Consider the following 115,343-nt stretch of genomic DNA (forward strand, 5'->3'; position numbering starts at 1 on the left):
GTTTCGTATCTAGTTTTCAAGGCGCAAACCACGCTTTGACTGTTTGGTGATGATGGCGGAGGGGACCCACGCGTTCCCATCTCGAACACGACCGTTAAGCCCTCCAGCGTCAATGGTACTTGAACCGCAGGGTTCTGGGAGAGTAGAACGTTGCCAAGCACTACAAACGAGTCTTTTTGGAAGAAATTCCAAGAAGACTCTTTTTTTTACATCAGTACAAAATAGCGTAAAAAACCATACTAGCCCTATAAGGAGGGATTAGTATGAAAGCACATTTTGTATGGAAACGGGTAGGTATTTTCTTAATTTGTTTTTCGGTCTTACAAGGTTGTTCGGTGAAGATGGATGCTGTGAAGGAGCTGGCGCCGCTCCAATCCTTAAATCATTTGGTGGATACAATTCCGGCTCCTAAATTAGAAGCAGCAAGCAAACAAGCGGCTCCTCCGGCAGCGGCGCCAGCCCAGCGCCAGAAGCCTGCCAAGCAGGTCGTCAAAGGTATTTATGTGTCGGCATGGTCTGCGGTAGGCAACAAAATGGAGCAATTGATTAATTTAGTGGATCAAACCGATTTAAATGCCATGGTGATCGATGTGAAGAACGATTCCGGACAAGTTACATACGCCTCGGCAGTGCCTTTGGTGAATGAGATAGGAGCCAATAGCAACGTCATCATCCGTGATCTGAAAGGGACACTGAAGAGGTTAAAGGACAAGCATATTTATACGATAGCACGTGTTGTCGTGTTTAAAGACCCCTATTTGAGTAAGAAAAAAAGTAATTATGCGATGAAGACTTATCAAGGCAGCGTTTGGCAGGATAATAAGGGAATAGCTTGGGTAGATCCTTACAAAGAAGAAGTTTGGGAGTATAATCTTCAAATTGCCAAGGAAGCAGCTCAGCTAGGGTTTGACGAAGTTCAATTCGACTATGTGCGATTCCCTGAAAACAGCAAAAGGGTCGATGCAGAAGTCAAATTCGATAATCCAAGGAAGTGGACAAAAGCGCAGGTCATTGAATCTTTTCTCAGTAAGTCGAATGAGCGCCTTGGTGACGAGGTTTATTTATCCGCTGATGTATTTGGTTTAACGACCTCCTCCGACAATGACATGGGCATAGGGCAAGACTGGTCAATGATTAGCAAGCAGGTTCACTATATCTCGCCAATGCTGTATCCCTCTCATTATTCAAATGGGATGTACGGTATTAAGTATCCCGATTTGCAGCCCTATGCGGTCATTCATAAAGCCATTAGTGACGCGAATGGGAAAAACACGAGGCTCATGCGAGCAAGCGCACCAACCGCGGAAATTAGGCCATGGTATCAAGATTTTACGGCAACATGGGTGAAACCTCATAAGAAGTACGGGAATGTGGATGTGAAAGAGCAAATTAAAGCGGCTAGGGAGCAGGGCGTGGAACAATTTTTGTTATGGAATTCAAACAGCACATATTCCTATCGTTAACCGAATGTTCTTATTCGGAAGGCTGCCGATCTCTGGAGGGGTCCTTTTCCTTGACACGAAAAATGGGCTTTTGTTAAGATTGCAATCATATACGGTGAGCAGGATGCTTATGTCGAGGTTTTGAATAGAGAGATCTAAGGAGGAATATGTGTTGTGAGGGAAGACAAGTTCGGTAAGGAAGGTTTAACGTTTGACGATGTGCTGTTGGTGCCAAGGAAGTCTGAAGTGTTCGGTAAGGAGATCGACGTTTCAACGATTCTTGCTCCTCATGTGAAGCTGAATATCCCGTTCATCAGCTCTGCGATGGATACTGTTACAGAATCTGCTCTAGCGATTGCAATGGCCAGAGAAGGCGGAATTGGAATTATCCATAAGAATATGCCTATTGAGCTTCAAGCTGAGCATGTAGACCGTGTTAAGCGCTCAGAGAGCGGGGTTATCACAAACCCCTTCTCCTTAACGCCAGAACACCATGTTTATGACGCAGAAGGGCTAATGGCGAAGTACCGGATATCAGGTGTACCAATCGTGAATGAGGCGAATAAGCTTGTTGGGATTTTGACGAATCGTGACTTGCGTTTTGTTCATGATTATTCAATTAAAATTAAAGAAGTAATGACGAAGGAAGGTCTTGTTACAGCTCCAGTGGGAACTACGCTTCAGCAAGCGGAAGGCATTCTTCAAAAGCATAAAATTGAGAAGCTTCCTTTGGTCGATGATCATTTTGGTCTTAAGGGATTAATCACGATTAAAGATATTGAGAAAGCGATTCAGTTCCCCAACTCCGCGAAGGACGCACAAGGCCGTTTACTTGTAGGGGCAGCAGTAGGTGTTTCTAAGGATGTTACGGAGAGAGCTGCCGCGCTTGTCAAAGCAGGAATTGACGTAATTGTTGTAGACTCTGCACATGGTCATCATATTAACATTGCTGAAACTGTGAAGAAGCTTAGAGCACAATATCCTAATCTGCCTATCATTGCAGGAAATGTAGCTACAGGTGACGGCACACGTGATCTGATCCAAGCTGGAGCCTCCATGGTGAAGGTTGGTATAGGGCCAGGATCGATTTGTACGACACGAGTTATTGCAGGGATCGGTGTTCCGCAAATTACAGCCATCTATGATTGCGCGCAAGCAGCAGCTGAATTCGGTGTTCCCATTATCGCTGACGGTGGTATCAAGTACTCCGGTGACGTGGTCAAAGCGATTGCGGCTGGGGCGAGTGCCGTTATGATTGGCAGTCTTTTTGCTGGAACGGATGAAAGCCCAGGTGAGTCGGAGATTTTCCAAGGACGTAAGTTTAAAGTTTACCGCGGTATGGGTTCTCTAGGTGCTATGAAGGAAGGCAGTAAAGACCGTTACTTCCAAGAGAACGAGAGCAAACTTGTTCCTGAGGGTATTGAGGGACGCGTAGCGTACAAAGGGCCATTGGCTGACACTGTGTATCAACTTGTTGGCGGTCTTCGTTCAGGGATGGGCTATTGCGGTGCACGCAACATTCAAGAATTGATTCACGATACGCAGTTTATTCGGATCACAGGTGCTGGCTTGAAGGAAAGTCATCCACACGATATTCAAATTACAAAAGAAGCTCCTAACTACTCATTATAATTGTAACAATATGGCTATAATTGGAGGCGCAGGATTTGAACCTGTGTCTTCTTTTTTTTGTCTAATAGGGTGTGTTACAATATAAAATGTTATAAAAATTACTAGGGAGAGTGAAGTTGTGAGATTGTTTCGTTTTACAAGGAAAAAAATTGCTTTGGTGTTAGGTGTTAGTTTAATCGCTCAATCCGTACTTTTACATATACAACCGGCGTTTGCCGCAGATACCAAAACACCAGCCGCAACGACAGCTCCTACGACGACTACAGCACCTGCGGGGGGTGAGTTGAAGGTCAATGCCAAATCCGCGATTATTATGGAGGCAAGCACAGGCGCTGTTCTCTATGAAATGAATGCGGATGAGGCGCTTCCGCCGGCAAGTATGGCGAAGATGATGACAGAGTACTTGGCAATGGAGAGCATCAAAGAGGGCAAGTTCACGTGGGAATCCCAAGTCACAGCTTCTAAAAACGCAGCTGATGTTATTGGTTCCGGACAATTGATCGCCGAGAATGAAACATTATCTTTTAAAGATATGTTCAGTGCGATGTCCATTTATTCCGCCAATGATGCATCCGTGGCTTTCGCTGAGCTCCTTGGCGGGGGATCAGAGGAAAATTTTGCGAAAATGATGAATGATAAGGCTAAGCAATTAGGCATGTCCGACAAGGCTCATTTTATCAGCGCTACAGGACTTTCTCGTGCCGACTTGAAGGACCCGCCTCAATCCATTGAGGGCGAAACGAAAATGACAGCGCGGGACGCAGCTATTCTTGCCTACAACATCCTCAAGGATCACAAGGAAATTCTCGATTTCACGAAAATTCCCACGTTAAAGCTGAGACCAACTGATAAAACGCCTATGATCAACTGGAACTGGATGCTGGAAGGCAATTCAACGAATGCTAATTTTAAAAAATATGCTTATCCAGGCCTGGACGGTTTAAAAACGGGTTCTACGGATGACGCTGGCTACTGCTTTACGGGAACTGCTGAAAAAAACGGGATGCGCCTTATTTCCGTTGTGATGGGAACGAAGACAGAGCCAGAGCGTTTTAACGAGACTAGGAAGCTGCTGGATTATGGATTTAATAATTTCGAAATAAAACCTTTCCTAAATGCGAAACAAGCAATAGATTCTTTGAAAATCGTAAACATTAAGAAAGGCGTTCAAACGCAAGTGCCTCTAGTAACTAAAACAGGTCTAACCTTCGTTACAAAAAAAGGCGCGAAAGATACGGATTTTAAAATCACGGCAGAGCCATTGGAAGAAAGCAAACTGGTAGCTCCAATTGCGAAGGGCGATACACTGGGTAAAGTGAAAGTTACCTACAATGGACAAGAAAAAACGGCAGATCTTATTGCTGATGAGGATGTCGAAAAAGGAAGTTGGATTCGACTGCTGTTCCGCTCCATCAAAAACTTCTTTAGCGATATGTTTAAAGGGATCAAGGGTGGTTCCTAGACCAGATAATGGGTTGTATAATGCCCCTCCTTCATGTAAAATGTTTGTTTAGAAGTTTACTATCGAATCGTGTAGGAAACTGTATAAAATCGCACTAGGGTATAGGAGGAAATTAAGAATGGAAACAGGAACATCCCGCGTTAAAACAGGTATGGCCGAAATGCAAAAAGGCGGCGTAATTATGGACGTTATGAACGCCGAGCAAGCAAAGATCGCAGAAGCAGCTGGTGCCTCCGCTGTTATGGCGCTAGAGCGCGTACCTGCTGACATTCGTGCGGCTGGCGGGGTATCCCGTATGGCTGATCCAACTATCGTTGAAGAAGTTATGAAAGTCGTATCCATTCCAGTTATGGCGAAAGCAAGAATCGGGCACTTTGTAGAAGCAAAAGTCCTGGAATCTCTAGGCGTTGATTATATTGATGAGAGTGAAGTTTTGACACCTGCGGATGAAGTGTATCACATTAATAAACGTGATTTCACGGTTCCTTTCGTGTGCGGTTGCCGTGATCTAGGCGAAGCTTTGCGCCGTATTGGAGAAGGAGCTTCCATGCTTCGTACCAAAGGTGAGCCAGGAACAGGCAACATCGTTGAAGCTGTCCGTCACATGCGTCAGATTCAAGGCCAAATTCGCAAAGTTCAAGGGATGTCCAAGGATGAGTTGATGTTTGAAGCGAAAACAATTGGAGCTCCTTATGAATTGATGCTGCAAGTACATGAAACAGGCAAATTGCCAGTTGTTAACTTCGCTGCTGGCGGTGTCGCGACTCCAGCTGATGCGGCTCTAATGATGCATTTGGGTTCCGATGGGGTATTCGTAGGTTCCGGTATCTTCAAATCGGATAGCCCTGAGAAGTTCGCGAAAGCTATTGTTCAAGCTGTAACACACTACACAGACTTTAACTTGATTGCAGAAATCTCCAAAAACCTAGGCAGCCCTATGAAGGGAATCGAAATCTCCAAGCTGCAAGCTTCCGAGCGTATGCAGGAGCGCGGCTGGTAATGACGAAAATTGGGGTTCTCGCGCTTCAGGGCGCGGTAGCAGAGCATATTCGTGGCATCGAGAAGGCAGGCGCCGAAGGCGTTGTAGTTAAGCGTACAGAGCAGCTTGCTGATCTTGATGGCATTATTCTGCCAGGCGGAGAAAGTACGACAATTGGTAAGCTTATGCGCACGTTTGGTTTTATCGATGCGCTTAGAGAATTTTCCGCGGCAGGCAAGCCGATCTTCGGCACCTGCGCAGGGTTAATTGTCATCGCGAAAGAGATCACCGGACAACCGGAAGCTCACCTTGAGCTGATGGATATTACGGTGGCTCGCAACGCGTTTGGGCGTCAACGCGAAAGCTTTGAGACGGATTTGCCGATCAAAGGCATAGACGAGAGCGTTCGCGCGGTCTTCATCCGTGCCCCACTGATTGAGAAAGTGGGTCCAGATGTTGAGGTTCTGGCTACGTATAACGGCCAGATCGTCGCGGCGCAGCAAGGACATCTCCTTGCGGCATCGTTCCACCCTGAGCTGACAGACGATTTCCGTATGCACAGCTATTTCTTAGATATGGTGCAACAAAGTAAAGCATAATTGATGGTACAAGCACCTTGATATCACCGGATACTTCGGTAAGGGTGCTTGCTTCCATATACAACCATTTTGCGCTAACGGAGGAATCTCCTTGTTTGATGTAAAGTTACTTCGAAACGATTTGGCAGCCGTGCAAGCAGCCATGCAAAACCGTGGTAAGCAGATTGAAGAGCTGAACGGTTTTACTGCATTAGATTTAAAGCGTAGAGAGCTCCTTCAAGAAACAGAGCAGCTCAAAAATCGCCGCAACACCGTTTCCCAAGAGGTGGCTGGACGTAAAAGATCCGGCGAGAACGCCGACGAGCTGATCCAGGAAATGAAAGTTGTCGGAGACCGCATTAAAGAGCTGGATGACGAGATTCGCATATTGGACGAGTCCTTACAACAAGTTCTCCTCTCTATCCCGAATATACCTCATCCTAGCGTACCTGTAGGCCGCTCTGAAGAAGAGAATGTGGAGCTGCGCCGTATAGGCGAGATTCCTCAGTTCGACTTCGAAGTGAAGCCGCACTGGGAAGTAGCGCAAGAACTGGGCATTCTAGATTTCGAAGCGGCGGCGAAGGTAACGGGTTCGCGTTTCGTTTTCTATAAAGGGCTTGGCGCCAGATTAGAGCGCGCACTAATCAACTTCATGATGGACCTGCACAGCGATGAGCATGGTTATGAAGAAATGCTGCCGCCTTATATCGTTAACCGCGATAGCTTAACAGGTACGGGTCAACTTCCGAAGTTTGAGGAAGATGTCTTTAAAGTGGAGAATTCGGAGTATTTCCTAATTCCTACGGCAGAGGTGCCGGTTACGAACTATCACCGGGAAGATATTTTGACAACAGAGCAGTTGCCTGTTAACTTCGTGGCGTTCAGCGCTTGCTTCCGTTCAGAAGCAGGTTCGGCTGGTAGAGATACACGTGGCTTGATCAGACAGCACCAATTCAACAAAATTGAGCTCGTTAAGCTTGTTAAGCCCGAAGACTCCTATGATGAGCTAGAGAAGCTCACAGGGCACGCTGAGCGCGTTCTACAGTTGTTGAAGCTGCCGTACCGTGTGCTATCCCTATGCACAGGTGATATCGGCTTCACATCAGCGAAGACGTATGACTTGGAAGTATGGCTTCCAAATAGCGGCGCGTACCGCGAGATCTCTTCTTGCAGTAACTTCGAAGACTTCCAAGCGCGCAGAGCGAACATTCGCTTCCGTAGAGACTCTAAGGCGAAACCCGAGTTCGTACATACATTGAACGGTTCAGGATTAGCGCTTGGACGTACGGTTGCGGCGATCCTCGAAAATTACCAGCAGGCAGACGGTTCGATTGTTGTGCCTGAGGTTCTTGTTCCGTACATGAACAACGTAAAAGTAATCACAAAAAAATAGCACTTGCTTCTTAGCGGGAGTATGTGATACAATGCTTTTTGTCACTGCACAAGGTTGTCTCCTCTACAGGAGACAGCTATCGTGGAGAGGTGGTCGAGTGGTTTAAGGCAGCGGTCTTGAAAACCGCCGAGGTGCAAGCCTCCGTGGGTTCGAATCCCACCCTCTCCGTAACCATGGTAATACCCCAATAGTTAACCTACATGGGGCATAAAACAATGAAACGCACTGGACTGTTGAGTACACGGTCTGGTGCGTTTTTTTTTTCGTTCGTGAGCGTTGGACTAAAATCCAACTGGAGGAATACCTAATGAGCAAGTGATGATCGGCATGGCTGCATTATTGCTATGATTTGCCGGTGCTGTGCAGGCCACAACCAAAAAGTCATGCGATTCTATTGAATCGTGTGGCTTCCTTTGTTGTTTCTTTTCTATGACACTTATTTACAAATAATTAATAATAATTTGACACAAAGTGTGTATTTAGCGGTTTTCATTTTTTTTATAATGGACGAGATATTCCATGCTAAGGAGAGTGAGCAACAGTTGAATACTGTTAGGAAGAGATTAATGTCCGTAATGTTATCTGCGGCTGTAAGTGTATCTTCGTTTGGCTCCATCGTTTCAACCGCAGCTGCAGAAGTTATCGTTGTACCAGGGACTCCGTATCAAGCGAACGGCACTTATGATGTAAATGTGCCGCACGTGTTTATCAACCAAGTTTATGGCGGGGGATTAGTTGCAGATTCTAGCAATACAGCCTCATCGCATGGTTTTATTGAGTTATACAATCCTACAAGTCAAGATGTCGTACTCAATGGATGGTCCTTGCAATACGCGGACCGCGGAAATTCGGCAAAAACAGGACCAACAGGTGACTGGCAGAAGCTGGACCTAGTGGGCACGATTAAAGCTAAATCTTCTTTCCTTGTTCTTGGACAAGCTACAGGGGCAGGTTCTCCTAAATTTAATCTGTCGGCTACATATGACCAATTATGGACGGGACGCTGGATTAATAATAAAGGTTTGAAAGTAGCACTTTTGAGCAATCAGACAAAGCTGGACATTACGAATAAAAATCCTTATAACAATAATCCAAAGCCTGCTGGGTATGTGGATATGGTCGGTACAGGAAGTAATGATGGTGGCGACACGACGGATATTCAAACGGATATAGATGGCTATGAGTTTGACTATCCGAAGGGATCCGCGGAGGGTACTTCCAAACAGAAGTCTATCCGTCGGAAAGCGTTAGTGGATACGGATAATAATAAAGTTGACTTCGGACAGTTTGATATCACTGGTGCCGCAACAACCGATCAAGATAGAGCAGTAAAAGGTCCAAAATACGGAGATTATGGTTCATGGTTTTCCCTTTTAGGCTATACGAACAAAAGTTTGCCTAACGCATATGAACAAACGGCATACTCCGTAATGATGAACGTATATGGAGGTAAACCACCGTACGCTTTCTCAGCCACGGGTCTTCCAAATGGCTTATCGATCAATTCAATTACGGGGGAAGTGTATGGTTCGCCTGCACAAGGAACGTCTGTCACAACTAACGTATACGTTAAAGTAACAGACAGCTTGCTTGCCCAGTACGGTCAGAATCTGTCCTTAACAGTTCTGGCTGCACCTAAGGTTAATGACGCTTTGAATATTACCAAAATTGGACAATTCGCTGTAGGCGTTACCAATAAAGACGGCGGCGTCGCTGAAATTGTTAAGTACAACAAGGATAATAACAAGTTTTATTTAGTAAATGGTTCAGGAAATCCGCCTAGTTTGGAAATTGTTCGTTTAGACCTAGAGCAAGGCCCGGTCAAGGAGAAAACCATCAAGATGAAAGATCTGGTTGAAAAGGAAGGTTTCTTATATGGAGACCTGACAAGTGTGGATGTCAATACAAAGACGAAACGCGTTGCGCTTTCTGTTCAAGAGCTGGACTCCAAGAAGCCAGGGAAAATCCTTGTCATGGATTATGATGGCAACGTTTTGAAATCTTATGTAGCAGGTGTACAGCCAGACATGATCAAATCTACATCGGATGGCCGATATATTTTGACCGCCAATGAAGGTGAGCCGCGCACAAGCGGAGCTGATCCTGAAGGAAGCATCACCATTGTTGATACATTAAATGATACGGTTTCCAATGTTAGATTCAACAACGTCTCCGTGATTGATGCTAAGGTACATATTCGCGGTGCATCTGATGGAGCTACCGGCGCTGTTACGGGAGAAGGACAGAAAGCGGATGCGGTGTTTGATTTGGAGCCGGAATATATAGCAATCTCTGAAGATAACAGCAAAGCCTATGTTTCGTTCCAAGAAAATAATGCAATCGGAACTGTGGACATTGCTTCAAAGACCCTTTTGTCCGTAAAAGGGTTAGGTTTTAAGGATTTGAATCTTCCAGGCAACTCGCTAGATCTCGTCAAAGACAATGCCATTAAGTTTGAGAATGTTCCTTTCTACGGCATGTATATGCCAGATGGTATCTCAACGCAAACGATCAACGGCGTTCAATATCTCTTCACAGCTAATGAAGGAGACGTTACAGAATGGCCAGGCGTCAGAACCAATGGAAGCACTATTGGCGCTATGAAGGGGAGCTTAGTACCAGGCTCAGCGGCAGCAAATTTCCTAGCTGGTAAAACCACCTATGACGGTGTTGAGGTTGCTGGTGATATGGGCCATGACAGCATTTATCTCTATGGCGGACGTTCCTTCTCGATTTGGCAAGCTAATACGATGGATCCAGTCTATGACAGCGGCAATGAATTTGAGAAAGTGACAGCACAGCGTTTACCTAACAATTTCAATGCCAGCAATAGTAAAACGGCTATGGATGACCGCAGCTCGAAAAAAGGTCCTGAACCTGAAGATATTAAAGTTAGCAAAGTTGGCAGCAAGGTTCTGGCTTTTGTAGGATTAGAGCGCGTAGGTGGTATTATGACTTACGATGTTACGGATCCAGCCAATGCGAAATTTATTAACTACACAAACTCGCGTGCATTTACCCCTAAAGATAACTTGAATACGGATGCAGGCCCAGAGGGTATCGAATTTATTCCTGCGTCGATTAGTCCGAATGGTAACCCGCTCCTGCTTGTTGCTAATGAGGTGGGCGGAACTGTAGCTGTATATCAGCTAAACGTTCAAAAAGTTACTTTGGATAGATCCGCAATTACTGTCTCGGAAGGTACTGCTTCAACAAAACTGACAGCAACGGTAATGGACTCACAAGGAAATGGTGTCACATCAGGTACAGTACAATGGACATCCTCTAACCCTTCCGTTGCAACTGTTAGTGCAGAAGGGATTGTATCTTTTGTAGCCACCGGCAACGCAGTGATTACTGCTGTTAGCCCAGACGGGTATGGTGCAGCAGATGCTAGTGTAACCGTATATTCTATTGATTCTGACGATGGAAATGATAATCCGCCAGCGCAGACTGGACCAACAGCTCCATCAACTGTACCAACTCCACCAAGTACTAGCGGTGATAAAGCAACGATTACTCCTTCTGTAGAAAAAGATAGCACAGGAGCTTCCGTTGCTAACGTTTCTGTTGATCAAGTAACACAAGCTCTAAAAGATATGACAGAATCGACAAGTAAAGCGACTGTTCTTGAGATCAAAGCAGCTGCAGATGCGACTTCGAATCAAGTGGACGTCAAGCTGCCTGCAGAAGCAATGAGTAAGATTGCAAGCAGTGCAACTTCGGAAGTTAAGATTGCAGCAGGCATCGGACAAATTTCTTTTGACAAGCAAGCCGTCTCCACAATCTCCTCTGCCGCGTCAACGGGCGATGTCTCGTTCTCCATACGTAAAGCAGATGTGAATGTCATTACGCAGAATATGGATGCCGCGGCCAGAGAAGCGATCAAAGAGGCTGTGAAAGATCGCCCGATCTTTGATTTTACGGTAACAGCCGGCGGTAAAACAGTTTCCAGCTTCAATGGAGGATCGGCTCAGGTAGAGATTCCTTACAAACCAAGCGCTAACGAGGATATTAACGCTATTGTGGCTTACTACATCGCAGATAACGGTGAGATTACTAAGGTAACGAATAGCCACTTTGATGCTGTTACAGGAACATTAAGTTTTAATGTTAAGCATTTCTCCAAGTATGCTGTTGGTTATGAGAAAGCAATTTATAAAGATACAGCTTCGAGCTTCGCAAAAGATTACATTACGTACCTGTCAGCAAGAGACATTCTGAATGGTGTCAGTGAGGATGCCTTCGCTCCGGAAGCGGATATTACTAGAGCCGATTTCACTCTAATCCTCGCTCGTATGGCTAATGCTGATTTAAGCTCCTTTAAAGGCACTGGCTTTACAGATGTCAAAGCAGATAGCTACTATGCTAAAGCCGTACAATGGGCAGCTGAGAAAGGGATTACGAGCGGCGTACGCGCTGGGGAATTCGATCCTCAGTCGAACATTACTCGCGGTCAGATGGCAGCTATGATTACCCGCTTCGCTTCTACCGTGGGCTATACGTTGCCTAAGGCCATGCAAGCAACAGATTTCGCAGATCAATCGGGCATCCCTGCTTATGCCGCAGAGTCAGCTAAATCTCTGCAACAAGCTGGAATTATTTCCGGTAAGTCTGGCAATCTCTTCGCTCCGCAAGACACGGCAACACGTCAAGAGGCAGCCAAGATGCTGGCGATTCTTTTACAATTGATGGTGAAATAAGCAGCAACTTCACACAACTCCCCCAAGGCAAGTCCTTTGGGGAGTTGTTGTTTTTTTACATGGATAAAAGCCGGGCGCCTTCCGCATTTTAAACATGTGGAGGTGTTACCTATGAGCTATGATAAGCTGACAATTGATCAAACGGAATTGGTACAAGAGTGGAGTAATGTTCTCCCTACGACACTGCAGCCTACAGACCAGGCGCGTGTATGGGCCGATGAGGCCGATCCTCAGACCGTTAGGGTTCATATTGAGGCGGGTGGACATACGGGCTACAATTTCGATTTTAAAGTCAACTATGTGGATGCTAGAGAGGTTAAAGTGGAGCTAATGGATGTCCAACAGGGGACCATGCACATTGATGAAACAGGCGATGTTGTGCAAAACCTAGTGGATGACTACGTTCGTCACATTCATGAATGCGCACAAACGCTCCACAGAGTCACACACGTTTAGAACGCGAGGGGAGTTCACTCACATGACGAAGCAAAAAGCGCCGGATAAAAATTTGCAGAATGTAGACAAAGACTTCCGAACGAATGCTGTAAACAGCCACAATAGGCAGCAACAGCAGCAGCAAGTGAATGATCGCAGACATCAAGATGCTTTGAATCATGAAGAATAACTAGAAGATTAACTAGGAGGAATGATCTCAATGAAATCAGATGCCTATGGAGTAACGGATACCTCTCAGAATCAGTCCAGTGGGAATAGCCAGCGACACAAGCAGCAAGAGCCCCTCTCAGGGTCGAAAAAAGTAAAAAACCGCAACCATTCTAGAAATAATGGCCATGGTGAAGGTGCCGGCCACGGGCATTAATAATTTCCCCTTAGGATGTTTAAAGTTCGATCAACCGGACATACTATATTTGTCGGTGAGCAGAGAGGTGTGGTTCCGTTGGAGCATTCCGCGAAACAAAAACCGTTGCATAGAGGACTTTCATACCTGTTATAATCAGGCTGGAGGGGATGTGCCAAAGACACTTACCGTGTTTTATAAGCAGATTTTCCTAAAGGTTTACGTGTAACATGTTTAAAAGAAATCAAAAAACACCGACAAAAAAAGAACCCCTTAAAAAGGGTTCTTTTTTTCGTTTATTTCTAGGTAAACCTTAGATAAATCGGAGTCTGATTCTGTATGATCTCTCTCTGTGTCTCTTTCTTTATCTTCTGGATAATAGGAGGAGGAATAAGAAGTGGCAAACGGTTCAGCATGAACAGGCCGCGTTTTTCGATAAAGCAACAATTTGATGCCCCCACCGATAAGAATCACGGCTACAATTAACGTTTGACCGAAGTTGTTCAGCCAATACATGTAATTCATATTAGGGAACAGCTGATATAGGAACTGGACAATGACTTCTTTGAATATATAGTAGCCTCCAAGGAGGATAAGAACGAAGCCGATGGAGCGATGATACGCTGACCAGTTTTCAACGATAGGTTTATCTACCAGTGTGCCGTTTTCGTATCTGGAGATACTCTGTAAGCCATCGAAAAAGCTGAAGAACCACAGAATCGGAATCAAGAAGAAGAAAAAGGACAGCCGCAGCACATCCAGCACATAAATGGAGAATAAGAAGATCGCCATCAATTGTATGCCCCGTTTATTCATCGACAGATATAAGTGGGCGGCACCTGGGAAAATGGCGATAATCGTTGCCAATGTTCGGTTCTTGCGGCCAGAATCATCACCTAAATGGAAGTCATCGAAGAGGCTGCGATCTACAAGCGCTAGACCTGCTTGCTTACGCTCTTGCTGCTTCAGTGCATCGAACATGGTGTAAAACCACAATACGGGCATAGCCAAGAGAAAAGCTACGAAACTTTCGTTATGGGTCATCATGGTGATGAAAAAAACAAGAACAGCAACGCCGAAGAACGAAACCATAGCAGTTAAACCGCGCTGCATAAGACCTAGTTGGAAATGACCCAGGCCGGGGATGAAGGAAAGCAGCATCACTCTCGTTCTTTCTTGCTGAGAGGCAGTGTGAACAGCATAAGGATTAGGTTCCCATGCAGGCGTGTGATGGTCGTACGGCGGTTCAGCACCGTATGGCACCCCTTGCGGCCCGTAATTATAGGGTCGGGAGCGCAGCAAGTAGACGATCATATCAATCATATTGACGACAGCAACGAAAGCTGCAAATAGGAAAAGCGGAATTAGTATATCATCATCAGTGTGACTGGCCGCTACACTGACGAACATGAGAAATGAGGGACCAAAGAATCCTACCCCGTATAAAATGGCACGTAAGGGCCGATTCATATAGAGATGACCCGCTCCGGGGATGAATGACAATAGGAAAGCGACGATGCTGCTTTTATTAGGCATTAAGTGTATAAACCTCCTTGTGGCTTATTTATTTTGCAAGGTATCCAGCCAGGTTAATGTTTTATTTAGCAATTGGTCAGATATCGGTTGATCGGTTTTAATTGGTGAAGGAGGAGCGGGCTGCAACGCGCCTCGAGGCCCCAATTCCTGTGATAATCCGTGGAAAAAGCCTGTGGCTACTAAGATCAGTGTAGCAGCCGCGGCAATCCCGTAATGCAGCATCGTGGAGTGGTACCAGGAGCGCTTGGTTCCCAACGTTCGTGCGACAACGGCATCTACAAACGCTCGATCATCCGCTTCCAATGTGGGCAGCGTCAAGGTCATTTGCTCCATACAGATCATATACCGAGCCAAACAATCATCACACCGATATAAATGTTGCTCCATTTCACTGGTTTCTTCTGGCAGCAGCTGCTCATTGATATATAGACGCCAAGTTTGTTCTTCGTAGTGTTTCACATGAAATCCTCCTCCTTCCAGTTGTTGCGGAGCCATTGCTTGGCCCTATATAGCTTCGATTCGATCGTTTTCACCGTTACCCCGTGGGCGCTTGCTATATCTTGATAAGACTGATGTTGAATATAATAGGCCGTTAATACCTCATGGTAATTGGCAGGGATTTGGTGAAGTTTCTGGCGGACGAGCTCGGTGGTCTCCTTCATCAACACTTCTTGTTCCACACCATTAGAGGAAAAAGAGGAGGTTCCCGCAGCTTGGACGGCTTGAATCGGGATTTCCATCTCTGCCGTCATTTCTTCCCTTCGCCTGCTAGCCGAACGTTTAAAATCTATAGCTCGATTCACCGCAATGCGGGTCATCCATGTTTTGAGTCCTTTCATCTGGTACTGAGGGAGGGAGAAATAGATTCGGGACCAGACGTCCTGCGATAAATCCTCGGCATCTTTCGGATGGCGTACAATGGCGTAGATCGTCTGGAACAAGTATTGACGATAAGTCTTAACAAGTTCTCGGAACGCCGCCTCATCACCATTCAATATGCGTGTTACAAGCTCCTGTTCCTGAATGTGCTTCTCCTCCTCTCCGCATGAATAGACGAAGGCAACGATGGTTATCCCTGCACTTCACTCAAAAAAAAGAGCGAATCAAGTAGATTCGCTTATTATCGGTTAAAGCGCAGCGGTAGATCCGCTAGACGGGACTGCAGGCATCTTAGGCGTGTTCTGTACGAACCATTGAGATAAAAGGGCACTGAACACTCCAAGGATACCAAGCACGATAAAGCCCTGATTCAATGAGAACCAATCCCCAATGACGCCCATGAGCACAGGGCCAATGAACATCCCCAGTCCATAGATAGCTTGGAAAAAGCCCATCGCAGTTGCCCGCTTTTCCGCAGGCATATGTTTAATACTCATTCCCATCAGCAGTGTAAAGGAAAGTCCCCGGCCAAAGCCGGCAAAGGCCTGGGTCATCATAAGCACCCATAAATGATGCGTAAAAGGTATGGTGAATGTAAAAATCCCCATGAGGATGAAGCCCCAAACAACCATTCGCTTCTCGCCATATTTGGCGGCCCATTTCCGTCCACCGAATAAGGAGGCTAGCGCAACAGGTACATTGGCGAATAAAGAAAGCATGGATAAGGAGAATTTATCAGCGCCAAGGGCTGTGGCATATACGGGGGTAAACCCGAAAACCGTAGCGAAGATAAGCACCTGTGACAAAATAGCCAGTAAGGACACGAAGAGCAGCGTACGGTCCGCAGCCACATCCCTGATGGCACGCATTGTAATTTTTGGCGCATCAGGCTCTATTTTTTCAATCAAAAAGAAAGAACCAATGAACCCGAGCACACCCAGCAGCGCTCCTAGAATAAAGGCAGCCTCCCAGCCGAGCGAATCTGCCGCCCATCCCGCAGAGAGAATGCCGAGCACTTGCCCTAAGGAGTTGAAAAAGGAGATCGTTCCGATCGCTTTCGTCGATTCTTCGTGCTTATAGTAGCTCGTAAATAGAACGGTGAAGTCGACCCATGTTGCTGCGGCTGCACCTGCCAGTGCTCGGAGAATCAGAATCCACGTGAAATCGTGGGTGAACCATAGACCTAGCCCGCCGATGGCTGTAAAAAACAATCCAAACGTAATAAAGAGTTTTCGCTTATGAAAGCGATCCGACATAATACCTACCGGTATGCGCAGCAGCATTTGGGAAATCCCATACATGCCAACGATCCATCCCGCCAGTTGATGATTCCCGCCTAGGAATTCCACATAAGGGGCCATGATGGGAACGCTCGTATACATGGACATCCAGAACAACAAAGTGACTGCGCAAAACAAAGGAATGCGATAAGAGCTTGGGATTTTGTTAATTGTCACGGGGAGCTCCTTTCAGACCTAATCTATTACCGTTTTATTATAGAACAACGACTGTAGCAAGGCTATGGCGGGTTGGTTGCAAAATAAGGCAACGGGTGGAAATTGCTTAGAAAACCCTTGTTTTCCCGTTAGATCTAGGTCACAAAAATGGATGATTGTAGGAAACAGGAGCAACATGTACATTGAATCTTGTCGCCAGGCAAGTAGCTGCCAGCTGACATTATCACAACGAGAATGGAGGCATACAAGTGGGCGCGAGTCGATTGAAACAAGTCTGGTCAGGCATCGCTCGGGACAAATTTTTATATGTGTTAGCGCTTCCGGGGCTGCTCTACTTCCTTATTTTCAAATATGTGCCTATGTGGGGAATCGTCATAGCCTTTCAAAACTATTCACCCTATCAAGGCATGTCGGGGAGCCCGTGGGTGGGGCTGGAGCATTTTGCACGGTTCTTCTCCAATCCGGATTTCTTCACACTCTTCCGAAATACGTTAGCAATTAACGTCTTATCCTTAGTGCTCTTCTTTCCGCTGCCGATTCTACTATCCCTAATGCTGAATGAAGTACGCCATATGGTTTATAAGAAAATCATTCAATCCATTGTTTATTTACCTCACTTTTTATCGTGGGTCATTATCGTAGGGATCACCTTCCTGTTGTTTTCGACAGGCGATGGGGCTATCAACCAAATGCTAGTCGCCATGGGCTTCGACAAAGTTGATTTCTTAACGAATAAAAACTATTTCTGGGGCATGCTGACGGCTCAGTCCATCTGGAAGGATGCTGGCTGGGGCACGATTATCTTCCTTGCGTCGATGGCGAGCATTGATCCTCAACTATATGAAGCGGGTAAAATGGACGGCGCAGGCCGGTTCCGCCAAATGTGGCACATTACCCTGCCAGGTATTCGCTCTGTCATTATCATTCTTCTCATTCTACGGATCGGTCATATCATGGATGTCGGCTTCGAGCAGGTCTTCTTGATGATGAACGGGGCTGTATCCGAGGTAGCGGACGTGTTCGATACGTATGTGTACAGGCTTGGCGTGAAACAAGGTCAATTTAGCTATAGTACCGCAGTCGGATTGTTCAAATCAGTTGTCGGCTTACTGCTGGTCATTGGTGCGAATAAGCTGGCCAAGAAATTTGGCGAAGACGGCGTTTACTAGAAAGGGAAGGAGGAATCCTAGATGTCATCTGAACATGTATCTACAACTATTGCTTCCAAAGGCGATCGCGTATTTAACGCGGTGAACGCCATCCTGCTAGGAATAATGGGAATTATTACATTTTTTCCACTCTATTACGTGTTTGTCGTTTCGTTCAGCGATCCGTCGAGCTATATCTCCAGTGAGTTTAAGCTGCTTCCTGCCAAATGGAGCTTGGCCTCTTACAAATATCTGATGTCTACCGATGCCTTCCTGCATGCTATTGGAAACAGTGTTTTCCTAGCTGTAGTCGGGACAGTGCTCAGTTTGCTGGTGACATCCTGCCTTTCTTATGCGATTTCTCGTAAAAGGCTTCAGGGACGCAAGTTTATCATGCTGCTCATCCTACTAACGACCCTGTTTAATCCGGGGATTATTCCTCCTTATCTGTTGGTGAGAGACTTGCACATGATTAATAGCACGTGGTCGCTCATCCTGCCGGTTCTTACAAGCGGTTGGTATGTGCTGCTGATGAAAGGTTTCTTCGACAGCATTCCGGCAAGCCTGGAGGAATCGGCGCGTATCGATGGTTGTAATGATATAAGCGTCTGGTATCGCATCATTTTGCCGCTGTCACTGCCTTCGCTTGCTGCTTTCGGGCTGTTCTACGCGGTGGCTTACTGGAACACCTTCTTCACTGCTCTGCTCTATATCAACGATTTCACGAAGCAGCCGCTTCAGGTGCTGCTGCAAAACATGTTGATTGACGCTTCAACGGCAGCAGGCGGCGGTGCTGCGGCTGAAATGATGTCTGAGCAGCGGATTCCTCCGGAAACGCTCAAGATGGCGGCAGTTGTTATTGCGACCATCCCAATTTTGTTGGTGTACCCGTTCCTGCAAAAACATTTTGCCAAAGGCGCAATGGTAGGTTCGGTAAAAGAATAGAATATTGATGATAATTTGGGGAGGTTGTACAATAATGGTTATGAAAAAGAAAGCAATAAGTGTAGTAGCATCCACCCTTCTGGTTTCCTCTGTGCTCGCTGCATGTGGAAGCAAAGACAGCACACCGGCTAACAGCGCGGGAGAAGCAGCATCCGCCAAGCCGACCGAGATTAGCATCATGACAATGTATTACACGCCGGAGCCTCCGGGGCCCGACAACGTTATCGTCAAAGAAATCGAAAAGAAAACGAATACAAAGCTCAAAATCACATGGGTTTCACCAAACAACTATGGCGATAAAATCAACGTAACACTAGCGTCAGGCGACATTCCTGATCTGATCTTGCTCGATGATCCATTCAGTGCTCAAGTACGCGGCATGGTCGCTCAAGGCGCATTCTGGGAACTGACTCCGATGCTGAAGGACTATCCGAACTTGATGGAATATCCGAAGGAATCATGGGACAATACCAAGCAGGCTGACGGTAAAACGTACGGTATCCCGCGTGCTCGTCCTACGGATGGCGGTGGTTTCCCTTACTTGCGTAAGGATTGGCTCGATACGTTACATTTAGAAATTCCGAAAACAACGGACGAGCTATACACCGTACTGAAGGCTTTTGTTGAGAAAGATCCAGATGGCAACGGGAAAAATGACACCATCGGCTACATCGGCTTCGTCGACCAAAATGGGATGTCTTACATGGGTCAGCTGCAGAACAGCTTCACGAAAGTTAATGGTGATTGGAAGCTTGTAGACGGGAAATTGGTTAACGTAAACGTGCTGCCTGAAATGAAGGACGCGCTTACTTGGATGAACCGTGCTTACCAGGAGAAATTAATTCCTGAGGACATCGCGGTGCTCAAGAATACACAAGCCAAAGACTTGCTGAAAGCAAATCGCGGTGGCGGCTTCCAGGATACAGCTGAAGCAGCGTGGGAACCAACGGAAGAACTGCGTAAAACGAACCCGAAAGCAGACTTCATCCCACTAGTTTCGTTGAACGGCTATTCGAACAAAGACAGCGGATTCTTCGGCATGTACGCTATACCGAAATCCGTGCCAGAAGCGAAAGTGAAACAATTGTTGAAATTCATGGATTACGGCGCTACGCAAGAAGGCTATGATCTAGCAAGCTTTGGTCAGAAGGATGTCCACTACACAGAGAAAGACGGCATCAAGACACCGACAGAGCAAGCCAAGAAAGATATTGTAGCCCAACAAGCACTAGGTCAAATTTTCTTGAAATATGATAAGTACCTGCGTGCTTACCGTACAGGTATGCCGAACGATTACTTGGAACGCAACAGAAAAATCATTGATGAAAAAGTAAAAATCAGCGCTGGTGACCCATCGCTAGGTCTAAATTCCGATACCAACCAAAAGGTAGGTACGGAGCTCAGAAAGAAAATTCAAGACATGAAGACCAAAGTCATTATGGGGAAAGAATCGCTCAGCGCATGGGACAGCTATGCAGCTAAGTTGAAGACAGATCCGGATTTGGTGAAAATCACGGAAGAAATGAATGCGGCTTATCAGAAACGCAATAGCGCGAAATAAATAAATACCGCCCCCCCGACGCCAAAAAAATTGCGGCAGTCGCGGGGGATTTCGGCATTTGATGAAAGAGGGACAGATGATGTGGAGTCGATGGAGGCAGAGTTGGTATTGGTGGACACAACGTTCCGGCAGGGGGAATTTTTATCGCAGAAGCTTGATCTTGGTGTTGTGCATTACCAGCTTGCCTACAGCCATCATCGGGTACACTTCGTATATTACAGGACGTGCTCATATCGAGAAAGAGATTATGCGCAACCATGATACCCTGCTGAAGAAAACGATGGATCGTATGAATGATAATCTGGCTCAGCTCGAGCTGGCTGCTACACAGTGGTCTCTGGATAGCAGGATGGATGCCAGAATTGCAGATATGAATCTAAAAGATGAATACAACACAACACAAAATCTATATCGTTTCCTGGGTCTCATGAAGGGAGCATATCCTTTAATTGATCAGGCTCAGCTATATCTGGACCGGCAAGATCCCGTTATTATTTCGGATACCGAAGGTATTGTTCCGATTGCTACTCAGGAGGAGCGGGATATTTTCCACACGTTAATGAAGCAAGCGCGAGGAGTTTTCTGGTGGGAGTCTCTGCCTAAAGGCAATGGGAAGCCAGACTCGACTTCCATCGCTCTTATCGAGAAGCTGCCTAGCGTAGGAGAGCCGTATGGGGCCCTTATTTTATATTTAAATCGTGAAAAATTGGTAGAGATGGTCGAAGAAATGGCCACAGATCCCAACGGTGCCGCATTTCTTATGAGTAAGGATGGACATATTATCGTCTCACCAAGCAATCGAAATGAGGAAAATGCCCAATTAGAAGCTGCTGTAAGGGAAAGCGTCATGGGCCGATCGGAAGAAATTGGCTCTTACATTCTGGACAGGAAAGGCCAGTCCTACTCCGTCGCATTCGGCCAGTTTTCACGTTCAGGCACACTGTGGAAATTCGTAACGGCAACCTCCTTAACGCGATTGACGGCTCCCGTGGAGTTTATGTCTAGAAGCATGCTCAGCATTGGGGGAATAGGGCTTCTCTTGGCTGTGCTGCTTTCATGGGTGGCTTCTAAGCGGATTTATCAACCAATTGTTCGGTTGGTGAATGTAATTAAAGATTATAAACCTACGCAGGAGAGCCAAGGGGATGACCTTGCCTTTATTGAACAGGAGTGGAGGCACTTAAGTCAGGAGAGCAGAGTGCTGGAATCCAAACTGGATAAGGCTTATCCTGCCTTAAGATCCGCGTTCCTCTTGCAATTGGTTCAAGGGCACTTCTACTCCCTAAGCGAGGCGGAGCTAAGAGGGCGGATGGAGAGCTTCGATTGGCAGACGGAGTCCCAGTGGTTCGTTCTGCTGTTGGTGCAGATTAGCGGATTTGCCAAAGAAGGTGGCCGGTTCCTAGAAAGCGAGGAACAACTGGCGACCTTCGCGGCAGCGAATATCGCGCAAGAAATTGTGAAAACGCAAAGCCAAAACGCGGAGATTATGAACTTTCAGGATATGACCGTAGGTATTCTGCTCTCTTATCCCATGGATCGGACGAAACAGCAGGCCAAAGATGAGCTGTATCTGCTAGCAGATGATTTGGGGCAAACCATTAGCTCCCTTCTTAAAATGCAGACCACCGTTTGCATGGGGCGTTTAACAGCTAACGTGCAGGATCTGCCGCAGCTATTAGTATTCTTACGAAGCTCCATCCGCTATCGGGATTTGAAAGCAGATCATCAAGTACTTGACTTGGAAGAGATGCTGCCAAGCACGAATGACGATGTGCATTATCCGTTTGCTTTGGAGAAAGAACTGATGCAAGCCATTCGTATGGGACAAAGCGAGCAGTCGCTCAGCCTGATCGAGAGTTTCATTCATGAGCTTGTGCGCCAATCCAGCAAAGAAAAGATCCTCCAGGAAGGAGCCATGCAGGTACTGGGTAGTATGCTGCATACCATGCTGGAGTCAGGCTTTAATCCGCATCATTTCTTTGAGGGTTACAACTTGTACGAGCAGCTGAATCAGCTTCGGGAACCGGAGCAGATGGTTCGCTTTTTCCAGACCAAGGTCATAACACCTTATATTGAGGGGCTGAATGAATACCAGGACATCCATATGAAGCGGTTGGTGGAGCGTGTCACGGAGCGGATTCAGGAGCGTTTCATGAGCAGCGATATATCGTTGGAGGAATGCGCGGACGCTTTTAATACAACCACCTATGCGTTAAGTAAAGCATTCAAGCAGATCAATGGCGTGAATTTCATCGACTACTTGATCACCCTTCGTATGGATAAGGCCAAGAAGCTGCTCGTTAACACAGACCTCAAGGTCAATGAGATTGCGGAGCAGATTGGGTATCAACCCTCTTATTTTATACGCCTTTTTCGTAAATATGAGAATATGACGCCGGGGCAGTACCGGGACCGGATGAGATAGGGAGGGATGGGGATAACCCTCTCTCTTTTTCGTTGTTAATATCGCTTGAAAAAGTCCGTACTTGTGCTCATGTTAGTATCGTTGATTGGCTTGGTGTCTTTACATATTATTAACATGTGGATAGGTAAAAAAGATCAAATTTTAGCAGGGATTTTCAAGAAATATTTGAATTGTTACAAGTGACAATCAACAAGATAAATTAGGCTGGGGAGAAAATTTTGATGGAAAAAAAGAAAGTAATTGTGTCTATGTTAGCTTTTTTCTGTTTGGCTGGTGTCGTCCATGCAGCAAGCCTTCATGGTGACTACAAGGGGACTCCGATCGTGAAGGTTTTATTCGGGGGGAAAGAACTTCAAGCCGAGGATGTGCCTGCTACCATACAAGATGGCAGAACGGTTGTGCCGTTGTACCTACTGAAACAAACCGGGGCATCGGTGACATGGGATGCTGAGAAGTACACGGTTGATCTTGCATTCCCTCGAGTAAGGGAAGATAACGCAATGAAAGATTTTGCAGCTGCCATTCCGTCCTTAAATGAGAAAGCCAAAGAAAATCAGGCTAAAAATGTCCAGCTTATCTATAACGAATATGGCGTCTACTTAAAAGTGGATTTAGAATTGTCAGGTGATTCTAATAAAAATAACGATCATATCATTGCACTGTCTGGTTTTTTGGTCAATTCACCAGTAGATTCAATGATTGTTAGCCTATTTCATAATGGTTCGGTCACAGACTTTATTACGGTCAAGCGATCAAATGCTGAGGAATTCAGTAAGAGTAGTAAGGACAAAATTGCAGAATACGATTTTATTAAGAATTGGAGCCATCAGCACGTAGACAATACAACCGATTTGTCTGTTCCCAATAAGCCTCAACCAACCTCTACACCGCTGCCTGTGTCCACTTCGCCAGTTTCAGGTCCTGTATGTCGGGAGATCGCGGCTCTTTACACAGGGAAGATACAGAGTGCTGTAGATCAATACAATGCAAATCTTAGCCAGTATTCTGGCGGTATTGTTGGCTATGTAGATAAATTAAAAGAAAGTATGAAAACAGCTTTAAAAGATAATAATTGTCCTGAGAATTAAAAAATAAACGCCAGTTAGCGGCTAATACCGTTAACTGGCGTTTTGTTGTATACGCGCCCGAGATGATTCGAACATCCGGCCTACAGTTTAGGAAACTGTTGCTCTATCCTGCTGAGCTACGGGCGCATGGCAAAGATTATGATAGCACGAAGCCTTATGTGGTGCAAGGTTAAGAAGTAAGTTCCGGAGCTTATTTATGCATGTCCACGCTGATTGCATCGTGCGCTGAGGAACTACAGGCTGCTATTTTGCCAAATCACAGATTTCCAAGCTCAGACGGAACTACAGGGTCCTATTCAGCCAAGATAGCTAACATTACGGCTAAAATTGAAGATATAGCGGACCACCACAGTTGCTCTTCCTCGCTGAAATGCGCAATATCCGGCGAATAGCGGATCATAGTTCCCGTCCGTTCGCACAATATTGCCAGGCCACCGCTTACGAATCTTGCTCGCCCAACCGTCTATTCCTTGCCGCGCAGCTTCCGAAAAAACTGCGTAAGCATCGTCGCGCACTCCTCTTGCAGCACACCGCTGACCACATCGACCCGGTGGTTGAACCTATCCTCCTGCAGCAAGTTCATCAACGTTCCCGCGCAGCCGGCTTTGGGATCGGTCGTGCCATAGATCACCTGCGGAACGCGCGCCTGTACGATCGCGCCCGCACACATCGGGCAAGGCTCTAACGTGACGTAGAGCTTACAGTCAAGCAAGCGCCATGCTTGCAAATGCTCGCTGGCCTGCTTAATAGCAATCATTTCAGCATGGGCAAGCGGATCCAGCGTAGTTTCTCGAAGATTGTAGCCGCGGCCAATAATTTGCCCTTGATGGACAACAACGGCTCCAATCGGCACCTCTCGAATAGCTTCGGCTTTTTGTGCTTCCTCTATAGCCGCTTTCATCCAAGGGATATGCTCATTATATTCATCCACAGGGGGACACCTCACTAAAAATAATCTTATCCACATGTGAACAAAGGATCGAACAGATATTCGTTGTTAACAACCTGTGGATAACAATGTGTATAACTTAAAAAGTTGTGGATATTTATTTCTTTTTTCATTCATACAACAAATACTAGATGTATGCAAGTGAATTAGTTGATAATAAGGAAATCCATCCGTATAATGAGAGATAAGTAGGTCTTTTAGACCATAAAGTACGATATTGCACGACAAAGCATGACATTCATTAGCAGGGTTCGATAATGGCAAACTTGCCGAAAGGCAAGGACGCAAAGCCGAGGGTCTACGGTTCCAATGGAACTACGACAGCCTGGTTACCGAAAATCGATGCTTTTTTAGGTTGAGGTAATAGGCTGTTCCCGGCAATGGGGCAGTCTATTTTTTTATATGGCATGGCATGCGGGGGAGGGGTAATTAACGAAATGGTTAGCAGACAAAAATCAGCGAAGTTTTACGGCAGCAAGGAAGGATACGACGCTGAAGTGATGATTGACAGCAAAGCGATGCTGAGCAAGGAAGATTTCGTAGCCACTGGCGTGTTGACTTACGCACTCGGTGACATCATTGAAGTGGAGCTGCCGGAATATGATGTTTTTGCGCTGGGAGATAAGTGTAAAATGACGGTATACACGAAATCCGGGCTGTTTGTTATGGATACGGCAGTTGTGGCCAAAGATCGGGGCTCATTAATTGTCCTGAATCCCCCTGAAAATCGCAGGAAGTTTACGGAGAAGCGGGAGTTCCCTCGCGTAGATGTGAAGAATGAAGGGCTTCTTTTCGGAATTCAAGACAGAAACAAGAGACTTAAACATCAGTTTGAAACACCGATTCGGTTCTCTATCAAAAATCTATCCGTTAATGGCCTGGGATTCACGATTAATGAAAATGTGATGCTTGAGAAAGTCATTCAAAAGAATTCTCAACTTGAAGTAGAGTTGATTTTGGGCTTTTTGGTGCCATGTACAATGGAAATTGTTCGGCAAGAGAAAACGAATGACAGCTATTACTACGGGGCAAGTTTTATCAGCATCCCAGAAGAGAAAACGAACGCGCTGCGCGGATTTATTTTAAAAAATCAGATAGAAACCTACTTCGTCCAGAAGCGGGAAAATGAAACAAAAAAGGCACTGGAAAAAAAGTCTGCGGCTAATCAGTAGCCTACAGGCTTTTTTTTGCGTTCCAAGTACTATATAATAAGAAGGATGATTTTCGAAAATTAAGGAGTTGTAACTACGATGGCTTTGAAAGCAGGTATCGTCGGTCTACCGAACGTAGGAAAATCGACATTGTTTAATGCAATTACACAGGCGGGGGCAGAATCTGCAAACTATCCGTTCTGTACGATAGATCCGAATGTTGGGGTAGTTGAAGTACCGGACGAGAGATTGCACAAGCTGGTAGAGATGATTGTCCCTAAGAGCATTGTTCCGACAGCCTTTGAATTCGTGGATATTGCGGGTTTGGTGAAGGGCGCGAGCAAAGGCGAAGGGCTTGGAAATAAATTTTTGGCACATATTCGCGAAGTGGATGCCATTGTGCATGTTGTCCGTTGTTTTGAGGATGATAATATTACTCACGTCTCCGGTAAAGTAGATCCGATTGGCGATATCGAGACGATTAATCTCGAATTGATTTTGGCTGATATTGAGTCCGTTGAGAAAAAGATCGAGCGCTCCCGCAAAAACCTGAAGGGCGGCGACAAGAAAGTTGTAGCCGAGGTTGAGTGTCTGGAACGCATCAAGGAAGCTCTTTATAACGATCTGCCAGCGCGCAGCATCGATTTGAGCGATGATGAGAAGCTGCTCGTCCGCGATCTACACTTGCTGACAATGAAGCCGGTCCTTTATGCGGCCAATGTGAGCGAAGACGAAGTATCCACAGCAGATGAGAATCCATTCGTCAAAATCGTTAAGGAGTACGCGGAGAAAGAAAACAACGAAGTTGTTTCGATCAGCGCGAAGGTGGAGTCTGAGATTGCTGAGCTCGAAGATGAAGAAAAAGCGATGTTCCTCGAAGAGTTGGGACTTCAAGAGTCCGGCTTGAATAGATTGATTAAAGCCGCTTATCGCAAGCTTGGCTTGTATACGTATTTTACAGCTGGGGTGCAGGAAGTAAGAGCTTGGACAATCCGCAAAGGAACGAAAGCTCCTCAAGCGGCTGGTGTGATTCATACCGATTTCGAGCGTGGATTTATTCGTGCCGAGGTTGTGTCTTATACGGATTTGGTAACGGCTGGCTCCATGAATGGCGCGAAGGAAAAAGGGCAAGTGCGTCTGGAAGGTAAAGAGTACGTGGTGAATGACGGCGACGTTATGCATTTCCGATTTAATGTTTAATAAATGAAAAATAAAGAAAGGAGTGATCCGTTATGTTGGATCGACTTCAGTCCATTGTGGACCGCTATGAGAAATTAAGCGAGCTGCTGTGTGACCCGGATGTGACAAGTGACACAAAGAAACTTAGAGAGTATTCGAAGGAACAATCTGATCTTCAGGAAGCCTACGATGCTTATAATGAATATAAGAGCGTGAGCGAGCAGCTGGCAGACGCGAAAGCGATGCAGAACGAGAAGCTGGATGATGAAATGCGCGAAATGGTTAAAATGGAGATCGACGAGCTTAGCGAGCAATCGGCTAATCTGGAAGAACAACTCAGAGTGCTCATGATGCCAAAAGATCCGAATGACGACAAGAACGTCATCGTTGAAATTCGCGGAGCGGCAGGCGGCGATGAAGCGGCTTTGTTCGCAGGCGATCTTTACCGTATGTATACCCGCTATGCGGACGGGCAAGGCTGGAGAACGGAAATTCTTGATGCTTCCGTCAACGATTTGGGCGGATTTAAAGAGATTATTTTCATGATCACAGGGAAAGGCGCTTTTAGTAAGCTGAAGTTTGAGAGCGGAGCGCACCGTGTACAACGTATTCCAGTAACAGAATCAGGCGGACGTATTCATACTTCCACTTCGACAGTGGTCGTGATGCCTGAGGCGGAAGAAGTTGAGATCATTATTAATGACGCGGATATTCGCGTAGATACCTTCTGTTCGAGCGGAGCGGGCGGTCAGTCCGTTAATACGACGAAATCAGCAGTTCGCGTGACGCACGTGCCTACGGGCATTGTTGCAACTTGTCAGGACGGCAAATCGCAAAACTCCAATAAGGAGCAAGCGCTTCGCGTACTGCGCGCACGGATTTCGGATAAGATACGTGAAGAAGAGGAAGCGAAATACTCAGGCGAACGTAAAAGCAAAGTCGGTACAGGTGACCGTTCGGAGCGAATTCGCACGTATAACTTCCCACAAAGCCGTATCACGGATCACCGGATTGGTTTGACTTTGCATCGTTTGGAAACTGTCCTAAACGGCGATATGGCGGAGATTGTTTCTGCATTAACCATTGCTGCACAGTCCGATGCTTTAGATAAAGGGGAGCAGGCAATGTGAGACCGACTGCCTCGAGGACGATTAGAGAAGCCTATGTAGAGGCTTCTTCTTTTTTAGGGAAGCTGGGCGTAGCCGAGGCGGCTTCCTGTGTGGAGCTTCTGCTGCAGCACCTCCTGGGCTGCAGTCGGACTGAGTTGCTGTTCCGCTTCCAGGAACAGTTCCCAGCTGAGCTGGAGGGCGCTTGGCGCCAGCTGGTGGAGAGGAAGGCCGCGGGTGAGCCGGTACAGTATGTAATCGGCGAGCAAGATTTCTACGGCCTTACGTTCGCGGTTAGCCCGGCGGTGCTGATTCCGCGGCCGGAGACAGAGCTGCTCGTGGAGGCTTTGCTCCGCGAGGGCTCGCGTCTGTTCCCGCAAGGCGCTCCGCTGCTTGCGGATGTTGGCACCGGGAGCGGCATTATCCCGGTGACCGTTGCTCACGCGCGCCCGGACTGGCGCGTGGCCGCCAGCGACATCTCCGCGGCAGCGCTGGAGATGGCCCGCTCGAACGCGCAGCGCCACGGCGTGGCTGCGCGGGTGGAGTGGCTCGAAGGCGACCTCCTCGAGCCTTATATGGAGCGCCGGATCGCTCCGGATATACTGGTGTCTAACCCACCGTATATTCCTGATGGCGAGCTCCCGGCGCTGATGCCGGAGGTGCGGCTGTTCGAGCCGCACACGGCTTTGTTCGGCGGTGTCGAGGGTCTCGACCTGTACCGCCGGATGATTGGGCAGCTGCCGCTCTTGCCGCGAATCCCGACTGTGGTCGGGTTCGAGGTCGGCATCGGGCAGGCGGAGGCTGTGGCGGCGATGCTTCGCGCCGCCGCGGATTGGGAGGAGATCCGGTTCGTGCCGGATCTCCAGGGGATTGATCGCCACGTGATCGCGATCCGGGCGCGGGAGCTTTAGGGCTCTTGCTCTGTACTCACTTGATCTGTACTCACTTGATCTGTACTCACTCGGCTATTAGGGAACTATAGTCCGCTATTCGCTTGCAAAGGCACGTCTTCCACCTGTAAGGGAACTATGGTCCGCTATATTGCGGCTTTGGCTTGAAAAACGTGCCATAGGGCTTAAATAAGACCCTGTAGTTCCCCAGAAAGAGGAAACAGCCCGTTCTCCTCGCAATAGAGGACTCCAGTTCCCTTAAGATGAGCGGAATTCTGGTTTCACTCTTACAACTCTATCAATTCTACCAAATTTAAATAGATTGCTAGGTTTAGCCTCTCCTCTTTTTGCCTATACTGGCTAGTAGAAGCGAAGGGAAAGGGGCTTTTCCTCATGGTAAAAAGAACGGATCGTCATTCATTCAAGCACTTATTATTCGTGGCTTTTGCACTTATTGTTATGATAACTAGTTGGGAATCCAATCGTACGAATGCGGCGGTTATTTCGCCTACAATACCGGAAGAATCGATTCGTTTACGCATTCTAGCAAACTCTGATTCTGCGCAAGATCAAGCACTGAAACGCGAAATTCGAGATGCGATTATTGTGCGTATGCAGGACTGGGTTGTTGGTCCGCACTCTCTGGATGAAGCTAGAGCGGTAGTTTTGGCTCATTTGCCGGAGTTCGATGCGCTTGTCGGACAAATGATTGAATCCCGTGGTTATCGTTATACACATACGGTCGAACTTGGCAAAGTCCCTTTTCCAACGAAAATGTACGGTAACGAAGTTTACCCTGCTGGTGATTATGAGGCGCTTCGCGTCATGATTGGCAGTGGGGAAGGTCAGAATTGGTGGTGTGTGTTGTTTCCGCCGCTTTGCTTTGTAGATTCTGTTTCAGGAGAAGCGGTGGCAGCCACCGCTGTTGTAGCCAAAACAGAGGGCCAAGACAAGAATAAAACTTCACCTGCACCAACAGCAAAAGCAAAAGACAGTAAAGTAGCTCAACCAACGGTCGAACAAATTAAAGAGATGAAAGCAAGCACGGAAGAGCAAGTGCAGCCTGTTACAGTTGCTACTGCAGCAGACTCACAGCCCAAAGTGAAATTTTTCATCTGGGAAATGACTAAAAAGATCGTTTCATGGTTTAGTTAGTATGTGGTTTAGTGAATTTAATTAGTAACTACAATTTCATTTTGGAAGTAAGGATGATAGATCGTGACAAAGTACTGGAAAGTGGACCCGGATAGGGTTAGTAGCAGGGGTGGAGAATTATCAGATGCCGCAGCGCTTCTGCGGGACGGAAACACTGTAGCTTTCCCTACGGAAACGGTATACGGCCTCGGTGCTGATGCTACGAATACTTCTGCGGTAGAACGTATTTTCTCAGCCAAAGGACGGCCGTCGGATAATCCACTGATCGTCCACATCGCGGATGCCGGGCAGCTCTCAGATCTCATCGAGCCGGGCAGTGTCACACCTGATCATCATAGGCTCATGGAGGCTTTCTGGCCTGGCCCTCTTACTATCGTGCTGCCTGTGAAAACAGGCAGCATTTCACCGTTGGTGACGGCCGGTCTTATGACGGTAGGCGTACGTATACCTGATCATCCTGTGGCCCTGGAGCTGCTTCGCAAAACAGAACTTCCTATTGCAGCACCAAGCGCCAACAGTTCTGGCCGACCGAGTCCAACACAGGCATCACATGTTCGAGAAGATCTTGACGGTCGAATCGGAGGTATTGTGGATGGTGGCGGGACGGGTGTCGGTGTTGAATCGACGGTAATTCAGCTTTTAGACGGCCAGCTATATATTTTGCGCCCAGGCGGCGTTACGGCAGAGCAGCTGCAGGCCACGTTGCCAGCTATTCGAATTCATGAGGCTGAACAGGGAGATGTGCAGGTTTCGGAAACACCCAGGGCTCCGGGGATGAAGTATACGCATTACGCGCCAAAAGGATACATGCATATTGTATATGGAGACGACGCAGCTGCAGTGGCTGCTTGGATTCAGCGCGACATTCATGCCGCTATGGAGCGAGGGGAATCGACGGGTATCCTTACTTTTGATGAAAGAGCCTCTCAATTTGAAGCTGATTTGGTCATTGCCTGCGGCTCGTTAGCTGAGCCAGAAACAATTGCCCAGGAGTTGTATGCTGCATTAAGGCAATTTGATCAGCAAGAGATTCAGTATATTGCCGCAGAAGGTTGTCCGGAAACGGGTATTGGTCAGGCGATTATGAATCGTCTGCGCAAGGCAGCCGGTCATCGGCTTGTACGTGTTTAGCTAGCATGATTCCCAGTTTGTCCGCATATCTTGGTTAAGAAAGCGGACAAGGGGGACAGCACTTATGCTCGTAACTGGCGTTGAATTTGGACAGACAATCACCATATTCATCATGGCGATAGCCTTGGGTTTGGATGCTTTTTCCTTGGGAATTGGTATCGGCATGAAAGGGATTCGCTTGGTGGATATTTTAAAAATAAGCATTGTGATTGGTATTTTTCACATCATAATGCCATTAATGGGCATGTTTATGGGACAATATGTCTCGCTCCTGCTTGGTAATGTGGCCACTGCAGCTGGCGGATGTTTGCTCATTCTTTTGGGCTCTCATATGATATATAGTTCGATCCGCGGAGAGGAAGCAACTTCTTTTGATTATAGATCTTTATGGGGGCTTACGATTTTCGCGCTTAGTGTGAGTATAGATTCGTTCTCAGTAGGTGTATCCTTGGGGATGTTCGCGACGGATATCCTGTTAACTGTGCTTGTATTTGGTTTGTTCGGCGCGTTGCTCTCTGTAGCCGGATTATTGGTCGGCAGACGGGTGAATGGCTGGGTTGGGGAGTATGGCGAAGCGTTTGGCGGGCTTATTTTGCTCGCGTTTGGGATCAAGTTTTTGCTATGATACAATAGAGGCGGAGCAGGCTCTGCCTATGTTAATTAGAAAGTTTCTTTAGGAGGATCACATGTTGCGAATTCTATTTGTCTGTACAGGAAATACGTGCCGCAGTCCATTAGCCGAAGGTTTGCTGCGTATCAGGGTGCACCAAGAAGGACTTGCGGCGGAAGTTCGTTCAGCAGGAGTATCCGCGATGACGGGCGCTCCGATCTCCCGAAATAGCGCAGCACTGCTGCAAGAAGCAGGATTCAAAGAGTCCATTCGTTCATTAGCGATTCAGGAGTCTGAAGTGAAGTGGGCAGATATCATTTTGACGATGACGATGGGGCATAAACGTACGGTTATCCAGCGGTTCCCAGGTTCGATTGATAAGATTTTTACACTCAAAGAATATGTAGAGGACGATCATCGGATCCTTCAGGCGATAGAGGAAAGGGAAAAGCTGGTGACGGAAGTTCAGCTTAAGCAGGCTCTTTCACAAACGGTAACCGCCCAAGAGAGAAATCGGATTTATTTGCTTGAAGATTCAATTCCAGATTACGATATTTCTGACCCGTTCGGAGGCCCATTGGAGGTTTACCGGCAAACGGCGGTTGAAATTAGCGGAAGTTTAGATAAATTGGTTAAAAAGCTTCGCGAGCGAAAAGTTGACCCGCAGACTGGGAAATGATTTGCGGAGACATCTTTACACCTCGCGTATAATGCGATAAGATGGATGTATCAAGCAAGACTCAATGTAACTGGCGACGAGTGGGAGTAACCACAATGGAGCATTGAGCTATACGGCCGGTCGCCTGGGCAAAAGAGCAACGCGCTATTTCTAGCGTGTCCGCTCTTTTTTTCGTTTTCTGGTGGACTTTGGGATATAATAGAATGGTCGAATTCGAACAAGCAAAGGAGCGTTCTATCCATGAAAATTGCCTTAGGTGCGGATCATGCAGGCTACCGTTTGAAAGATGTTATCATTCCTTTTATTGAATCATTAGGCCATCAGGTCATAGATTATGGGTGCAGCTCAGCAGATTCCGTTGATTACCCGGATTATGCGATGAAGGTTTGCGACGATGTAGTCTCAGGCCAAGCTGACAAGGGGATTCTGATCTGCGGAACAGGCATCGGGATGTCGATCGCCGCGAATAAGGTGCCAGGCATCCGTTGTGCATTGGTCCATGATCTATTCTCAGCAAAAGCGACGCGGGAGCACAATGATACGAATGTACTAGCCATAGGCGAGCGTGTCATCGGACCGGGTGTTGCCGAGGAAATCGTGAAAATTTGGCTGGAAACAGAGTTTTCACAAGGTGTCCGTCACCAGAACCGCATCAACAAGTTGCAAAGCATTGAAGATCGCTTCGCGATTCATCCATAAGGGTGACCACAATGACAAATTCCATACTTCACACGATCGCAGAGGATTTGGAAACAAATCTTCGTGAGTTGGTTAAGGTGGGCAATCTACGGCCAGGCCAAATTCTGGTCATTGGTACAAGCACGAGTGAAATACTCGGACATCGGATTGGAACATCCGGGACGCTGGATGCAGCTCGGCCGATTTTTGAAACGGCGCAGCGCATCAGCCGCGAGTTCGGTTTGCACTTGGCATTTCAGTGCTGCGAACATTTGAACCGCGCGCTTATCGTCGAGGAAGATCTATTCGCGATCTCCCCTCAGCTTGAGCCTGTGTCGGTCATTCCTGTGCCAAAAGCCGGCGGTTCAATGGCCTCATACGCGTATCGCCACTTCGCGAAGCCTGTTGTCGTTGAGACGATTCAGGCACACGCCGGGATTGATATTGGCAGCACGCTGATCGGGATGCATTTGCGCCGCGTTGCTGTGCCTGCACGGCCGCCCGTGCGGAATATTGGTCATGCTTATGTGACCATGGCGTTTACACGGCCTAAACTGATTGGTGGCACAAGAGCTGTCTATACACCGGAGACTGCCGAACAGCTCTATCAGCAAGCCGCGCCAGATGCGGATTGCTAGGCTAACTTATAGATATCAACTATCCTTTAGGAGGAATTCCATATGACAAACTTTCTAAACAAACAAGATCCAAAAATCGTAGAAGCAATGAATCTAGAACTGGGTCGTCAACGCGACAAAATTGAGCTTATCGCTTCTGAAAACATCGTAAGCCAAGCCGTCCTTGAAGCAATGGGTACAGTGCTGACAAACAAATATGCAGAAGGTTACCCAGGCAAAAGATACTACGGCGGCTGCGAATACGTAGACATCGTAGAAGATATCGCCCGCGATCGCGCGAAAGAGCTTTTCGGAGCTGAGCACGCGAACGTTCAACCGCACTCTGGTGCGCAAGCAAATATGGCTGTTTACCTAGCAGCTCTAAACCCTGGTGACACAGTTCTAGGTATGAACCTGGCACATGGTGGTCACTTAACACACGGCAGCCCTGTTAATGCTTCCGGTATTCTTTACAACTTCGTTGCTTACGGTGTAAGTGAAAAAGATTTCCGCATCGACTATGATGATGTTCGTAAAGCAGCTTTCAAACATAAGCCTCGCATGCTTGTTGCTGGTGCAAGTGCATACCCGCGCACAATTGATTTCGAAGCTCTGGCTTCTATCGCTAACGATGTAGGCGCATTGTTCTTCGTTGATATGGCGCATATCGCTGGTCTAGTTGCTGCTGGCTTGCACCCGAACCCAGTGCCACATGCACATTTTGTTACAACTACAACGCACAAAACGCTTCGCGGTCCTCGCGGCGGTATGATTCTTACGCGCAAAGCTTGGGCAGCAGCGATTGATAAAGCCGTATTCCCTGGTTCCCAAGGCGGTCCTTTGATGCACACCATTGCTGCAAAAGCCGTTTCCTTCGGTGAAGCTCTGCAACCAGATTTCAAAACTTACGGTCAAAACGTCATCAACAACGCGCAAGCATTGGCGACTGCACTGACAGCTGAAGGCATTAACCTTGTATCCGGCGGTACAGATAACCACTTGATGCTGGTTGATCTGCGCAACCTGAACATTACAGGTAAAGACGCTGAGCACGTGCTTGATGAAATCGGTATTACGGCGAACAAAAATGCGATTCCTTTTGACCCAACTAGCCCGTTCATCACTAGCGGTATCCGCTTAGGTACACCGGCTGTTACGTCCCGCGGTATGAATGAAGAAGCTATGCAAACAATCGCGAAAGTAATCGCACTTACATTGAAAAGCCCGAAAGACGAAGCTGTGCTTGAGAAAGCTCGCGGCATGGTGAAAGATCTGACGTCGCAATATCCGCTGTACCCAGGTTTAACTTACTAATCAAAAAATAGAAAAGGGCTGTATCAGAGGTCATCAACGACCTTTGGATACAGCCCTTATTTTTTTACACTGCGGCATGACTCACCTTTTGCTCCGCTTCCTTCAGGCTCGGCAGAATGGATGCCATCAAGCCAATTCCGGCTACGCCGGTCAGCAGAATGAACAGCGCCATCGCACCGGATGGCAGAAAACCACCGATGATCATGTTCAGTCCGCTAAGCATAATGGCAACGCGATTCGTCATGCTGCTGAGTGCCATATAGGAGCTGCGGGCGTGGTCGGGGACAAGTTGTACAAGCAGCGATTGTTTTAAAGGTACATAGGTCAGTTCTCCTATAGTGGCAATGAGCATAAGCAGCATAAGCATCATCGGTTGGCTGCCGAATACAAGGTAGGTATAGCCGGCCACGTTAAGAAACATGGCGAATAGCATCATTCTGGTGTCAGAATTTCCTTTGAGCAGGCGGCCAACAAAGAGGGAGAGCAGGACAACGGCAAGCGTATTCTCCGTTCGTAGGACGCCGACTAGCGGCAGACCGTCTATGGTGGCTGACATGCCTGGAAACCAAGGCGTGTGATGGATATCTTGAGCGAGCCGGATACCGATATAGCCGTTTAAATTCATTTCGACCGAGACGATGAGTACACTGGAGATTAGATAGATGAGGAATCTGCGGTCGCGCAGTACCTCTTTATACCGAGTATACATAGATATACGTTTAGGACTTGAAGGTTGAACTCCGTCATCATTAATCTTAATTACTTCGGCTGGCATCGTTTCTGTCATGAAAAAGGTTGTTACCAGAAGCGCAACGAGTGACATTCCGCTAGCAACAAATAAAAGCTCAAAGAGGTAGTCGCTAAAGAAGAAACCACCAATCATCCCCGCAACGGAAATGGCCAGATTGTTGGACCAATAATTGATCCGATAGATGGCTTTGCGAGTATCGGGTCCTGATACATCAATCAACATGGCTTCCACAGCGGGCTTGCTTAGCCCCCAAGATGCTGTGCTGATCACTGTCATGAGGAGCGTGAGTCCTGCGGAATGCCAGATCGGCGAATTGGCGAAGGTCATGATGACATAAGCCAGCAGGGCAACGCCTTCCCCGATTAGCATCATTTTTTTGCGTCCGACCCGGTCGGCGTAATGACCGCCAATCGTGGCGCTGATTAGAGCCACAGTAATCGAGATGGTTGTCGCTGTGCCGGCGATGGTCGTGCCAAGTTTACGCGCAAAATAAATTGACATGAATGGAATGACCATATTGCTGAGTATGTTGGTCAGAAAGCTTAGAGCAATGCGCAGTCGCACATTAGGATGGAATTGAAAGAATGTCATGCGCAATCACCTATTTCATCGTATCGTCAACGTCTGTGTTCACCCATCATAACAAATGACCATGAGTTAAAAAGTGTACAGAGCAATGGAAAACTTTCACCTTTTATCCCATCTGCAGACGGTTGACGAAATGGCAAGGCAGAACTATACTCTTTGGTAATTCGTGTAAAAGGAGGGGACTTTCATGCAGCTTGCCTTGCAATATGCGCAGTTGAAAACATCAATAACGCGTGTTTCACAGATCCCCCACACGTATATGGACGTGCCTGTCTCCGTTGAAGAAATTTCCGGATACCTGTATTGTACGGAACGCAATGTGAAAATTTTGATTCGCAAAATGACCGAAATGGGTTGGATTGTATGGACGCCGGGGCGGGGCCGCGGACACCGCTCGACGATTCGGTTTCTGGTTCCAGCAGAGGATGTTCTGATGGCGGAAGCCAAGATCCATGTTGAACAGGGAAACTTGAACCATGCGATGAGTTTGTTTCAAATGGAAGGCTTAGACGGGAGTGTAATGGATCGATTCCTGGCCTGGCTCGGCAGTTATTTCGGATATAAAGGCAACTGTGAGTCGGGAAATCCTGAAACCCTGCGCCTGCCGATGCAGATTCGTGTGTTGACGCTAGATCCTGTCGATGTCCTATTCTCGCGAGATCTCCATTTTGTGAAGCAAGCCTTTGACACGCTGCTCTATTTCAATCCGCTATGCGGCAGTCTAGAGCCGGGCTTGGCTCATGAGTGGGCATGCAATGCCAATGCGACGATATGGACCTTTTATTTGCGAAAAAGGGTGCGATTCCATCACGGCCGGGAGCTGACGGCAGACGATGTTGTGTTTTCATTGAATCGGCTGCGTTCGCTCGGCACAGAGGATTCACCGAATCGTTGGTTGTTGAAATCCGTAAAAGAAATTCGCGCAGTCGACCGGTTGACAGTTCGCATGGAGTTTGATGCGCCGAATTATATGCTCCCACACTATGTTGGTTCCTACCAGGCAGCGATTGTTCCTGCTGATGTTTACAGTGCGAGTAAGGTTGCAGATACCAGCATGCTGCCGGTTGGCACAGGTCCTTTCCGGATTACGAGACACGATGCGGGAGGCGTAACGTTAGAGGCTTTCGAGGATTACTACAAGGAGTGCGCTCATTTGGATCGCATCGAGCTGCTCTATGTTCCGGATAACGTCAGTGAACGAAGATGGCAGCAGTTGAATTTCCAGATGGGGAAGCTTAACCATTATAAACAGCCTGCCCCCGCGCACTGGTTTAAAAAAGAAGTGATGATGCTGGGCTCCAGCACGGTTGTGTTCAACTTTCGCAAAAATGGTCCCCAGCAAGCGTTGCAATTCCGTCAGGCTATTCAGCTTATCCTGAACCGCTGCGGATTGATAAAGGAACTAGGCCTTTATCACGCGAGGCCTGCTGCCGATTTCTTGCCGTCGGATTCGCCGGCAGATGAGCCTGACGATCATCAGCCAGAGCGGGCGAGGGAGCTGCTCAGAGAATGCGGATATCAAGGTGAACCCATTACCATGATATTTACACTGAAGAACCAGCCTCAAGCCGAATGGATTCATGCTCGCTGTCAGGAAGTGGGTATTCCCGTTATACTGAAAATGTATACCTTTGAGCAAATGACAAAGGTGCCGCTGCTGATAGAGGCCGATGTCATCATAGGCGGAGTTGTTGCGGATGATGACGAGGCTCGCTGTTTAGTAGAGATGTATAAAGTAGGCAACCTAGCGGTTCGTGCCTGTGCAACGGATGAGCAGCGGCAAGTTTTTGATGATACCGTTGCTGCTATTGAAAATGAGCCTGACAGCCAGGCGCGTCTGCAACGAATTCGCAGCATGCAAGATTTAGTATCAAATAACTGCGCCGTCCTATTCCTTTTGCATACAACGCAGCAATTGGTGTACAGCCCTCATTTACAAGGCATAGCGTTCAATACGCTGGGATGGTTCGATTTCAAAAACATCTGGTACCGTCCGGAGCCCGTGGAAGAATAGATCAGACGCTAAGCCGCTTGGGAGATGCTCTCAGGCGGTTTTTTATGTAAATAAGGATATTCATGGTAGGTTTGGTTTTTCGGAGGATAAGTTGGATAACATATGATATAATGAACGAGGTTTGTCGTACCTTGACGCTAAAATGGGTAAAATACATATAACATTGTTGTTTTTTAGGAGGAAATTATGGGGAAGTTATTTATTTGTGATCATCCGCTTATCCAACATAAGCTAACCTTTATTCGGGATGAGAATACCAAAACGAAAGATTTTCGGGAGCTCGTAGATGAAGTGGCGACTTTAATGGCTTATGAGATTACGAGAGATATTCCGCTTGAGCATGTTCAGGTGAAAACACCAGTAACAACGGCGAATTGCCGGATTATTTCCGGAAGAATGCTGGGGCTTATTCCTATTTTGCGCGCAGGATTAGGAATGGTTGACGGTGTGCTTAAACTGATTCCAGCTGCAAAAGTAGGACATGTTGGTCTATACCGTGATCCGGACACGCTGCAGCCTGTCGAATATTATGTGAAGCTGCCGACGGATGTCCTGGAGCGGGAGCTCATTGTGATCGACCCTATGCTCGCAACAGGCGGTTCAGCGAATGCAGCGATTGAAGTGTTGAAACGCAGAGGCTGCACACAAATGAAGCTGATGTGTTTAATCGCTGCGCCAGAAGGAATCAAAGCGGTTCAACAAGAGCATCCCGATGTGGATATTTATGTGGCGGCCGTGGATGACTACTTGAATGATCATGGCTATATCGTACCTGGATTGGGAGATGCGGGAGATCGTCTATTCGGCACAAAATAAGCTTACGATGGGGGAGAAGAACCAATGAAACGTTTGAAAGTCATTACGATCTTCGGAACTAGACCTGAAGCGATTAAAATGGCTCCGCTAATTAAGGAGCTGGAGAAGCATCCTGAACATATCGAGTCTCTCGTTTGCGTGACGGCTCAGCATCGCCAGATGTTAGATCAAGTGCTCGACATTTTCAAAATTACACCGGATTATGACCTTAACGTCATGAAAGACCGTCAGACGCTGAATGAAATTACGATGCGTGTACTGCAAGGCTTGGAGCCTGTCTTCCAAGAGGCGAAGCCGGATCTGATTCTCGTGCACGGCGATACGCTGACAACATTCCTTGCCAGCTATGCGGCATTTATGCAGCAAATCCAAGTTGGACATGTCGAAGCGGGTCTTCGTACGTGGAACAAAATGTCGCCATATCCGGAAGAAATGAACCGTCAATTGACGGGCGTTTTGGCGGATCTGCATTTTGCACCAACACAGCAATCAGCTGACAATTTGCGCAAAGAAAATAAATCGGAATCTCAAATCTATGTAACAGGGAATACAGTTACGGATGTTTTTCAATATACGGTGCAGGAATCCTTCGAACACCCTGTTTTAGAGTGGGCTGAAGGCCGTAGGCTGATCTTGATGACAGCGCATCGCCGTGAAGCTCAAGGGGAGCCGCACCGCCAAATTTTCCGTGCTGTGAAGCGTATCGCTGATGAGTTTGAAGATATCGCCATCGTTTATCCCGTGCACCCGAGTCCAGCGGTCAAAGAGCCTGCGCACGAAATTCTAGGCAACCACCCACGCATTAAGCTGGTAGAGCCATTCGATGCTAGTGAGTTCCATAACTTCTATCCGAAGACACATATGATTCTAACAGACTCAGGCGGTCTTCAAGAGGAAGCGCCGTCCTTTGGTGTGCCGGTGCTTGTGCTCCGTGATACAACTGAGCGTCCGGAAGGCATTCAAGCGGGCACTTTGGAGTTAGTTGGAACAGACGAGGAGAAAGTCTACGAGCGTGCTCGCGCACTGTTGACAGATCCAGATTTATACAACAAAATGAGCCAATCTGCTAACCCTTACGGCGATGGTAAAGCATCGCAAAGAATCGTTCAAGCGATTCTGCATCACTTTGGCAAGGTCTCGGAGCGTCCTGAAACATTCTAACCGTGACAAAATCATGACAAACGCTACAGCGTACAGTTCGACTGTTTGGTTTGGAAACTCGCAAACCTTAGAGCCGCAAGGCTCTGAGGAGTTTCGGGCTGCGGGGACTGTTAAGTTTCGTCAATTGACAAACCTCGCATTGCTTCGATACAATAAATGAGGATTCGTAGCACTATGTCTACGAAACAGGTTTTCCTCAGCGGAAAGCCTTCAGGAGGGATGCTATGAAACGGCAAAACCCCAATGATAATCCGTGGCGAGCAGTAGCGTTAACTAGTGCGATCGGCATTGACCTGGCAGTTTGTTTAGGAGCCGGATACTTGTTCGGTGATTGGCTGACACGCGTACTAGGTGGGCAATTCTGGTTGTTAGGCGGATTTCTGCTAGGGCTTGTAACCGGAATCATTAGCATTTACTTCATGATAAAGCGGTACGGAGGGCTATGATGGATGAATTTTCAGCCACTCTGAAAACGGTTCAAAATGTGTTTCTTTTCTTTTTATCCTTTTGTTTGGCTGCATGGGCGCTTCTTGTCGATTACCGGGTTTACTTTGCCGGCATTATGCTTGGATCTATCGTGAGTATGATCAATGCAAGGTTCTTGGCCTGGAAGATTAACAAGTTGGCAGCAGCTGCGATAGAGCAGAAAGGGCGCAAGGTGACCCTAGGTTTTCTGACAAGAGCAGCAATTGCTGGCTTCGCAGGTTTGGTTGCCGTTCGGTATCCGGAACATGTCGCTTTAACCACGACGATTATTGGATACTTTTTTGCTCAATTGGCAACACTCGTACTGGGTATTCTTTCTATTAGGAAGTCTAAGAAGTAATTCCATTCGATGAAAGGGGTGAAAATGGAAAACATGGAACATCACGTACCAGAATTTGAGTGGTTAGGTATTCACTTCGACGCATCAGCACTTATGATGATCGGAATTACCACTATTATCGTGCTTATCCTTGCAATCGCAGGGGCTAGCCGTGCATCCGTAACGAATCCTTCGAAAATTCAAAACTTCATGGAATGGACGATTGAATTTGTAGAAGGCATCATTGGAAGTACGATCGGTTCTAAGCATGGCAAAGGCTTTATCGCGCTTGGTCTTACGCTCATTATGTACATCTTTATCGGCAACATGCTCGGCCTTCCTTTCTCAATCGTAACGGAAGATCATGTGTCATGGTGGAAATCACCGACCGCTGATATCGCTGTAACAGGAGCACTAACGGTTATCGTTATCGTACTAAGTCACTACTTAGGCATAACGCGTAACACGAAGCATTACTTCGCGCATTACTTTGAGTACAAAGGGGCAATGTTGATCCTTCATTTGATTGAAGTCGTATCAAAGCCGCTTACGCTCGCTTTCCGTCTTTACGGTAACATTTATGCAGGTGAAATTATGATATCTGTCATCATCGGAGCTGGTTGGTTTGGAATTGCACCACTCTTTGTATGGCAGGGCTTCAGTGTGTTCGTAGGTGCGATTCAAGCGTTCGTATTTACAATGCTAACAATGGTTTACATCTCACAAACGTTGATCCATGAAGAACATTAAGAGTAAGACTTACCTCGGGTAGTCTCGAGTCACTTATACACAAAACAAACCTAAGAGTTTAAGGGAGGATTTTATCAATGGGAGCAATAGCATTAGTAGCAGCAGGTATCGTATTCGGTTTAGGAGCACTAGGTGCAGGTATTGGTAACGGTTTGATCGTAGGTCGCGCTTTGGAAGGTATTTCCCGTCAACCAGAACTACGTGGTACGCTTCAAACAACTATGTTTATCGGGGTAGGTCTAGTAGAGGCAATGCCGGTCGTTGCATTGGTACTTGCGTTCATCTTTATGGGGAAAGCTTAAGAAACCGTTTGGCGGGGATGGCCGTAGTCGCCACCACGCCTTCGTTTTGCCCACGTTATCAGAAGGGAGTGACGTTACTTGCATATTGAATGGTCCACATTTTGGATTCAACTTATCGCGTTCTTAATTTTATACGTGCTACTTTCCAAGTTTGCGTTCGGCCCTTTGTTCGGCATGATGGAGAAACGCAGACAATTAGTTAAAGATCAAATTCAAACAGCTGAAGCGAGCCGCAAGCAAGCTGATCAACTGTTAGAGGAACAAAAACAAGCTCTGCAACAAATGCGTAAGGAAGCATACGATATCATCGAGCAAGCGAAACAAACAGGCTCTAAACAAGCTGATGATATTGTTCGTGCAGCTGGAGCAGAAGCAGCTCGTCTGAAAGATGAAGCTTTAAAAGATATCGAGAACGAGAAGAACAAAGCGGTTGCCGCTCTTCGCAGCCAAGTTGGCGCGATGTCCGTTCTGATTGCCTCCAAAATTATTGAAAAGCAAATCGACGAAAAGTCACAAGAGCAATTGGTTGAGCATTACCTCAAAGAGGTAGGAGGCAACGTATGAGTGACATCGTCGTAGCGAAGCGTTATGCCAGAGCTCTTTTTGAGGTAGCCAAAGATAAAGGAATTATTTCCCAAGTCGAAGAAGAGCTGAAATCTGTAGCTAGTGCGATTAGGGACAATGCAGACTTGCAGAAGTTCCTGAACCATCCGAACATCGGGAACACCGTCAAAACGGACCTGCTGAAGCAGATTTTTGAAGGCAAAGTTTCCGAGCCGGTGTGGAACACGCTGCTGGTCTTGATTGATAAAGGAAGACAAGCCATTTTGTCCGCTCTTGTGGGCGATTATGTGAAGATTGCGAATGAAGCGCTTGGACAAGCGAGTGCAACGATTTATGCCGCTTTTACGCTGACAGAAGCTCAACAAGCGGAAATTGCATCACATTTCAGCAAAATTACGGGAAAAACAATTCGTGTTGAGACTGTTGTTGAGCCTAAGCTGCTCGGCGGCATTCAAGTGCGTATTGGAGACCGTTTATATGATGGAAGTTTGGCAGGCAAGCTAGATCGCCTATCCAAAGCACTGGTTTAATAACAAGCACTGTAAGAATAGGGGTGACGTTCGTTGAGTATCAAACCTGAAGAAATCAGCTCATTGATTAAGCAACAGATTGAAAACTATAAATCCGATATGCAAGTGGTTGATGTAGGTACAGTCATTCAAGTTGGGGACGGTATCGCTCGTGCTCATGGTTTGGAAAACGTAATGGCAGGCGAATTGCTTGAGTTTTCAAATGGCGTTTTGGGCTACGCGTTTAACCTTGAAGAAAGCAACGTAGGTATCGTTATTCTCGGACCTTACAAAGATATCCGTGAAGGCGATCCAGTAAAACGCACAGGTCGTATCATGGAGGTTCCTGTAGGGGAAGCTTTGCTCGGCCGTGTTGTTAACTCCTTGGGTCAACCCGTTGATGGTCAAGGACCTATTGCTACAACAGAATTCCGCCCTGTAGAGAACATGGCTCCAGGCGTTATGGCTCGTAAATCCGTTCATGAGCCAATGCAAACAGGTATCAAAGCGATTGACGCGATGGTTCCAGTTGGCCGTGGTCAGCGTGAGTTGATCATCGGTGACCGTCAAACAGGTAAAACAGCGATTGCGATCGATGCGATCCTGAACCAAAAAGGCAACGGCGTTAAATGTATCTACGTTGCAATCGGTCAAAAACAATCCACAGTCGTAGGCGTTGTTGAAAAACTTCGTGCTGCTGGCGCTTTGGACTACACAATCGTTGTAACAGCATCTGCTTCCGAGCCTTCACCAATGCTTTGGTTGGCTCCATATTCAGGCTGCGCAATGGGCGAGTACTTCATGTACAAAGGCGAGCACGTATTGATCGTATACGATGATTTGTCCAAACAAGCGGCTGCATACCGTGAGTTGTCCCTCTTGCTACGTCGTCCACCAGGTCGCGAAGCATACCCAGGTGACGTATTCTACTTGCACTCCCGTTTGCTGGAGCGCGCTGCGAAATTGAACGATGAGCTTGGTGGCGGTTCGATTACGGCACTTCCATTCATCGAGACACAAGCAGGCGACATCTCCGCTTACATTCCGACGAACGTAATTTCCATTACGGACGGTCAAATCTTCCTTGAGTCCGACCTGTTCTACTCCGGTCAGCGTCCAGCGGTTAACGTTGGTAACTCTGTATCCCGTGTAGGGGGCTCCGCTCAAACGAAAGCAATGAAAAAAGTTGCCGGTACACTGCGTGTAGACTTGGCTCAATACCGTGAGCTTGCTGCCTTCGCAGCGTTCGGTTCTGATCTTGATAGAGCAACAAAAGCCCGCCTTGATCGTGGGGTTCGCACACTCGAAATCTTGAAGCAAGGCGTGCATCAGCCGCTTTCCCTAGAGAAACAAGTTTGCTCCCTGTACACGGTTGTTAAAGGCCACTTGGATGACATTCCAGTACAAGACGTAACTCGTTTTGAAGCGCAATTCTTGGCTTACTTGGAATCCAACCGTACGGAAATTTTGAACAGCATTCGTGATACCAAAGATATTACTGCGGATAACGACAAAGCGCTGGTTGATGCTATCAACACATTCAAAAAGAGCTTCGCAGTTTCTGAATAAAATTTGAATACCTGCGCTTTTCTTCGTGAAAAGCCAGGTACTCCGTTTATGCCTGAGATTGGGTGCAAGCTGCCTGAGATCAGGCCTTCGAATGAAGGCTTTCCAAAGCCTCAAAAGAGAGGTGACAGGTATGGCAAAAGGAATGCGCGAGATTAAGCGCCAAATCAAATCGACACAAAACACGAAGCAAATTACGCGCGCGATGGAGATGGTTGCAGCTGCGAACTTGCGTCGAGCTCAGCAAGCTGCGGAAGCGGCTCGTCCTTACTCGGATAAGCTGAAAGAAGTAGTGGCTAGCATTGCTGCAGGCTCCAAGGGTGTGAAACACCCAATGCTGCAAACACGCGAAGTGAAGAAAACCGCTTACTTGGTAATCACTTCGGATCGTGGTTTGGCTGGAGGCTACAACGCAAACGTATTGCGGAAAGCTATGACGGAGATTCGCGAAAGACATCAATCCCCGTCGGAATATGCTGTTTTCGTAATCGGACGTAAAGGTAGCAATTTCTTCAAGAAACGTAATGTTGAGATCGTTCAAGAAGTTACAGGACTTCCGGATTCTCCGAAGTTCTCGGATATTAAATCAATTGCTGCTTCTGCTGTTGCTAATTTTGAGAAGGGCGCGTACGACCAATTGTTCTTGGTGTACAACAAATTCCAAAATGCAATTAGTCAGATACCAACCATGGTTCGCTTGCTTCCTATGGAAGATGTAAAAGGTGCTTCAACGGCTAGTTACGAGTACGAGCCGTCAGCAGAAGGCGTTCTAGAAGTGTTGCTGCCTAAATATGCGGAAACAATTATTTACAGCGCAGTATTGGAAGGTAAAGCAAGTGAGTTCGGTGCGAGAATGACAGCGATGAACTCCGCAACGAAAAATGCAACGAAGATGATCAGCAGCTACACATTAGCATACAACCGTGCACGTCAAGCTGCCATTACGCAAGAAATTGCGGAAATCGTCAGCGGCGCGAACGCGAACGCTTAATTGATAAAACGCCTCGCTTAGAGGCGAAGCTTTTCTTAGGAGGGAAACCATGAGCAAAGGGCGCGTTGTGAATATTACAGGGCCTGTCGTCGACATTGAGTTCGGACGCGGACAACTCCCTGAAATTCTGAATGCAATCAAGATTGAAAAAAATGAAGGCGGAAAATCGGTTACGATTACGGTTGAAGCGGCGGTTCACCTTGGTGACAACCTCGTTCGTTGCGTAGCGATGTCTTCCACTGACGGACTTGTGCGTGGCGCTGAAGCTACTGACACAGGAGTTCCAATTACTGTACCTGTAGGTGCAGCAACTTTGGGACGCGTGTTCAACGTTGTTGGAGATCCTATTGATGGGATCGAAACGGTTGACCGTACGTTGACTAGTCCAATTCACAAAGAAGCTCCTCCTTTCGAGAGCTTATCCACGAAATCAGAAGTTCTTGAAACAGGAATTAAAGTTATTGACCTTATGGCTCCTTACGCAAAAGGTGGTAAAATCGGTCTCTTCGGTGGTGCGGGTGTAGGTAAAACCGTAACCATGCAAGAGTTGATTCACAACATTGCGCAAGAGCACGGCGGTATCTCCGTTTTCGCAGGCGTTGGTGAGCGTACTCGTGAAGGTAATGACCTTTACCACGAGATGAAAGACTCCGGCGTTATCGAGAAAACAGCGATGGTATTCGGTCAAATGAACGAGCCTCCAGGCGCGCGTCTTCGCGTAGCTTTGACTGGTTTGACAATGGCTGAGTATTTCCGTGATGTTGAAGGCAGAGACGTTCTTCTGTTCGTAGACAACATCTTCCGTTTCACACAAGCAGGTTCCGAGGTTTCGGCTTTGCTTGGACGTATGCCATCTGCGGTAGGTTACCAACCGACATTGGCTACAGAAATGGGTCAATTGCAAGAGCGTATTACATCCACGAAAAAAGGTTCCGTAACTTCGATTCAAGCGATTTACGTTCCTGCGGATGACTATACAGATCCAGCTCCAGCTACAGCGTTCGCTCACTTAGACGCGACAACGAACTTGGAGCGTAGTATCGCAGCTGCGGGTATCTTCCCAGCGGTAGATCCACTTGCTTCCTCTTCCCGTATCTTGACGCCAGAAATTCTGGGCGAAGAGCACTATAAAGTAGCACAAGGTGTTAAACAAGTTCTTCAACGTTACAAAGAGCTTCTGGATATTATCGCGATCTTGGGTATGGATGAGTTGTCCGATGAGGATAAACTAGTTGTTACTCGTGCGCGCCGTCTCCGTCTGTTCTTGTCTCAGCCGCTTCACGTTGCTGAGCCGTTCAACGGTTTCCCGGGCTTGTATGTGCCATTGAAAGAAACTGTGCGCAGCTTCAAAGAAGTTCTTGAAGGTAAGCACGACAACCTTCCTGAAGTAGCGTTCCACAACGTAGGTACGATTGAGGACGCAATCGAGAAAGCGAAAACGCTGTAAGGTTACCTTTGGTAAACTGCGCGTTAGCTGAGGAAGGAGAATCCAAGTGAGTACATTCCTACTTGAAATTGTTACTCCTGAGCGCAAAGTGTACGCTGAACAAGTGAACATGGTAGTCGCAAAGGGTGTCGAAGGGGAGCTTGGAATTCTGCCGAACCACATTCCACTCGTGACTCCATTGAAAATCAGCTCGATTACTGTGAAGAAGCAGGGCTCCAAAGACGAGATCATCGCAGTGAACGGCGGATTCATGGAAGTGCGTAAGGACAAAGTGGTCATACTGGCGGAAAGCGCCGAGCTGCCAGAACAAATCGATGTGGATCGTGCGAGAGCAGCGAAAGAACGTGCGGAGAAACGTCTTGCGGAAATTAAGCAAGATAACGTTGATTTCAAACGTGCGGAAGCCTCTTTGCAAAGAGCATTGAACCGGATCAGCGTGTCCGGCAAATCATAGATGTTTGACGAAAAAGCGGTGGAACTTAGGTTCCGTCGCTTTTTTTCGTTGCCACGGTTTAATTTTGATAAATATGGAAATTCTACTCACAAAGTATGTAAAAGATAGGGCTTGGAATTAGTCATCGACTCCCCTGAGCTCTTTTGGTATAATATTGAAGGTGATTATTACCAATTTGAATCAATGATTTGAGTAAGTAAATAAGAATGGAGGCGGTTACATTCAGATGATGTATACAAATAACTATGTAATCGTAGCGATTTTTCTTGGGTTAGGTATTCTCCTCCCGGTGGTAGCGCTTACGATAGGCAAATGGTTAAGACCGAGCAAACCCGTTGTGGAGAAGTATACGACGTATGAGAGTGGGAACGAGCCTGTTGGTGAAGGGCAAATCCGGTTTAACATTCGATACTATTTGTTTGCTTTGATGTTTGTCATCTTTGATGTAGAGACCGTGTTCCTGTATCCCTGGGCTGTTGCTTTTAATCAGCTTGGACTTTTTGCTTTAGTGGAAATGTGTATTTTTGTAGCCTTGCTAGCCATAGGATTAATATACGCTTGGAAGAAGAAGGTGCTGCAATGGACTTCAGTCTAGAGTCGATCTCCCCAGAAGAACGCGAAGAGTTGAACCGTAACGTATTTATGACGACACTGGAGCAGGTGAAAGCTTGGGCTCGCAGTAATTCACTTTGGCCTTTAACGTTTGGTCTTGCTTGCTGCGCCATTGAAATGATGGGTACAGGCGGGTCGCATTATGATTTGGACCGTTTTGGAGTCATCTTCCGTACGTCCCCTAGGCAATCCGATGTGATGATTGTAGCAGGGACAGTTACGAAGAAAATGGCTCCTTTGCTGCGCCGTCTTTATGAGCAAATGCCTGAGCCGAAATGGGTTATCGCTATGGGCTCCTGCGCGACTGCGGGCGGCCCGTACGTGAAATCGTACTCCGTTGTCAAAGGTGTCGATCAAATCGTTCCGGTTGATGTCTACATACCGGGTTGTCCGCCTAATCCGGCGGCGCTCATCTACGGAATCAACAAGCTTCAGGAGAAGATTCGCTATGAAGCGAAGACTGGTAAGCAGGTGATCAATCGATGAGTGAGGATAAGAAGCCGGAGGAGAAGGTTGAGGTCGAGCAGACGGCCTCTGCGGAAGAGTCCAAGACTGAGGGGAATTCAGAGCAGACGACGCCTGCTTCCGGGGAAAAGCCGGCCAGCGAAACGCCGGCGGCTGAAGCGGCGGAGAAGTCGGCGGAAGGCGCTCCCGTGCGGGAGCTGACCGCCGAAGAGAAGGCCGCGGAGCGCGCCGCGGCGAGAGCCGCCCGCCTCGCGGCGAAGGCGGCTGCCGCTGAGCCGACGGGCGAACCCACGTCGGCAGCAACACCATCTCCGGAAGCTGCAGGGGATGACGAGAAGGCGGCCAAAGCGCAGGCCGCCGCAGAAGCACGCGCAGCGCGAGCTAGCGCGCGCGGAGCGAAGACCGATGCGGCGGAGCCTGCCGCGCCGAAGGAGCCTTCACCGAACCATCCGCTGCTGGACCGGTTGGTCGCAATCTTGAAAGAGGGCGTAGGCGAAGACGCCGTCGTCGATAACTTCATTAACGAAAGGGACGGGCACCGTCCTTACGTTGTCATTCACAGCTCCCGCTGGCCGGAGGCTGCGGTGACGCTGCGGGATCACGAAGAGCTGCGCTGCGACTACTTGCGCAATCTCTCCGGTGTGGACCAAGAGACGCATCTGGAGGTGGCGTATCATCTGCTTTCCCTCACTCACAAGCGCGAGTATTGTGTGAAGGTGAAAACAGATCGGGATCAGCCAAGCATCCCTTCTGTCGCTCCTGTGTGGCCAACCGCGAATTGGAATGAGCGGGAAGTGTATGACTTACTGGGGATTGATTTCCCAGGGCACCCCAACCTAGTAAGAATCATGATGCCTGACGATTGGGTCGGCCATCCACTGCGCAAAGATTACGAACCGCTTGACCCGGAGGTGTAGCATTTGTTACGGACAGAAGAGCTCCTGCTAAACGTTGGTCCTCAGCATCCAAGTACGCATGGCGTTTTCCGCGTGATCGTGAAGCTGGATGGAGAGATCATCAAAGAAGCTATACCCGTTATGGGCTATCTACATAGAGGAACAGAGAAACTGGCTGAGAATCTGAGCTACACGCAAATTATTCCATATACAGACCGTATGGATTATGTCTCTGCTATGACGACGAACTATGTTCTTGTTCATGCCGTAGAGAAAATGATGGGTCTGGAAGTCCCGGAACGTGCGGAATTTCTTCGTTTGATCGTGATGGAACTTCAGCGGATTGCTTCCCATATGGTGTGGTGGGGAACGTATTTGCTGGATATCGGAGCCATGAGTCCGTTCTTATTCGCTTTCCGTGATCGGGAAATTATCATTGACCTGTTCAATGAGCTTTGCGGAGCCCGTTTGACTTACAACTACATGCGTGTAGGCGGGGTAAAATGGGACGCTCCAGAGGGTTGGATCGATAAAGTTAAGCAATTTATCCCGTATATGTACGGCAAATTGGAAGAATATCATACCCTTGTATCCGGAAATGAGATTTTCCTCTCCAGGATTAAGGGCGTAGGTAAATATGATGCCGATACAGCCATTGCATACGGGCTTAGCGGCGCTAACTTGAGATGTACAGGGGTTGACTGGGATATCCGCAAAACGCAGCCATACAGCCTATACAATCGCTTTCAGTTCGATGTGCCTGTACGAAGCGGCGGCGATTGTTACGATCGCTATCTAGTCCGCATGGAGGAAGTAAAGCAGTCCCTGCGCATTCTAGAGCAAGCTGTGGCACAGTTCCCGGAACAAGGCGAAACCATGGGCAAAGTACCAAGGGTTATTCGTCCTCCAGAAGGAGAAGTGTATGCGGCTATCGAGTCTCCTCGTGGAGAGATCGGCTGCTATATTATTTCCCGAGGCAAGCAAGAACCATTCCGTTTGAAATTCCGCAGACCGTCCTTCGTAAATCTACAAATACTGCCCAAACTCCTGGTCGGTGAATCGATGACCAACCTGATTACGATACTGGGCGGCATCGATATTGTCGTTGGGGAGGTGGATGCCTAATGGTAAATTTGTTGGAAGAGAGTCTTACATGGACGAACTTCTTCGTTTTCCTTTTCTGGGGCATCGTTATGCTGCTGTTGGTCCTTGGCTTCGTTACCTATGCGATCTACTTTGAGCGGAAGGTCATTGGCTGGATGCAGCTGCGGATCGGGCCGAACCGGACGGGGCCGTTCGGGCTTTTGCAGAGCGTCGCGGACGTGTTTAAACTACTCATTAAAGAGGATACCATTCCCAAAAAGGCGGAGCGCGAGCTGTTCATTTTGGCGCCTGTCATTACGTTCATTCCTTCGTTTACGATTATTGCAGCGATTCCTTTTTCGGATCGTATGTTTAATGCGAATTTGAATGCCGGTTTGCTTTATTACGTTGCCCTTACGGGGATTTCTACGATTGGGATTATTCTTGGTGGCTGGGCGTCAAACAACAAATATGCACTGTTAGGCGGTATGCGTTCAGCAGCGCAAATGATCAGTTATGAGGTGCCGCTCGTCATCTCCGTTATCGGGGTCATCATGATGACAGGCAGTTTAAATCTGCATACCATCGTTGACCACCAAGCTGGGGGTTTCTGGCATTGGAATTTCATTCCTCAGATTCTAGGCTTTATCATCTTTGCCATTGCCGGTGTATCAGAGCTTAACCGGACGCCTTTTGACTTGCCGGAAGCAGAATCTGAGCTTGTTGCAGGCTACCACGTGGAATATAGCGGCTTCCGCTTTGCTTTTTTCATGCTATCGGAGTATGTATATGTGTTTATTATTGCTTCATTAACGAGCCTGATTTTCTTAGGCGGTTGGCATTCACCATTCCCATTCCTTGATTTTATTCCAGGGATCCTTTGGTTCTTGCTGAAATTCTCCCTCGTTGTGTTCGTCTTGTTCTGGCTGCGGGCGACATTGCCTCGCGTTCGGATTGATCAGCTCATGGGATTCGGCTGGAAAGTGCTGCTGCCATTGGCGCTAGTCAATATGCTGGTGACGGCGATCATTATGACGATCTTTTAACAAAGCCTAAACATACGATGTCAGTTTTGTTTAAGCAAAACTCAGCGAATGCTTACGATGCAAGTTTCCTTCGGAAACTCTAAGCCTACGCTTACGATGTCAGTTTTGTTTAAGCAAAACTCTAAGGAGTGAAACGAATGAAGGGCATAATGAAAGGCTTAGGCGTAACGTTGAAAAGTATGACACAGAAGAAAATCACGTACGCATACCCTGAGGTCCCGATAAAAATGCCGGATCGTTTTCGCGGTATTCAACATTTTGACCCAGAGAAATGCATCGTGTGCAATCAATGTGCGCGTATTTGCCCAACCGAGTGCATTACACTGACGGGTAAAGCGAACCCGGACCCTGAGAAGAAGGGTAAGGTCATTGATACGTACGATATTAATTTCGAAATTTGTATTTTGTGCGATCTTTGCACAGAGGTGTGTCCGACGGAAGCGATCGTGATGACGAATAATTTCGAGCTAAGTTCCTATAGTCGCGATGATCTGTTCAAAAATTTGCAATGGTTAAATGAGAATAACCAAAACATTCGCCAGGAGAATAACTCGGCCATGCCAAAAGGGGGGGCCAAGAAAGATGTTTAACGGAATTGGTGATTTCCTCTCGAGTGGTTCAAGTTGGGCATTCTTCATTTTTGCCCTTCTTGCCATCGGCGGAGCGATTTTTATGATTTCTTTTACCAAAGTTGTTCACATGGTCATTGCCGTTGCGCTTACGTTCATTAGCTTGGCAGGACTATATATCATCCTTGAAGCTGAGTTTGTTGCTTTCGTACAGGTGTTGATCTATGCGGGAGCCATCTCGATCCTCATGATTTTCGGCATTATGATGACGAAGCACAGACAAGGGGAAGACGAGGAGCCAAGGCGTCCTTGGCACGAGGGTTTGGCGATTGTTGGCGCTTTGGGCTTGTTCGGGGTGTTGTTTTATGCGATTCAAAAAACGACTTTCGTCTCACAAGGTACTCTAGATGCCGGCAAAGATAATACGCTGGAAATCGGCAAACTGCTGTATAACCAGCATGTAATTCCATTCGAAATCATGTCTGTGCTGCTGACGGTCGCCTTCATCGGCGCTATTGTCGTTGCGAAGAGAGAGGAGGATTAGCTATGGGTAACATCATTACTCCCTATCTCACGCTGGCTGCAATCCTGTTCTGTATCGGTCTGTACGGCGCTTTAACGAAAAAAAACGGGGTCATCGTGCTATTGTCAATTGAGTTGATGCTCAATGCGGTTAACTTGAATTTGATCGCTTTCTCCAAACTTGGGGATCATCCAGTGTTAACAGGTCAAATTTTCTCACTCTTCAACATCACGATTGCAGCTGCAGAAGCCGCTGTCGGGATAGCGATTCTTATAACGATTTACCGAAATAAAGGGACAGTAGATGTAACGGACTTGGATTCTATGAAGCGCTAGGAGGCTAACAAGGATATGGTATCGGACTATTCACAGTACGCCTGGCTCATTCCGTTATTTCCGTTGATTGCTTTTCTAGCGCTTACGGCTATGGGACGTCAATTAAAGGACTTGGGCATTTATATCAGTATTTTTGCGATGTTCGCCTCGTTTATCGTCGCTCTGCTGATATTTGTTGAACGCATCGGCGGCAAGGTTGAGGATTATACGTGGGATAAGCTGAATTGGCTGCAGGTTGGCGATTTCACCCTAAATATGGGGTTTGAGGTCAACAATTTGAATGCCTTAATGCTGGTCATCGTCACGTTGGTCTCTCTCCTCGTTAATATTTACTCAAGAGGTTATATGAAGGGCGACGAGCGAATCCACGTGTTCTTTGGTTATATCGCTTTGTTCTCTTTCTCCATGCTTGGCCTTGTTATCTCAGAAAATATGTTGGAACTCTACATCTTCTGGGAACTTGTTGGGGTATGTTCCTTCCTGCTCGTAGGTTTCTGGTACTTCAAACCAGAGGCAAAGGCTGCTGCGAAAAAGGCGTTCATCGTTACCCGTATTGGGGACGTAGGCCTATTCCTCGGCATCCTGCTGCTATTTTGGTACATGCCGGGGCATGCGCTTGATTTTACATCTATACATAATGCCTTTACTACGGGCAAAATCGACCCGACAATCGTCACTTGGATTGCCGTTCTGATCTTCATCGGGGCGATGGGGAAATCAGGCCAGTTCCCGCTGCATACCTGGTTGCCTGACGCCATGGAAGGTCCGACACCAATCAGTGCGCTGATCCACGCAGCAACGATGGTTGCCGCAGGGGTGTACTTAGTAGCGCGAACGTTTGATATTTTCCATGCTTCGCCAGATGCCTTAATGGTTGTTGCTTATGTAGGGGGCTTTACGGCTATCTTTGCGGCAACGATAGGGATCGCGCAGAATGATATCAAGCGCATTCTCGCCTACTCGACGGTAAGTCAACTCGGCTATATGATGATGGCGCTTGGCATAGGCGTTTCGTATACGTCTGGGATGTTCCATTTGTTTACACATGCCTTCTTCAAAGCATTGCTCTTCTTAGGCGCAGGCAGTGTGATTCACGCGGTGCATACGCAGGATATCAATGAAATGGGCGGCTTATCCCGCAAAATGAAAATAACGACCTGGACGTTTGCTATCGGAACGTTGGCACTCTCAGGGATTTTCCCATTCGCAGGGTTCTGGTCAAAGGATATGATTTTGACAGAAGCATACGAGCATAACCAGCTGTTGTTCTGGGTTGGTGTGATTGCGGCTTTCTTCACAGCCTTCTATATGTCCCGACTCTTCTTCCTGGTTTTCCTAGGTTCCTCTAGAGGGAAAGAGCAAGGGCACGACGATCACGCCCATGAGCCGCATGAGTCGCCGCCAACTATGACGATACCGCTTATTATTCTGGCTGTACTCGCTGTGGTTGCGGGATTTGTGAATACGCCGTTCAACGAGTGGCTCGGCCACTGGTTAACGGGTCAAGAACATGACGAGAAAGCCAACTGGACTGTTATTATTTTATCCACACTGGCTGGGCTGCTTGGTATAGGTCTGGGATACTTGATCTACCTGAAACGCTCAATTCCGAGAGATGTCGTATCGGGTAAACTGCCGTGGCTGTATACGCTGCTCAACCGTAAATATTTCGTGGATGAAATCTATGACGGACTTATCGTCAAGCCACTTCGCGGATTGGGATGGATTCTTGATCTGATTGATGTGTACATCATTGATGGTATCGTGCGCTTGGTCGCCTTCACAGTCGTCAGTCTGGGTCGTTTGGGCTCCCGTCTTCAAAATGGGCAGATGCAGACCTACGGTGTCATCATGATTCTAGGGATGCTGATCTTAGCACTCGCCATCGCAGGAAGGAGGTTCATCCATGCCGGCTAATCTACCCATACTCAGTCTGATCGCTTTCTCACCACTGCTCGGCGTGCTGGTCCTGCTCTTCATTCGAAGTGATCGCGGCCGCTTAATTAAAACGATCGGTATCGTCACGACCTTGATTCCGCTTATTCTGGCGGCATGGTTGTATGTTGATTACAACTTTCAAGGGGATCCGATTCAATACAAAGAACAACTTAACTGGATTAAAGTCCCATTGAACCATGAGGGAATTCAACAAATCACATCGTATTTCTTTGAATTCAAATACAGCGTAGCCGTAGATGGAATTTCATTGCCGCTTGTATTTTTAACCGCTCTTGTGTCGTCCATGGCCGCTCTAGCCTCGGTGTATATCAAGAAACGTTGGAAAACGTACTTTATTTTATTCCTGCTGCTGGAAACCGGTATGTTCGGCGTCTTTATGGCTCAGGACCTGTTCTTATTCTTCTTGTTCTTCGAGATTACACTCGTGCCGATGTTCTTCCTAATCGGAATATGGGGGTACATGAACAGAGAGCAGGCGGCCAACCGTTTCCTTCTCTACAATGGACTTGGTTCAGCGATTATGCTGATCGCGTTTCTTATTCTTGTCAGCACGGCTGGCTTCAACCAAGACCCTTCGCAGACAGAGGCTATCATTTACTACAGCGGAGATATTCATACGATTGCGCATAATTTGCTGCAAGATCCGGCCGCTTATGTGAATCAAGAGGGGGCGCCATTCTTCCTAAGCCCAGCCATGAAATGGACCGTGTTCATTATGCTGTTGATCGCCTTCGGGATTAAGCTGCCGATCTTCCCGTTCCATACGTGGATGCTAAAAGTACATACAGAGGCTCCGCCTGCTGTCGTTATGATTCACTCCGGCATTTTGCTGAAAATGGGAGCTTACGGCCTAATTCGCTTCGGCATTCTGTTCTTTCCAGCGGAAGCGAAGCAGTGGGCCTGGATGCTAGCGCTTCTAGGCGTGATCAACATCGTGTACGGCGCCATTCTCGCGATGGTGCAAAAAGACTTCAAACTCGTGCTGGCTTACTCGAGTATCAGCCATATGGGCATCGTCCTGCTCGGTCTCGCTGCATTTAACGTGTCAGGCCTGCAGGGAGCCGTGTTCCAACTGATCTCACACGGCCTGATCTCAGCCCTGATGTTCCTGCTCGTCGGCAGCATCTACGAGCGGACGAACACGACCGAGCTCGATCGCTTAGGCGGTCTCGCCTCGTCGATTCCCTTCATCAGCGGGATTCTGCTGATTGCGGGGATGGCATCGCTCGGATTGCCGGGCTTATCCGGCTTCATCAGTGAGTTCCTCGCGTTCCTCGGACTCTTCGAGACACACCGGGTGTACGCGATTGTCGGTACACTTGGGATCATTCTCGCAGCGGTTTATGTGCTGCGTGGGGTGCTGAACATCACGTTTGGCCCTAAGCAGCCAACCTTGGCTCTGCAAGGGATACGCGACGCACGATTAATCGAGGCGGTGCCGATGATTACCTTGGTGGCGTTCATCCTCTTGCTTGGGGTGTACCCAAGCGTGCTGAGCCAGCCGCTTCAGCAAACGATAGGCAGCTTGGATCAATTGATCCAAAGCGTAGCCGGGAAGATAGGAGGTTAGTCCGGTGGAACAGCTTCGACTCCAAGTCTCCGATTTAGTGCATCTGCTCCCTGAGCTTTCGCTGGTTGCCACCGCGATCATCCTATCTCTCTTGGATTTGATCCTGCCAAACAGGTTGAGTCGTTCCGTTATTGGATGGTTGACCTTGGTCGGCCTTGTGATTTCCGGTGTATTTGTCTTGCTTCAGTTAAATCCGGATGAGGCCATTCAACTGCTCAATCAGAGCTATAGAGTGGATGATTTCTCCAATCTGCTGAAATTGTTCACCTTAGTAGGAACTGGCTTCGTCGTTCTGATGAGCCTAAGTTTCGTGAAGGAAGATACGATCCCTCATGTAGGCGAGTACTATTACTTCTATCTGCCTGCTGCGCTAGGCGCAATGATTATGTCATCTTCCGGCGATTTAATTACGCTGTATGTAGGATTAGAATTGCTTAGTATTACGTCCTACTTACTTGTAGCGATGAAGAAGAAGGATAGTAAGTCCAATGAAGGCGCCTTTAAATACCTAGTGATGGGCGGGGTATCCTCTGCCATCATCTTGTACGGCATGTCCTTCTTATACGGCATGGTGGGATCGAGCAATCTCTCACAGATTGGTGCTGCGCTCCCATCGATCATTGGTTCATACGAGCCACTGCTCTATGTTTCGTTCTTTATGCTGCTCGCCGGATTCGGCTTCAAAATCGCCGCCGCTCCTTTCCACAGCTGGGCGCCGGATGTCTACCAAGGCGCTCCGACGCCTGTGACGGCTTTCTTGGCAGTCGTGTCCAAAGGTGCCGGTTTTGCCATCCTTTTCCGAGTCTTTTACGTCTTGTTCGGATTTACTTCTTTCGAGGAATCGAAATTCCAATCCGATGTGTTCCTGGCCATTTCTGTAATGGCTGCGATCGCTATGGTTGCTGGTAATTTCATTGCCTTGAAGCAAACGAACATGAAAAGGCTATTGGCATACTCGGGAATTGCCAATGCGGGATATTTGCTTGTTCCAATTGCAACGTACTTCTCTGGTGTTCACTACGCGAATTTCTCTGAATTCATTTTCTATCTGATCGCGTACTTGTTCATGAATATCGGCGCTTTTGCGGTACTGATGATTATCGAGCAAGCGGAGGGGCATACCGAGGCCAAAGGCTTCGGAGGTCTGTATTATCGAGCGCCTTTTACAGCTGCTGCGATGGTACTGATTGTGTTGTCCTTAACGGGAATCCCGATTTCCGGCGGATTCTTCGGAAAGCTGTACATCATACTCGGTACGATGCAAACCCATCAATACTGGCTCGGCTCCCTGATGATCGCGACGAGTGTTGTATCGTTTTACTACTACTTTGGCGTCGTACGCCAAATGTTCATGCGCAGCGATTACGAACCGGCTGAGGTGAAGGTGCCTATAACCTTGGGCATAACGGTCTGGTTATGTGCTATTATCAGCGTAGCGCTAGGCTTTGTGCCGCATCTTGTGCTCAGATGGATAGAAACTATCTTCATGCTAACGAAGGATTTTATCTTGATGTAAATACAGTAGAGTTTGAAAAGCCTTTCCCTGTGTAAGTGGGGAAAGGCTTTTTAATTTATTTTGTGAGAATAGTTTTCTGATGGTTTGAGTCAAAGTATGTAATAATTAACCATAAATTTATTTAATTGTCATAAAACAAATATTACATATTAAAAATTATAAAAGGAGATGAATTTAGTGACTGTTAAAAAAATAATAGTAATACTTTCATTCTTTATCTGTATTGCGATATCAGGATGCACAAAAAAATCAGTAGAAACTTCGACTAAATATCATCATTTTCAAGCTAAGATTTTTAGTACGGTCAATCAGAAGGGTAAGAAGGAATAAAAATGATGTATACCGTCTCTTTGACTGAACTCCATCCTGCAGGAGAAGAATTCGAGAGGTTCAACGCCAATAACTCCAGCCCAGGCACGAATGGATTCATTGTTATTGATAACAAAACAAAGATCTTTAAAGTTGAAGCCGATACTAAATCAGAAATTGACCCTCTAACACTTAAAAAAGACGATATGATTGACTTCTGGATTTATATTCATAGTTATAATGGTGGAGTTATGTTGGTAGCCAGTGAGATTAATTTAGTAAACTAAAAAGCGCATTAATACCATATTTTAACTTTGTTTTTGACAAAATCCACAAGTAACAATCCTTGCACCCCATGGTATAATTTATGGGTGAGGATTGTTTTTTTGTTTCTATATTCACAGTATTTTTCTTAAAGATTGGACGCTAGGAGCCACTCTGTGACGCTCTTCTCAAATTTTTTCAAAAGTTCTGAACTTTTTGCGAAGAAAAACCGTTATATGTATCGAGAAGACGGGTAATGTGGTATAGATAGATAAGGCAAAAGACCATTAAGAGATAAAGGAACTGTGATTTCATGAAATTCATTCGACACTTATGGCTCGTCGTCCTGATGATGCTCGTTGTGGAACTTACAGTGATGGTTACAAAAACAGAAGCAGCCTTTCCCGTTTCGACGGATCCCATGAGGGTGAAACAAACCTATCTGGATATGATCCACATCGATCAAGCGTGGGCTGCGGCTGGAGATTCCCGTGCGCCTATTGTAGTAGCTGTGGTTGACACGGGTGTTGATCTTACACATCCTGATTTAGTAGGTAATTTGGTAGATGGCGTGAACTTGCTTCAGCCTTCCAAGAAGCCAATTGACGATAACGGACATGGAACGAACGTAGCTGGCATCATTGCGGCTTCGATCAATAACGATAAAGGTATTGCAGGTATAGCTCCAATTGCCAAAATCATGCCGATTAAAGCGTTGGAGTCTGACGGAACAGGCGGCGAAGCGAAGCTTGGCGAAGGCATCAAATATGCCGTGGATCATGGCGCGAAGATCGTCGTGCTTTCCCTGGGACTGAATAAATACTCCGATTATATGGCAGGCGTTGTGAAGTATGCTGAGGATCACAATGTACTGCTGGTGGCTGCTGTTGGCAATGAAAGCATGAGTGTGAAATACCCAGCGGCGTATCCAACGGTTTTAGCTGTAGGTGGCGTTAGTGCTGATAAGCAGGCAGACCCTCGTTCGAATTTCGGGCCTGAGCTGGATCTGGTTGCTCCATGGGATGTGTATACCACAGCTCTAGGCGGCGGCTATCAATATCAAGATGGAAGCTCGATGTCCGCTCCGCAGGTTGCTGGAGCAGCGGCACTAGTGTGGAGTAAATTTCCAACGATGAGCGCGTATGAAGTGAGATCTCAGCTGGAGCAGACGGCGGACGATTTGGCAGAAACCGGATGGGACGCCAAAACAGGATATGGGCTGCTGCGTGTGGATATGGCGCTGACTAAGCCTTATAAAGAGGATCGATTTGAGCCAAATGATCGTCAGAGTCAAGCAGCCAAGCTGCCTATACATACCTCTGTGAAAGCAACGCTATCCTCCGCGTTGGATGAGGATTGGTACGCCATTGATTCGTCCTATGACGGATATATTGAGTTGTGGTTGCAGAACACCGATAATACGGGTATTCGTGTGCGCTTTGACTCGGGGGAAACCTTTATTGCCAATAATTCCTCGGATGGAACTCAGCCTTTTAAGGTAAAAGTGACAAAAGGGCGTACGTATGTGCAACTTCAGTCGGTAGATCGCGAACGGAAAACGGGAATCAGTTATAGTTTGCGGACGGATTTTGCCATCTACACGGACCCTTTTGAAGATAATGATAAGCAGTACAAAGCATTTGCTCTGCCAGAGCGCAGCCAAACGATTCGCGGAACCTTTCACCAAAAAGGGGATGTCGATTGGTTCGTCTTATCGCTAGAACATTCGGGCTCAATGAGATTAAAGCTCTCCGTCGATACAGGTCGTATAGATCCGATGATTCTTTTTCAGAAGGAAGGAGAAAAGTCGATTTCCATTGATCAAGGAGGCGATGGCGGGATTGAGATCAGCTCGCTAATGGATGTATTTCCGGGGCAATACTATATTCGTGTTAGCAATACGAAGGATTATACGGAGCCGATAACAGGTGAATATACACTGGAAATCGAATATACACCTAAGCTGATTGATCCGAATGAACCTAATGATAAGTCTTATCAGGCGACTTTTGCAGCAATGAATTCGGTGTACGAAGGTTTATTTAATAACACGGAAGACGTTGATTGGTTCGAATTCCGAATGGCCAAAGACGGTCTGGCGCAAGTGCGGTTGACCAATATCCCGACTTCAAGGACGATGTACGCAACGCTGTATGACAGTACTTTGAAGGAACAAGGCTTTTATAGAAATGAATACGGTACTGATCAGCTTTTCGTTGAGAAAACGTTGAATGCAGGCACCTATTATATTAAGCTGCAAGCAAATCAATGGTTCATGAGTCAAATGTACAGGTTGAAAATTGGCAGCTACACGCTGGTAAGCGGTTTTGCCGATATTGAAGGGCACTGGGCACAAGATGCGATAACTAAGCTTACGGAGCAGGGCGTAATCAGCGGTTATGGCAATTATCGTTTTGCTCCGAATCAGTCGATTACACGCGCAGAAGCGGCGACTGTATTAACTCGAGCATTAAAGCTGACTAAGCGCAGGGACCTGAAATTCTCCGATATGGACACTTCACACTGGGCTTATGATTTCGTAGCCAAAGCTTTGCAAGCAGATATCGTTGCTGGATACCCTAACGGCACATTCGGACCCGATCGTACGCTTACGCGTATGGAAATGACACAGATGCTTGCCCGCAGCATGAATATGACAGGGAAGAAGCGGGGGAACTCACCTTTTAACGATGTAGATGAGTCTTATTGGGGGTTGGGTATTTTGAAACAAATGTGGGCTGACGGCTGGATCACTGGCTATTCAGATGGCTCCTTCCATCCCGATGAGCAAGCCACACGTGCTGAATTCGTCTCTATGCTGGTGAAAGTAATGAATCGGTAGAACCGAAAAGGAGTGACCTATGGGAGAAACAGATAAATGGAATGAAGCCGCGAAGTATGCTTCCGTAATGAACATGGTCGATATTGTAGTTTACATTCTATGTATCGGCCTCGCGTGGTGGGCGTTGCAAGCGTTCCGCTTTGATGTGCTGCTCAAGAATCCAAAAGGCGCTCAAGCCATTATGCTGCAAATTCTACTTTCTATTGGGCTCGGACACTTAGTTGCCAGTTTTTTCATCCAATATTTAGGTCTCTCCATGGGCTTCGGAAAGATGTTTTAATTCCTTTTTTCGAATAATGATTTAAATTGTTGTCAACAATGGATAGTAGAACGGATCGAAAATGGAGATCCTATTCGAACTCTATGTAGGTGTTTCAGAATACCAAAAGAACACAGTTGTAACTATGTGGCTTGTGATGATAAACTTAGGAAATGTGCAAAACCTTGTAATTAAAATAAGTGCGCGGAGGGACCATGATGAGCAAAATTATCGTCCGCGGTGGCCGAAAGTTAGCTGGCAATGTGAAAATCAACGGAGCGAAAAATGCGGTACTGCCGATTATTGCAGCTTCCATTCTGGGGTCGGAAGGTGAAAGCGTCATCCATGATGCGCCTCCCCTTGACGATGTACTAGTCATTAATAAAGTATTGCAAAGCTTAGGTATTGAAGTCGCCTATGACCGACAGGTGATTCGTGTTCGTGCGGAACGCATTGACACATGCGAAGCATCCTACGATTTAGTTCGTAAAATGAGAGCCTCTTTCCTTGTTATGGGGCCATTGCTAGCAAGACGTGGGCAAGCGAGAATTTCACTTCCGGGCGGTTGTGCGATTGGCACGAGGCCGATTGATCAGCATCTCAAGGGCTTTGAAGCGATGGGTGCCGATATTGAATTGGGTCAAGGGTATATTGAAGCCAAAGTGAAAGGGCGCCTGAAGGGTGCCAAAATTTATTTGGATGTTGCCAGTGTTGGCGCAACCGAAAATATTATGATGGCTGCTACGCTTGCTGAAGGCACAACCACCATTGAGAATGCAGCCAAAGAGCCGGAAATTGTTGATTTGGCTAACTATTTGAATGCGATGGGTGCGATCATTCGCGGCGCAGGTACAGGCGTTATTCGCATTGAAGGCGTAGAGAAACTTCGTGGGGCCGTACATACGGTTATACCAGATCGCGTAGAAGCGGGAACATATATGATCGCTGCTGCTATTACCGGCAGTGAACTATACATGGAAAATGCGATCGGGGATCACCTCCGTCCTGTTATATCCAAAATGCAGGAAATGGGCGTTATCATCGAAGAAGACGAGAACGGCATTCGCGTGCGCGCTTCGGGGCCGCTGCGTGCGGTTGACGTGAAGACGCTGCCTTATCCGGGCTTCCCAACCGATATGCAGTCGCAAATGATGGCGCTGCTGATGGTGGCGGACGGCACAAGTCTCGTGACCGAGACAGTGTTTGAGAATCGCTTCATGCACGTGGAAGAATTCGCGAACATGAATGCGCATATTAAAGTCGATGGCCGCACGGCGATCGTCAGCGGCAATGCTAAGCTGCGCGGTGCGAAAGTGTGCGCAACCGACTTGCGTGCTGGAGCGGCGCTGATTCTGGCGGCGTTGGCAGCGGAAGGTGAAACCGAGATATCAGGTGTTCACCATATTGATCGCGGATATGTCGATATTACAGACGTACTGCGCGGGCTTGGTGCCGATATTTATCGGTCGGTGCCGCAACAAGTGGAACAGGAAACGGCAGAGCTGGGGTTTTTCAATATCCAGCCAACATTAGCGTAAGATAGCAAGGACCGTCGGAGGGAGCTCCGGCGGTTTTTTGTTTTTTAATGGTTTAGGGCGTATAGAGGGTGGGAACTATAAGCCGTTATTTCTGTGAAAAAGCACGATTTCCAAGTGGAAGAGGAACTATGATCCGCTATTTTACCAATTTCACCTGAAAAACGCCGTATGAAGGATAATTAAGAGCCTGTAGTTCCGCTCAGAGAGAAAACAGCTCGAATTTCTCGAAATAGAGGACTCCAGTTCTCTCGACTTATCCTTATTGTAAAGTTTGCTATTGCTTAAATCTCATAAAATAGTATTATTAATTATGTATATAATACCATTATTTTACACTAATAGAAAAGGAGGATGACTTTAACTAGAATGTTGGAATCAATTACTCGAACCGATCGAGTAAATAATTTAATTTAGCGAGGGAGAGATAATTAATGATGATGAGAAAAAAAGGATTTATTTCAATGCTAACTTTCATGTTATTCGCAATGATGATCGTACCTGCATCAGCGCATGGTAATCCAATTAATCAACCTCAATTTAAGAGCATCCTTACAACAGGGTGGGGTCATTCGTTGTTTTTGAAGACAGATGCTACTTTATGGGCTTGGGGCGATGGGAACCTGGGGCAATTAGGTAACGGGTTAGGTGCGAGCAGCGCTGTTCCAGTTCAAAATACACTTGTTCAGGACATCGTCGATGTTGCAGCAGGAGATGAAAACCATAGTTTGGCATTACGCAGCGACGGGATCGTATTCGCGTGGGGAACTAACTCTTCTGGTCAACTGGGAGATGGCACGACAGTAATAAATCGCAACAGCCCGGTTCAAGTGAATAACTTAACAAATGTCATTGACGTCGCAGTTGGTAACTACCATAGTGTAGCGTTAAAGTCTGATGGAACAGTATGGGCATGGGGGAGCAATGTTTTTAGTCAGTTGGGAGATGGAACAACAACAGATCGGTTAACGCCCGTGCAAGTATCAGGATTAACCAATATTGTGGACATCGACTCTACAAACTATCATAACCTTGCCATAAAATCAGATGGAACAGTATGGGCCTGGGGTTATAACGCGGATGCTCAGTTGGGTAACGGCACAACGACGACTCCGTTAACTCCGGTGCAGGTGTCTGGTCTCAGTAATGTTTCCGACGTGTCGGCTGGCTCCTCTCACAGTCTTGCGGTAAAGACGGACGGAACGGTATGGGCTTGGGGCAGTAATACAAGCGGCCAGTTCGGAGACGGTACTACTACAAGTCAGACAACGCCAGTTCAGATACCAAGCTTCGGTAATGTAAAAGAAGTAGATGCGAGTTGGCTTCATAGCGTAGCGTTGAAAAATGACGGGACCGTTTGGGCGTGGGGTAACAACCACAGCGGCCAACTGGGGGACGGAACGAGTGGCTCGACCTATCTAAGCCCTAATCAGGTAGCAGGTATTAACGGGGTAACAACCTTATCAACAAGTGCAACCTTCACTGTGGCACACAAATCAGACGGGACCGTATGGGCATGGGGTAAGAACCGGTTTGGTCAACTGGGAGACGGCACAACGACGAACCATTTTACGCCTGCTCAAGTCACAGGTCTGTAAATCTGAAGTTGAATAGAACAGAGGCTGTCTCCCTTTGTTCTATTCTAGCAATACCTCTCATAAGCTAAGTCATACCAAAATACCTGCTAGTAAACGCGCTTATGGAGGCTGCTGAGACGATGTTGAAGAAAAAACGTGTTCCTGGCCGCGGGGCCATCCTATGGATGGCTGTTTGTTTGTCTTCTATGCTCTGTGTCATTCTTCTTGTTCCTGGATTGCTAGTCAAGAAGATTCCGGGCGGCGATGATCCACCTCCTGTACAGCTAGCGATTGATGGCTCTCATCAGGAGACGGTGACCGCACAAGGGTTGATGATTCCTGTCTATTTAACCAAAAAAGATGAGATCGAGACGGTGCCGTTGGAGCAGTATGTGAAAGGTGTTCTCGCTGCAGAAATGCCAGTAGAGTTCGAGTTAGAAGCGCTCAAAGCGCAAGCAATGGCAGCTAGAACATACGTCGTACGCAGGGTGCTAGAGAAGGATTATAGTAATGTGCCTGTAGAAGATGCACTTGTAACAGATACGACCGCACACCAAGCCTATATGACCGATCAACAGCTAAGAGAGAAGTGGACGAAAGGCACGTACGAAACGAATATGGCGAAAATCGATAGAGCTGTGAATGAAACGAAAGATATGATTCTGACTTACGAACATAAGCCTATCAATGCTACTTTTTTCTCAACAAGCAACGGGTATACGGAAAATTCAGAAGATTACTGGCCATTCATGAGTCCTTATTTACGCAGTGTGCCTAGCCCTTGGGATGTGAAACTGTCTTCTCGCTACCAAGAAACCGTAGATATCACTTACAAGAGTATGCTGCAGAAGCTGGGCGTTACGAGTATAGCAACTACAGGCAGCGGGACGAAGAGTATGAAAGTACTAGAGTGGTCAACGGGACACCGGATCAAGAAGATGACAATCGGAGGAAAAACATTCTCTGGACGCGAAGTAAGAGAGAAGCTAGGACTAGCATCCTCTCAATTCGCTTGGAAATGGTCCGGCTCCAAAATTACGTTTACGACTTACGGATACGGTCATGGCGTTGGCTTAAGCCAATGGGGCGCTAATGGAATGGCCAAGGAGGGCAAGACTGCGGCGCAAATCGTAACCTACTATTACACAGGCATCTCTATTGAAAAAGCGACCCCTTTTATCCAAAAATCTTAGTTAATAACGTTTCTATAAAAATATCTTTCTTCAAGTATAAAACCTTTAAATGTGTCAAGAATGGTTGATGAGGTGATTAACCATGAGTGATCAAAACAAAGGTTTTCAAAAAGAAGAAGCTCCTAAAACTGTTCAAGGGGCACAAGGAAGTCCATCCGCATGGAAGAGGTTGCTTGCTAAGAAATGGGTATTCCCAGCAACATATGTAGCAGCAGCGGCAATTATCTTAACCTTAATGTGGGTGTACCAGGACACAGGTACGAAAACAGTCAGCCAAGAAGATATGGGCATTAAGGTAAGCAGTGACGATCAAGCACCTGACAATTCCAAAGATGGGGCGGTTGCCGTTAACGCACCAGCAGAAGCTATGCAATGGCCTGTGAAAGACAGAGCGGCTCTCGACGTATCCATTCCGTTCTATGACACCAATGCAACCAATGAAGTTAAACAGGCGGCAATGATTCAATACAATGATCAGTTGACGCCGCATACCGCAATCGATTTGAAAGCCAAAGATGGCGCAGCATTTGATGTATTGGCCGCTCTGAGTGGTAAAGTTACAGCAGTTGAGCAAAATCCGGTAGTCGGCAGTCTTGTCGAAATTACGCACAGCAATGGCTTGATCAGCGTGTACCAAAGCTTGGCTGAAGTCAAAGTAACCAAAGGCGCTGAAGTGAAAAAAGGCGACGTCATCGCCAAAGCGGGACGTAATGAGTTCGAGAAGGAAGACGGCGTGCACTTGCACTTTGAAGTGCGTCAAGTGAGCGATAATGCCGCTCTGAATCCAGAAACGATTCTTAACGCTAAACAGTAATCGGTTCAAATGAAAAGGCAATCAGGTGGCTTCGTCACCAATCAGCCTACATAGAATGAGGGCAGCGGGTATATCCTGCTGCTTTTTTGCTTTGAAGCCTAGGGGAATTACCCCATGGCTTGCCCTCCATCACATACAGAACAGACTTGTCCTTGCCAAAAAAGACCGCATAAGCCCTTATTTCCTGATTTTTATGAAAATAAATATGGGAAATGGGCTTGTCAGGCTTGGTTACGTAGAATATCTAGTCATGCCCCTCATATACTTTACCAAACTATCTCGAGTAGGGAGGCGAGGGGAGTGCACGATTACATCAAAGAGCGAACCATTAAGATTGGTACCTGTATCGTCGAGACCAAGAATACGGTTCGCACCATTGCGAAGGAATTCGGTGTTTCCAAGAGCACGGTGCATAAGGATTTGACGGAAAGACTACCGGAAATCAACCCGGACCTGGCCAACCAGGTGAAGCACATTTTGGAGTATCACAAGTCCATAAGACATCTAAGGGGAGGAGAAGCGACGAAAATCAAGTATCGAAAGACACGAAACCCGAAGCACTCCGAGAACTTAGTCACGGTCAAATCCTAAAAATACCTTCATCCCGACGGTTTCCTGGAACTGGACATGTCGAAATTTCACGGAAAAAGAGGAATTAATGCATTTGCAGCGAATTTAGCTTATAATTAGAACTATCTATAAGAGCGCCGATTCTTCACGGGATGGACGGTAGATTTAGGGAGGATTAACTTGAAATGTTAAGCAAGGATATTGGAATAGATCTTGGCACGGCAAATGTGCTCATTCATGTGAAAGGACGCGGCGTTGTGCTCGATGAGCCTTCTGTAGTAGCGATTGAAAGCGATACGAAACGCGTACTTGCTGTAGGAGAAGAAGCTTTCCGCATGGTAGGTAGAACTCCTGGCAACATTATTGCGATTCGTCCATTGAAAGATGGTGTTATCGCGGACTTTGATATTACAGAAATGATGTTAAAGCATTTTATTGCAAAAGTAGGGGGCAAGAACTGGTATTCGCATCCGCGCATCTTGATTTGCGCCCCTACCAACATCACCTCGGTTGAGCAGAAAGCGATCCGCGAAGCAGCTGAACGCAGCGGTGCTCGAGAGGTATTCATGGAAGAAGAACCGAAGGCTGCGGCAATTGGCGCCGGTATGGACATTTTCCAGCCTAGCGGTAACATGGTTGTAGATATTGGCGGAGGGACGACAGATGTGGCCGTGTTATCCATGGGCGACATCGTCACCTCCTCTTCCATCAAAATAGCTGGCGACAAGTTCGACATTGCGATCACAAAGTATATCAAAAATAAGTACAAGCTGCTGATCGGTGAACGGACAAGCGAAGATATTAAGTTGAAAATCGGAACGGTATATCCACACGGCAGAGATCAAGAGATGGATATTCGCGGTAGAGATATGGTATCCGGATTGCCGCTTACGATTACGATTCATTCGAGTGAGGTCCAGGAAGCCCTATGGGATCCGGTTTCATCGATCGTAACAGCTGCGAAGAGCGTTCTGGAGCGTACGCCACCTGAACTTTCCGCAGACATCATTGATCGTGGCGTTATTCTGACAGGCGGCGGGGCTTTGCTGCATGGCCTGGATCAGTTGTTAGCAGACGAGCTGAAGGTTCCAGTATTAATTGCGGAAGATCCAATGTCTTGCGTAGTTAAAGGAACAGGAATTATGCTCGATAACTTAGATAAAGTTTCCAAGCGTAAATTTAACTAAACAGTTTATCCAAGAGGTGAAGAGATGCTAAGAGGACTGTATACCGCGGCGGCAGGAATGATCTCCGAGCAACGCAGACACGATACCATTACGAACAATATTGCTAATATTAATTCCCCGGGTTTTAAACAAGGTAATGCCTTGTCACGCTCGTTCCCGGAGATGCTTATTTCTACAATTCGCGGTGGACAAGGCGCCTCAACGGCACCGCTTGGGAAGATGAGTCTTGGTGTGTTTTCGGAGGAGAATATTTCCATTCACGCACAGGGTGACCTGCAGGAAACGCAAAATCCTTTTGATTTTGCCCTCGTGTCGAACATTCAATTGCCAGGCATGGCTTTTGACGCTTCAGGGAAATTCGTGAATGCGGACGGTGAGCGCACGTTCCAGCCGCAAGCACTATTCACCGTGATTAACGCGGATGGAGAGCCTAGGTATTCCTTGAATGGTAAATTCACCGTAGATCCGACAGGTCAACTCGTGAACGCCAATGGTAACCAGGTGCTGGGCCGTGATGGACAACCTTTGCTGCTTGTTGATGGAGCGGGCCAACCCATTCGATCCTTTAAGGTGACGGACAAAGGGGAGTTCCTTGACGGGAACGGTCAACCGCTATTGAATCAAGCTGGACAACCTGTAGGATTAATGCTTTCGCGTGCAGAGAATCCGAATCTGCTGCTGCGTGAAGGTAATGGTTTATTGCGGATTAATCCAGGCGACGAAGCGACGGTTACACAGGTTGCCGCTGGTGATCAAGTCGAGGTTCGCCAAGGCTTTATCGAGCGCTCCAACGTGGATTCTGCGCAGTCTATGGTCGATATGATGTCAGCACTCCGTGCTTATGAAGCAAACCAGAAAGTCATTCAATCTTATGATAAAAGTATGGACAAGGCAGCGAACGAAGTAGGACGCGTCTAATCTAGCTTGCGAAGGAGCTACACATGAACAATTCCATGATTAACTCATCGGTATCCATGCACAGCTTACAGCAAAAGCTGGATATCTTGTCTAATAACATAGCAAACATCAATACAAACGGTTTTAAGAAAAAGGATGCCTCTTTTGAGGATGTTCTGACCAATGTGAAATCACAGCCGGAAGGATTCCGCCAGCAAGGCAGGTTCTCTCCTCTTGGTTTCAACCAAGGGTGGGGTTCAAAGTTGGTGCAAATCCAAACGAACCTGAAGCAAGGACCTATTCAGTCTACGGGCAATGCCTCGGATTTTGCGATTCAGGGCGACGGGTTGTTTGAAGTGTCCGTCAGCAAAGTTGATGGGAACGGAAACCAGGTGTTCCAACCTGCATGGACGCGTAACGGTGCCTTCAATTTAACACCTGATGCTAATGGCGATACGGTGCTTACTACCAAAGAGGGCCATTTTGTTACAGGTGCAGACGGCAATCCAATTCGAGTACCTGCTGGCTTCAGACCTGTTGTTCAACCAGACGGCATCATTAATGGATACAGTGAGCAAGATCCGAATGCGGAGCCACTAAATCTTGGTCGGATCAAGCTGGTTCGCGTTGTGCGCCCGCAATTGCTCCAAGATATGGGGGACAACCTGTATGCACTTCCTGCGGGAATTACGGAAGCCGAGAAGGCGAACATTTTGCAAAATGTGAATCCAGGCTTGGATACAACCAATAATCGGGTGACTTTGATGCAGGGGTTCCTAGAGCAATCCAACGTGACGCTTTCCGACGAAATGACGGATCTTGTGATGGTGCAAAGAGCGCTTCAACTCAATTCCCGGGCGATTACATCTTCCGATCAAATGATGAATATCGCGAATAATTTGCGCGTCTGATCGTAGAAAGGGAGGGATAGGGCTCGATGTCTGACAAGCCTAACAAGCCTACTCCAAAGAAAAAAGCACCACGGCCGAAATGGCTGAATATGATATGGCTTATTTTCAAAATCATACGTATTCCCGTTCTTTGCGTGCTAGCCGTTTATATCGGACTGTGGGTCGGATACTCCAAGCTGGGCCATCAGCCATCAGCAGAAATCTTCCATATGAGCACTTGGCGGCATTTATACGATCTGGTATTTGCGAATTAATTCGAACTCCCTTATTGGGAGTTTTATTTTTGTGTTAGCAAATGTATAATGAATGAAGGCTAATCGTCAGATACCAGATAAAAGGCGCAGGAGGGGTACTTTGAATATTCCGAACATGCTCACCATAAGCAGGTTTGTTCTTATCCCTGTGTACCTTATCATTTTTTTCGGCGGCCATATCCAGATAGCCTTCCTGATCTTGCTGGCAGCAGGGCTTACAGATATCTTAGACGGTTATATTGCCAGAACTCGAGGTTTGGTTACACCTGTTGGTGTTATGCTAGACCCCCTTGCGGATAAGTGCATGATGATTGCGGTCATTCTATCTCTGCTCATTACAGGGATGATACCATGGCAGGCGGCGGCAGCGATTTTTATTCGCGATCTGGGTATGATTATGGGCTCTGCTTTCGTTCACTTCAGGGGTAAATTAACCGTTCCCGCCAATGTGATGGGGAAATTAACGACAGTACTTTACTATCTCGCCATTCTCTTCATTGTTTATCATTTAGATTTCGCCATTACGTACTTATGGTTCGTGATCGGTGTTTCCTTCTTAACTTCCTTCATTTATATTTTTCAATTCCTGCTTTTAAATCGGAGGGCTAAAGCGAAATAAACCTATAACGTAAAAAGAGCCTATGTGAGGGTTGTGCACACACCTCTTTACATAAGCTCCCCCTATATGAACCTTCACTTCTGCAGTTAATGAAGGGACACCAGTATTGTAAGTGATTACCTTGTATTTTATACAAGAAAATTGAAAGGAGTATTACCCGTTATGTTAGATATCAACCAGATTCAAGAAATAATTCCACACCGCCCACCCTTTCTGCTCGTTGATCGCATTTTAGAAGTAGAGCAAGGCGTGAAGGCGGTAGGGATTAAGAATGTAACAATGAATGAACCGTTCTTTGCAGGACATTTCCCAGGGTATCCGGTTATGCCGGGTGTGCTGATTATTGAAGCTTTGGCACAAGTAGGCGCTGTAGCTGTCCTTTCCATGCCTGAGTATAAAGGTAAAATTGGTTTATTCGCTGGTGCAGACGGAATTCGCTGGCGCCAACAGGTAGTGCCTGGCGATACACTGACGCTGGAAATGACAATCACACGTGTAAAAGGTACGATTGTCAAAGGCCAAGCTGTGGCGAAAGTAGGCGAGAAAGTGGTAGTCGAAGGTGAACTTATGTTCGCCCTTGCTAATAAATAACCCCATAGATAAAAAGGAGATGAACCTGACTACTATGACGCGTGTACAAACAGAGTATCAATTATGGCTGAACGATCCAGCAGTGGATGCAGAAACGAAAAAGGAACTGCTAGCAATTCGGGAAGATGAGAAGGAAATTGAGGATCGCTTTTACAAAGATCTCGAATTTGGTACAGGTGGGCTTCGCGGCGTGATTGGCGCTGGAACGAACCGCATCAATGTATACACCGTTGGTCGTGCAAGCCAAGGTCTTGCACAATATGTGAATAGCACAGGCGTACAAAGCCCTTCTATTGTACTGGCTTACGATTCACGTCATATGTCGCCGGAGTTCGCTTTAGAGGCTGCCCTTGTGTTCGCAGGAAACGGCGTTAAGGCTTATCTCTTCAAGACTTTGCATGCTACACCACAGCTGTCTTTTGCCGTGAGATACTTGGGTGCGACAGCAGGCGTTGTCGTGACAGCAAGTCATAATCCACCTGAATATAATGGATATAAAGTGTATGGCGCAGACGGTGGGCAGCTCGTTCCTCAGTATGCGGAGCAAGTGATCGCCGAAGTTCAAAGCATCGACTCTTTCGATAAAGTGAAGAAACTGAGTCAAGAGGAAGCAGAAGCGCAAGGTCTTCTAACATGGCTTGGTGAAGATGTGGATCAGGCATACATAAAGGCAGTAACCGCGATTAGCCAGAATCCGGATGTGATCAAGGAAATTAGCGATGATTTCCGTGTCATCTTCACACCGCTGCATGGAGCGGGTAATGTACCGGTCAGGGCAGTATTGCAGTCCCTCGGTTTTGGACAAGTCCGTGTTGTTGCTGAGCAAGAGTTGCCAGATGCGCAGTTCTCAACAGTGAAGTCTCCGAACCCGGAAGAACGTGAAGCTTTCACACTTGCTATCGCACAAGCCAAGGAATGGAATGCTGATATTATTATCGGGACTGATCCGGATGCCGACCGTATGGGCGCAGTGGTGAAGGATCAAAACGGGGAGTATTTTGTTCTGACAGGCAACCAGTCGGGAGCCATCATTGTTAATTATTTATTATCAAGTTTGAAAGAGCGTGGAACACTGCCAGCGAACGGCGTAGTTGTCAAAACGATCGTAACGAGCGAAATGGGCGCGGTAATCGCAGGCCATTATGGGATTCCAACGTTAAATACGCTAACCGGTTTTAAATACATCGGGGAAAAAATGACCCAATTCGAGCAATCAGGTGAGCATACATTCCTATTTGGCTACGAAGAGAGTTATGGTTATTTGGCTGGTGACTATGCCCGAGATAAAGATGCTGTTATTGCGGCTATGCTTATCGCGGAAGCGGCAGCTTATTATAAGAAGCAAGGCAAAACATTATATGAAGTCCTGCAAGAGCTGTACGAATCCTTTGGTTACTTTTTGGAAAAACTGGAGTCAAGGACGCTCAAAGGGAAAGACGGCGTAGAACAAATCGGACGTATGGTAGAAGCGTGGAGAACGAATCCTCCAGCAGAAATTGCCGGTACACCGGTAACGGCTATGGAAGATTACGCCAAAGGTGTAAACGGGCTTCCCCTCGAGAATGTGCTGAAATTCAAGCTGGAGGACGGTTCCTGGTTCTGCTTGCGCCCGTCGGGTACTGAGCCCAAAATTAAGTTCTATTTTGCAGTAAAAGGATCAACAGGTGCAGAAGCCGCAGAACAGTTGGATCGCATCATTCAATATGTGCTTAGCCGTGTAGACGGATAATGAAATAGGATCAATTGAACCTCTTCAGAACCTAAGTCAGGGATAGGACGTCTAATGAATAGATGGAATAAATCCGTATTCATTTGGCCTATTTCCTCGAGTTTAGGAGCTGAAGGGGTTTTCGAATGTATATGGACCAGAAAGTAAATGCTCTAAGGAGTGGACAATTGGTGAATTGGTATAAAACTTGGAATAACCCGCTCAAAAATGTATTGTGGTGGCTTGTTATTATTGGTATGTTAGGCTCGCTTCCGCTTGCTTACACACGTCACCTAACGGAAACTTCGACGAAGAACGTCGAGTTCGTTTTTGACTATCGTGACTTATTAGATATTTCGGATGTGCAAACAAATCCTCAGAGCTTCGTCGCGCAGCAACTGAAGAACATGAAAGCCGCAGGCATTGGATCAATGGCTGTGTATGAAAGCACGCTGGGCGAGTTCAAAGAAAGCCGTCACATTGAGATGTTCAACTCAAGGGACGCAGCCGCGCTTACCCAAACCTTTGGTGATCCTAACGAGAATTTCACCTATGTGTTGTTCAAAGACAGTGCGACTCAGCAAAAGCTGGAGCCATTAATTCAGAAAACATTTGCTGACCTAAACGTCGGCATTAAACCATGGAGCTTCAAAAACCGTAACGGGCTCATTATTCAAATGAGTAGCGATGATGCTTCAATTAAGGGGATGGACCCTGACCCGATTACGCTGCAAATGTTGAAGGAGCAAGGCTTCCAAATCGTAGTGCGCCTATCCAATCGCCGACCATTCGTTACGAACGAGATGGATCGCCTCCTGAAGCAGCTGCATGATATCGGCGTGAAAAGAATCATTGTCGATGGCAATGAAGTTCCGGGATATACGGAAGAAGACACAGAAGTTAGTCTGAATAAAATGGCGGATCTATTGAACAAAAATGGCATCGGTTTAGCCGCTATCGAATTACTGAAAGAGCCTCAAAAAGGGTTTAGTACGCTAGCGAAACAAACGAATTATAATGTCGTCCGACTGCATTCGTTCACGGAGAAAGATGGAGAGAAACTAACGGAGCCGCTGAAAAAGGCCGAGCTGGAAGACCGCATTCAAGGCGTTGCGGATCGTTTCGTGCTTGCGGTGAAAGATCGCAATATTCGCATGGTTTTCCTAAACGCTAAGCCACTTAAGAGCCTTGATAAAGGTAAATTAGTAGACCCTCTTTCTGCTTTTTATGAGAGCTTGCAAGGTAAAGACGGGGCGATTCCGCGCATTGAGAAAGCTGGCTTTACGCTTGGTTTAGCTCAGACATTCGATGTGCATACGACTGGATGGCAAAAAGTCGCCAGCGCCTTTATGTTGATTGGCGGCTTGAGTATCATCGTGCTTATGATTTCTTTCTTCATTCCAGAAGCCACACTCGTTTTCTTTGTGCTTGGACTGCTCGGATTGGTTGGTCTACATACCTTGTCGGCTAATTTATATGCACAGGGACTTGCCTTGGCATCAGCGATTTCTGCCCCGAGCATTGCGATTATGCTGGCGATTCGAACGGTTCGTTCGGGCGCCGCGGCGAAGTGGAAGTCAGGTCTTGCGTTTGCCTTATGGACACTCATCAAAACATCGTTGATTTCACTCCTTGGTGTCGTTTATGAGGTAGCGCTCCTCAATCACATTACGTATTCGCTGGTTCTGCAGCAGTTCCGTGGTGTAGGTGCGCTGCATTTGCTGCCTATCGCAATCGCAGGTGTGTACTTGCTGTTCTTTAGCGAGAATAATACCTACAGCGATAAAATCATGAATATTCGCCGTATCCTTACATCTTTTATCAGCGTATTGTGGATCGTTGTTGCCGGGATTGGTCTGGCTGCTGTTTTCTATTACTTGTCTCGCACGGGTAACGAAGGACAAGCTTCAACGGTAGAAAAATTATTCCGTTCGTTCTTGGAGAACACACTGGGCGTACGTCCGCGTACAAAAGAGTTCTTAGTAGCTCATCCGATCTTCATTCTCGGTGCGTACTTATCCATACGCTACAGACATGCTGTTTACTTGATATTCATTGGTGTAATTGGGCAGCTATCCATTGTTGATACATTCGCTCATTTGCATACACCGCTCCATATTTCTCTTATCCGTATTTCCTACGGTATCGTATTTGGCGCCATTATTGGCCTCGTTCTGATCGCAGCTTGGGAAATCATCACAAGGAGTTGGAAACGATGGGTGCCAAAGTTGTCAAAATAGCGCTATCCGGCTACTACGGTTTCGATAATAGCGGGGATGAGGCTGTGCTTCAATCTATTTTGTTCGCTTTGGAGGAGCAGGGCAGAGAGCAGGGCAGAGAGCAGGGTATTCGCATTGAGCCGATCGTGCTTTCCGCGAATCCGGAGAAGACGTCAGCGATGTACGGTGTCCAATCCTATCACCGCATGAAACCGGGTCCACTTCTCCGCGCATTGCGGGAAGCGGACGGTCTGATCAGCGGCGGCGGCAGCTTATTGCAGGATGCTACAGGCTCTAAGACCATTCCATATTACTTAGCCGTTTTGAAAATCGCACAGTGGTTTGGAAAGCCTACGTTTATTTACTCCCAAGGCATCGGCCCGGTGAACCGCCGGATGTTCGACGGCTGGATCCGCAGCGTGTTCCAGCGCTGCGCCTATATCTCCGTCCGCGATACCGAATCCGCGGCATTGCTGGCAACGATGCGCCTCCCGCGGGAGCGCATCGCCGTCGTGCCCGACCCGGTCATGGGCCTGCCGCTTCGCGGCGAGGCTGGGACCAGCGGGTCGGCTGGCACGGGCGTGCGGACAGTGGGCGTGTCCGTCCGCTTCTGGAACGAGGACCGCTCGGAGCTAGAGGCTCTCTCGCGGTCCTTGGCAAAGCTGCTCGCCGCTGATAGCAATGTGCGGCTGCGGTTCTTGCCCTTCCACCTCCCTTCGGACGAGGTGGCCTCGCAGTTCGTGATCGACCGTTTGGGCGATCACGGCGCTAGGGTAGAGATGGTGCCGGGCATCGTCCATCCGCAGGATATGCTCGCGCAGGTCGCGGGATGCGACCTGCTGATCGGGATGAGGCTGCATTCCTTGATTTATGCAGCCTCGCAGTATGTGCCTATGGTCGGCATCTCGTACGATCCGAAGATCGACCAGTTCCTCCATAGGCTCGGCATGAAAGCTGCCGCATCGACGTCTCGTTTCGATGCGGATGCATTGGCCCAGGAGGCGCAGGGTCTCCTGGACGGCCGAGAAGATTGGGCGGCGTCCAAGCGCGCCGCTATTGAAGAGCTAAAGGCGCAGGCCCAGCTTCCTGCGAAAAGCATCATCTCCTTTTTTAATAAATAAAAAAATCAACCAAAACGTGAAAGCCAACGTCACATAAAGGAAGAGATGTCTATGAGCTCAACATCAACAACGACCCCAGATGGAGTTGTTTCTGCCCAAGCTATACCCAAAGTTCGCATATATGGGGTTCCTGTCTCCAAAATGGGCATGGACCAAACGGTTGCCTACCTATCGAAGGCGATTGAACAAAGACAGCCTCACCAAATCATAACGGCCAACCCGATTATGGTTATGTCGGCGCTGGATGATCCTGCCTATATGAGCATGATGCAGCGCGCAGAGCTTATCGTTCCTGATGGAACTGGTGTCGTCTGGGCTGCTAATTATGTTGGAGAGCCTGTCGCAGAGCGGGTCCCCGGTTACGATTTGCTAAATGAGTTGATGAAGGCCGGAGAATCGAAAGGCTGGAAAGTGTATCTGCTTGGAGCTTCAAATGAGGTGATCCAAGCGGCCGCTGACAAACTGCGCATGAACTATCCTGGAATCAAGCTAGTTGGTGTGCGTGACGGTTATTTTAAAGATGAGCAAGATGCTGAAGTAATTCAAGCCATTGTAGATGCCGCACCGGATCTTTTGTTTGTAGGGAGGTCGGCAGCGAATCAGGAGCCTTGGATCGGCAAATACAAAGGGCAGCTCGGCGTTCCGGTTATGATGGGAGTCGGGGGAAGTTTTGATGTTCTTTCGGGCAAGCTAAAGAGAGCACCAGTTGTATTCCAAAAACTACGTCTTGAATGGTTTTACCGCCTGTTACAGGAGCCGTGGCGCTACAAAAGAATGTTATTACTCCCTAAATTCGCGATGAAAGTGATGCGTGACAAAGAGAAAGTCACAAAATCATGAAAAATTTTATGAAAATTGGCTGAAAACGGTCAATTCAGACAAATTTAGCAGTAGTATTTGTGGACAAATGGGAGTATAATTCTCTTCGGCGGATCACCTGCCACCCAAGACAAGAGGAGCTGTGAAGAAGACATGTATGGATTATACGCGATTGGGTTCATCGCCGCCTGCATTATTGCAGTGCTGCTGACACCCCTGGTCAAAAAATTTGCCTTCTGGGTTGGAGCTGTGGATGCCCCTAACCATCGAAAAGTTCATACCCGAATTATGCCGCGTCTCGGAGGCTTAGCTATTTTCCTTGCCTTTGTCGGAGCCTATTTCGTCGTCTCTCCAGCACTTGATGCCGTTAACTCCAATGCAGCCTTTGGTTTGCTGCTAGGCGGATTAGTTATCGTCATTACGGGGGCTTTGGATGACCGTTTTCAGCTGTCCCCCAAATGGAAGCTTCTCGGGCAGCTCATTGCTGCATGTATCGTCGTTTCCTTTGGCCTCAAAATCGATCTCGTTAACATTCCGTTCGGAGAGACGAATCTGCCTATCGGTTGGTTGAGTATCCCGATTACGATATTATGGATCGTCGGCGTATCCAATGCCATTAACCTGATTGACGGTCTCGATGGCCTGTCAGCGGGAGTATCCGGTATTGCTACAACTACGATTCTGATTCTAGCGCTTATGATGGGCAATGTAACAGTTATTCTATTAGCTGTAATCTTACTAGGAAGTATCGTAGGCTTCATGTTCTACAACTTCCATCCCGCCAAAATCTTCATGGGCGACTCGGGCGCCTTGTTCCTAGGCTTTGCCCTTGCAACACTTTCGATACTCGGCTTTAAGCAAGCAGCCGTTGTATCGCTTTTAATCCCGATTATGATTTTAGGCGTTCCATTATCCGATACCTTCTTCGCGATTATGCGCCGTTACGTGAATAAATTGCCGATCTCGGCACCGGACAAAAGCCATCTTCATCACTGCTTGTTGCAGCTTGGCTTCAGCCATCGTACAAGCGTACTGATTATCTACGGTATTGCTTCCATATTTGGCGGTAGCGCTGTTGTTTGCTCAGTTTTCATCTCCCAGGATTCCACTTGGGGCTTGATTATGATCATTGTTGCTCTATTCCTTGTGATGCTCGTCGGAGCAGAAGCGATCGGCATTATCAGTAAAAGCCGCAAGCCAGTACTTAACTTCCTGCAGAGACTTGTAGGCAAGACGGTACAGAGCGACCGGATGGGCAAATAATCAGCACTTATAAATGGTTCTCTCAAATCCAACCTTCGGGTTGGGTTTTTTTCCATTTTGTGAACTTTTTTCTTTCTCTAAACAATTGAGAGGTTTTGACCGATAAGAAAGATACAAGAACTTTTGGTGGTATGCCGCGTCAAATCATGTAGAAGGATAGAAGGATTTGGGAGGAATTGTCGAAAGTAGTTTTGTCTAACCGATGGTTAGCAGCATTGCCATGTCTATATGTATGATATTTTAAAGGACATAAGGAGGAACTAGCTTTGAAGACCAAGCAAAGAAATAAGTGGATTAGCATTAGCCTCATGGTTGCCATGTTGTTGGCCTTGCTTCCGCCACTCACGGCTTCGGCCGCACCTGTTTTGAATATCACGAATTTGTACGTACATACGGATCCAAATCCTGCGGATCCTCCAGGGACTGAATTTAAAGACACATCCGTTCAACGGTTTACTACAAATCCAATTACGCTAAGTGTTGACATCAATGGTATTCCGAGAGAACAAGTATCAGAGATTTACTATGAGATAACGAATGTAACCACAGGGATTACCACACCTAATCGTACCAACCGCCCTGTAATTAATCCGGACAGTAACAATCAAATTACTTTTCAAAATGTAGAGCTGACAGAAGGCTTAAATAGAATCGTAATTAAGTTCGAGAGTACTTCAAGCATTCCTTCCTTACCGGGTTGGGCATATTTTACTCCTGTTTCTAATATAACGAATTTAAAAATCAACGACGATATACTCACAGATGGGGGTATGTTTCCATCTTCGGGTCCTTATACGAATGTAAATATCACTGGTAATGCTAACAATGCTTATCAAGTAAATGCTATCGTTAATGGCACTACTTATGAAGCATCGAACTTTTACAATGGTATCTTTACTTTTCTTACGAATACAGGAAGAACGACAGATATTAACTTAAAGCCAGGGGATAACCAAATTCAATTTATCTCCAAGAATCCAACCAACTATTATACAACGAGCAGACAGTTTAAGTATGATAATGGTTTAGGGTTTGCTTATAACGGAAATGTCCGTTTTATGAGTGAAGCAGCATCAGCCGATAAAAAGTTGATCACTGAGCCAACCTTGGAAAGTGCAACGGAGAAAGACATCACGTTCACAGCTGATATCAAAAACAGCAAAGGCAATATCATTGCAAGCGTACTTGATTATGTATATGCAGAAATTAGCGTTGCAGGTGCTGCAAGCTTCCGTTATACGTTTGCTGATGGCAGTATAACTAATGTTGTTGGAACTTTATCTGGCGGTGGGGCTATTACTCCCGTAATATCTCAAACAGCTAATACGTCTAAATACAACACATATCATCTCTCTGTCAGTCTGCCGCTATCGTTGAGTGCTACGACACAGCAAATCGAGGTTAAACTCGTTACTTCCGCTGGGTATCCTAACACACCAACATCCTATTTGTTTAACTACACGAATCCGGGTCTGCCTTATTTGACGAGTGTTGCTCAAGAATTTAGCCCGATTGGTGGTTCGCAATTTGAAGTTAAATTAAGTGAACAAGGTACGAGCCAGATCAATGAATTTCCTGCTAAACTTAACATCTATACAAATGCAAATACACAAAAAGTAAACGTGAATATTCCTGGTTTCGCTGGTAATGGAGACATTGCGGTAACACAAAGTTCTCCTGGTATTTACAGAGCAACAGTTGACTTGCATGATCTTACGGATGGACTGACAACCATGACAGTTATACCGATAGATGGCGCGGGAACACTGAATAATGCCGGAAGAAAGATTTATAGTTTGAATATCTCAGGAGCACCTTACGTCATTGTAAACAATCTTTATAATGGCAAAGTGGTAAAAAGCAAGGGAGAATTATCATGCGGCGTTGCCGGACCTTGTATCACAGGTAAAATTGTGAACCTGCCTCCTGCTAATTATCCGCTAGTGAAGCTATCTGTAAATGATGTTGACATTCCTTTAAGTAAAACAGCTCCAGCCGGCTCATTAATTGATAGCAATGGCAATTTTACGATTAACGAGGCAACATTGAATGCACTATTTGGTGGTACGGCGTCAGGTACGGCATTCAGTAGCTTATTTGATGCTGATGGCAAGAAGTCAATTAAGTTCTCTCTCTATTTAAAACCTGGTACAGAAGAGATATTAGTTACTCAATCGAACTACGATGTATTTATACTTAGCGATTATGCGCCAATTATCGAAAGATTAGTACCACATATTAATTTAACGCCATCTACAGATGGAGATACAACAGGTTCATACTTAACATCTTCCAGTGTGCTTCAATTGACAGGTACATTGAGGAATGCCGAATTGAATACGGAAGCGATTCTATATCTAAGGAAAGCTCCTTCAGGCGCTAGCATGACGCCTCCATCCTTAGTTGCGATTGGCGGGAAGCAGGAAGTCTCCGTCGACGGGAAATCCTATAAGATTGATTTCGGATCAACGACTTATACAATGGATCAATACGGTGATTATGTTTTCGAGATTGTTGCTAAGAATAACTCTGGGCGCACAACTAGTAAAATGATCACAATTACGAGGCAGCCAGTCAGCTACATTCTTCTCCAGCCAAATAATTTTGTGAAAAATACCGATAAAATTGATCAAGCAAATGTGAACACGAACTTCCAGACGGTTATCATTCAAGCTGATGGTGCTGACACTGTATTATTTGGTAAAGTAGCGGCTATTCAAACTGAGCCGGGCAAATTTAGATATGATGCAGCAAACCTTAAAGCCGGCAAGAATACTATAAGTTTTGAAATTACCCGCGGACCCAATAAAGTCAAAGGCACTTTCATCTTAATGAATCAGAATACGCCTATTGAAGGGGCGCAGTTCAGAACGACTTTGACATCTAAAATGAGTGTGTTTAATGGCGATCTTCAATTGTCATTCCCAAAAGATACAAAGGTGATGCGTAATGATAGAACCGCTTCTGAACAGTTCATTACAGCAGATCGCAAGCTTGTATTTGGTATTGCTAATCAGGATGACGGACGTGTAGATAAAGCTTCCGAAATTGCACTAGTAGGAACAAGGTTCTTACAAGAGCCTACTGGCCGATTCAGACCTGCGAGTAAATTATACTGGGTGGATGCCGGGGAAGTAGATCTTTCTGCAGCTGACAATAATGACACGCTAAAAGCTGCGCTGCAAGGGACTGGAAATCTTCCGATTCCTTCGAACCCTGGACCAGGCGAGAAGAACTTCTTCTCGCGTTATATCAAAAGCATTATGATTCCGACGCAACACGGAACGATGACATTGAAATATGATTCAGATATAAGAACTGACTCATGGAAGTATGTTACTGTGTACCAGTATGGTACCTTCCTTGACCCAAGTGGCAGCGGTAATCAATATGTAGGTTGGAAAAACATCGGTGGCGTTGTCGATGCCAAATCTCACACAATCAAAGTACCAGTTGAGACATTTGGATACTTCCAGGTTATGTACATGGATAACAGCTTTAATGATGTCACTTCGCACGACTGGGCACGTGATTACTTAGATGTCTTATATTCAAAAGGCGTCATGAATAACAAAACAACGGGTCAATTCTTACCGAATGATGCAATTACTCGTGGTGAATTTGTAACCCTACTGGTTAAAGGTTTTGATATCCCTCTAATTAATGACGATACTTCTTATCACACAAATGACCCTACAAATCCTAACTTCCAAGGTACATTTGCAGATGTTCGCAGAGGATTAGGGTTACCGAATAGCAGCAGCTTGTTTGACTTTATGCACATTGAAGCTGGAGCTAGGACAGGTATTGTTCGAGGAAACTCGAATGGATTATTCTTGCCGAATAACTCGATCACCAGAGAAGATGCTGCTGTAATGATTGCTCGTGCCGCTAATATGAAAGTTAGCAGTGACACGGCTAAGTCAATGGCAAACTTGAAAAAACTATTCACGGATGCTGATGACAGCATCATGAGTACCTATGCTATGCCTTCTGTTGAAGCTGTAGTAAAAGCCGGATATATGGATGGAATCAAGAATGTCCCAGTTGAGGGGCAAAAGAAAGATACATTCAGCTTTGATCCAAGAGGTAATATGACAAGAGCGCAAGCATCTGCTATTGTGTACCGCGTCATGCAGCAAAGCGGCAATCTTCCTAAATAATAAATAGAAAAAGAGACTGTGTCCGATCTATTGGATACAGTCTTTTTCTGTTTGGAAATTGGAGGGTGTGTTTTCAGTTTATATTAAGCTAACTTTTAGACGGCATTCAGCTTCTCTACTCATTTACTTCACAAATAAAGTGTAAATTGTAGTTGTGAGTGAAAGCTTGCACCAATAGATAAGTGTTTAACTAGTAAATCGACTCTACTGGAAAATACTTATCAATGAAATTATGCATATACTCACGTATACTAAGTCATGTAGCCGAGGTGATAGACGCGTAGCTACACGGAATCTTGCAAGAACGATTCAAGAGTCGTCCCGCTGGTTATAAGTTTTTATAACAAAAAAACTTTAAAATATTAGGAGGAAACAAACCTTTATGAAGAAAACTCTTTCCGTAGTCCTTACATCCGCTATGGCTCTTTCCATGTTCTCATCCCTAGCATTCGCTGCGAAATCATCTGCTGATTTCACAGATTTGAAAGACTTGGATGCTGCTACAAAAGCGAAATTCGATGCGATGATCTCCGCGGGTATCTTTGACGGTGTGTCCGAAACAACTTTCGGCCTGAAAGAAGAAATGAACCGTGCGCAATTTGCAAAAGTTGCTGCCTTGATCATGGGTCTTGATGTTAACAAGGATTTGAAAACTTCCAGCTTTACTGACGTTAGTGTAACCGACGAAGCTAACGGTTATGCACTTCCTTATATCGAAGCTTTGAAAACAGCTGGCGTAACGGATGGTTATGCAGATAATCAATACAACCCGGCTGGTAAAGTAACGAAAGAACAACTAGCTACTTTCTTGGTTCGTGTTCTTGGTAAAGACGCTGATGCAAAAGGCAAAACAGGCACAGACACAACCGTTTCTGGTTGGGCACAAGGCTATGTCGCACTTGCTCTTGAATTGAAACTTCTTTCCAACAATGAAGATGGTAAATTTGGCGGTATGAGCAATGCAACACGTGATTTGCTTGTGAGCGGCGCATACGAAGCGAAACAACAATACGTACCAGCTGGTAAAGTATCCGTAACAGGTGCAAAAGCAACAGGTGCACAACAAGTAACAGTTAACTTTAACAAACCAGTCGATATTGACAAAGCAAAAGTAGCTTTGACAAAAGGTTCTATCGACGTTGCAACTACTGTTAAATTTGCAGATGACAAGAAGTCCGCGGTATTAACATTAACAGATGTTAAGATTGGTGATGGAGACTACACAGTAACATTGTCAGGACTTGACACAGCAACAGTTGAGAAAACAACAGCAACTTTTAAAGGCGAAGCTGAAAAAGTTATGAAGCTTGATTTCGCTAACGCTGGTGATACAATTGCAAAGGCATCTGATGTTCGTTTGAAAGTAAAAGCAACTAACCAATATGGTGAAAATGCAACGATGTCAGCAGGCTCCTACACGGTATATGCAGATGCAGCGGCTAATGCACAGCTTACTAAATCAGAAAGCGGCGAGTTGTTGTTGAAACTAGACACAAGCTCATTTACTTCTGGAACAGGCCTTGTTGCTGTAAACATCTACAACAACGATAACCGCGTAACGGTGTCTAAAACATTTAAAGTAGGAACAGCTCCGTTTATTTCGAAAATGGAATTAGGTACTGTGAAATACTCAAATGGCAAAGATTCGATTAATGCAAAAGGTGAAACAGCAACATTCGATGTTGTGAACTATGACCAATATGGCAACGTCGTTCCTTATACAACAGCAGATAACACGAATACACGCCTTGTATTTAACGGTTATGAGCCAGCATTGCAATATGAAGTCGGCGATTCTAACAGCGACCAAATTGCGGATGTTAAAGTTTTCTTGAATAACAGCATTGACAAAGCATCTGATATTACGTTCACTGTATACAACCAAGCTGGATCTTCCACAGGGACAGTGAAGTTGGTTGCTGGTAAAGTAGCAACCAAAGTAGAAATCGGTGATGTTAATGATGTCGTGGCAGCTGGTGATACAGAAGCATACCTGCCAATTACAGCTTATGACGCAGCTGGTAATGTATTAAGCACAGAAGACTTGGTAAGCAGCCAAAACCTGAATAGAATTAAAATCAGCTCTTCGACAGATGCTAGCGGTGCAGACAACTCTGTACTTCAAACAAATGGCGAACACAAAGGTCAAGTAAAAGTTACAAATCTTCCAACAACATCAAAATCTATTATCTCGATTAATGTGTATATTGCCGAGCCAAACGCAAGCAGCAATGATACAGCTACCGTTACGGTAGCGGATGCACGCGTACCAGAGAGCTTTAAAGTGGTAACAGACCCTGCGAAGAAAATTGCCGTAGGTGGCGAGAGCGCGTTCCAAATTAAAGTGTACGACCAATACGGTAAAGAGTTGAAAAACATCCAATCGACAGATGGAAATGGTAATGTTGGCACACAAGATCAATACCGTATATCTGTAGAAGAGAATAATGTTGGTGGCGTAAAGGTTGTACCAGCAACTGGCGCAGACTTCTCAGCACCAATTACAGGTAAAAACGTAGAGTTGTTCAACAAAGAGCATAAATTTACGTACACAGCTGCAGATGGCGAAGAGAACTCAGCTGAATTTGTAGCGAAAGTGGAAAGAAAAGTAGGATCCGCGGATTGGACAGAACTGTTCAATGTAACGAAAAAAGTTGAGGCTATTACAGCAGATACAGATCTTACGTACACGATCAACACAGTGAGCGACCTGGTTAATGCGATCGATAGCAGTTCTCTAGCAGCAGCAACGTATGATACAGGAGCAACTGATAAGTTGTCCGTTGAGGCGCAGGAATCTGCATTGACAAGTAAATTTGCAAGACAAGTTAAACTAGCAGCAACAGATGGTGGAGGCAACAAAGTCGCTATTCCACAAACCATTCAATCGATCACAAGCTCGAACGGGATCGTAGCAAAAACAGATATGACAGCAGGTAAAGGTTATGTGATTGGTAACGAAACGGGTACTGCGAAATTAAACGTAGCGTTTACTGACAACAAAGGCCAATCTGTACTGAAAACAGTTGATGTAAAAGTACTAGACAACGTAATGACATCGACAAAAATTGTTGCAGATAACACAGCAACGACGAAAGAAGATTGGGATGCGGCTGTAGCTGACGCGGGAGATGGCAAGCCAAATGCATTCTCATTGATGGATTTGACTGTTACAGATAACTACGGTGTGGAGTATGAAGAAGTTGAAGCACAACAATACAACTACCTGTTTGGTGTAGTATTCACAGCTAAAGGCGTTACAGGCACTGGCTCTGTGACCGTAGACCAATACGGAAATATCAAAGCTGACGCAGGTGTGACTGGCTTTGACTTGGTAGCTACGACAGCAACAGGCTTGACTGCGAGCACTTCTGTAGTGAAATAAGAATTAAAGTAGAAAAGAGACCTTAGGGTCTCTTTTCTTTTTATAAACTCTACTGGAAAATACTTATCAATGAAATTATGCATATACTCACGTATACTAAGTCATGTAGCCGAGGTGATAGACGCGTAGCTACACGGAATCTTGCAAGAACGATTCAAGAGTCGTCCCGCTGGTTATAAGTTTTTATAACAAAAAAACTTTAAAATATTAGGAGGAAACAAACCTTTATGAAGAAAACTCTTTCCGTAGTCCTTACATCCGCTATGGCTCTTTCCATGTTCTCATCCCTAGCATTCGCTGCGAAATCATCTGCTGATTTCACAGATTTGAAAGACCTGGATGCAGCTACAAAAGTGAAATTTGATGCAATGATCTCCGCGGGTATCTTCGACGGTGTATCCGAAACAACTTTCGGCCTGAAAGAAGAAATGAACCGTGCGCAATTTGCAAAAGTTGCTGCCTTGATCATGGGTCTTGATGTTAACAAGGATTTGAAAACTTCCAGCTTTACTGACGTTAGTGTAACCGACGAAGCTAATGGTTATGCACTTCCTTATATCGAAGCTTTGAAAACAGCTGGCGTAACTGATGGTTATGCAGATAATCAATACAACCCGGCTGGTAAAGTAACGAAAGAACAACTAGCTACTTTCTTGGTTCGTGTTCTTGGTAAAGACGCTGATGCAAAAGGTAAAACAGGCACAGACACAACCGTTTCTGGTTGGGCACAAGGTTATGTCGCACTTGCTCTTGAACTGAAACTTCTTTCCAACAATGAAGATGGTAAATTTGGCGGTATGAGCAACGCAACACGTGATTTGCTTGTGAGCGGCGCATACGAAGCGAAACAACAATACGTACCAGCTGGTAAAGTATCCGTAACAGGTGCAAAAGCAACAGGTGCACAACAAGTAACAGTTAACTTTAACAAACCAGTCGATACTGACAAAGCAAAAGTAGCTTTGACAAAAGGTTCTATCGACGTTGCAACTACTGTTAAATTTGCAGATGACAAGAAGTCCGCGGTATTAACATTAACAGATGTTAAGATTGGTGATGGAGACTACACAGTAACATTGTCAGGACTTGACACAGCAACAGTTGAGAAAACAACAGCAACTTTTAAAGGCGAAGCTGAGAAAGTTATGAAGCTTGATTTCGCTAACGCTGGTGATACAATTGCAAAGGCATCTGATGTTCGTTTGAAAGTAAAAGCAACTAACCAATATGGTGAAAATGCAACGATGTCAGCAGGCTCCTACACGGTATATGCAGATGCAGCGGCTAATGCACAGCTTACTAAATCAGAAAGCGGCGAGTTGTTGTTGAAACTAGACACAAGCTCATATACTTCTGGAACAGGCCTTGTTGCTGTAAACATCTACAACAACGATAACCGCGTAACGGTGTCTAAAACATTTAAAGTAGGAACAGCTCCGTTTATTTCGAAAATGGAATTAGGTACTGTGAAATACTCAAATGGCAAAGATTCCATTAATGCAAAAGGTGAAACAGCAACATTCGATGTTGTGAACTATGACCAATATGGCAACGTCGTTCCTTATACAACAGCAGATAACACGAATACACGCCTTGTATTTAACGGTTATGAGCCAGCATTGCAATATGAAGTCGGCGATTCTAACAGCGACCAAATTGCGGATGTTAAAGTTTTCTTGAATAACAGCATTGACAAAGCATCTGATATTACGTTCACTGTATACAACCAAGCCGGATCTTCCACAGGGACAGTGAAGTTGGTTGCTGGTAAAGTAGCAACCAAAGTAGAAATCGGTGATGTTAATGATGTCGTAGCAGCTGGAGATACAGAAGCATACCTGCCAATTACAGCTTATGACGCAGCTGGTAATGTATTAAGCACAGAAGACTTGGTAAGCAGCCAAAACCTGAATAGAATTAAAATCAGCTCTTCGACAGATGCTAGCGGTGCAGACAACTCTGTACTTCAAACAAATGGTGAACACAAAGGGCAAGTAAAAGTTACAAATCTTCCAACAACATCAAAATCTATTATCTCGATTAATGTGTATATTGCTGAGCCAAACGCAAGCAGCAATGATACAGCTACCGTTACAGTAGCGGATGCACGCGTACCAGAGAGCTTTAAAGTGGTAACAGACCCTGCGAAGAAAATTGCCGTAGGTGGCGAGAGCGCGTTCCAAATTAAAGTGTACGACCAATACGGTAAAGAGTTGAAAAACATCCAATCGACAGATGGAAATGGTAATGTTGGCACACAAGATCAATACCGTATATCTGTAGAAGAGCATAATCTTGGTGGCGTAAAGGTTGTACCAGCAACTGGCGCAGACTTCTCAGCACCAATTACAGGTAAAAATGCAGAATTGTTCAACAAAGAGCATAAATTTACGTACACAGCTGCGGGTAGCGAAGAGAACTCTGATGAATTTGTAGCGAAAGTGGAAAGAAAAGTAGGATCCGGGGATTGGACAGAACTGTTCAATGTAACGAAAAAAGTTGAGGCTATTACAGCGGATACAGATCTTACGTACACGATCAACACAGTGAGCGACCTGGTTAATGCGATCGATAGCAGTTCTCTAGCGGCAACAACGTATGATACAGGAGCAACTGATAAGTTGTCCGTTGAGGCGCAGGAATCTGCATTGACAAGTAAATTTGCAAGACAAGTTAAACTAGCAGCAACGGATGGCGGAGGCAACAAGGTCGCTATTCCACAAACGATTCAATCGATCACAAGCTCGAACGGGATCGTAGCAAAAACAGATATGACAGCAGGTAAAGGTTATGTAATTGGTAACGAAACGGGTACTGCGAAATTAAACGTAGCGTTTACTGACAACAAAGGCCAATCTGTATTGAAAACAGTTGATGTTAAAGTATTAGACAACGTAATGACATCGACAAAAATTGTTGCAGATAACACAGCAACGACGAAAGAAGACTGGGATGCGGCTGTAGCTGACGCGGGAGATGGCAAGCCAAATGCGTTCTCATTGATGGATTTGACTGTTACAGATAACTACGGTGTGGAGTATGAAGAAGTTGAAGCACAACAATACAACTACCTGTTTGGTGTAGTATTCACAGCTAAAGGCGTTACAGGCACTGGCTCTGTGACTGTAGACCAATACGGAAACATCAAAGCTGATGCAGGTGTGACTGGCTTTGACTTGGTAGCTACGACAGCAACAGGCTTGACTGCAAGCACTTCTGTAGTGAAATAAGAAATTGATTAGAAGCAAGTTGTAACCTGAAAGATAGACACTTTGAAAAAGGTGTCTGTTTTTCAGGTTTTTTGTATGCAGAAAAATAAATTAAACAGTGAATGTGCAACTCCAACATCATGTAATAGCATTTTTTTATCAACACCCAAGAAGCTGCCTTTAACTAATTTTAATGTCTCGTACGTATCTAATATAGGAGTATAATAGAAGCCTAAGCACAACATCGAAGAGCTACGGTACAGAATTAATAAATAAGTGCTGATATACAGCAGTTTTTATTAAATGGTTTGATGAATTCAAAAAAAAATACTCGCAAGCGCAACTTTTTCTAATTCGCTGCGTTTAATACTTTGAAAACAAGTAAACGATGATGACTTATATCATTCCTGTACACTAAATGGATATAAAAATAATCCTTTACGACGTATTTCGACCATAGTATAATATACCTTGGTGTCACTACCTATTTCTAAAATCGTTTACTAGTTTCTAGTGTGGTTATATAATCACAAGAGAACTTAGTTATAAAATTTCCGCTCAACTCTGGAAAGGGGGTGAACAAGACAATGAGTGAATCGAGCTCAAATATGTTTACAACTAAAACAAATAAAATTAAAGATATCCAAGGAGGAGAAAAAAAGGTTATGAAAAAAAGTTTATCCGTAGTTCTTTCTACAGCAATGGCATTATCCATGTTTTCTTCCGTAGCATTTGGTAAAACATCTGCAGATTTCACAGATCTTAAAGATCTTGACGCAGCAACAAAAGCAAAATTCGATGCAATGATCAGCGCAGGTATCTTCGACGGCGTAACAGACACAACATTTGGTTTGAAAGACGAAATGAACCGTGCTCAATTCGCGAAAGTTGCAGCTTTGATCACTGGTATTGAAGTTAACAAAGATCTTAAAACTTCCAGCTTCTCTGATGTTAAAGTTGATGACGCAGCTAACGGCTACGCACTTCCTTACATCGAAGCTTTGAAAACTGCTGGTATCACTGATGGTTACGGTGAAGGTACTTACAACCCAGCTGGTAAAGTAACAAAAGAACAACTTGCTACTTTCTTGGTTCGCGTATTGAACAAAGATGCTGAAGCAAAAGGTAAAACTGGCGACGACAAAACAGTTTCTGAATGGGCACAAGGTTATGTGAAATTGGCTCTTGAATTGAAATTGTTCCCAGCTGCTGAAGGTGGTTTCGGTGGCCAAACTAACGCAACTCGTGATCTTCTTCTAACTGGTGCATACGAAGCGAAAGCTCAATACGTATCCCCAGGTAAATTCTCCGTAACAGCAGCAAAAGCTTCTGGTGCGAAAAAAGTTGAAGTTTCTTTCAGCAAACCAGCTGATAAAGAAAAAGCTAAATTCGAATTGAAAAAAGGTTCGATCGTTGTAGCTGTTGACACAGTATTTGCTGAAGATGGCAAATCCGCAACACTTACATTGAAAGACACTAAGCTTACAGCTGGTGACTACTCCGTAACTTTGAGCGGCCTTGACGCTGCAACTGTTGACAAAACAACAGCTAGCTTCACTGCTGAAAACGAAAAAGTTACTAAAATTGATTTCGTTAACGCTAGCGATACAATTGCAAAATCCGCTAAAGTTCGTATTAAAGTAAAAGCTTCCAACCAATATGGTGAAGATGCGTCCTTCTCTTCAGGTGCATACACTGTATACTCGGACGCAGCTGCGAACGCACAACTAGCTAAAACTAGCGATGGTGGATTGCTGTTGAAATTGGATACTAGCAAAGATAATTTCCAATCAGGTACAGGTCTTGTTCCAGTAAACATCTATGACAACGAGAACCATGTATCAGTTTCCAAAACATTTAAAGTAGGTACGGCTCCATTCATTTCCAAAATGGAACTTAGCGCAATCAAATATTCCAACGGTAAAGATTCAATTGGTACAAAAGGTGAGACTGCTACTTTTGATCTTACAAACTACGACCAATATGGCAATGTAGTTGCTTATGATTCAGCTAAAGATCAAACGGATACTCGTGTTGTATTCAATGGTTATGAGCCTGCTTTGAAATATGAAGTAGCTGATTCCAACAGCGACGATATCGCTGATGTGAAAATCTACCTTGATAACAACATTGACAAAACAGCTGAGGTTTCTTTCACAGTTTATAACCAAGCTGGTTCTGGCACAGGTAAAGTGAAATTGGCTTCTGGTAAAGTAGCTACTAAAGTAGAAATCGGAGATGTTAGCACACAAGTTGCTGCTGGTGATGCAGATTTCTATGTGCCAATTACAGCTTATGATGCAGCTGGTAACGTATTGAGCGTTGACGATCTAGTAAGCGACCAAAACGTAAAAAGAATCAAAATCAGCTCTTCAACAGACGCTAGCGGTGACAATTCCGTTCTTCAAGTAAGTGGAGAGAACAAAGGTAAAGTGAAAATCACTAACCTTCCATCTTCCTCCAAATCAATTATTTCTGTAACAGCATATATCGCTGAGCCGAATGCAAGCAGCAACGATACTGCTACATTTACTGTAGGTGATGTACGCGTACCAGAAAGCTTCAAAGTTGTAACTGATCCAGCTAAGAAGATTGCTGAAGGTGCAGAAAGCGCGTTCGAGATTCATGTATATGACCAATATGGTAAAAAGTTGGAGAATGTTAAATCGACTGATGGTAACGGTAACGTTGGCACAGCAGTAAATTACCGAGTTGCTGTATCTACAGCTGTCTATGGTGGTGTAAAAGCAGTAACAAATGCTGGTGCTGATTTTGCTCCTACGACTACGTATTCGGGTGCTGATGTAAATACACTCTTTAACAAAGAGCATAAATTCGTGTTCGGTACAACTAACGTCGATACTGCTAACTATGCTCAAATCACTTTGAACATCCAAAAGCAAGCTGCTAATGGTACATGGAATGACGTTACATCACCGCTTACTAAGAAAATCGAAGCAGTTACTGGAGATCTGACTTACTCCATCAACAGCATTGATAAACTGGTAAATGCTATCGATACAAGTTCTGTTTCTGAATATGTTTATGACACAGGTTCAGTTGCTGCTACAGGAAAAAATATTTTGACTGTTGCTCAACAAGAAGCAGCTCTTGATAACAAACTTGCTAAACAAGTTAAGCTTACAGCAACTGACAGCGCAGGAAACACTGTTGCAATTAAACAAACAATTCAAGGATTGTTTAGCTCTAACCCAATCGTTGCAAAAACGGATATCAATACATCCAATGGCAAAGGTTATGTAGTTGGTAACAAGAAAGGTACAGCAACACTTAACGTATCCTTTGTTAACACCAAAAACGAAACAGTTCAAAAGACTGTGAACGTAACAGTTCTTGACGATGTTCTTACTTCCACGAAAGTTGAAGCTGGAAATACAACAAGATCTGCGACTGAGTATGCTGCTGGTGTAGTTGAAGGCAAGTTCAATGCATTCAGATTGATGAACTTGAAAGTAACTGACAACTATGGCGTTACTTACGAAGGATTTGACGCTCAGAAATATAACTACCTGTTCGGTACAGTATTTACTGTAAAAGGTGTTGTATTGTCGGATTCAGCCGTAACTGGTACAGCTAGCACAGTATCTGTTGACAAATATGGTAACATTACAGCTGGTACAAACGTAAAAGCATTCGATCTGCTTGCAACAACTGCAACTGGTCTTTCCGCAGCAACTTCAATTACTGTTAAATAATCTAGGCTTAAACTAAAGAAGACCTTAGGGTCTTCTTTTTTTATTGAAGTAATGAAAGGGGAATTTAACATTGTTTGAAAAAAGAAAAATGATATTACTTTCAGTTATATTCATGGGTTTTAATATAGTGGTCTCAACTTCCCAAGCCGAAGCACCAACCCCGGGCTCGTCCACCGACCCGGTGATCACAAAGAGCTACTTCGACCAGAACACCTTAAGCGAAGCCAAGGTGAAGGATCTTATCGCCTCCGCGATCGCTGCCAATGCTGGTGGCAGCCAGCCTGGCAATGGGAGCAACGGAGGCACAGGCACTAGCCCGACGCCAGCGGCGATGAAAGTTGTCCAATTAGCAAATGGACAAACACTTTACGCCGGCGCTGGCGCCGAATTTATCGTGCGAAGCGGCAGGGTCCTCGCCGTGAGCAACGATGATAATGGCATCCCGGATGTAACGGGAGGCAAGGATCTTCCAGCGGGGACGGAAGTCGCGCTGAATCATCTTTTGATTTTCCCGGCTGAGGGACGCGGTATAAAGCCATCACCGAAAAATACGGCGGACATTTTTGTCATGGTGCGCGGTAGCTATTTACTGCTGAATGCAGACGGAAGTTCGGCTGCAAAATAATGTTTTTTAAAAAGTAAGCGAAGACTAGTCTTCTCCATAATTTTACCCGTAATGACAACTTCTTATGCGGTTGGAGCTTAGGATTCTAGCCATAATAAAGGTGTACCCACTCGGGTCAATTGCTTACGGACCTTGGTTTTTAATAAAAAACTTTAAGGAGGCGTTTATTATGGCTAGAAGTAACAACAAATTGGTTCCTCAATCAAAAAAGGCACTAGATGCACTCAAATACGAGATTGCTGCTGAGTTAGGATTGCCGGTGGGTAAGCATATGTCGTTAAGTGCGGACACGGAGTTCGCGACAGAACTAGGGTCAATTCCTTCATCCTCAGTGAAAGAGGATTATTGGGGGCACATTTCTTCAAGAGATGCAGGGGCTGTTGGGGGGACCATAACAAAAAGGCTGATCCAACGTGCTGAAGAAGCCTTGTTTTCACTATAACAATTAGAAATTATTCATAATTTATTCACGACTACATTCATTGACACTGAGCGACAAATAAAGTAAGATAACTTATTGAAGGTCAATGTTAATTTAACCTTTTCCAATCGGGAAAGGTTCATTTTTTTGTTGTCTTTATTCATTAATAAATTTTTAGCAGTACGGAATTCAAAGTTCTTGTCAGCGCAGAGCGCAAAAGAGGGATTCCGTTTGGCGTGAAAAGCTGCCGCTAAAGCCGGGCCCACTTTTTTTCATATAGAGGCATCGAGTAGAAGCTTTTCAAACATACTAAATGATATTAGGAGGATGAATGATATGACGCAAGTACGTGGACGTCGTTTATTTACATCCGAATCCGTAACAGAAGGTCATCCGGATAAAATTTGTGACCAAATTTCTGACTCGGTATTGGATGCATTTCTTGCCAATGATCCGAATGCTCGTGTAGCATGTGAGGTATCTGTAGCAACTGGTTTGGTTTTGGTAATCGGTGAGATTACTTCTAGCTCTGAATATGTGGATATTCAAGCAATTGCAAGACAAACAATCAAGGAAATTGGTTACACGCGTGCAAAATACGGGTTTGATTCCCAAACATGTGCGGTTCTCGTTTCTTTGAATGAGCAATCTCCTGACATTGCCCAAGGCGTTAACAGAGCTCTTGAAGCAAGAGAGGGTTCTATGTCAGATGAAGAAATTGAAGCAATCGGTGCTGGTGACCAAGGTCTGATGTTCGGTTTCGCAGTTAACGAGACACCTGAACTTATGCCACTTCCGATCTCGATTTCTCACCAATTGGCTCGTCGTTTGACGGAAGTTCGCAAAGATGGAACTCTTCCATACCTGCGTCCGGATGGTAAAACTCAAGTAACTGTTGAATACATTGATGATAAACCAGTTCGTGTAGATGCAATCGTTGTATCCACACAGCATGGTGAAGAAGTTTCTTTGGAGCAAATCCAAAAAGATATTAAAGAGCATGTTATTGCTCCAATCGTTCCAGCACACTTGTTGGATGATAAAACAAACTATTTCATCAACCCAACTGGCCGTTTCGTAATCGGCGGACCTCAAGGGGATGCTGGTTTGACTGGTCGTAAAATCATCGTTGATACTTATGGCGGTTACGCTCGTCACGGTGGCGGTGCGTTCTCTGGTAAGGATCCAACAAAGGTTGACCGTTCCGGAGCATACGCAGCACGTTATGTTGCGAAAAACATTGTAGCAGCTGGACTTGCTGAAAAATGTGAAGTTCAACTGGCTTACGCAATCGGTGTTGCACGTCCGGTATCCATTGCTGTAGATACATTCGGTACGGCAAAAGTTAGTGAGGAAAAGCTGGTTGAGCTGATCCACAAAAACTTTGACCTTCGCCCAGCGGGTATTATTAGAGAGCTTGACCTGCGTCGTCCAATCTACCGTCAAACAGCTGCATACGGTCACTTTGGCCGTAATGATCTGGATGTTCCTTGGGAGCGTACAGACAAAGCTGAGCTTTTGAGAACTCAAGCATTGGTTTAATATTAGAAGACCGTCCTATTTTGGGCGGTTTTTTACTTATCAGTAAAATAGAACATATGTTTGACTTACTATATAAAAATTGGTAATATATACATATACTCCACAAGTTTTTCATCACGAGCAATTCGTATGGTATACTGAAATTACGATTAGAAGCATCTATTTATAGATGGATCGGGGAGTGATGGAAATGGATGATGAATTGAAAGAAGCTCTATCAGCCTTGCTTAAAGCCGAATTTTTACCAGTGTTTGATAGGATAGATTTGATGGATAAACGTTTGGATGGAATTGATAACCGCCTGACTGGAATCGACAACCGCTTGACTGGAATCGACGACCACTTTACTGGTATCGACAACCGCTTGACTGGTATCGATAATCACCTGACCGGTATCGATAATCACCTGACCGGTATCGATAATCGCTTGACTGGAATTGATAACCATCTGACTGGTATCGACATACGCCTAGATAGACTAGAAATAGAACAAACTCAAGTTAAACAAGCTGTTTTGGAAACCAACGCCACAGTAAAGCGGATTGAACTTATCCAAGAACAGCAGCATGCTATTATTGAACTTTTGTCAGCTCGTTCTATTGAGCATGAAGCTAAAATTAAACGTATCCTGTAAATTTTACAGGTTTTGTATCTCAAGCAGAGAGCAAGTCCCACGGGGGTTGACTCTCTTTTTTTTGTTCTTTTGGTGTATAAATACAACTGCAATCCTATCGTAACTTTTTCCATAGTTTAAGAGTCTATATAAGTATCGTGAAAATGATAGATACTAGAATTAGACTGAAAGAGGAGTGTGGAAAAGCAACATGACGGTACAGAAGCAAGTAGGGATAGGTGCGCTGGCTTGCGCATTGATGTGGCAATTGGTAACTGGGACTACGGTAAATGCGGCAGGATCAACGCTGACGCTTAGTTCACAGGAAACAATTACATCAGGCGCAATCATGAAGAATTATGTTTGGACGACAACTAGAAGCAATAAGGACGTTTCGGTAAACGCCAACGTGATCGAGGTAGATTTGACGAATCCGAACGTAAAGATAGACGCAATGGCAGGGACGAATACGCAGTTTACGAAGAACCAGAGCGTTTTGGGCATGGTGAAGGATAGCGGAGCAGTAGCGGGTGTAAACGGAGATTTCTTCAATACACAAGCCGAAGGTGTCCCGGAAGGTGCTCAGATTACGAATGGAACGGTGATGGCGACGCCAGCTAAAATATCAGGACTGTATTCTTTTGCTATAACAAAGAATAATCAGCCGATTATTGATATTCTTGACTTCCAGGGTAAGGTAACAGCGAAAGATGGCACGTCTTTTGAACTTGGCGGTGTGAATAAAACGTATTATTGGGACGATAACAATGTTGCGATGATTGCTGACGGACTTTTCCTATATACGAGTGCTTGGGCAATGACACAAAGAGCAGTGGATGGAACGCATGTTCCAACTGAGGCGCTTATTCAGAATGATATCGTCAAGGAAATTGCGGTAGATACGAATATTAAAATGATTGCTCCTGCAGACGGGTATATTCTTAGAGGTTCAGGTCTGGCAAGGGAGTTTATCGTAAATCACCTCAAAGTCGGAGATAAAGTCACTACCAAATATGATATGATCCCGCATGACGCTTCCAAAACATATGATTGGAAAAACTTTAAAATGCTTATCGGCGGCAGCACACTGCTGGTAGATGAGGCGAAGCCGAGTTATTTCACACGAAATATTAACGATTTCAGCGGTTACAGTCCTCGCTCACGAACGGCTCTAGGCTATTCCAAGGACATGAAAACAGCTTACATTATTACCTCTGACCGCAGTGCGGGTAGTGCGGGTATGACACTGCCAGAGCTTCAGCAGTTTATGATTAGTGCTGGAGTTTGGAAAGGGATGGTACTAGATGGTGGTGGTTCCACACAGATGGTGTCTAGACCTCTAGGAGACATTGATCCAAAATTGGTGAATAAAACGGAGAATGGCAATCAACGTTCCGTTGCAAATGGTTTAGGCGTATATTCCACCGCGCCTAAAGGCGAGTTAAAAGGTCTTATTTTAAAAGGCCAAAATATTTTATTTATGAATGAATCCAGCACTTATCAATTTAAAGCATATGATGATTATTTTAATCCGATTTCAGTTGATGGCATCGTTCCACAATGGAGTAATTCCACAACAAATGGTGCCTTTAAGGATAATGTATTTACACCTGTAATGCCAGGTAAAACGCAGATTACTGCGAAGTCAGGGAAAGGCTCTGCATCCATGGATGTTGAGGTTATCGGCCGGAATCAAATTAATTCGATGAAGTTCAATTCGGGTGCTTTTTCGTTGACCGAGGGTGGAGATTTTAAGTTGCCAATTATGGTGACAACCAAAAGTGGTGCTACAAGAGAGCTACCCGCGGCATCAGCAACATGGGAGCTTAGCGGAGTGAAAGGGAGCTTGAAAGATGGTATTTTACATGTAGACAGTGCTTCAGGTTCTCAGGCTGCCCAGGTTATTGCAAGGTATGATGGCTTCAGCACAATGGTTACCCTTCCAGTGGGACAAGAAAAGGTATGGTACGACCTAGACAAGTCTGCGGTTATAACTACAGGTGATAAATATCCGGCAGAGGTTGTTTCTGCTGTAAATATTGAGCAAGCAAATGGAAATAAGAATTTAGCGATTACTTACGATTTTACAAAAGGTACAGGAACGAAAGCTGCATATGCCCGATTTGATGGTACTAATGGCGTGCAAATTGCTGGTGAGCCTGAGTTCATTACGGCAAAGGTCCTTGGTGATGGAAGCTTTAACTGGGTGCGTGCTGAAATTATTGATGCTGACGGCAAACTGAACTATGTCAGCTTCACAGAAAATACGAACTGGACGGGCTGGCGCAAATTGACGGCTGATGTCTCCGATCTGAAATTCCCAATTAAGCTCAAGAGTGTCTATGTAGCTAATCCGGCGAATGGGCAGGATGAAAGAGCACCGAAAGGGAAAATTAGTATCGATGATATCTCTTTTATTTATAAAGGACAGTTACCGGCTCTGGCGAAAAATTCAGTAAAACTCACAGTGAACAAGAAACAGGTAACGGTGAATTCAAAAGCCATGACGTTAGAGCAAGCACCGACGATTGTGAATGATAATACACTTATTCCAATTCGATTTGTAACAGAAGCTCTCGGCGGTAATGTGAAATGGGATGACAAAGAACGGAAAGTTACTGTTGTTCGCGGAGACAAGCTAATCGATCTGTGGATTGATAATGCAGATTTACTAGCAAATGGGGATCGTATCACAGCAGAGGTTGCACCAAAAATTATGAATAATGTGACTATGGTTCCACTTCGTGTAATTTCTGAGAAATTAGGGTTTAAAGTAGGCTGGGATCCCCAAAATTATGGGATAACCATTGAATAAATAGTGCTAGAAGTTCACTTCAAATTGTAAGAACTATGTTACAATATGGGGTAGACTAATTTCTAATATTGTTTTAAAAAAGGAGCATGTTTCATTTGCAACCAGACGCTATAGATCGTGTCATAAAAAACGCAATTAACGTCATGGAGAGCAGCAAGTATCAGATGTTCGAGATCGCAGAAGCTTCCCGCTTGGAGAAAGAATCACTTACTCGTGAACTTGAAGAAATTAAGCACGAAACGAGTATCACGATTGATTTGGTCGATAAGCTGGAGAAGGATTACAAGCGTTCCCGCATTCGACTCACGGAAGTCAGTCGTGACTTTAATAAGTACCGTGAGGAAGATATTAAGGTTGCTTATGAAGCGGCTATTGCCTTTCAATTACAACTCACTATTGCTAGGGAAAAAGAAAATAATCTGAAGACCAGACGCAATGACCTGCAGGTGCGAACTAAGAATGTGGACAAGCAGGTAGAGCGGGCTGAAACGATCGTTTCTCAGATGAATGTAGTTTTAGAATACTTATCCGGAGATCTCAATCAGGTCACTCGCATACTAGAATCGGCTAAAAACAGACAACTGCTTGGTTTGAAGATTATTCTGGCGCAAGAGGAAGAGCGAAAGCGCATTGCGCGTGAAATCCATGATGGTATGGCTCAGACCTTGGCGAATGTTGTGCTACGAACAGAAATTGCTCAGCGCATGCTTATCAAAGAAGATATCCCCGCGGTAAAGGAAGAGCTAGTGGATTTGAAGGGCCAAGTCAGAGGGGGACTTGAAGAAGTTCGCAAGATCATCTTCAACCTCCGCCCGATGGCGCTCGACGATCTAGGTATCGTGCCGACTCTGCGTAAATATGTTCAAGATTGCGAAGAGAAGTATCGAATTCGTACGCAATTCAATCTCGTAGGCAAGCAGACTCGTATTCCATCTGGGCTTGAAATTGCGATTTTCCGACTGGTGCAAGAAGCTCTATCTAATGTAATAAAACATGCGAAAGCAACTTTCTTATCTGTTGAGCTAACACTGGAACCTGATCAAGTACAAATCTACGTCGTAGATAATGGGGTCGGCTTCGATGTGCCGCAAACAGAGCAGAAAATAGCTAAAGGAAATAATTTTGGTCTGTTAGGCATGCGTGAGCGTGTTGAGCTTCTGGAAGGCACAATGATCATTGATTCCGCCAAAGATTCCGGGACCAAAATTACAATGAATATTCCTATTGGCGGCGGTGCAGAGAACAAGGAGGAAAATCAAAATGGACAACACGGCGAGTCATAAACGCAATGTGCGAATTGTTATTGCGGACGATCACCAGCTGTTTCGCGAAGGTGTTAAACGGATTATCAATATGGAAGATGATATGGAAGTCATTGGTGAGTGTGGTGATGGAATCCAAGTTATCGAGCTATGCAATCAAATCACGCCAGATATTGTTCTCATGGACATCAACATGCCGCTTGAAAACGGTGTTGTCGCGACTGAGCGCTTAAAGCTTATTTTCCCTGATATTAAGGTTATCATCCTTTCGCTGCATGATGATGAGAGCTATGTATTCGAGACACTTCGTAAGGGAGCTTCGGGATATTTGCTTAAAGATATGGAAGCAGAGTCGCTTATTAATGCGATCCGTTCCGTAGTGGCTGGTCACGCCTACATTCATCCTAAAGTTACAGGAAAGCTAATCAATCAGCTAAGACGTATGACTTATTTAGATGATGTCGGTGTGGTTGGTTCAGGACAGGGCGCTAAGGATTCTGCATTAAAGTACATACATAATACCAACAGTCCACTTACCAAACGGGAAGCGGAAGTTCTTCGTTTAATGGCAGAAGGCAAAAGCAATAAACTGATTGGAGAGTTCCTCTATATCAGCGAGAAAACGGTTAAGAACCATGTCAGTTCCATTTTACAAAAAATGGAAGTTGATGACCGTACACAAGCGGTTATCATCGCGATTAAGAATGGTTGGGTAACCTTGTAAGACTCCCGTTGTTGGAACCCCTCTACTTTTTGTGGCATACACTGCAAATAAGGGAGGGATCCGCTATGTGGATTGGGTTACTTTGGATCTTGGGTTGTTACGGAATCAGCATCGCTGTGCTTCATCTATTGTTCGGAGCCCGCAAGGGTAGAAGTAAGAAGCCTGCAAAAGTTCTGCTTGTTACCAAAAATAACCAAAATCAAATTGAATGGTATATTCGCTCATTATTTTTTTTCTCTGGATTAAAAGGCTATGAAGTTACGGCAACGATCTTCGATGAAGGGTCTTCTGACGACACGAGGCAAATTATTGAGCGATTATCCCATACCCATTTGCTAGATCTGAGATATCAGATGGATTTTGATACTGTTGATCAATTTATGAGTCAGCATGAAGGAGAACCAGTTGTTGTTGTTCATCTCAGCAATAGGGAAGATCTCGTGAAGATTCCTGTGGGATATTAGTAATCGCTTTCTGATGGTATTTTAAAAGAGAGTAAGGTGAGCAATGAAGGTTCAACTTTACGCCGTATGTTTGAATACAGAGTGGAATTGGCATTTTACCATTCACCCTATGACAGACATTCAATATTGGTTCGAGCAATACGCAGCCGACGCCGGCCTCGTACTGTTCGAACCTTTTATTTCGTTTGGGCAAGGTGTGCGGATGCTTCGCAAACTAAAATCTGCAAGTTCGATAAAAGAGTTAAATAATGATGAGAGTATGCTGAGGCAGTTTCGCCAGGCGGCCAAAGAGTGCGGATTGCTTAATAGTAACAAAATGGCAATGAAGAAAATAACGTTTAGGGAGCAAGCGGTATTCTCTAAGATGATTTTAGATCCTAGGATATATACCAAGCTTGTATTAGCTTGCAGCGGTAGAGCGTTGCTTACAGAGGAATTTGAGCAGCTGTTAATGGCAGCTAATTTAGAACTAGGCGCAGGGGAAGCGTGGATGAGCTATCTTCAACTGGCTCATCTTAACGGAGATTTAACGTTAGGGAATGGATTACAAGTAAAAGAGTACCGGGATTGGCGTCGAGCTTTCCAAAAAAGGACTATTTATTACTGTAAACGTTGCGGAAGTGGTGAGGAGCGCTTGTATTGGACAGCTTGTCACTACTGTGGACAAGATTGTCCGTACTGTGAGGAATGCCTAACCATGGGACGGTCAAGATTCTGCTCGCTACTTATAACTGGGGGAACAGCCGAGAACGAGAAGCTAAAACTGGAAAAAGGCAAGCAGTCATTTGAGAATCTCGAAACCTACACCAAACCATGGGGGCTTAGTGAAGCTCAGACAAGAGCATCACTTGAGGGGCTGCGTTTTATTACGGATGAGACGGGTAAGCATACATGTGGACTGCAAGTTCAAGTGCCGCTACGGTTTTTAATTTGGGCGGTTACCGGGGCGGGGAAGACGGAGATGATTTTTCCTTTTATCCATCACACTGTGGCGAGTGGGGGGCGTGCACTTATCTCGACACCGCGTAAAGACGTGGTGCTAGAGCTAGAGCCACGAATTAGGCACGCATTTGCCAACTACAGCGTAGTGTCTTTGTACGGCGGAAGTGAGCAGCGATGGGAACAGGGGCAGATTACTATCGCGACAACGCATCAGCTGCTGCGGTTTCAAGAGGCTTTTGATCTTGTCGTTATCGATGAAATTGATGCATTTCCCTATCACAATAATCCCATGCTTGCTTTTGCAGCAGCAAAAGTCTGCAAGCCGAGCGGTGTTAACATTATGCTCTCGGCTACACCACCCAGAGCGGTTAGACATGCGGCTGAGCGAGGCCGATTGCCGCATGTTCGTGTGCCTGTGCGTTTTCATAGGCATCCATTGCCCGTCCCTCAGTTGGTTTCAGTCCCACCACTGATGAAATCGATTCTATCAGAAGCTTTGCCAAGAGTGTTATACGCCAAGTTAGCTGTCTCTGTGGAGCGAGGCGCCCAGGTGTTTGTTTTTGTTCCCAACATTCAGTTAGTTGAGCCCCTGGTTAATTTGCTAAGAATGAAGTTAAGTAATTACATGGGTGATACCTCTATTTGCGTTGAGGGAACTTCATCCAAGGACATTGCCCGAACTGAAAAGGTTCAACGTTTTCGAAATAGAGAGATTCGCATGCTAGTCACAACAACCATTTTGGAGCGAGGGGTCACAGTGCCCAAGTCTGATGTTTTCATTATGGACGCAGATTCGAAGCTTTTTGATGAAGCAGCACTTGTTCAGATGGCAGGGCGTGCAGGCAGGTCGAAGGATGATCCGGCAGGGAAGGTCTTTTTTGCAGCTAAAGAAATAACGAAATCACAGAAGGAGGCCGTACGACAAATTAAACAAATGAATCGCATCGCTCGCAAACAAGGCTATTTAATAAGGGGGAAATGAATGAGTTATGATTTGAAAGTTTGGATGAAAAAATGGGTAAGCACAACGTATTCTCTATTTAGTTCTCGAAGAGAGATGTGCTTGCTTTGTCAGCAGAATAACGTTCTTCAAGCTGAAGAACTAGGGCTTTGCCATTCGTGTTACAAGCGGATTCCGTGGATTCGTGCTGTGCTTTGCCCAACCTGTGGACGAGCAGAATTATGCTCTGACTGTGGGCGGAGGCAGCATGCGTATTTCTCGAGAAGCCGCAGTGCTGTCAGATATGATGAAACGATGAAGGAGCTGTTGGCACGCTACAAGTATCGTGGGGATGAGCGTTTGAAAACTGTCCTTGGGAAAATGCTTGTTCATTCGTATCACTTATTGCAAAGGGACAGGGCTAAGTCTGATTCCGTGCAAGAACTTATCACCTTTGTGCCTGTGAGTGAGCGTAGAATGCTCGAACGCGGTTTCAATCAAGCGGAGCAGATGGCAATTGAGTTAGGACGAAGAGTGGGATTACCCGTTGTACCGCTGCTTAACCGGTCTAAGCATACAGATAAACAAAGCTTCAAGAAGCGGAGTGAAAGGCTGGATGATTTAGAGCACGTTTTTGAAGCTAGCGAGTCGATCAGTACGTATAAGGAAAGCTCACCAGCAGCTTCGTTCATTATTTATATTGTGGATGATGTGTATACGACAGGTAGTACAATGAATCAATGTGCAAAAGTTCTTGACGAGCATTTCAAAGCCGAAATAGTAGGAATAACGTGGGCGCGTTAGCAGTAGTCACTACCAATCTCTTAAAAATATTATTATGCAAACGCTGTCGAATTGCGGTAAACTGGAATTAATATTAGGTTGCTGGGAATAATAAAAGGGGGCCATACAATGGGCATGAATGTAGCTAATTGTCCACGCTGTGGGAAAGTATTTGTTAAAGGTTTCAATGACGTATGCTCGAATTGCGTTAAAGAAATAGATCAGCAATATGAGCGATGTGTGAAGTACATACGTGAAAATAAAGGGACAAGCATTAACGACGTGAGCGAAGCAACCGAAGTTTCGATCAAACAGATAACTAAATTCATCCGCGAAGGACGAATTTCAATTCTGAATGCGCCAAAAATGTCCTACCCTTGCGAAGTTTGCGGTACATTGATTAGGGATAAAATGATATGCGAGTCTTGCCGAAGTAACTTAGCTAAAGATGTGAGGAATCATACGGAGGATGAGCAACGGAGGAAAGAGTTAAACACGAAAAATAGTAGTGAAAGCTTTAATATCAAAGATCGTTTGAAAGACAGGCGCTAGAAAGATATAAAGTTTCATATGCTGAATGCCGATAATAGTATTAATGATTATCGGTTTTTGTTCATTAAAGAGATAATGAGGTGTAACCTATGAAAATCAATGAAAATCAACGAATTGGAAATATCAACAAATATATACAGAACAATGAAAGTAGAACTGTAAACGGAACGGAAAAGAAAAAAAGAAAAGATGAAGTGCAAATCTCTGCTGAGGCCAAAGAATTGCTCGAAAACACGAACGGACTTGAAAGAAGTGAACACAGAAAACATATTGAAGAGCTAAAGCAGTCCGTTGACGCAGGAACGTATCGAGTCGACGCCCACAAAATCGCAGATAAATTGTACCCTTATTTACGTAGTAACAAGTAGTATATCTTGCAGAGAATAGGTGGTTTCGAGTGTCTATTTCAGCCATTGTGGAAACGATAGAGGAGCTAATTTCCCTTCATGATGCCCTATTGGAGTCTTCCAAGGAAAAAACACCGGTTCTCGTAGACAATCGAGTAGATCGATTAAACCAAATTGTCCTTAAAGAGAGCAAATTGATTAAGAGGATAGAGGAAATCAATCAACTTCGAATTCAATTGATTGGCGAATATTTGTTATCCAGAGGGTATAGACCAGACCCGCGGGTTAAAGTCAGCGATCTGATAAAAGTCATTTTTAAGGCTGAAGAGAAGAAGATCCTAATGGATGTACATGAGATATTGACTAATAAGATTAAGGAATTACAACAAATAAATGAGTTGAATCAGAATCTAATTAAGCATTCTTTATCGTTCGTTGATTATTCTATTAATTTATTGATGAATACACCCGAACAAGATGCTGTATACAGTAATCCTCATCAGCAGTATCAAGCGTCAGCGAGAAGCGGTTGGTTCGATACAAAAGCGTAAAGGAGTGCAATTATGAGATCCACATTTCATTTGCTAGAAACGTCTAAACGTAGTTTATTCACGCAACAGGCAGCTCTAAGCACTACGGGACATAACATAGCTAACGCCAACACGCCGGGCTTCTCTAGGCAAGTTACTAATATGACCGAAAGTATCCCTATTGAGGCTTTTGGTATAAACCGCTCCAATGCGCCTGGTCAGCTTGGAACAGGGGTTGAGGTAACCTCAATTACTAGAATTCGCGAAAAATTTCTGGATGATCAATATCGGAATGAGAATAAGGCATTTGGAAGTTGGAATATCCAGGCTGATACTCTTGAAAAGCTGGAAAAAATCATGAATGAACCTACCGATTCAGGGCTAAGAACCGTTCTGGATAATTTCTGGAAAGCGTGGTCTGACTTAAGTAAAGATCCTGAAAGTGTATCTGGACGTAAGGTTGTTAAAGAGACAGCTGTAGCCCTGGCGGATACATTCAATTTTACAAGTAGTAAACTGAAAGATTTACAAGAAGATTTGACGAATAGTATTGAACTAAAATCTAAAGAAATTAACTCGCTTTCTTCTTCGATTGCAAATTTAAATCTCGAAATCAAAAAGATCGAAAGCTTGGGCGACGATGCTAATGATCTAAGAGATCAGAGGGATTTAATAACGGATAACTTGTCGAAAATAGTGAACGTTCAGGTCGTTGAAACACCGGATGGGTATACCGTTAATATGGGAAATACGAATTTAGTTACTGGTGATGTTACCGTTCCAACTACTTCCGCCACTCTAATGTCCGTTTATTCTTCAGGGGATCTGAATAGCGGTGAGGTACATGGTATTATTGTCTCTAGAGATAAACTTGTAACGGATTATCAAAATCAACTGGACACACTAGCGAATACAATTGCTAACGGAGATATAACGGTTACAATCCCCAAGGGAACAGTTTTGCCCGATAATACCATATTTAATGGTATAACATATACAGGAGCTTCAAGAACGCTTACTAGCGATATAACGGTTACAGTAAAAGGGTTAAATGGTCTGCATCATCTTGGATACACACTTGAGAACCCAGCTAAAACCGGTCTTGATTTCTTTACAGCCAAAGCAGGTTCGACCAAAATAACAGCGGACAGCATACAATTTAATCCTATTATTATTGGAGACACTTCTAAAATAGCCAGTTCTATGAGAACCAGTGGTACTGGTGCGACGGAAACAGTCGTAAAGGGAAATAATACAATGGCTCTATTGATGGGTCAATTGAAGGATACGAATTTTGATTTTAATCCGGCAAATGCCGGAGCCATTTTGGGTTCGGGAACACTTGATGATTTCTTTAGATCCATGGTCAGTCAACTTGGTGTACAAGCTCAAGAGGCATCTCGGCAGCAGAGCAATCAAAAAACGCTAGTAGATCAAGTTGAGAGCCGTAGGCAATCTGTAAGCGGAGTTTCATTGGATGAAGAAATGTCAGATATGATTAAGTTTCAGCATGCTTATTCTGCTGCTGCTCGTGTTATGACCACGTATGACGAAATGTTGAATAAGGTTATTAATGGAATGGGAATAGTTGGTAGATAATCATTGTTTGATTAGGAGGTTATTCAATTGGTTTTAAGAGTAACGCAAGGAATGATACAATCACAGCTTCTTTCTAACATAAGTAATAATGTGAAGCGTATGAGTGAGAGTCAGAATCAACTTTCTACGGGTAAAAAGCTCAATAAGCCTTCCGATGACCCTGTAGGGATTTCTTATGCACTTCGGTATCGCAGTGAAATTTCTATAAATGAGCAGTATCAAAGAAACATCGATGCTGCTAAATCTGCTGTTGATCATACAGACACCGTTCTATCCCAAATAAATGAAGTCATGCAAAGGGCTAAAGAGTTAACGGTCGATGGACTGAATGGAACTAACCCACAATCAGCGCTTGATGCGATTGGCATGGAAATGGGACAATTATATGAAACGGCAGTGAGTCTTGGGAATGACCAATTTAATGGTAAGTATACATTCAACGGGCAATTCACTGATATACAGCCTTATACAGTTACTACAGCAGCATCAGATCAAACGGATGCTACCAAAATCCAATACCAGATTTCAGCAGGTATTACTATTCCGGTAAATCAAGCGGGAAATGTTATATTTGGTGCTGCTGATACAGTTGCTAATCCAAATAATGACAACTTGTTTAAGATTTTAAAGGGTCTGCAGAATGCGTTCTCCCCTCCCCCTCCTGCAACAGCAAATTTGGCTGCAGCAAGAGGATTGATGACAGATTTAACCAATCGTTTTGAAAATTTCCTGGGAGTACAATCTGAGGTAGGCGCACTGGCTAACCGTTTAGATCTCATGGATAACAGACTCAAAGATTTGGACGTGAATTTAACGGAATTGAGTAGTAAAACAGAAGATGCGGATATGGCTGAGACCATAACGAAATTAAAAACGGATGAAAATGTATACCAAGCATCTCTATCAACAGGAGCAAAGATTATTCAACCCAGCTTGATTGACTTCTTAAGATAATAAGGAGATTCGTCTTTGAACATACCTAGATTATCTATCCATCAAACTTATGCAGAGATTGGCATAGAAACGCAGAAAGCCCAACTTTCTATGGAATCCCCACGCGGACAATTAGAAGTTAAGCAAGAGGCAGCATCTGTGGAAATTACTAGTCGCAAGGGAAATTTAAGCGTGGACTCATCTGCAGCGTGGAGCGCACTAGGGAAAGGCGATCACTTGGAATGGATGAATCAAATTTATAGCCAACTGCAATCAGTAGCACTGCAAGCTATCGGTAAGATTGTTGAAGATGGCAACCGAATGGCCATGATCACAAATCCTAGTAACCCATTTGCCGAGATTGGCGCAAACCAAATGAATGAACTAATCCCTGTGCAGTATGTAGGTAAGGCTTCAAATCTCAATGTGAAGCTAAATTATGAAATGAGAAAGCCGGAAATAAATATTACGCCTCATAAAGCAGAAATTCAATACACGCCTCAGAAACCACAGATTAGCGTTACTCCGGGGAATATAAACATTTATGTAAAGCAAAAGAATTCAATTGAAATAAATGTAGGCTCTTATGATTGGTATAAGTAGTTTATCAGCAATAATTTAAGGCAATAGCTAATGCTATTGCCTTAAATTATTCAAAGGAGGATATAGAATGTTTAATTATATAAATGGGAAAACAATTAGCTTTAAAGGTTCAATTCTTGGTTTTAAGGATTCAGATTTATTTGAATTTGAGACAATTGATGAAAAGGGACCGTTTGCTTATTTAAAGAGCATAGAAGAAAAAAGTATCGGTTTTGTAGTGGCTAACCCATTTACTTTTTTCCAGAACTACAGCTTTGAATTGGATGAGAAAGATAAGACGTGGCTGCAAATAAATACACACGAAGAGGTTCTTGCACTAGGGATTATAACTTTAAAGACACCATTTGAGAAATCAACGATGAACTTGGTAGCTCCGCTTGTAATTAACATTAACCATCTATCAGGTAGCCAAATTGTGCATGCACCTTCGAGAGACTTTAGTACCCAAACACCTTTATTTCCAAAATTCAACGAGAAAGGAATTGAGGGTGTAACATGTTAATTCTTACAAGAAAAAATGGTCAGTCTATTCTCATAGGCGAGAATATTGAAGTTTTTATCACTTCAATAGAGGGTGATCAAGTAAAAATAGGCATCAATGCCCCTAACGATACCAGAATTTATCGGAAGGAAGTGTTCGAGGCTATTCAGCAAAGTAATAAAGAAGCGATTACAGAGCTACCAAATATCGAAAATATGAGAAAAATGCTGAATTTTGAGGATGTTTAGGTAAATAAGTATATAACAAATATTGAAACGACAAAAAATTAAAAAAAATAGTGATAAAGAACTAAATTGCTATAAACTTTCTAATCGATTCAGCCGAAATAATATATGTAAGGGCAAAGACCTATACAATCCACATGGATGTGGAATACAAATTCAAGGAGGAATTACAAATGATTATCAATCACAATCTTAACGCAATGAACTCACACCGCAACCTGACGTTTAACAACGCTCAACAAGGCAAGTCCAGTGAAAAATTGTCTTCCGGATACCGCATCAACCGTGCGGCAGACGATGCAGCAGGTCTTTCGATTTCCGAACAAATGCGTTCGCAAATTAAAGGGATGAACCAAGGGATGCGTAACGCTCAAGACGGTATTTCCCTTGTACAAACGGCTGAGGGTGCGATGAACGAAGTTTCTGACATGCTGACGCGCATGAAAGAACTTGCTACTCAAGCGCAAAATAACACTTACAACGCGAACGACCGTGCTGCAATGGATGCTGAATACACATCCTTGAGTACAGCAATCGACTCCATTGCTACAAACACGAAGTTCAACGGAATTACTCTTCTAGATGGTTCGGCTAGTGCAACCTTTACGATTCAAACGGGTGGTGGTGCTGCTGACCAAGTAGTTATGGATTTGTCAGCTATTGATGTGACAACTGCTACTCTAGGTGTTACCAGTGGTGTTGGTACAGCGGCTGCGGCTATTACAGCAAGTGGACAAGTTGATACAGCAATCACTGCGGTTAACACTGCTCGTTCCTCTCTTGGTGCGTACCAAAATCAACTTGAGCACGTCTACAATAACGTTGGTGTAAATGCGGAAAACCTGCAAGCTGCTGAATCCCGTGTTCGCGACACTGACATGGCTGCTGAAATGATGAAATACACAAAATTCAACATCCTGCAACAAGCTTCCACTGCGATGTTGGCACAAGCTAACCAAGCACCACAAGGCGTACTGCAATTGCTTCGTTAATCAAAGAAAAAAAGAGGCCTTCAAATCGAAGGCCTCTTTTTTGTAGATCAAGTTTTTTTATATAAAGCTAATAAATGAGACTTCTTTGTACGATAAATATAGTAAACAATGAATTAATGAGGAGATGAACAGGATGGTTATGCGAATAACGGGTATGTCCTCCGGTATGGATATTGACAGCATGGTTAGTAAGCTAATGCAAGCAGAGAATATGCCGATTGATAATCTTAATAAGCTGAAAACAAAGAATGAATGGCTGCAGGATTCATACCGTGCAATAAACACGGCTATTTATCCATTAAGTGAACAGAGCAAGCAAATACAGTATAACTACAACTGGCCGACAGCATCGGGAACGGATGGTAGTGGAAAGCCTGTCTTCACACAGGCAGATAAAGATGCTATTTACGCAAAAATAAGCAGTTTTGTTACGACTTATAACGACACGAGCGTTGCTTTGAAAACCAAGTTAGATGAGACGGTAGAGCGAAGCTATCAACCACTAACAAGTGAACAAAAGAAGGCAATGAATGATGATGATATTAAAAATTGGGAAATAAAGGCAAAAAAAGGTTCTCTTCGCGGTGACACTATAGTATCCAAAGCATACTTGGACTTCCGTTCCGACGTGACAACTGAGGTCACTGGAATTACGTCGACATATAAATCGCTTGTTGATATTGGAGTCACAACGGGTGCTTTTAACAAGTACGACACTTCAACCGCCGGCAAATTGTACATGGATTCAACTAAATTAAAAGCAGCTATTGATGCCGATCCCCAAGCTGTTATTAATTTGTTCACGGCACACGGTACCGGTACAGATCGTGGTATCGCACAGAGAATCTATGAGGATGCTGGAAATACGATGTCGGAGATTTCAAAAAAGGCTGGTTCGGCAAATGGAGCGTATAATAGCACTTTTACTTCTCTGGGCAAGAAGGACTATGATCTCGCTCAGAAAATTTCAGCAATGACAGAAAAGCTCAACAAGAAAGAAGACCATTTTTATAGAATGTTTAGTGTCATGGAGACTGCAATTGCAAAAGGAAATTCCCAGATGAGCTGGCTACAAAGTCAAATGGGTTAACTATACTGCAATATTATTCTAAGTTTTGCAATTTAGAAGGAGGAAACCCAATGGATATTCAGTCCAAATTCCCCCAGGTTCAATTACCTGCTATAACAAAGGAAGTGTCTGAACCGATCAAAGCAACCGGAGAATATATTGAAATCAAGGGCAAAAGTAAGTCACAAATATTAACAGTTTGGGAGAAGGCTTTACTTGATTCAATTGATAAGGCAAACAAAGCACTTCAAGGCACTCCACATGAGTTTAAGTATAAAATTCACCAATCATCAGGTGAGGTAATCGTACAAGTTTTAAATAAAGATACCCAAGAAATCGTTCGTGAGGTTCCGTCCGAAAAGTTTATCGAACTGGTGGAGAAACTTCAGGAGCTGTCAGTGGGTGCAATCATCGACGAGAAGAGGTGAAGAGGCCCTATGCTTCAAGTACAGAATCAGTATTTAAACACCCGTGTTCAGACGTCCTCCCCAGGAGAATTAACTTTGATGCTTTATAATGGTTGTATTCTCTTTATTAAACAGGGTATTGCTTGTATGGAGAAACAAGATTTTGCAGGGAAACATACAAATTTTTCAAAAGCACAGAACATTATTGAAGAACTTCAATCCACACTAAAAATGGAATATGAAATCTCACACGATTTAAATAGTTTATATACTTTTCTTCAAAGCAAGCTGTTCGAAGCTAATGTCAAGCTTGATTCCGAATCTGCTCAGTATTGTGTCACGATGTTTACAGAATTACGTGATACATGGAACGAGGCGTTGAAGAGCTTGAAAAATGCGGAGAAGGTGAAATAGGTATGAGACATTCGACTCCAATGGAGTGCTTGTTAGAAAACCTGAGAGAAACAACATGTCAAATCTCCCAATTAGATGTAAATGATGAGGCAAACGAAGGTTTGCTTCTTTCTTTGCAGAATGAACAGGTTGAACTGAGGCGAAAAATTGAAGAAATATTGTTGGATGAGAGACGTTCTTTTACTGAAATCGAGAGACAATACCTCAGCGCGTGCTTAGTAATGGAACAAAACAATTTGGAGAAATTTAAGACGATTCAGCAATCTCTGGTTGGACAACTACAACGTATCAACTCTGGTAAAGTCTCACGAGAGCTATATCATTATGAAGAACAGCAGAGTGTTGGCTTTTTCATTGATAAAAATCAGTAATGGAAATATATTGTCGAATATTAAGGTAAATGTTGTAAAAAAACAAGAAATATACTTGCAATAAAATGAATAAGAAAATATAGTAAAATAGTAGATAGGAATTAGTTCCAAAGGTATAGAAAATGAGAATAGATTGGCAAAACTATAGTGATATAGTGACGCAAAGCCATGGGTCTAATCGCTTATTTTAGACGATCAGATCGCCAGGTTGCCCATTTGTTTGGTCATACAAACAATAGCAACTTGCTATTGTTTTTTTGTATACATTATTTCAAATATTATGGAGGAATAATCATGAGACGAATGAAGCAATGGTTAGTTTTAATGTTGACCCTAAGCATGATTTTTAGTGGATTGATACTGAGAACTACGGAAGCGGAAGCAGCAGTCAATGATTATGTTACTGTTACCAAAACTGTTTCTCCTACAACGTTGACTACAGAGGATACGGCAGATGTAACGTTGAATGTCACTGGTACCCCGCCAGTCAATGTAGTTGTGCCGAACGATGTCGTACTTATCATTGACAAGTCAGGAAGTATGGCACCGGGCAACAATAACGGTGAAGATAAAATGACGAATGCAAAGAATGCCGCTAAAGGGTTCGTTGATTTGATGGATTTGACAAAGCACAGGGTGGCAGTTGTCGATTTTTCATCAACAAATATGATCAGTAACATCCCCTTCACAACGGATAAAGAAGTTGCTAAGAATTACATAAATGGAATTCAAGCAAATGGTGCTACAGCGACTGGCGATGCCATTGAGGCAGCTAAGAACTTGTTGGCGGATCATCGTCCTGAAGCGCAGCCGGTTATAGTCATAATGACGGATGGAGACGCCACTCAACCGTCGAACGACCCATACGGCTATGCGAAACAAAAGGCGCAGGATGCGAAGGATGCAGGTATTATTTTCTATTCGATTGCATTGCTTAAATCGAATGATAACCCAGATACAAGTGGACCTAACATACTGCTAAAAGAAATGTCCACAACTTCGGCCCACCATCATTTCGTACTAGGATCGTTAGGGTTAGCTGAAATATATGCCGCCATTGTCAAGGAAATTGGCTTGGCGAGCGCTTATGATGTTACAGTGACGGATATTGTCGATCCAAATTTTGAAATTGTACCGGGGTCTGCTGATAATAACATCCCTCAACCGACCATTACCGGCAATACACTAACATGGGATTTTAATGAATTGAAAAATAGCACTCTTTCGTTCACTTATAAAATTCGTCCGGTAAGCAAAACAAAAACAGGTACTTTCCCGGTTTCAACAGCGAGCTCAGTTATTACTTATAAGGACTATGCAGGTGCAAGCCGATTGAAGTCCATTCCGAGTGTTAGCGTGAAGGTAAAACTTCCGGCTCCGCAAATCACGTCGTTGGACAAGCCTATTGGTCATCCAAATGGCGGAGAAACGGTGGTCATTAATGGCAATCACTTTGTTAGCGGGGC

General features: G+C 45.3%; 103 protein-coding genes, 2 tRNA genes, 1 rRNA gene and 3 riboswitches (1 of these 109 running past the window's edge). Of the genes, 99 read left to right on the forward strand and 7 right to left on the reverse strand.

Annotation, left to right across the window (positions count from 1 at the left end):
- Positions 1-42 precede the first annotated feature (42 nt).
- The 12 genes from rrf to AC58UW_RS21455 all read left to right on the forward strand — a co-directional run bounded on the left by rrf (position 43) and on the right by AC58UW_RS21455 (position 13,009).
- Positions 43-159, forward strand: a 5S ribosomal RNA gene (gene rrf, locus AC58UW_RS21400).
- Between the two features lie 104 nt (positions 160-263).
- A complete protein-coding gene (locus AC58UW_RS21405) occupies positions 264-1,463 on the forward strand; it encodes a putative glycoside hydrolase (RefSeq protein WP_497422639.1) in 1,200 nt (399 codons plus the stop codon).
- Positions 1,464-1,616: 153 nt separating this feature from the next.
- Entirely contained in the window at positions 1,617-3,074 is a 1,458-nt protein-coding gene (gene guaB / locus AC58UW_RS21410; RefSeq protein WP_497422640.1) for an IMP dehydrogenase, read from the forward strand.
- 118 nt (positions 3,075-3,192) lie between these two features.
- Positions 3,193-4,536, forward strand: coding sequence for a D-alanyl-D-alanine carboxypeptidase family protein (locus tag AC58UW_RS21415; protein ID WP_497422641.1), 1,344 nt, complete (start codon positions 3,193-3,195; stop codon positions 4,534-4,536).
- A gap of 118 nt (positions 4,537-4,654) precedes the next feature.
- Positions 4,655-5,536, forward strand: coding sequence for a pyridoxal 5'-phosphate synthase lyase subunit PdxS (gene pdxS, locus AC58UW_RS21420; protein ID WP_497422642.1), 882 nt, complete (start codon positions 4,655-4,657; stop codon positions 5,534-5,536).
- Positions 5,536-6,114, forward strand: a complete 579-nt coding sequence (pdxT, locus tag AC58UW_RS21425) for a pyridoxal 5'-phosphate synthase glutaminase subunit PdxT (protein WP_497422643.1) — start codon at positions 5,536-5,538, stop codon at positions 6,112-6,114. Before pdxS ends, pdxT begins: the two co-directional genes overlap by 1 nt.
- 91 nt (positions 6,115-6,205) lie before the next feature.
- Positions 6,206-7,486, forward strand: coding sequence for a serine--tRNA ligase (serS, locus tag AC58UW_RS21430; protein WP_497422644.1), 1,281 nt, complete (start codon positions 6,206-6,208; stop codon positions 7,484-7,486).
- A gap of 83 nt (positions 7,487-7,569) precedes the next feature.
- A tRNA-Ser gene (locus AC58UW_RS21435) sits at positions 7,570-7,654 on the forward strand.
- A 398-nt stretch (positions 7,655-8,052) separates the two neighbouring features.
- On the forward strand, positions 8,053-12,189 hold the full coding sequence (locus tag AC58UW_RS21440) for a choice-of-anchor I family protein (protein ID WP_497422645.1): 4,137 nt from the start codon (positions 8,053-8,055) through the stop codon (positions 12,187-12,189).
- Positions 12,190-12,300: 111 nt separating this feature from the next.
- Positions 12,301-12,645 carry a hypothetical protein gene (locus tag AC58UW_RS21445; protein ID WP_497422646.1) on the forward strand — a complete coding sequence of 115 codons (345 nt, stop codon included), beginning with the start codon at positions 12,301-12,303 and terminating at the stop codon, positions 12,643-12,645.
- A gap of 22 nt (positions 12,646-12,667) precedes the next feature.
- On the forward strand, positions 12,668-12,814 hold the full coding sequence (locus AC58UW_RS21450; RefSeq protein ID WP_497422647.1) for a hypothetical protein: 147 nt from the start codon (positions 12,668-12,670) through the stop codon (positions 12,812-12,814).
- A gap of 30 nt (positions 12,815-12,844) precedes the next feature.
- Entirely contained in the window at positions 12,845-13,009 is a 165-nt protein-coding gene (locus AC58UW_RS21455; protein WP_328803426.1) for a small acid-soluble spore protein P, read from the forward strand.
- A 252-nt stretch (positions 13,010-13,261) separates the two neighbouring features.
- On the opposite strand, the gene AC58UW_RS21460 is transcribed toward AC58UW_RS21455, so the two are convergent.
- From AC58UW_RS21460 to AC58UW_RS21475, 4 genes are all read right to left on the reverse strand, one after another.
- The gene (locus AC58UW_RS21460; RefSeq protein ID WP_497422648.1) at positions 13,262-14,524 is read right to left on the reverse strand and encodes a hypothetical protein; all 1,263 of its coding nucleotides are present in this window, start codon (positions 14,522-14,524) and stop codon (positions 13,262-13,264) included.
- A 24-nt stretch (positions 14,525-14,548) separates the two neighbouring features.
- Positions 14,549-14,983 carry an anti-sigma factor family protein gene (locus AC58UW_RS21465; protein ID WP_497422649.1) on the reverse strand — a complete coding sequence of 145 codons (435 nt, stop codon included), beginning with the start codon at positions 14,981-14,983 and terminating at the stop codon, positions 14,549-14,551.
- Positions 14,980-15,519, reverse strand: coding sequence for a sigma-70 family RNA polymerase sigma factor (locus tag AC58UW_RS21470; protein WP_497422650.1), 540 nt, complete (start codon positions 15,517-15,519; stop codon positions 14,980-14,982). The genes AC58UW_RS21465 and AC58UW_RS21470 overlap by 4 nt, the downstream gene beginning before the upstream one ends.
- Before the next feature lie 132 nt (positions 15,520-15,651).
- Complete coding sequence (locus AC58UW_RS21475) at positions 15,652-16,860, reverse strand: MFS transporter (RefSeq protein ID WP_497422651.1); 1,209 nt, start codon at positions 16,858-16,860, stop codon at positions 15,652-15,654.
- A gap of 248 nt (positions 16,861-17,108) precedes the next feature.
- Between AC58UW_RS21475 and AC58UW_RS21480 the strand changes: the two genes are divergently transcribed.
- From AC58UW_RS21480 to AC58UW_RS21500, 5 genes are all read left to right on the forward strand, one after another.
- Positions 17,109-18,029, forward strand: a complete 921-nt coding sequence (locus AC58UW_RS21480; RefSeq protein WP_497422652.1) for an ABC transporter permease — start codon at positions 17,109-17,111, stop codon at positions 18,027-18,029.
- 21 nt (positions 18,030-18,050) lie between these two features.
- A complete protein-coding gene (locus tag AC58UW_RS21485) occupies positions 18,051-18,953 on the forward strand; it encodes a carbohydrate ABC transporter permease (RefSeq protein WP_497422653.1) in 903 nt (300 codons plus the stop codon).
- A 34-nt stretch (positions 18,954-18,987) separates the two neighbouring features.
- The gene (locus AC58UW_RS21490; protein ID WP_497422654.1) at positions 18,988-20,514 is read left to right on the forward strand and encodes an extracellular solute-binding protein; all 1,527 of its coding nucleotides are present in this window, start codon (positions 18,988-18,990) and stop codon (positions 20,512-20,514) included.
- A gap of 79 nt (positions 20,515-20,593) precedes the next feature.
- Complete coding sequence (locus AC58UW_RS21495; RefSeq protein WP_497422655.1) at positions 20,594-22,939, forward strand: helix-turn-helix domain-containing protein; 2,346 nt, start codon at positions 20,594-20,596, stop codon at positions 22,937-22,939.
- 221 nt (positions 22,940-23,160) lie between these two features.
- Complete coding sequence (locus tag AC58UW_RS21500; RefSeq protein ID WP_497422656.1) at positions 23,161-24,027, forward strand: stalk domain-containing protein; 867 nt, start codon at positions 23,161-23,163, stop codon at positions 24,025-24,027.
- Positions 24,028-24,079: 52 nt separating this feature from the next.
- On the opposite strand, the gene AC58UW_RS21505 is transcribed toward AC58UW_RS21500, so the two are convergent.
- Positions 24,080-24,153 (reverse strand) — tRNA-Arg (locus tag AC58UW_RS21505).
- Positions 24,154-24,490: 337 nt separating this feature from the next.
- On the reverse strand, positions 24,491-24,958 hold the full coding sequence (tadA, locus tag AC58UW_RS21510; protein ID WP_497422657.1) for a tRNA adenosine(34) deaminase TadA: 468 nt from the start codon (positions 24,956-24,958) through the stop codon (positions 24,491-24,493).
- A gap of 267 nt (positions 24,959-25,225) precedes the next feature.
- A riboswitch (cyclic di-GMP riboswitch) is annotated at positions 25,226-25,313 on the forward strand.
- Positions 25,314-25,413: 100 nt separating this feature from the next.
- Here tadA and AC58UW_RS21515 point away from each other — a divergent pair.
- The 11 genes from AC58UW_RS21515 to glyA all read left to right on the forward strand — a co-directional run bounded on the left by AC58UW_RS21515 (position 25,414) and on the right by glyA (position 35,486).
- On the forward strand, positions 25,414-26,148 hold the full coding sequence (locus AC58UW_RS21515) for a PilZ domain-containing protein (RefSeq protein ID WP_497422658.1): 735 nt from the start codon (positions 25,414-25,416) through the stop codon (positions 26,146-26,148).
- Between the two features lie 78 nt (positions 26,149-26,226).
- Positions 26,227-27,327, forward strand: a complete 1,101-nt coding sequence (ychF, locus tag AC58UW_RS21520; protein WP_167055315.1) for a redox-regulated ATPase YchF — start codon at positions 26,227-26,229, stop codon at positions 27,325-27,327.
- Between the two features lie 32 nt (positions 27,328-27,359).
- Complete coding sequence (prfA, locus tag AC58UW_RS21525; protein ID WP_497422659.1) at positions 27,360-28,436, forward strand: peptide chain release factor 1; 1,077 nt, start codon at positions 27,360-27,362, stop codon at positions 28,434-28,436.
- Positions 28,433-29,323: a peptide chain release factor N(5)-glutamine methyltransferase gene (gene prmC, locus AC58UW_RS21530; protein ID WP_497422660.1), complete on the forward strand. Its 891-nt coding sequence runs from the start codon at positions 28,433-28,435 to the stop codon at positions 29,321-29,323. The genes prfA and prmC overlap by 4 nt, the downstream gene beginning before the upstream one ends.
- A gap of 372 nt (positions 29,324-29,695) precedes the next feature.
- Positions 29,696-30,457 carry a stage II sporulation protein R gene (spoIIR, locus tag AC58UW_RS21535; RefSeq protein WP_497422661.1) on the forward strand — a complete coding sequence of 254 codons (762 nt, stop codon included), beginning with the start codon at positions 29,696-29,698 and terminating at the stop codon, positions 30,455-30,457.
- Between the two features lie 63 nt (positions 30,458-30,520).
- Positions 30,521-31,588, forward strand: coding sequence for an L-threonylcarbamoyladenylate synthase (locus AC58UW_RS21540; RefSeq protein ID WP_497422662.1), 1,068 nt, complete (start codon positions 30,521-30,523; stop codon positions 31,586-31,588).
- A 64-nt stretch (positions 31,589-31,652) separates the two neighbouring features.
- The gene (locus AC58UW_RS21545) at positions 31,653-32,213 is read left to right on the forward strand and encodes a manganese efflux pump MntP (RefSeq protein ID WP_497422663.1); all 561 of its coding nucleotides are present in this window, start codon (positions 31,653-31,655) and stop codon (positions 32,211-32,213) included.
- Positions 32,214-32,274: 61 nt separating this feature from the next.
- Entirely contained in the window at positions 32,275-32,877 is a 603-nt protein-coding gene (locus AC58UW_RS21550; protein WP_497422664.1) for a low molecular weight protein arginine phosphatase, read from the forward strand.
- Between the two features lie 56 nt (positions 32,878-32,933).
- A riboswitch (ZMP/ZTP riboswitch) is annotated at positions 32,934-33,014 on the forward strand.
- A gap of 103 nt (positions 33,015-33,117) precedes the next feature.
- Positions 33,118-33,576 (forward strand): ribose 5-phosphate isomerase B, encoded by a 459-nt coding sequence (gene rpiB, locus AC58UW_RS21555; protein WP_497422665.1) that lies wholly within the window; start codon positions 33,118-33,120, stop codon positions 33,574-33,576.
- 11 nt (positions 33,577-33,587) lie between these two features.
- Positions 33,588-34,193: a TIGR01440 family protein gene (locus tag AC58UW_RS21560; protein ID WP_497422666.1), complete on the forward strand. Its 606-nt coding sequence runs from the start codon at positions 33,588-33,590 to the stop codon at positions 34,191-34,193.
- A 42-nt stretch (positions 34,194-34,235) separates the two neighbouring features.
- Positions 34,236-35,486, forward strand: a complete 1,251-nt coding sequence (glyA, locus tag AC58UW_RS21565; protein WP_497422667.1) for a serine hydroxymethyltransferase — start codon at positions 34,236-34,238, stop codon at positions 35,484-35,486.
- A gap of 64 nt (positions 35,487-35,550) precedes the next feature.
- Here the strand turns inward: glyA and AC58UW_RS21570 are convergent, their stop codons facing one another.
- On the reverse strand, positions 35,551-36,828 hold the full coding sequence (locus tag AC58UW_RS21570) for an MFS transporter (RefSeq protein WP_497422668.1): 1,278 nt from the start codon (positions 36,826-36,828) through the stop codon (positions 35,551-35,553).
- Between the two features lie 184 nt (positions 36,829-37,012).
- On the opposite strand from AC58UW_RS21570, the gene AC58UW_RS21575 reads away from it, so the two are divergent.
- From AC58UW_RS21575 to AC58UW_RS21925, 71 genes are all read left to right on the forward strand, one after another.
- A complete protein-coding gene (locus tag AC58UW_RS21575; RefSeq protein ID WP_497422669.1) occupies positions 37,013-38,839 on the forward strand; it encodes an ABC transporter substrate-binding protein in 1,827 nt (608 codons plus the stop codon).
- Positions 38,840-39,025: 186 nt separating this feature from the next.
- A complete protein-coding gene (upp, locus tag AC58UW_RS21580) occupies positions 39,026-39,655 on the forward strand; it encodes a uracil phosphoribosyltransferase (protein WP_477498360.1) in 630 nt (209 codons plus the stop codon).
- A gap of 24 nt (positions 39,656-39,679) precedes the next feature.
- A complete protein-coding gene (wecB, locus tag AC58UW_RS21585; protein WP_497422670.1) occupies positions 39,680-40,816 on the forward strand; it encodes a non-hydrolyzing UDP-N-acetylglucosamine 2-epimerase in 1,137 nt (378 codons plus the stop codon).
- A gap of 224 nt (positions 40,817-41,040) precedes the next feature.
- On the forward strand, positions 41,041-41,262 hold the full coding sequence (locus tag AC58UW_RS21590; protein WP_497422671.1) for an AtpZ/AtpI family protein: 222 nt from the start codon (positions 41,041-41,043) through the stop codon (positions 41,260-41,262).
- Positions 41,262-41,642: an ATP synthase subunit I gene (locus tag AC58UW_RS21595; protein WP_497422672.1), complete on the forward strand. Its 381-nt coding sequence runs from the start codon at positions 41,262-41,264 to the stop codon at positions 41,640-41,642. The genes AC58UW_RS21590 and AC58UW_RS21595 overlap by 1 nt, the downstream gene beginning before the upstream one ends.
- Positions 41,643-41,666: 24 nt before the next feature.
- Positions 41,667-42,371: a F0F1 ATP synthase subunit A gene (gene atpB, locus AC58UW_RS21600; protein WP_240159598.1), complete on the forward strand. Its 705-nt coding sequence runs from the start codon at positions 41,667-41,669 to the stop codon at positions 42,369-42,371.
- Positions 42,372-42,448: 77 nt separating this feature from the next.
- Positions 42,449-42,673: a F0F1 ATP synthase subunit C gene (atpE, locus tag AC58UW_RS21605; RefSeq protein ID WP_028556930.1), complete on the forward strand. Its 225-nt coding sequence runs from the start codon at positions 42,449-42,451 to the stop codon at positions 42,671-42,673.
- Positions 42,674-42,751: 78 nt separating this feature from the next.
- Positions 42,752-43,237, forward strand: coding sequence for a F0F1 ATP synthase subunit B (gene atpF, locus AC58UW_RS21610; RefSeq protein WP_145668580.1), 486 nt, complete (start codon positions 42,752-42,754; stop codon positions 43,235-43,237).
- Positions 43,234-43,767, forward strand: coding sequence for a F0F1 ATP synthase subunit delta (locus AC58UW_RS21615; RefSeq protein WP_145668579.1), 534 nt, complete (start codon positions 43,234-43,236; stop codon positions 43,765-43,767). The genes atpF and AC58UW_RS21615 overlap by 4 nt, the downstream gene beginning before the upstream one ends.
- Positions 43,768-43,800: 33 nt before the next feature.
- Positions 43,801-45,315: a F0F1 ATP synthase subunit alpha gene (gene atpA, locus AC58UW_RS21620; RefSeq protein WP_497422673.1), complete on the forward strand. Its 1,515-nt coding sequence runs from the start codon at positions 43,801-43,803 to the stop codon at positions 45,313-45,315.
- Positions 45,316-45,445: 130 nt separating this feature from the next.
- On the forward strand, positions 45,446-46,303 hold the full coding sequence (atpG, locus tag AC58UW_RS21625; RefSeq protein WP_497422674.1) for an ATP synthase F1 subunit gamma: 858 nt from the start codon (positions 45,446-45,448) through the stop codon (positions 46,301-46,303).
- 49 nt (positions 46,304-46,352) lie between these two features.
- Positions 46,353-47,750: a F0F1 ATP synthase subunit beta gene (gene atpD, locus AC58UW_RS21630; RefSeq protein ID WP_497422675.1), complete on the forward strand. Its 1,398-nt coding sequence runs from the start codon at positions 46,353-46,355 to the stop codon at positions 47,748-47,750.
- Between the two features lie 46 nt (positions 47,751-47,796).
- Positions 47,797-48,204 carry a F0F1 ATP synthase subunit epsilon gene (locus tag AC58UW_RS21635; RefSeq protein WP_497422676.1) on the forward strand — a complete coding sequence of 136 codons (408 nt, stop codon included), beginning with the start codon at positions 47,797-47,799 and terminating at the stop codon, positions 48,202-48,204.
- 229 nt (positions 48,205-48,433) lie between these two features.
- A complete protein-coding gene (locus tag AC58UW_RS21640; RefSeq protein ID WP_145668664.1) occupies positions 48,434-48,799 on the forward strand; it encodes an NADH-quinone oxidoreductase subunit A in 366 nt (121 codons plus the stop codon).
- Positions 48,784-49,302 (forward strand): NuoB/complex I 20 kDa subunit family protein, encoded by a 519-nt coding sequence (locus AC58UW_RS21645; RefSeq protein WP_127453417.1) that lies wholly within the window; start codon positions 48,784-48,786, stop codon positions 49,300-49,302. The genes AC58UW_RS21640 and AC58UW_RS21645 overlap by 16 nt, the downstream gene beginning before the upstream one ends.
- Complete coding sequence (locus tag AC58UW_RS21650) at positions 49,299-50,198, forward strand: NADH-quinone oxidoreductase subunit C (RefSeq protein WP_497422677.1); 900 nt, start codon at positions 49,299-49,301, stop codon at positions 50,196-50,198. Before AC58UW_RS21645 ends, AC58UW_RS21650 begins: the two co-directional genes overlap by 4 nt.
- Positions 50,199-50,201: 3 nt before the next feature.
- A complete protein-coding gene (locus tag AC58UW_RS21655; RefSeq protein WP_497422678.1) occupies positions 50,202-51,302 on the forward strand; it encodes an NADH-quinone oxidoreductase subunit D in 1,101 nt (366 codons plus the stop codon).
- On the forward strand, positions 51,302-52,306 hold the full coding sequence (gene nuoH, locus AC58UW_RS21660) for an NADH-quinone oxidoreductase subunit NuoH (RefSeq protein WP_161406574.1): 1,005 nt from the start codon (positions 51,302-51,304) through the stop codon (positions 52,304-52,306). The genes AC58UW_RS21655 and nuoH overlap by 1 nt, the downstream gene beginning before the upstream one ends.
- Before the next feature lie 137 nt (positions 52,307-52,443).
- Positions 52,444-52,896 (forward strand): NADH-quinone oxidoreductase subunit NuoI, encoded by a 453-nt coding sequence (nuoI, locus tag AC58UW_RS21665; protein WP_497422679.1) that lies wholly within the window; start codon positions 52,444-52,446, stop codon positions 52,894-52,896.
- Positions 52,889-53,419, forward strand: a complete 531-nt coding sequence (locus AC58UW_RS21670) for an NADH-quinone oxidoreductase subunit J (protein ID WP_497422680.1) — start codon at positions 52,889-52,891, stop codon at positions 53,417-53,419. Before nuoI ends, AC58UW_RS21670 begins: the two co-directional genes overlap by 8 nt.
- Before the next feature lie 2 nt (positions 53,420-53,421).
- Positions 53,422-53,733, forward strand: a complete 312-nt coding sequence (gene nuoK, locus AC58UW_RS21675) for an NADH-quinone oxidoreductase subunit NuoK (RefSeq protein ID WP_497422681.1) — start codon at positions 53,422-53,424, stop codon at positions 53,731-53,733.
- A gap of 15 nt (positions 53,734-53,748) precedes the next feature.
- Complete coding sequence (gene nuoL, locus AC58UW_RS21680; RefSeq protein ID WP_497422682.1) at positions 53,749-55,650, forward strand: NADH-quinone oxidoreductase subunit L; 1,902 nt, start codon at positions 53,749-53,751, stop codon at positions 55,648-55,650.
- Positions 55,640-57,262, forward strand: coding sequence for a complex I subunit 4 family protein (locus AC58UW_RS21685; RefSeq protein WP_497422683.1), 1,623 nt, complete (start codon positions 55,640-55,642; stop codon positions 57,260-57,262). The genes nuoL and AC58UW_RS21685 overlap by 11 nt, the downstream gene beginning before the upstream one ends.
- A 4-nt stretch (positions 57,263-57,266) precedes the next feature.
- Positions 57,267-58,778: an NADH-quinone oxidoreductase subunit N gene (locus AC58UW_RS21690; protein WP_497422684.1), complete on the forward strand. Its 1,512-nt coding sequence runs from the start codon at positions 57,267-57,269 to the stop codon at positions 58,776-58,778.
- Positions 58,779-59,110: 332 nt separating this feature from the next.
- The gene (locus AC58UW_RS21695; protein ID WP_497422685.1) at positions 59,111-59,374 is read left to right on the forward strand and encodes a hypothetical protein; all 264 of its coding nucleotides are present in this window, start codon (positions 59,111-59,113) and stop codon (positions 59,372-59,374) included.
- A gap of 290 nt (positions 59,375-59,664) precedes the next feature.
- A complete protein-coding gene (locus AC58UW_RS21700; RefSeq protein WP_497422686.1) occupies positions 59,665-62,193 on the forward strand; it encodes a S8 family peptidase in 2,529 nt (842 codons plus the stop codon).
- Positions 62,194-62,212: 19 nt separating this feature from the next.
- Positions 62,213-62,473, forward strand: a complete 261-nt coding sequence (locus AC58UW_RS21705) for a DUF1146 family protein (RefSeq protein WP_235959324.1) — start codon at positions 62,213-62,215, stop codon at positions 62,471-62,473.
- Positions 62,474-62,670: 197 nt separating this feature from the next.
- Positions 62,671-63,990: a UDP-N-acetylglucosamine 1-carboxyvinyltransferase gene (murA, locus tag AC58UW_RS21710; RefSeq protein ID WP_497422687.1), complete on the forward strand. Its 1,320-nt coding sequence runs from the start codon at positions 62,671-62,673 to the stop codon at positions 63,988-63,990.
- Positions 63,991-64,421: 431 nt separating this feature from the next.
- Positions 64,422-65,585 carry an RCC1 domain-containing protein gene (locus AC58UW_RS21715; protein WP_497422688.1) on the forward strand — a complete coding sequence of 388 codons (1,164 nt, stop codon included), beginning with the start codon at positions 64,422-64,424 and terminating at the stop codon, positions 65,583-65,585.
- 119 nt (positions 65,586-65,704) lie between these two features.
- Entirely contained in the window at positions 65,705-66,757 is a 1,053-nt protein-coding gene (spoIID, locus tag AC58UW_RS21720; protein ID WP_497422689.1) for a stage II sporulation protein D, read from the forward strand.
- A gap of 82 nt (positions 66,758-66,839) precedes the next feature.
- Complete coding sequence (locus tag AC58UW_RS21725) at positions 66,840-67,571, forward strand: peptidoglycan DD-metalloendopeptidase family protein (RefSeq protein ID WP_497422690.1); 732 nt, start codon at positions 66,840-66,842, stop codon at positions 67,569-67,571.
- Positions 67,572-67,871: 300 nt separating this feature from the next.
- On the forward strand, positions 67,872-68,162 hold the full coding sequence (spoIIID, locus tag AC58UW_RS21730) for a sporulation transcriptional regulator SpoIIID (protein ID WP_029195640.1): 291 nt from the start codon (positions 67,872-67,874) through the stop codon (positions 68,160-68,162).
- Positions 68,163-68,326: 164 nt separating this feature from the next.
- Positions 68,327-69,328, forward strand: coding sequence for a rod shape-determining protein (locus tag AC58UW_RS21735; protein ID WP_079417018.1), 1,002 nt, complete (start codon positions 68,327-68,329; stop codon positions 69,326-69,328).
- Between the two features lie 24 nt (positions 69,329-69,352).
- Positions 69,353-70,246 (forward strand): flagellar hook-basal body protein, encoded by an 894-nt coding sequence (locus tag AC58UW_RS21740; RefSeq protein WP_497422691.1) that lies wholly within the window; start codon positions 69,353-69,355, stop codon positions 70,244-70,246.
- 23 nt (positions 70,247-70,269) lie between these two features.
- Complete coding sequence (locus AC58UW_RS21745) at positions 70,270-71,136, forward strand: flagellar hook-basal body protein (RefSeq protein WP_497422692.1); 867 nt, start codon at positions 70,270-70,272, stop codon at positions 71,134-71,136.
- A gap of 26 nt (positions 71,137-71,162) precedes the next feature.
- Positions 71,163-71,390, forward strand: coding sequence for a DNA-directed RNA polymerase subunit beta (locus AC58UW_RS21750; RefSeq protein ID WP_497422693.1), 228 nt, complete (start codon positions 71,163-71,165; stop codon positions 71,388-71,390).
- 100 nt (positions 71,391-71,490) lie between these two features.
- Positions 71,491-72,009 (forward strand): CDP-alcohol phosphatidyltransferase family protein, encoded by a 519-nt coding sequence (locus AC58UW_RS21755; RefSeq protein WP_497422694.1) that lies wholly within the window; start codon positions 71,491-71,493, stop codon positions 72,007-72,009.
- 162 nt (positions 72,010-72,171) lie between these two features.
- Positions 72,172-72,600 carry a 3-hydroxyacyl-ACP dehydratase FabZ gene (gene fabZ, locus AC58UW_RS21760; RefSeq protein ID WP_497422695.1) on the forward strand — a complete coding sequence of 143 codons (429 nt, stop codon included), beginning with the start codon at positions 72,172-72,174 and terminating at the stop codon, positions 72,598-72,600.
- A gap of 34 nt (positions 72,601-72,634) precedes the next feature.
- Entirely contained in the window at positions 72,635-74,329 is a 1,695-nt protein-coding gene (locus tag AC58UW_RS21765; RefSeq protein WP_497422696.1) for a phospho-sugar mutase, read from the forward strand.
- Between the two features lie 170 nt (positions 74,330-74,499).
- Positions 74,500-76,548, forward strand: coding sequence for a DUF5693 family protein (locus tag AC58UW_RS21770; protein ID WP_497422697.1), 2,049 nt, complete (start codon positions 74,500-74,502; stop codon positions 76,546-76,548).
- On the forward strand, positions 76,524-77,648 hold the full coding sequence (csaB, locus tag AC58UW_RS21775) for a polysaccharide pyruvyl transferase CsaB (RefSeq protein WP_497422698.1): 1,125 nt from the start codon (positions 76,524-76,526) through the stop codon (positions 77,646-77,648). The genes AC58UW_RS21770 and csaB overlap by 25 nt, the downstream gene beginning before the upstream one ends.
- Before the next feature lie 51 nt (positions 77,649-77,699).
- Positions 77,700-78,488: a WecB/TagA/CpsF family glycosyltransferase gene (locus AC58UW_RS21780; RefSeq protein WP_497422699.1), complete on the forward strand. Its 789-nt coding sequence runs from the start codon at positions 77,700-77,702 to the stop codon at positions 78,486-78,488.
- A 132-nt stretch (positions 78,489-78,620) separates the two neighbouring features.
- Positions 78,621-79,730, forward strand: a complete 1,110-nt coding sequence (locus AC58UW_RS21785) for a glycosyltransferase family 4 protein (protein WP_497422700.1) — start codon at positions 78,621-78,623, stop codon at positions 79,728-79,730.
- 266 nt (positions 79,731-79,996) lie between these two features.
- Complete coding sequence (locus AC58UW_RS21790; protein WP_497422701.1) at positions 79,997-83,893, forward strand: S-layer homology domain-containing protein; 3,897 nt, start codon at positions 79,997-79,999, stop codon at positions 83,891-83,893.
- A gap of 382 nt (positions 83,894-84,275) precedes the next feature.
- Positions 84,276-87,278, forward strand: coding sequence for an S-layer homology domain-containing protein (locus tag AC58UW_RS21795; protein ID WP_497422702.1), 3,003 nt, complete (start codon positions 84,276-84,278; stop codon positions 87,276-87,278).
- Between the two features lie 227 nt (positions 87,279-87,505).
- Complete coding sequence (locus AC58UW_RS21800) at positions 87,506-90,508, forward strand: S-layer homology domain-containing protein (protein ID WP_497422703.1); 3,003 nt, start codon at positions 87,506-87,508, stop codon at positions 90,506-90,508.
- A 566-nt stretch (positions 90,509-91,074) separates the two neighbouring features.
- Positions 91,075-94,203 (forward strand): S-layer homology domain-containing protein, encoded by a 3,129-nt coding sequence (locus tag AC58UW_RS21805; protein WP_497422704.1) that lies wholly within the window; start codon positions 91,075-91,077, stop codon positions 94,201-94,203.
- 112 nt (positions 94,204-94,315) lie between these two features.
- Complete coding sequence (locus AC58UW_RS21810; RefSeq protein ID WP_497422705.1) at positions 94,316-94,828, forward strand: hypothetical protein; 513 nt, start codon at positions 94,316-94,318, stop codon at positions 94,826-94,828.
- Positions 94,829-94,997: 169 nt separating this feature from the next.
- Positions 94,998-95,270 carry an alpha/beta-type small acid-soluble spore protein gene (locus AC58UW_RS21815; protein ID WP_497422706.1) on the forward strand — a complete coding sequence of 91 codons (273 nt, stop codon included), beginning with the start codon at positions 94,998-95,000 and terminating at the stop codon, positions 95,268-95,270.
- Positions 95,271-95,585: 315 nt separating this feature from the next.
- A complete protein-coding gene (metK, locus tag AC58UW_RS21820; protein WP_497422707.1) occupies positions 95,586-96,791 on the forward strand; it encodes a methionine adenosyltransferase in 1,206 nt (401 codons plus the stop codon).
- Between the two features lie 190 nt (positions 96,792-96,981).
- The gene (locus tag AC58UW_RS21825) at positions 96,982-97,425 is read left to right on the forward strand and encodes a hypothetical protein (protein ID WP_497422708.1); all 444 of its coding nucleotides are present in this window, start codon (positions 96,982-96,984) and stop codon (positions 97,423-97,425) included.
- A 190-nt stretch (positions 97,426-97,615) separates the two neighbouring features.
- Positions 97,616-100,219, forward strand: a complete 2,604-nt coding sequence (locus AC58UW_RS21830; RefSeq protein ID WP_497422709.1) for a stalk domain-containing protein — start codon at positions 97,616-97,618, stop codon at positions 100,217-100,219.
- Between the two features lie 86 nt (positions 100,220-100,305).
- Positions 100,306-101,502 (forward strand): sensor histidine kinase, encoded by a 1,197-nt coding sequence (locus AC58UW_RS21835; RefSeq protein ID WP_497422710.1) that lies wholly within the window; start codon positions 100,306-100,308, stop codon positions 101,500-101,502.
- A complete protein-coding gene (locus AC58UW_RS21840; protein ID WP_127453353.1) occupies positions 101,480-102,205 on the forward strand; it encodes a response regulator in 726 nt (241 codons plus the stop codon). Before AC58UW_RS21835 ends, AC58UW_RS21840 begins: the two co-directional genes overlap by 23 nt.
- A gap of 65 nt (positions 102,206-102,270) precedes the next feature.
- A complete protein-coding gene (locus AC58UW_RS21845) occupies positions 102,271-102,669 on the forward strand; it encodes a hypothetical protein (RefSeq protein WP_497422711.1) in 399 nt (132 codons plus the stop codon).
- 43 nt (positions 102,670-102,712) lie between these two features.
- Entirely contained in the window at positions 102,713-104,593 is a 1,881-nt protein-coding gene (locus AC58UW_RS21850) for an ATP-dependent helicase ComFA (RefSeq protein ID WP_497422712.1), read from the forward strand.
- The gene (locus AC58UW_RS21855; protein WP_497422713.1) at positions 104,594-105,355 is read left to right on the forward strand and encodes a ComFC family protein; all 762 of its coding nucleotides are present in this window, start codon (positions 104,594-104,596) and stop codon (positions 105,353-105,355) included.
- 114 nt (positions 105,356-105,469) lie between these two features.
- Positions 105,470-105,886 carry a TIGR03826 family flagellar region protein gene (locus AC58UW_RS21860; protein WP_497422767.1) on the forward strand — a complete coding sequence of 139 codons (417 nt, stop codon included), beginning with the start codon at positions 105,470-105,472 and terminating at the stop codon, positions 105,884-105,886.
- Positions 105,887-105,975: 89 nt separating this feature from the next.
- Positions 105,976-106,254, forward strand: coding sequence for a flagellar biosynthesis anti-sigma factor FlgM (flgM, locus tag AC58UW_RS21865; protein ID WP_497422714.1), 279 nt, complete (start codon positions 105,976-105,978; stop codon positions 106,252-106,254).
- A 29-nt stretch (positions 106,255-106,283) separates the two neighbouring features.
- Positions 106,284-106,784, forward strand: coding sequence for a flagellar protein FlgN (locus AC58UW_RS21870; RefSeq protein ID WP_497422715.1), 501 nt, complete (start codon positions 106,284-106,286; stop codon positions 106,782-106,784).
- Between the two features lie 12 nt (positions 106,785-106,796).
- The gene (gene flgK / locus AC58UW_RS21875) at positions 106,797-108,362 is read left to right on the forward strand and encodes a flagellar hook-associated protein FlgK (RefSeq protein ID WP_497422716.1); all 1,566 of its coding nucleotides are present in this window, start codon (positions 106,797-106,799) and stop codon (positions 108,360-108,362) included.
- A gap of 27 nt (positions 108,363-108,389) precedes the next feature.
- A complete protein-coding gene (gene flgL / locus AC58UW_RS21880) occupies positions 108,390-109,316 on the forward strand; it encodes a flagellar hook-associated protein FlgL (RefSeq protein ID WP_497422717.1) in 927 nt (308 codons plus the stop codon).
- Between the two features lie 15 nt (positions 109,317-109,331).
- Positions 109,332-109,898, forward strand: coding sequence for a DUF6470 family protein (locus tag AC58UW_RS21885; protein ID WP_497422718.1), 567 nt, complete (start codon positions 109,332-109,334; stop codon positions 109,896-109,898).
- 67 nt (positions 109,899-109,965) lie between these two features.
- Complete coding sequence (gene fliW / locus AC58UW_RS21890; protein WP_497422719.1) at positions 109,966-110,400, forward strand: flagellar assembly protein FliW; 435 nt, start codon at positions 109,966-109,968, stop codon at positions 110,398-110,400.
- Positions 110,394-110,627: a carbon storage regulator CsrA gene (gene csrA, locus AC58UW_RS21895; RefSeq protein ID WP_497422720.1), complete on the forward strand. Its 234-nt coding sequence runs from the start codon at positions 110,394-110,396 to the stop codon at positions 110,625-110,627. Before fliW ends, csrA begins: the two co-directional genes overlap by 7 nt.
- 170 nt (positions 110,628-110,797) lie before the next feature.
- Positions 110,798-111,616, forward strand: a complete 819-nt coding sequence (locus AC58UW_RS21900) for a flagellin N-terminal helical domain-containing protein (protein ID WP_497422721.1) — start codon at positions 110,798-110,800, stop codon at positions 111,614-111,616.
- Positions 111,617-111,749: 133 nt separating this feature from the next.
- On the forward strand, positions 111,750-112,706 hold the full coding sequence (fliD, locus tag AC58UW_RS21905; protein WP_497422722.1) for a flagellar filament capping protein FliD: 957 nt from the start codon (positions 111,750-111,752) through the stop codon (positions 112,704-112,706).
- A gap of 50 nt (positions 112,707-112,756) precedes the next feature.
- Positions 112,757-113,113, forward strand: a complete 357-nt coding sequence (locus tag AC58UW_RS21910; RefSeq protein WP_497422723.1) for a flagellar protein FlaG — start codon at positions 112,757-112,759, stop codon at positions 113,111-113,113.
- A 9-nt stretch (positions 113,114-113,122) separates the two neighbouring features.
- Positions 113,123-113,506: a flagellar export chaperone FliS gene (gene fliS / locus AC58UW_RS21915; RefSeq protein WP_497422724.1), complete on the forward strand. Its 384-nt coding sequence runs from the start codon at positions 113,123-113,125 to the stop codon at positions 113,504-113,506.
- A complete protein-coding gene (locus AC58UW_RS21920; protein ID WP_497422725.1) occupies positions 113,458-113,877 on the forward strand; it encodes a hypothetical protein in 420 nt (139 codons plus the stop codon). Before fliS ends, AC58UW_RS21920 begins: the two co-directional genes overlap by 49 nt.
- A 125-nt stretch (positions 113,878-114,002) precedes the next feature.
- Positions 114,003-114,093: riboswitch (cyclic di-GMP riboswitch) on the forward strand.
- 78 nt (positions 114,094-114,171) lie between these two features.
- Positions 114,172-115,343 carry the 5' end (the start) of a choice-of-anchor Z repeating domain-containing protein gene (locus tag AC58UW_RS21925; RefSeq protein ID WP_497422726.1) on the forward strand. Its footprint extends 1,720 nt past the window's final position, so the window shows 1,172 of its 2,892 coding nt (coding positions 1-1,172); the start codon lies at positions 114,172-114,174; the stop codon falls past the right edge of the window.

Source organism: Paenibacillus sp. J22R160 (assembly GCF_059692135.1).

What these genes read in the sequence shown, in the direction of transcription:
- AC58UW_RS21405 (WP_497422639.1), top strand. Translation starts at nt 264, where the DNA reads ATGAAAGCACATTTTGTATGGAAACGGGTAGGTATTTTCTTAATTTGT.
- pdxS (WP_497422642.1), top strand. Translation starts at nt 4,655, where the DNA reads ATGGAAACAGGAACATCCCGCGTTAAAACAGGTATGGCCGAAATGCAA.
- pdxT (WP_497422643.1), top strand. Translation starts at nt 5,536, where the DNA reads ATGACGAAAATTGGGGTTCTCGCGCTTCAGGGCGCGGTAGCAGAGCAT.
- AC58UW_RS21440 (WP_497422645.1), top strand. Translation starts at nt 8,053, where the DNA reads ATGTCCGTAATGTTATCTGCGGCTGTAAGTGTATCTTCGTTTGGCTCC.
- AC58UW_RS21445 (WP_497422646.1), top strand. Translation starts at nt 12,301, where the DNA reads ATGAGCTATGATAAGCTGACAATTGATCAAACGGAATTGGTACAAGAG.
- AC58UW_RS21450 (WP_497422647.1), top strand. Translation starts at nt 12,668, where the DNA reads ATGACGAAGCAAAAAGCGCCGGATAAAAATTTGCAGAATGTAGACAAA.
- AC58UW_RS21455 (WP_328803426.1), top strand. Translation starts at nt 12,845, where the DNA reads ATGAAATCAGATGCCTATGGAGTAACGGATACCTCTCAGAATCAGTCC.
- AC58UW_RS21460 (WP_497422648.1), bottom strand. Translation starts at nt 14,524, where the DNA reads ATGCCTAATAAAAGCAGCATCGTCGCTTTCCTATTGTCATTCATCCCC.
- AC58UW_RS21485 (WP_497422653.1), top strand. Translation starts at nt 18,051, where the DNA reads ATGTCATCTGAACATGTATCTACAACTATTGCTTCCAAAGGCGATCGC.
- AC58UW_RS21490 (WP_497422654.1), top strand. Translation starts at nt 18,988, where the DNA reads ATGGTTATGAAAAAGAAAGCAATAAGTGTAGTAGCATCCACCCTTCTG.
- AC58UW_RS21495 (WP_497422655.1), top strand. Translation starts at nt 20,594, where the DNA reads ATGTGGAGTCGATGGAGGCAGAGTTGGTATTGGTGGACACAACGTTCC.
- AC58UW_RS21500 (WP_497422656.1), top strand. Translation starts at nt 23,161, where the DNA reads ATGGAAAAAAAGAAAGTAATTGTGTCTATGTTAGCTTTTTTCTGTTTG.
- AC58UW_RS21515 (WP_497422658.1), top strand. Translation starts at nt 25,414, where the DNA reads ATGGTTAGCAGACAAAAATCAGCGAAGTTTTACGGCAGCAAGGAAGGA.
- ychF (WP_167055315.1), top strand. Translation starts at nt 26,227, where the DNA reads ATGGCTTTGAAAGCAGGTATCGTCGGTCTACCGAACGTAGGAAAATCG.
- prfA (WP_497422659.1), top strand. Translation starts at nt 27,360, where the DNA reads ATGTTGGATCGACTTCAGTCCATTGTGGACCGCTATGAGAAATTAAGC.
- spoIIR (WP_497422661.1), top strand. Translation starts at nt 29,696, where the DNA reads ATGGTAAAAAGAACGGATCGTCATTCATTCAAGCACTTATTATTCGTG.
- AC58UW_RS21545 (WP_497422663.1), top strand. Translation starts at nt 31,653, where the DNA reads ATGCTCGTAACTGGCGTTGAATTTGGACAGACAATCACCATATTCATC.
- AC58UW_RS21550 (WP_497422664.1), top strand. Translation starts at nt 32,275, where the DNA reads ATGTTGCGAATTCTATTTGTCTGTACAGGAAATACGTGCCGCAGTCCA.
- rpiB (WP_497422665.1), top strand. Translation starts at nt 33,118, where the DNA reads ATGAAAATTGCCTTAGGTGCGGATCATGCAGGCTACCGTTTGAAAGAT.
- AC58UW_RS21560 (WP_497422666.1), top strand. Translation starts at nt 33,588, where the DNA reads ATGACAAATTCCATACTTCACACGATCGCAGAGGATTTGGAAACAAAT.
- glyA (WP_497422667.1), top strand. Translation starts at nt 34,236, where the DNA reads ATGACAAACTTTCTAAACAAACAAGATCCAAAAATCGTAGAAGCAATG.
- AC58UW_RS21570 (WP_497422668.1), bottom strand. Translation starts at nt 36,828, where the DNA reads ATGACATTCTTTCAATTCCATCCTAATGTGCGACTGCGCATTGCTCTA.
- AC58UW_RS21575 (WP_497422669.1), top strand. Translation starts at nt 37,013, where the DNA reads ATGCAGCTTGCCTTGCAATATGCGCAGTTGAAAACATCAATAACGCGT.
- upp (WP_477498360.1), top strand. Translation starts at nt 39,026, where the DNA reads ATGGGGAAGTTATTTATTTGTGATCATCCGCTTATCCAACATAAGCTA.
- wecB (WP_497422670.1), top strand. Translation starts at nt 39,680, where the DNA reads ATGAAACGTTTGAAAGTCATTACGATCTTCGGAACTAGACCTGAAGCG.
- AC58UW_RS21590 (WP_497422671.1), top strand. Translation starts at nt 41,041, where the DNA reads ATGAAACGGCAAAACCCCAATGATAATCCGTGGCGAGCAGTAGCGTTA.
- AC58UW_RS21595 (WP_497422672.1), top strand. Translation starts at nt 41,262, where the DNA reads ATGGATGAATTTTCAGCCACTCTGAAAACGGTTCAAAATGTGTTTCTT.
- atpB (WP_240159598.1), top strand. Translation starts at nt 41,667, where the DNA reads ATGGAAAACATGGAACATCACGTACCAGAATTTGAGTGGTTAGGTATT.
- atpE (WP_028556930.1), top strand. Translation starts at nt 42,449, where the DNA reads ATGGGAGCAATAGCATTAGTAGCAGCAGGTATCGTATTCGGTTTAGGA.
- AC58UW_RS21615 (WP_145668579.1), top strand. Translation starts at nt 43,234, where the DNA reads ATGAGTGACATCGTCGTAGCGAAGCGTTATGCCAGAGCTCTTTTTGAG.
- atpG (WP_497422674.1), top strand. Translation starts at nt 45,446, where the DNA reads ATGGCAAAAGGAATGCGCGAGATTAAGCGCCAAATCAAATCGACACAA.
- atpD (WP_497422675.1), top strand. Translation starts at nt 46,353, where the DNA reads ATGAGCAAAGGGCGCGTTGTGAATATTACAGGGCCTGTCGTCGACATT.
- AC58UW_RS21640 (WP_145668664.1), top strand. Translation starts at nt 48,434, where the DNA reads ATGTATACAAATAACTATGTAATCGTAGCGATTTTTCTTGGGTTAGGT.
- AC58UW_RS21645 (WP_127453417.1), top strand. Translation starts at nt 48,784, where the DNA reads ATGGACTTCAGTCTAGAGTCGATCTCCCCAGAAGAACGCGAAGAGTTG.
- AC58UW_RS21650 (WP_497422677.1), top strand. Translation starts at nt 49,299, where the DNA reads ATGAGTGAGGATAAGAAGCCGGAGGAGAAGGTTGAGGTCGAGCAGACG.
- nuoH (WP_161406574.1), top strand. Translation starts at nt 51,302, where the DNA reads ATGGTAAATTTGTTGGAAGAGAGTCTTACATGGACGAACTTCTTCGTT.
- nuoI (WP_497422679.1), top strand. Translation starts at nt 52,444, where the DNA reads ATGAAGGGCATAATGAAAGGCTTAGGCGTAACGTTGAAAAGTATGACA.
- AC58UW_RS21670 (WP_497422680.1), top strand. Translation starts at nt 52,889, where the DNA reads ATGTTTAACGGAATTGGTGATTTCCTCTCGAGTGGTTCAAGTTGGGCA.
- nuoK (WP_497422681.1), top strand. Translation starts at nt 53,422, where the DNA reads ATGGGTAACATCATTACTCCCTATCTCACGCTGGCTGCAATCCTGTTC.
- nuoL (WP_497422682.1), top strand. Translation starts at nt 53,749, where the DNA reads ATGGTATCGGACTATTCACAGTACGCCTGGCTCATTCCGTTATTTCCG.
- AC58UW_RS21685 (WP_497422683.1), top strand. Translation starts at nt 55,640, where the DNA reads ATGCCGGCTAATCTACCCATACTCAGTCTGATCGCTTTCTCACCACTG.
- AC58UW_RS21695 (WP_497422685.1), top strand. Translation starts at nt 59,111, where the DNA reads ATGATGTATACCGTCTCTTTGACTGAACTCCATCCTGCAGGAGAAGAA.
- AC58UW_RS21700 (WP_497422686.1), top strand. Translation starts at nt 59,665, where the DNA reads ATGAAATTCATTCGACACTTATGGCTCGTCGTCCTGATGATGCTCGTT.
- AC58UW_RS21705 (WP_235959324.1), top strand. Translation starts at nt 62,213, where the DNA reads ATGGGAGAAACAGATAAATGGAATGAAGCCGCGAAGTATGCTTCCGTA.
- murA (WP_497422687.1), top strand. Translation starts at nt 62,671, where the DNA reads ATGAGCAAAATTATCGTCCGCGGTGGCCGAAAGTTAGCTGGCAATGTG.
- AC58UW_RS21715 (WP_497422688.1), top strand. Translation starts at nt 64,422, where the DNA reads ATGATGATGAGAAAAAAAGGATTTATTTCAATGCTAACTTTCATGTTA.
- spoIID (WP_497422689.1), top strand. Translation starts at nt 65,705, where the DNA reads ATGTTGAAGAAAAAACGTGTTCCTGGCCGCGGGGCCATCCTATGGATG.
- AC58UW_RS21725 (WP_497422690.1), top strand. Translation starts at nt 66,840, where the DNA reads ATGAGTGATCAAAACAAAGGTTTTCAAAAAGAAGAAGCTCCTAAAACT.
- AC58UW_RS21735 (WP_079417018.1), top strand. Translation starts at nt 68,327, where the DNA reads ATGTTAAGCAAGGATATTGGAATAGATCTTGGCACGGCAAATGTGCTC.
- AC58UW_RS21740 (WP_497422691.1), top strand. Translation starts at nt 69,353, where the DNA reads ATGCTAAGAGGACTGTATACCGCGGCGGCAGGAATGATCTCCGAGCAA.
- AC58UW_RS21745 (WP_497422692.1), top strand. Translation starts at nt 70,270, where the DNA reads ATGAACAATTCCATGATTAACTCATCGGTATCCATGCACAGCTTACAG.
- AC58UW_RS21750 (WP_497422693.1), top strand. Translation starts at nt 71,163, where the DNA reads ATGTCTGACAAGCCTAACAAGCCTACTCCAAAGAAAAAAGCACCACGG.
- fabZ (WP_497422695.1), top strand. Translation starts at nt 72,172, where the DNA reads ATGTTAGATATCAACCAGATTCAAGAAATAATTCCACACCGCCCACCC.
- AC58UW_RS21765 (WP_497422696.1), top strand. Translation starts at nt 72,635, where the DNA reads ATGACGCGTGTACAAACAGAGTATCAATTATGGCTGAACGATCCAGCA.
- csaB (WP_497422698.1), top strand. Translation starts at nt 76,524, where the DNA reads ATGGGTGCCAAAGTTGTCAAAATAGCGCTATCCGGCTACTACGGTTTC.
- AC58UW_RS21780 (WP_497422699.1), top strand. Translation starts at nt 77,700, where the DNA reads ATGAGCTCAACATCAACAACGACCCCAGATGGAGTTGTTTCTGCCCAA.
- AC58UW_RS21785 (WP_497422700.1), top strand. Translation starts at nt 78,621, where the DNA reads ATGTATGGATTATACGCGATTGGGTTCATCGCCGCCTGCATTATTGCA.
- AC58UW_RS21795 (WP_497422702.1), top strand. Translation starts at nt 84,276, where the DNA reads ATGAAGAAAACTCTTTCCGTAGTCCTTACATCCGCTATGGCTCTTTCC.
- AC58UW_RS21800 (WP_497422703.1), top strand. Translation starts at nt 87,506, where the DNA reads ATGAAGAAAACTCTTTCCGTAGTCCTTACATCCGCTATGGCTCTTTCC.
- AC58UW_RS21805 (WP_497422704.1), top strand. Translation starts at nt 91,075, where the DNA reads ATGAGTGAATCGAGCTCAAATATGTTTACAACTAAAACAAATAAAATT.
- AC58UW_RS21810 (WP_497422705.1), top strand. Translation starts at nt 94,316, where the DNA reads ATGGGTTTTAATATAGTGGTCTCAACTTCCCAAGCCGAAGCACCAACC.
- AC58UW_RS21815 (WP_497422706.1), top strand. Translation starts at nt 94,998, where the DNA reads ATGGCTAGAAGTAACAACAAATTGGTTCCTCAATCAAAAAAGGCACTA.
- metK (WP_497422707.1), top strand. Translation starts at nt 95,586, where the DNA reads ATGACGCAAGTACGTGGACGTCGTTTATTTACATCCGAATCCGTAACA.
- AC58UW_RS21825 (WP_497422708.1), top strand. Translation starts at nt 96,982, where the DNA reads ATGGATGATGAATTGAAAGAAGCTCTATCAGCCTTGCTTAAAGCCGAA.
- AC58UW_RS21830 (WP_497422709.1), top strand. Translation starts at nt 97,616, where the DNA reads ATGACGGTACAGAAGCAAGTAGGGATAGGTGCGCTGGCTTGCGCATTG.
- AC58UW_RS21835 (WP_497422710.1), top strand. Translation starts at nt 100,306, where the DNA reads ATGTTTCATTTGCAACCAGACGCTATAGATCGTGTCATAAAAAACGCA.
- AC58UW_RS21840 (WP_127453353.1), top strand. Translation starts at nt 101,480, where the DNA reads ATGGACAACACGGCGAGTCATAAACGCAATGTGCGAATTGTTATTGCG.
- AC58UW_RS21845 (WP_497422711.1), top strand. Translation starts at nt 102,271, where the DNA reads ATGTGGATTGGGTTACTTTGGATCTTGGGTTGTTACGGAATCAGCATC.
- AC58UW_RS21850 (WP_497422712.1), top strand. Translation starts at nt 102,713, where the DNA reads ATGAAGGTTCAACTTTACGCCGTATGTTTGAATACAGAGTGGAATTGG.
- AC58UW_RS21855 (WP_497422713.1), top strand. Translation starts at nt 104,594, where the DNA reads ATGAGTTATGATTTGAAAGTTTGGATGAAAAAATGGGTAAGCACAACG.
- AC58UW_RS21860 (WP_497422767.1), top strand. Translation starts at nt 105,470, where the DNA reads ATGAATGTAGCTAATTGTCCACGCTGTGGGAAAGTATTTGTTAAAGGT.
- flgM (WP_497422714.1), top strand. Translation starts at nt 105,976, where the DNA reads ATGAAAATCAATGAAAATCAACGAATTGGAAATATCAACAAATATATA.
- flgK (WP_497422716.1), top strand. Translation starts at nt 106,797, where the DNA reads ATGAGATCCACATTTCATTTGCTAGAAACGTCTAAACGTAGTTTATTC.
- fliW (WP_497422719.1), top strand. Translation starts at nt 109,966, where the DNA reads ATGTTTAATTATATAAATGGGAAAACAATTAGCTTTAAAGGTTCAATT.
- csrA (WP_497422720.1), top strand. Translation starts at nt 110,394, where the DNA reads ATGTTAATTCTTACAAGAAAAAATGGTCAGTCTATTCTCATAGGCGAG.
- AC58UW_RS21900 (WP_497422721.1), top strand. Translation starts at nt 110,798, where the DNA reads ATGATTATCAATCACAATCTTAACGCAATGAACTCACACCGCAACCTG.
- fliD (WP_497422722.1), top strand. Translation starts at nt 111,750, where the DNA reads ATGGTTATGCGAATAACGGGTATGTCCTCCGGTATGGATATTGACAGC.
- AC58UW_RS21910 (WP_497422723.1), top strand. Translation starts at nt 112,757, where the DNA reads ATGGATATTCAGTCCAAATTCCCCCAGGTTCAATTACCTGCTATAACA.
- fliS (WP_497422724.1), top strand. Translation starts at nt 113,123, where the DNA reads ATGCTTCAAGTACAGAATCAGTATTTAAACACCCGTGTTCAGACGTCC.
- AC58UW_RS21920 (WP_497422725.1), top strand. Translation starts at nt 113,458, where the DNA reads ATGGAACGAGGCGTTGAAGAGCTTGAAAAATGCGGAGAAGGTGAAATA.